This window comes from Paraburkholderia sp. BR10923 (genome assembly GCF_040948765.1).
GTDB classification, from domain to species: Bacteria; Pseudomonadota; Gammaproteobacteria; order Burkholderiales; family Burkholderiaceae; genus Paraburkholderia; species Paraburkholderia youngii.
In genome coordinates this window covers 57,672-169,130 of record NZ_JBFPKO010000016.1, presented here as the reverse complement: position 1 = coordinate 169,130, position 111,459 = coordinate 57,672, and the positions used below count along the sequence as shown (strand labels likewise).

The 111,459-nt window shown below is 63.8% G+C and carries 109 protein-coding genes and 3 pseudogenes; 44 read left to right on the top strand and 68 right to left on the bottom strand.

From position 1 onward, the window contains the following. Window positions 1–102 precede the first annotated feature (102 nt). The 5 genes from AB3X94_RS26705 to AB3X94_RS26685 all read right to left on the bottom strand — a co-directional run bounded on the left by AB3X94_RS26705 (window position 103) and on the right by AB3X94_RS26685 (window position 5,224). On the bottom strand, window positions 103–1,527 hold the full coding sequence (locus AB3X94_RS26705; RefSeq protein WP_368613168.1) for an efflux transporter outer membrane subunit: 1,425 nt from the start codon (window positions 1,525–1,527) through the stop codon (window positions 103–105). A 9-nt stretch (window positions 1,528–1,536) separates the two neighbouring features. Next, window positions 1,537–3,108 (bottom strand): DHA2 family efflux MFS transporter permease subunit, encoded by a 1,572-nt coding sequence (locus AB3X94_RS26700; protein ID WP_368613167.1) that lies wholly within the window; start codon window positions 3,106–3,108, stop codon window positions 1,537–1,539. A gap of 7 nt (window positions 3,109–3,115) precedes the next feature. Further along, window positions 3,116–4,216 carry an HlyD family secretion protein gene (locus AB3X94_RS26695; protein WP_176106630.1) on the bottom strand — a complete coding sequence of 367 codons (1,101 nt, stop codon included), beginning with the start codon at window positions 4,214–4,216 and terminating at the stop codon, window positions 3,116–3,118. Between the two features lie 79 nt (window positions 4,217–4,295). Continuing rightward, the gene (locus tag AB3X94_RS26690; RefSeq protein WP_176106631.1) at window positions 4,296–4,718 is read right to left on the bottom strand and encodes a MarR family winged helix-turn-helix transcriptional regulator; all 423 of its coding nucleotides are present in this window, start codon (window positions 4,716–4,718) and stop codon (window positions 4,296–4,298) included. A gap of 83 nt (window positions 4,719–4,801) precedes the next feature. Next, window positions 4,802–5,224, bottom strand: coding sequence for a MarR family winged helix-turn-helix transcriptional regulator (locus AB3X94_RS26685; protein ID WP_176106632.1), 423 nt, complete (start codon window positions 5,222–5,224; stop codon window positions 4,802–4,804). A gap of 420 nt (window positions 5,225–5,644) precedes the next feature. On the opposite strand from AB3X94_RS26685, the gene AB3X94_RS26680 reads away from it, so the two are divergent. The 4 genes from AB3X94_RS26680 (at window position 5,645) to AB3X94_RS26665 (ending at window position 9,766) form a co-directional block, all read left to right on the top strand. Then, window positions 5,645–7,990, top strand: a complete 2,346-nt coding sequence (locus tag AB3X94_RS26680) for a TonB-dependent receptor (RefSeq protein WP_368613166.1) — start codon at window positions 5,645–5,647, stop codon at window positions 7,988–7,990. 21 nt (window positions 7,991–8,011) lie between these two features. Next, the gene (locus AB3X94_RS26675; protein ID WP_176106634.1) at window positions 8,012–8,635 is read left to right on the top strand and encodes a MotA/TolQ/ExbB proton channel family protein; all 624 of its coding nucleotides are present in this window, start codon (window positions 8,012–8,014) and stop codon (window positions 8,633–8,635) included. Beyond that, the gene (locus AB3X94_RS26670; protein WP_176106635.1) at window positions 8,632–9,030 is read left to right on the top strand and encodes a biopolymer transporter ExbD; all 399 of its coding nucleotides are present in this window, start codon (window positions 8,632–8,634) and stop codon (window positions 9,028–9,030) included. Before AB3X94_RS26675 ends, AB3X94_RS26670 begins: the two co-directional genes overlap by 4 nt. A gap of 88 nt (window positions 9,031–9,118) precedes the next feature. Further along, complete coding sequence (locus AB3X94_RS26665; protein ID WP_176106636.1) at window positions 9,119–9,766, top strand: energy transducer TonB; 648 nt, start codon at window positions 9,119–9,121, stop codon at window positions 9,764–9,766. 4 nt (window positions 9,767–9,770) lie between these two features. Here AB3X94_RS26665 and AB3X94_RS26660 read toward each other — a convergent pair whose 3' ends face one another. Further along, complete coding sequence (locus AB3X94_RS26660) at window positions 9,771–10,736, bottom strand: GlxA family transcriptional regulator (protein WP_368613165.1); 966 nt, start codon at window positions 10,734–10,736, stop codon at window positions 9,771–9,773. 110 nt (window positions 10,737–10,846) lie between these two features. Here AB3X94_RS26660 and AB3X94_RS26655 point away from each other — a divergent pair, with 110 nt between their 5' ends. Continuing rightward, window positions 10,847–11,137 carry a hypothetical protein gene (locus tag AB3X94_RS26655; RefSeq protein WP_176106638.1) on the top strand — a complete coding sequence of 97 codons (291 nt, stop codon included), beginning with the start codon at window positions 10,847–10,849 and terminating at the stop codon, window positions 11,135–11,137. 58 nt (window positions 11,138–11,195) lie between these two features. Here AB3X94_RS26655 and AB3X94_RS26650 read toward each other — a convergent pair whose 3' ends face one another. Together AB3X94_RS26650 and AB3X94_RS26645 are read right to left on the bottom strand one after the other, a co-directional pair. Next, window positions 11,196–12,008, bottom strand: a complete 813-nt coding sequence (locus tag AB3X94_RS26650) for a DUF4377 domain-containing protein (protein ID WP_176106639.1) — start codon at window positions 12,006–12,008, stop codon at window positions 11,196–11,198. 274 nt (window positions 12,009–12,282) lie between these two features. Continuing rightward, window positions 12,283–12,816: a hypothetical protein gene (locus AB3X94_RS26645; RefSeq protein WP_176106640.1), complete on the bottom strand. Its 534-nt coding sequence runs from the start codon at window positions 12,814–12,816 to the stop codon at window positions 12,283–12,285. A gap of 87 nt (window positions 12,817–12,903) precedes the next feature. On the opposite strand from AB3X94_RS26645, the gene AB3X94_RS26640 reads away from it, so the two are divergent. Beyond that, window positions 12,904–13,833, top strand: a complete 930-nt coding sequence (locus AB3X94_RS26640; protein WP_176106641.1) for a LysR family transcriptional regulator — start codon at window positions 12,904–12,906, stop codon at window positions 13,831–13,833. 57 nt (window positions 13,834–13,890) lie between these two features. Here AB3X94_RS26640 and AB3X94_RS26635 read toward each other — a convergent pair whose 3' ends face one another. Further along, the gene (locus AB3X94_RS26635; RefSeq protein WP_368613164.1) at window positions 13,891–14,583 is read right to left on the bottom strand and encodes a phosphatase PAP2 family protein; all 693 of its coding nucleotides are present in this window, start codon (window positions 14,581–14,583) and stop codon (window positions 13,891–13,893) included. Between the two features lie 379 nt (window positions 14,584–14,962). Between AB3X94_RS26635 and AB3X94_RS26630 the strand changes: the two genes are divergently transcribed. Beyond that, window positions 14,963–15,646: a response regulator transcription factor gene (locus AB3X94_RS26630; protein WP_368613163.1), complete on the top strand. Its 684-nt coding sequence runs from the start codon at window positions 14,963–14,965 to the stop codon at window positions 15,644–15,646. On the opposite strand, the gene AB3X94_RS26625 is transcribed toward AB3X94_RS26630, so the two are convergent. Next, window positions 15,643–16,614 (bottom strand): DMT family transporter, encoded by a 972-nt coding sequence (locus AB3X94_RS26625; RefSeq protein ID WP_368613162.1) that lies wholly within the window; start codon window positions 16,612–16,614, stop codon window positions 15,643–15,645. The two genes, AB3X94_RS26630 and AB3X94_RS26625, sit on opposite strands and share 4 nt — an antisense overlap. 79 nt (window positions 16,615–16,693) lie before the next feature. On the opposite strand from AB3X94_RS26625, the gene AB3X94_RS26620 reads away from it, so the two are divergent. Continuing rightward, a complete protein-coding gene (locus tag AB3X94_RS26620) occupies window positions 16,694–17,125 on the top strand; it encodes a LysR substrate-binding domain-containing protein (RefSeq protein ID WP_368613161.1) in 432 nt (143 codons plus the stop codon). Here AB3X94_RS26620 and AB3X94_RS26615 read toward each other — a convergent pair. The 4 genes from AB3X94_RS26615 to AB3X94_RS26600 form a co-directional block, all read right to left on the bottom strand. Beyond that, a complete protein-coding gene (locus tag AB3X94_RS26615; protein ID WP_176106645.1) occupies window positions 17,091–17,318 on the bottom strand; it encodes a hypothetical protein in 228 nt (75 codons plus the stop codon). The two genes, AB3X94_RS26620 and AB3X94_RS26615, sit on opposite strands and share 35 nt — an antisense overlap. 75 nt (window positions 17,319–17,393) lie before the next feature. Next, a complete protein-coding gene (locus tag AB3X94_RS26610) occupies window positions 17,394–18,284 on the bottom strand; it encodes a transglutaminase family protein (protein ID WP_176106646.1) in 891 nt (296 codons plus the stop codon). Beyond that, window positions 18,281–20,872, bottom strand: coding sequence for a circularly permuted type 2 ATP-grasp protein (locus AB3X94_RS26605; protein ID WP_368613160.1), 2,592 nt, complete (start codon window positions 20,870–20,872; stop codon window positions 18,281–18,283). The genes AB3X94_RS26610 and AB3X94_RS26605 overlap by 4 nt, the downstream gene beginning before the upstream one ends. Window positions 20,873–20,940: 68 nt before the next feature. Further along, entirely contained in the window at window positions 20,941–24,426 is a 3,486-nt protein-coding gene (locus tag AB3X94_RS26600; RefSeq protein WP_368613159.1) for a DUF2126 domain-containing protein, read from the bottom strand. Window positions 24,427–24,711: 285 nt separating this feature from the next. On the opposite strand from AB3X94_RS26600, the gene AB3X94_RS26595 reads away from it, so the two are divergent. Next, window positions 24,712–25,812 carry a putative zinc-binding metallopeptidase gene (locus AB3X94_RS26595; RefSeq protein ID WP_176106648.1) on the top strand — a complete coding sequence of 367 codons (1,101 nt, stop codon included), beginning with the start codon at window positions 24,712–24,714 and terminating at the stop codon, window positions 25,810–25,812. A gap of 54 nt (window positions 25,813–25,866) precedes the next feature. Here AB3X94_RS26595 and AB3X94_RS26590 read toward each other — a convergent pair whose 3' ends face one another. The 3 genes from AB3X94_RS26590 to phaP all read right to left on the bottom strand — a co-directional run bounded on the left by AB3X94_RS26590 (window position 25,867) and on the right by phaP (window position 28,472). Next, the gene (locus tag AB3X94_RS26590) at window positions 25,867–27,159 is read right to left on the bottom strand and encodes a DUF3443 domain-containing protein (protein ID WP_368613158.1); all 1,293 of its coding nucleotides are present in this window, start codon (window positions 27,157–27,159) and stop codon (window positions 25,867–25,869) included. A 10-nt stretch (window positions 27,160–27,169) separates the two neighbouring features. Beyond that, a complete protein-coding gene (locus AB3X94_RS26585) occupies window positions 27,170–27,628 on the bottom strand; it encodes a DUF2844 domain-containing protein (protein ID WP_368613157.1) in 459 nt (152 codons plus the stop codon). Between the two features lie 418 nt (window positions 27,629–28,046). Next, on the bottom strand, window positions 28,047–28,472 hold the full coding sequence (gene phaP / locus AB3X94_RS26580; RefSeq protein WP_176106651.1) for a phasin family protein: 426 nt from the start codon (window positions 28,470–28,472) through the stop codon (window positions 28,047–28,049). A gap of 353 nt (window positions 28,473–28,825) precedes the next feature. Here phaP and AB3X94_RS26575 point away from each other — a divergent pair, with 353 nt between their 5' ends. Together AB3X94_RS26575 and AB3X94_RS26570 are read left to right on the top strand one after the other, a co-directional pair. Then, window positions 28,826–29,278 (top strand): hypothetical protein, encoded by a 453-nt coding sequence (locus AB3X94_RS26575; protein WP_176106652.1) that lies wholly within the window; start codon window positions 28,826–28,828, stop codon window positions 29,276–29,278. Window positions 29,279–29,924: 646 nt separating this feature from the next. Further along, a complete protein-coding gene (locus tag AB3X94_RS26570) occupies window positions 29,925–30,716 on the top strand; it encodes a DUF4410 domain-containing protein (RefSeq protein ID WP_176106653.1) in 792 nt (263 codons plus the stop codon). Window positions 30,717–30,826: 110 nt separating this feature from the next. Here AB3X94_RS26570 and AB3X94_RS26565 read toward each other — a convergent pair whose 3' ends face one another. Both AB3X94_RS26565 and AB3X94_RS26560 read right to left on the bottom strand, forming a co-directional pair. Beyond that, window positions 30,827–31,258: a response regulator gene (locus tag AB3X94_RS26565; protein WP_176106654.1), complete on the bottom strand. Its 432-nt coding sequence runs from the start codon at window positions 31,256–31,258 to the stop codon at window positions 30,827–30,829. A gap of 420 nt (window positions 31,259–31,678) precedes the next feature. Further along, window positions 31,679–32,176 (bottom strand): universal stress protein, encoded by a 498-nt coding sequence (locus AB3X94_RS26560; protein WP_368613156.1) that lies wholly within the window; start codon window positions 32,174–32,176, stop codon window positions 31,679–31,681. A 341-nt stretch (window positions 32,177–32,517) separates the two neighbouring features. Here AB3X94_RS26560 and AB3X94_RS26555 point away from each other — a divergent pair, with 341 nt between their 5' ends. The 3 genes from AB3X94_RS26555 to AB3X94_RS26545 all read left to right on the top strand — a co-directional run bounded on the left by AB3X94_RS26555 (window position 32,518) and on the right by AB3X94_RS26545 (window position 36,019). Beyond that, window positions 32,518–33,684, top strand: coding sequence for an HPP family protein (locus tag AB3X94_RS26555; protein ID WP_176106656.1), 1,167 nt, complete (start codon window positions 32,518–32,520; stop codon window positions 33,682–33,684). 116 nt (window positions 33,685–33,800) lie between these two features. Next, window positions 33,801–34,217 (top strand): MarR family winged helix-turn-helix transcriptional regulator, encoded by a 417-nt coding sequence (locus AB3X94_RS26550; RefSeq protein WP_176106657.1) that lies wholly within the window; start codon window positions 33,801–33,803, stop codon window positions 34,215–34,217. A 2-nt stretch (window positions 34,218–34,219) separates the two neighbouring features. Further along, a complete protein-coding gene (locus tag AB3X94_RS26545; protein ID WP_368613155.1) occupies window positions 34,220–36,019 on the top strand; it encodes a chloride channel protein in 1,800 nt (599 codons plus the stop codon). A gap of 67 nt (window positions 36,020–36,086) precedes the next feature. Here the strand turns inward: AB3X94_RS26545 and AB3X94_RS26540 are convergent, their stop codons facing one another. Continuing rightward, window positions 36,087–36,488 (bottom strand): hypothetical protein, encoded by a 402-nt coding sequence (locus AB3X94_RS26540; RefSeq protein WP_368613154.1) that lies wholly within the window; start codon window positions 36,486–36,488, stop codon window positions 36,087–36,089. Between the two features lie 127 nt (window positions 36,489–36,615). Then, a complete protein-coding gene (locus AB3X94_RS26535) occupies window positions 36,616–37,518 on the bottom strand; it encodes a glutamate/aspartate ABC transporter substrate-binding protein (protein ID WP_176106660.1) in 903 nt (300 codons plus the stop codon). A 262-nt stretch (window positions 37,519–37,780) separates the two neighbouring features. Between AB3X94_RS26535 and AB3X94_RS26530 the strand changes: the two genes are divergently transcribed. Continuing rightward, entirely contained in the window at window positions 37,781–38,404 is a 624-nt protein-coding gene (locus AB3X94_RS26530) for a LysE family translocator (RefSeq protein WP_176106661.1), read from the top strand. Between the two features lie 21 nt (window positions 38,405–38,425). On the opposite strand, the gene AB3X94_RS26525 is transcribed toward AB3X94_RS26530, so the two are convergent. After that, complete coding sequence (locus AB3X94_RS26525) at window positions 38,426–39,841, bottom strand: PLP-dependent aminotransferase family protein (protein ID WP_368598121.1); 1,416 nt, start codon at window positions 39,839–39,841, stop codon at window positions 38,426–38,428. 188 nt (window positions 39,842–40,029) lie between these two features. Here AB3X94_RS26525 and AB3X94_RS26520 point away from each other — a divergent pair, with 188 nt between their 5' ends. After that, entirely contained in the window at window positions 40,030–41,358 is a 1,329-nt protein-coding gene (locus tag AB3X94_RS26520; RefSeq protein WP_176106663.1) for an aspartate aminotransferase family protein, read from the top strand. 101 nt (window positions 41,359–41,459) lie between these two features. Here the strand turns inward: AB3X94_RS26520 and AB3X94_RS26515 are convergent, their stop codons facing one another. Continuing rightward, the gene (locus tag AB3X94_RS26515) at window positions 41,460–41,984 is read right to left on the bottom strand and encodes a DUF6496 domain-containing protein (RefSeq protein ID WP_176106664.1); all 525 of its coding nucleotides are present in this window, start codon (window positions 41,982–41,984) and stop codon (window positions 41,460–41,462) included. Between the two features lie 194 nt (window positions 41,985–42,178). Between AB3X94_RS26515 and AB3X94_RS26510 the strand changes: the two genes are divergently transcribed. Next, entirely contained in the window at window positions 42,179–42,430 is a 252-nt protein-coding gene (locus AB3X94_RS26510; RefSeq protein ID WP_176106665.1) for a hypothetical protein, read from the top strand. Window positions 42,431–42,527: 97 nt separating this feature from the next. On the opposite strand, the gene AB3X94_RS26505 is transcribed toward AB3X94_RS26510, so the two are convergent. The 6 genes and pseudogenes from AB3X94_RS26505 to AB3X94_RS26480 form a co-directional block, all read right to left on the bottom strand. Next, a complete protein-coding gene (locus AB3X94_RS26505) occupies window positions 42,528–43,736 on the bottom strand; it encodes an ABC transporter substrate-binding protein (protein WP_368613153.1) in 1,209 nt (402 codons plus the stop codon). A 150-nt stretch (window positions 43,737–43,886) separates the two neighbouring features. Then, window positions 43,887–44,045: pseudogene (locus tag AB3X94_RS26500) on the bottom strand (cytochrome c); the annotation flags it as partial. Window positions 44,046–44,109: 64 nt separating this feature from the next. Next, complete coding sequence (locus AB3X94_RS26495) at window positions 44,110–44,823, bottom strand: ABC transporter ATP-binding protein (RefSeq protein WP_368613152.1); 714 nt, start codon at window positions 44,821–44,823, stop codon at window positions 44,110–44,112. After that, complete coding sequence (locus AB3X94_RS26490) at window positions 44,820–45,632, bottom strand: ABC transporter ATP-binding protein (RefSeq protein ID WP_368613151.1); 813 nt, start codon at window positions 45,630–45,632, stop codon at window positions 44,820–44,822. Before AB3X94_RS26490 ends, AB3X94_RS26495 begins: the two co-directional genes overlap by 4 nt. Further along, the gene (locus AB3X94_RS26485; RefSeq protein ID WP_368613173.1) at window positions 45,629–47,581 is read right to left on the bottom strand and encodes an ABC transporter permease; all 1,953 of its coding nucleotides are present in this window, start codon (window positions 47,579–47,581) and stop codon (window positions 45,629–45,631) included. The genes AB3X94_RS26490 and AB3X94_RS26485 overlap by 4 nt, the downstream gene beginning before the upstream one ends. Before the next feature lie 142 nt (window positions 47,582–47,723). Further along, window positions 47,724–48,118 (bottom strand): annotated as a pseudogene (locus tag AB3X94_RS26480) (amino acid synthesis family protein); the annotation flags it as partial. 264 nt (window positions 48,119–48,382) lie between these two features. Between AB3X94_RS26480 and AB3X94_RS26475 the strand changes: the two are divergent. The 4 genes from AB3X94_RS26475 to AB3X94_RS26460 all read left to right on the top strand — a co-directional run bounded on the left by AB3X94_RS26475 (window position 48,383) and on the right by AB3X94_RS26460 (window position 49,868). Continuing rightward, entirely contained in the window at window positions 48,383–48,754 is a 372-nt protein-coding gene (locus AB3X94_RS26475; RefSeq protein WP_368613150.1) for a tlde1 domain-containing protein, read from the top strand. Continuing rightward, window positions 48,751–49,140, top strand: a complete 390-nt coding sequence (locus AB3X94_RS26470) for a hypothetical protein (RefSeq protein ID WP_368613149.1) — start codon at window positions 48,751–48,753, stop codon at window positions 49,138–49,140. The genes AB3X94_RS26475 and AB3X94_RS26470 overlap by 4 nt, the downstream gene beginning before the upstream one ends. A gap of 14 nt (window positions 49,141–49,154) precedes the next feature. Further along, on the top strand, window positions 49,155–49,547 hold the full coding sequence (locus tag AB3X94_RS26465; protein WP_176106672.1) for a hypothetical protein: 393 nt from the start codon (window positions 49,155–49,157) through the stop codon (window positions 49,545–49,547). A gap of 117 nt (window positions 49,548–49,664) precedes the next feature. Further along, window positions 49,665–49,868, top strand: coding sequence for a hypothetical protein (locus tag AB3X94_RS26460; RefSeq protein ID WP_176125883.1), 204 nt, complete (start codon window positions 49,665–49,667; stop codon window positions 49,866–49,868). Window positions 49,869–50,000: 132 nt separating this feature from the next. Here the strand turns inward: AB3X94_RS26460 and pcaC are convergent, their stop codons facing one another. From pcaC to AB3X94_RS26435, 5 genes are all read right to left on the bottom strand, one after another. Then, complete coding sequence (pcaC, locus tag AB3X94_RS26455) at window positions 50,001–50,402, bottom strand: 4-carboxymuconolactone decarboxylase (RefSeq protein WP_176106674.1); 402 nt, start codon at window positions 50,400–50,402, stop codon at window positions 50,001–50,003. Next, window positions 50,399–51,190: a 3-oxoadipate enol-lactonase gene (pcaD, locus tag AB3X94_RS26450; protein WP_176106675.1), complete on the bottom strand. Its 792-nt coding sequence runs from the start codon at window positions 51,188–51,190 to the stop codon at window positions 50,399–50,401. Before pcaD ends, pcaC begins: the two co-directional genes overlap by 4 nt. Before the next feature lie 5 nt (window positions 51,191–51,195). After that, complete coding sequence (locus AB3X94_RS26445; protein ID WP_176106676.1) at window positions 51,196–52,575, bottom strand: 3-carboxy-cis,cis-muconate cycloisomerase; 1,380 nt, start codon at window positions 52,573–52,575, stop codon at window positions 51,196–51,198. Between the two features lie 292 nt (window positions 52,576–52,867). After that, window positions 52,868–53,527: a 3-oxoacid CoA-transferase subunit B gene (locus AB3X94_RS26440; RefSeq protein WP_176106677.1), complete on the bottom strand. Its 660-nt coding sequence runs from the start codon at window positions 53,525–53,527 to the stop codon at window positions 52,868–52,870. 13 nt (window positions 53,528–53,540) lie between these two features. Then, entirely contained in the window at window positions 53,541–54,248 is a 708-nt protein-coding gene (locus AB3X94_RS26435) for a 3-oxoacid CoA-transferase subunit A (RefSeq protein ID WP_176106678.1), read from the bottom strand. 433 nt (window positions 54,249–54,681) lie between these two features. Between AB3X94_RS26435 and AB3X94_RS26430 the strand changes: the two genes are divergently transcribed. From AB3X94_RS26430 to AB3X94_RS26420, 3 genes are all read left to right on the top strand, one after another. Beyond that, on the top strand, window positions 54,682–55,611 hold the full coding sequence (locus tag AB3X94_RS26430) for a LysR family transcriptional regulator (protein ID WP_013092343.1): 930 nt from the start codon (window positions 54,682–54,684) through the stop codon (window positions 55,609–55,611). Window positions 55,612–55,748: 137 nt separating this feature from the next. Further along, the gene (folE, locus tag AB3X94_RS26425) at window positions 55,749–56,387 is read left to right on the top strand and encodes a GTP cyclohydrolase I FolE (RefSeq protein WP_176106679.1); all 639 of its coding nucleotides are present in this window, start codon (window positions 55,749–55,751) and stop codon (window positions 56,385–56,387) included. Window positions 56,388–56,653: 266 nt separating this feature from the next. After that, window positions 56,654–57,763 carry a VTT domain-containing protein gene (locus tag AB3X94_RS26420; protein ID WP_368613148.1) on the top strand — a complete coding sequence of 370 codons (1,110 nt, stop codon included), beginning with the start codon at window positions 56,654–56,656 and terminating at the stop codon, window positions 57,761–57,763. A 66-nt stretch (window positions 57,764–57,829) separates the two neighbouring features. Here the strand turns inward: AB3X94_RS26420 and AB3X94_RS26415 are convergent, their stop codons facing one another. Next, on the bottom strand, window positions 57,830–59,359 hold the full coding sequence (locus AB3X94_RS26415; protein ID WP_368613147.1) for a diguanylate cyclase: 1,530 nt from the start codon (window positions 59,357–59,359) through the stop codon (window positions 57,830–57,832). A 169-nt stretch (window positions 59,360–59,528) separates the two neighbouring features. Further along, entirely contained in the window at window positions 59,529–60,374 is an 846-nt protein-coding gene (locus AB3X94_RS26410; RefSeq protein ID WP_176106682.1) for a CHAD domain-containing protein, read from the bottom strand. A gap of 225 nt (window positions 60,375–60,599) precedes the next feature. Here AB3X94_RS26410 and AB3X94_RS26405 point away from each other — a divergent pair, with 225 nt between their 5' ends. Together AB3X94_RS26405 and AB3X94_RS26400 are read left to right on the top strand one after the other, a co-directional pair. After that, window positions 60,600–61,193 carry a short chain dehydrogenase gene (locus AB3X94_RS26405; RefSeq protein WP_368613146.1) on the top strand — a complete coding sequence of 198 codons (594 nt, stop codon included), beginning with the start codon at window positions 60,600–60,602 and terminating at the stop codon, window positions 61,191–61,193. Window positions 61,194–61,375: 182 nt separating this feature from the next. Continuing rightward, window positions 61,376–62,962: an inorganic phosphate transporter gene (locus AB3X94_RS26400; RefSeq protein ID WP_368613145.1), complete on the top strand. Its 1,587-nt coding sequence runs from the start codon at window positions 61,376–61,378 to the stop codon at window positions 62,960–62,962. Between the two features lie 102 nt (window positions 62,963–63,064). Here the strand turns inward: AB3X94_RS26400 and ppk2 are convergent, their stop codons facing one another. After that, on the bottom strand, window positions 63,065–63,991 hold the full coding sequence (gene ppk2 / locus AB3X94_RS26395) for a polyphosphate kinase 2 (RefSeq protein ID WP_176106684.1): 927 nt from the start codon (window positions 63,989–63,991) through the stop codon (window positions 63,065–63,067). Between the two features lie 163 nt (window positions 63,992–64,154). Then, window positions 64,155–64,553, bottom strand: a complete 399-nt coding sequence (locus AB3X94_RS26390; protein WP_176106685.1) for a glyoxalase/bleomycin resistance/extradiol dioxygenase family protein — start codon at window positions 64,551–64,553, stop codon at window positions 64,155–64,157. A 184-nt stretch (window positions 64,554–64,737) separates the two neighbouring features. Between AB3X94_RS26390 and AB3X94_RS26385 the strand changes: the two genes are divergently transcribed. Beyond that, the gene (locus AB3X94_RS26385) at window positions 64,738–65,787 is read left to right on the top strand and encodes a S1C family serine protease (protein WP_176106686.1); all 1,050 of its coding nucleotides are present in this window, start codon (window positions 64,738–64,740) and stop codon (window positions 65,785–65,787) included. 23 nt (window positions 65,788–65,810) lie between these two features. Here the strand turns inward: AB3X94_RS26385 and AB3X94_RS26380 are convergent, their stop codons facing one another. The 6 genes from AB3X94_RS26380 to AB3X94_RS26355 form a co-directional block, all read right to left on the bottom strand. Beyond that, the gene (locus AB3X94_RS26380) at window positions 65,811–67,214 is read right to left on the bottom strand and encodes an MFS transporter (RefSeq protein WP_368613144.1); all 1,404 of its coding nucleotides are present in this window, start codon (window positions 67,212–67,214) and stop codon (window positions 65,811–65,813) included. 126 nt (window positions 67,215–67,340) lie between these two features. Continuing rightward, the gene (locus tag AB3X94_RS26375) at window positions 67,341–68,105 is read right to left on the bottom strand and encodes an NTP transferase domain-containing protein (RefSeq protein WP_176106687.1); all 765 of its coding nucleotides are present in this window, start codon (window positions 68,103–68,105) and stop codon (window positions 67,341–67,343) included. 28 nt (window positions 68,106–68,133) lie between these two features. Further along, complete coding sequence (locus AB3X94_RS26370) at window positions 68,134–69,186, bottom strand: lysylphosphatidylglycerol synthase domain-containing protein (protein WP_368613143.1); 1,053 nt, start codon at window positions 69,184–69,186, stop codon at window positions 68,134–68,136. After that, window positions 69,183–69,998: a 2OG-Fe(II) oxygenase gene (locus AB3X94_RS26365; protein ID WP_368613142.1), complete on the bottom strand. Its 816-nt coding sequence runs from the start codon at window positions 69,996–69,998 to the stop codon at window positions 69,183–69,185. The genes AB3X94_RS26370 and AB3X94_RS26365 overlap by 4 nt, the downstream gene beginning before the upstream one ends. Further along, a complete protein-coding gene (locus AB3X94_RS26360; RefSeq protein WP_368613141.1) occupies window positions 69,995–70,696 on the bottom strand; it encodes a CDP-alcohol phosphatidyltransferase family protein in 702 nt (233 codons plus the stop codon). The genes AB3X94_RS26365 and AB3X94_RS26360 overlap by 4 nt, the downstream gene beginning before the upstream one ends. Continuing rightward, on the bottom strand, window positions 70,693–70,863 hold the full coding sequence (locus AB3X94_RS26355) for a hypothetical protein (RefSeq protein WP_176106691.1): 171 nt from the start codon (window positions 70,861–70,863) through the stop codon (window positions 70,693–70,695). Before AB3X94_RS26355 ends, AB3X94_RS26360 begins: the two co-directional genes overlap by 4 nt. Window positions 70,864–70,937: 74 nt before the next feature. On the opposite strand from AB3X94_RS26355, the gene AB3X94_RS26350 reads away from it, so the two are divergent. Continuing rightward, window positions 70,938–71,369, top strand: a complete 432-nt coding sequence (locus AB3X94_RS26350; RefSeq protein WP_176106692.1) for a hypothetical protein — start codon at window positions 70,938–70,940, stop codon at window positions 71,367–71,369. Window positions 71,370–71,621: 252 nt separating this feature from the next. Here the strand turns inward: AB3X94_RS26350 and AB3X94_RS26345 are convergent, their stop codons facing one another. Further along, window positions 71,622–72,185, bottom strand: a complete 564-nt coding sequence (locus tag AB3X94_RS26345) for a hypothetical protein (RefSeq protein WP_368613140.1) — start codon at window positions 72,183–72,185, stop codon at window positions 71,622–71,624. A gap of 160 nt (window positions 72,186–72,345) precedes the next feature. After that, complete coding sequence (locus AB3X94_RS26340) at window positions 72,346–72,882, bottom strand: hypothetical protein (RefSeq protein WP_176106694.1); 537 nt, start codon at window positions 72,880–72,882, stop codon at window positions 72,346–72,348. Window positions 72,883–73,771: 889 nt separating this feature from the next. Here AB3X94_RS26340 and AB3X94_RS26335 point away from each other — a divergent pair. Further along, window positions 73,772–74,281: a hypothetical protein gene (locus tag AB3X94_RS26335; protein ID WP_176106695.1), complete on the top strand. Its 510-nt coding sequence runs from the start codon at window positions 73,772–73,774 to the stop codon at window positions 74,279–74,281. 148 nt (window positions 74,282–74,429) lie between these two features. After that, window positions 74,430–74,942, top strand: coding sequence for a metal-dependent hydrolase (locus tag AB3X94_RS26330; RefSeq protein WP_368598144.1), 513 nt, complete (start codon window positions 74,430–74,432; stop codon window positions 74,940–74,942). A 35-nt stretch (window positions 74,943–74,977) separates the two neighbouring features. Here AB3X94_RS26330 and epsC read toward each other — a convergent pair whose 3' ends face one another. Together epsC and AB3X94_RS26320 are read right to left on the bottom strand one after the other, a co-directional pair. Further along, window positions 74,978–75,904 (bottom strand): serine O-acetyltransferase EpsC, encoded by a 927-nt coding sequence (gene epsC, locus AB3X94_RS26325; protein WP_368613139.1) that lies wholly within the window; start codon window positions 75,902–75,904, stop codon window positions 74,978–74,980. 146 nt (window positions 75,905–76,050) lie between these two features. Continuing rightward, entirely contained in the window at window positions 76,051–76,284 is a 234-nt protein-coding gene (locus tag AB3X94_RS26320) for a hypothetical protein (protein WP_013092363.1), read from the bottom strand. Window positions 76,285–76,612: 328 nt separating this feature from the next. On the opposite strand from AB3X94_RS26320, the gene AB3X94_RS26315 reads away from it, so the two are divergent. Next, entirely contained in the window at window positions 76,613–77,065 is a 453-nt protein-coding gene (locus tag AB3X94_RS26315; protein WP_368613138.1) for a DUF3005 domain-containing protein, read from the top strand. Between the two features lie 148 nt (window positions 77,066–77,213). Then, window positions 77,214–77,819, top strand: a complete 606-nt coding sequence (locus AB3X94_RS26310) for a short chain dehydrogenase (protein ID WP_176106699.1) — start codon at window positions 77,214–77,216, stop codon at window positions 77,817–77,819. A gap of 3 nt (window positions 77,820–77,822) precedes the next feature. On the opposite strand, the gene araD is transcribed toward AB3X94_RS26310, so the two are convergent. From araD to AB3X94_RS26275, 7 genes are all read right to left on the bottom strand, one after another. After that, on the bottom strand, window positions 77,823–79,559 hold the full coding sequence (araD, locus tag AB3X94_RS26305) for an L-arabinonate dehydratase (protein ID WP_368613137.1): 1,737 nt from the start codon (window positions 79,557–79,559) through the stop codon (window positions 77,823–77,825). 31 nt (window positions 79,560–79,590) lie between these two features. Next, entirely contained in the window at window positions 79,591–80,538 is a 948-nt protein-coding gene (locus AB3X94_RS26300; RefSeq protein WP_176384963.1) for an ABC transporter permease, read from the bottom strand. Beyond that, the gene (locus AB3X94_RS26295) at window positions 80,538–81,425 is read right to left on the bottom strand and encodes an ABC transporter permease (protein WP_176106702.1); all 888 of its coding nucleotides are present in this window, start codon (window positions 81,423–81,425) and stop codon (window positions 80,538–80,540) included. The genes AB3X94_RS26300 and AB3X94_RS26295 overlap by 1 nt, the downstream gene beginning before the upstream one ends. Further along, window positions 81,422–82,501 (bottom strand): ABC transporter ATP-binding protein, encoded by a 1,080-nt coding sequence (locus tag AB3X94_RS26290; RefSeq protein ID WP_368613136.1) that lies wholly within the window; start codon window positions 82,499–82,501, stop codon window positions 81,422–81,424. Before AB3X94_RS26290 ends, AB3X94_RS26295 begins: the two co-directional genes overlap by 4 nt. Window positions 82,502–82,672: 171 nt before the next feature. After that, window positions 82,673–83,842 carry an ABC transporter substrate-binding protein gene (locus tag AB3X94_RS26285; RefSeq protein WP_368613135.1) on the bottom strand — a complete coding sequence of 390 codons (1,170 nt, stop codon included), beginning with the start codon at window positions 83,840–83,842 and terminating at the stop codon, window positions 82,673–82,675. Between the two features lie 252 nt (window positions 83,843–84,094). Further along, a complete protein-coding gene (locus AB3X94_RS26280; protein WP_176384957.1) occupies window positions 84,095–85,039 on the bottom strand; it encodes an SMP-30/gluconolactonase/LRE family protein in 945 nt (314 codons plus the stop codon). Continuing rightward, entirely contained in the window at window positions 85,036–86,025 is a 990-nt protein-coding gene (locus AB3X94_RS26275) for a dihydrodipicolinate synthase family protein (protein ID WP_176106706.1), read from the bottom strand. The genes AB3X94_RS26280 and AB3X94_RS26275 overlap by 4 nt, the downstream gene beginning before the upstream one ends. Window positions 86,026–86,602: 577 nt before the next feature. Here AB3X94_RS26275 and AB3X94_RS26270 point away from each other — a divergent pair. Beyond that, window positions 86,603–87,307 carry a LuxR family transcriptional regulator gene (locus AB3X94_RS26270; protein WP_176106707.1) on the top strand — a complete coding sequence of 235 codons (705 nt, stop codon included), beginning with the start codon at window positions 86,603–86,605 and terminating at the stop codon, window positions 87,305–87,307. On the opposite strand, the gene AB3X94_RS26265 is transcribed toward AB3X94_RS26270, so the two are convergent. After that, window positions 87,291–87,608: a hypothetical protein gene (locus tag AB3X94_RS26265; protein ID WP_013092374.1), complete on the bottom strand. Its 318-nt coding sequence runs from the start codon at window positions 87,606–87,608 to the stop codon at window positions 87,291–87,293. The two genes, AB3X94_RS26270 and AB3X94_RS26265, sit on opposite strands and share 17 nt — an antisense overlap. Before the next feature lie 155 nt (window positions 87,609–87,763). On the opposite strand from AB3X94_RS26265, the gene AB3X94_RS26260 reads away from it, so the two are divergent. Next, window positions 87,764–88,357 carry an acyl-homoserine-lactone synthase gene (locus AB3X94_RS26260; RefSeq protein WP_176106708.1) on the top strand — a complete coding sequence of 198 codons (594 nt, stop codon included), beginning with the start codon at window positions 87,764–87,766 and terminating at the stop codon, window positions 88,355–88,357. A 57-nt stretch (window positions 88,358–88,414) separates the two neighbouring features. On the opposite strand, the gene AB3X94_RS26255 is transcribed toward AB3X94_RS26260, so the two are convergent. Continuing rightward, entirely contained in the window at window positions 88,415–89,104 is a 690-nt protein-coding gene (locus AB3X94_RS26255; protein WP_176106709.1) for a FadR/GntR family transcriptional regulator, read from the bottom strand. A gap of 282 nt (window positions 89,105–89,386) precedes the next feature. Between AB3X94_RS26255 and AB3X94_RS26250 the strand changes: the two genes are divergently transcribed. From AB3X94_RS26250 to AB3X94_RS26235, 4 genes are all read left to right on the top strand, one after another. Further along, on the top strand, window positions 89,387–89,854 hold the full coding sequence (locus AB3X94_RS26250; RefSeq protein ID WP_176106710.1) for a universal stress protein: 468 nt from the start codon (window positions 89,387–89,389) through the stop codon (window positions 89,852–89,854). A 312-nt stretch (window positions 89,855–90,166) separates the two neighbouring features. Beyond that, window positions 90,167–90,823 (top strand): helix-turn-helix domain-containing protein, encoded by a 657-nt coding sequence (locus tag AB3X94_RS26245; protein ID WP_368613134.1) that lies wholly within the window; start codon window positions 90,167–90,169, stop codon window positions 90,821–90,823. A 113-nt stretch (window positions 90,824–90,936) separates the two neighbouring features. Continuing rightward, window positions 90,937–92,229, top strand: coding sequence for an SUMF1/EgtB/PvdO family nonheme iron enzyme (locus tag AB3X94_RS26240; protein WP_176106712.1), 1,293 nt, complete (start codon window positions 90,937–90,939; stop codon window positions 92,227–92,229). 641 nt (window positions 92,230–92,870) lie between these two features. Beyond that, a complete protein-coding gene (locus tag AB3X94_RS26235) occupies window positions 92,871–93,329 on the top strand; it encodes an MEKHLA domain-containing protein (RefSeq protein ID WP_176110466.1) in 459 nt (152 codons plus the stop codon). A 6-nt stretch (window positions 93,330–93,335) separates the two neighbouring features. Here the strand turns inward: AB3X94_RS26235 and AB3X94_RS26230 are convergent. Continuing rightward, window positions 93,336–93,728: pseudogene (locus tag AB3X94_RS26230) on the bottom strand (SDR family oxidoreductase); the annotation flags it as partial. 560 nt (window positions 93,729–94,288) lie between these two features. On the opposite strand from AB3X94_RS26230, the gene AB3X94_RS26225 reads away from it, so the two are divergent. The 3 genes from AB3X94_RS26225 (at window position 94,289) to AB3X94_RS26215 (ending at window position 97,776) form a co-directional block, all read left to right on the top strand. Continuing rightward, complete coding sequence (locus tag AB3X94_RS26225; RefSeq protein WP_368613133.1) at window positions 94,289–95,530, top strand: FkbM family methyltransferase; 1,242 nt, start codon at window positions 94,289–94,291, stop codon at window positions 95,528–95,530. 200 nt (window positions 95,531–95,730) lie between these two features. Continuing rightward, a complete protein-coding gene (locus AB3X94_RS26220; protein ID WP_368613132.1) occupies window positions 95,731–96,930 on the top strand; it encodes a diguanylate cyclase in 1,200 nt (399 codons plus the stop codon). Between the two features lie 153 nt (window positions 96,931–97,083). Further along, window positions 97,084–97,776: a cytochrome b/b6 domain-containing protein gene (locus tag AB3X94_RS26215; RefSeq protein ID WP_368613131.1), complete on the top strand. Its 693-nt coding sequence runs from the start codon at window positions 97,084–97,086 to the stop codon at window positions 97,774–97,776. 48 nt (window positions 97,777–97,824) lie between these two features. On the opposite strand, the gene AB3X94_RS26210 is transcribed toward AB3X94_RS26215, so the two are convergent. Then, window positions 97,825–98,280, bottom strand: a complete 456-nt coding sequence (locus AB3X94_RS26210) for a CHRD domain-containing protein (RefSeq protein WP_176106716.1) — start codon at window positions 98,278–98,280, stop codon at window positions 97,825–97,827. A gap of 338 nt (window positions 98,281–98,618) precedes the next feature. Here AB3X94_RS26210 and AB3X94_RS26205 point away from each other — a divergent pair, with 338 nt between their 5' ends. Next, the gene (locus tag AB3X94_RS26205) at window positions 98,619–99,827 is read left to right on the top strand and encodes a GGDEF domain-containing protein (RefSeq protein WP_368613130.1); all 1,209 of its coding nucleotides are present in this window, start codon (window positions 98,619–98,621) and stop codon (window positions 99,825–99,827) included. A 119-nt stretch (window positions 99,828–99,946) separates the two neighbouring features. Here AB3X94_RS26205 and ilvD read toward each other — a convergent pair whose 3' ends face one another. From ilvD to AB3X94_RS26170, 7 genes are all read right to left on the bottom strand, one after another. Beyond that, the gene (gene ilvD, locus AB3X94_RS26200) at window positions 99,947–101,809 is read right to left on the bottom strand and encodes a dihydroxy-acid dehydratase (protein ID WP_176106718.1); all 1,863 of its coding nucleotides are present in this window, start codon (window positions 101,807–101,809) and stop codon (window positions 99,947–99,949) included. 271 nt (window positions 101,810–102,080) lie between these two features. Beyond that, window positions 102,081–103,226 (bottom strand): branched-chain amino acid ABC transporter substrate-binding protein, encoded by a 1,146-nt coding sequence (locus tag AB3X94_RS26195; protein WP_176106719.1) that lies wholly within the window; start codon window positions 103,224–103,226, stop codon window positions 102,081–102,083. Between the two features lie 285 nt (window positions 103,227–103,511). After that, on the bottom strand, window positions 103,512–103,943 hold the full coding sequence (locus AB3X94_RS26190; protein ID WP_368613129.1) for an NUDIX domain-containing protein: 432 nt from the start codon (window positions 103,941–103,943) through the stop codon (window positions 103,512–103,514). A gap of 23 nt (window positions 103,944–103,966) precedes the next feature. After that, window positions 103,967–104,614 (bottom strand): LysE family translocator, encoded by a 648-nt coding sequence (locus tag AB3X94_RS26185; RefSeq protein ID WP_368613128.1) that lies wholly within the window; start codon window positions 104,612–104,614, stop codon window positions 103,967–103,969. A 79-nt stretch (window positions 104,615–104,693) separates the two neighbouring features. After that, complete coding sequence (locus AB3X94_RS26180) at window positions 104,694–105,080, bottom strand: amino acid ABC transporter permease (RefSeq protein WP_368613127.1); 387 nt, start codon at window positions 105,078–105,080, stop codon at window positions 104,694–104,696. A 51-nt stretch (window positions 105,081–105,131) separates the two neighbouring features. Continuing rightward, window positions 105,132–106,112 carry a substrate-binding domain-containing protein gene (locus tag AB3X94_RS26175; RefSeq protein WP_368613126.1) on the bottom strand — a complete coding sequence of 327 codons (981 nt, stop codon included), beginning with the start codon at window positions 106,110–106,112 and terminating at the stop codon, window positions 105,132–105,134. After that, complete coding sequence (locus tag AB3X94_RS26170) at window positions 106,109–107,488, bottom strand: leucine-rich repeat-containing protein kinase family protein (protein WP_368613125.1); 1,380 nt, start codon at window positions 107,486–107,488, stop codon at window positions 106,109–106,111. The genes AB3X94_RS26175 and AB3X94_RS26170 overlap by 4 nt, the downstream gene beginning before the upstream one ends. Before the next feature lie 299 nt (window positions 107,489–107,787). On the opposite strand from AB3X94_RS26170, the gene AB3X94_RS26165 reads away from it, so the two are divergent. Both AB3X94_RS26165 and AB3X94_RS26160 read left to right on the top strand, forming a co-directional pair. Continuing rightward, window positions 107,788–108,411, top strand: a complete 624-nt coding sequence (locus AB3X94_RS26165; RefSeq protein ID WP_368613124.1) for a methylated-DNA--[protein]-cysteine S-methyltransferase — start codon at window positions 107,788–107,790, stop codon at window positions 108,409–108,411. Window positions 108,412–108,545: 134 nt separating this feature from the next. Further along, window positions 108,546–108,851: a panthothenate synthetase gene (locus AB3X94_RS26160; protein ID WP_176106726.1), complete on the top strand. Its 306-nt coding sequence runs from the start codon at window positions 108,546–108,548 to the stop codon at window positions 108,849–108,851. Between the two features lie 8 nt (window positions 108,852–108,859). Here the strand turns inward: AB3X94_RS26160 and AB3X94_RS26155 are convergent, their stop codons facing one another. Both AB3X94_RS26155 and AB3X94_RS26150 read right to left on the bottom strand, forming a co-directional pair. Continuing rightward, window positions 108,860–110,116 (bottom strand): Zn-dependent hydrolase, encoded by a 1,257-nt coding sequence (locus AB3X94_RS26155; protein ID WP_368613123.1) that lies wholly within the window; start codon window positions 110,114–110,116, stop codon window positions 108,860–108,862. Window positions 110,117–110,120: 4 nt separating this feature from the next. Then, the gene (locus tag AB3X94_RS26150; RefSeq protein WP_368613122.1) at window positions 110,121–111,149 is read right to left on the bottom strand and encodes a helix-turn-helix domain-containing protein; all 1,029 of its coding nucleotides are present in this window, start codon (window positions 111,147–111,149) and stop codon (window positions 110,121–110,123) included. Window positions 111,150–111,459 lie beyond the last annotated feature (310 nt).

Here is a 111,459-nt window from a genome sequence, read left to right as displayed (position 1 = left end):
GAATGTAGCAAAGATTGGGAATCGGTTCCGGGGAGGCTCAACTGCGGCGCGAACGCTTTCAAAGTCCCGCGCCTTCTGGCTGCAATCGCGCTATCGCGTGCCTTACTGTCCGGACGCGACCGTTTCCCCCTGCTCCCACCCGCCCCCAAGCGACCGGTACAGCGCGATCGCCGAAAGCGCATGCTCGCGCCGCGCCTGGTTCAGCGACTCGGAGTCGCGCAGATACGCTTGCTGCGCGTCGAGCACATCGAGGAAGCTCGACGCGCCGCCCTTGTACAACTCGGTCGACAGACGCAGCGCATGATTCGACGCATCGAGCGCACCGGCGAGGCGCTGCACCTGCGCCGCGCCGCTGACGAGATCGCTGCGATTGTCCTCGACCTCCTTCAGCGCCTGCAGCATCGTCTGCTGCAGGCCGAGCTGCGATTCGCGCATGCGGCTCTCGCTCGCGTCGATGTTCGCGGTGATTCGCCCGGCGTTGAAGATCGGGCTCGTTGCATTCAACGCGGCGCTGAACAGATTGTCAGTCAGCGTCGGCAAGCCGAGGTACGACGATGCAAGCAGCCCATTCGTCAGGTTGATCTTGAACTGCGGATAGCGCTGGGCTTTCGATACTCCCACTTCCGCCGCACGCTGTTCGACGAGCGCATAAGCGGTGCGCACGTCGGGCCGATGCAGCAACGCGTCGGACGGCAATACCTGCGGCGCGTTTTGCGCAGGCACCGGAATCTCGCGCGCGTTGGAAAGCAGCAGCGTATCGAGACTTTCCGGCGTACGCCCCGAATACACGGCGATCAGGCTCAGCTGATGCTGCACCGTCGATTGCATGCGCGGAATCTGTGCCTGCAAGTCCTGCAACTGATTTTGCGCACGGGCGACGTCGAGCTGAGTCGACAGTCCATAATGCAGACGCTGCTGCGTGAGCTTCAGCGCGCGGCTGCGAATCTGCTCGTTGTCGTCGAGGATCTGCAATTGGGCCTGCGCCCAGCGCAGATCGATATACGCAGCCGCCGTGTTCGCCGCGAGCGCGAGCCGCAACTGGTTCAGCGCCGCAACGCTGCCCGACACCTGCGCCTGCGACGCGAGCACCGCGAGCCGTTCGCCGCCGAACACATCAGGCGTCCAGCTCGCGGCGAGGCCAAAGCCGGCCTGGCGCACATAGCCGAGCGGCGGCGGCGTATTCTGCCGCTCGGTCGATGCGCCCGCGTTCGCATTCAGCTCCGGCAGCAGAGCCGCGCGATTCTGCGTCACCAGGTTCTGCGATTGCTTCACACGCTCGGCCGCGGCCTGCACGTCGAGGTTGCCGCTCAATACCGATTCGATCAGCTGATGCATGACCGGGTCGCCGAATTGCGCCCACCAGGCATCGGTGTTCACGCTGTCTTGCGGTGCGTCGACGCTCCAGGCGGCCGGAGCCAGCGTCTGCACCGCATGCGGCAAATCCGCGTGCGTGGCCGGTTGCACCGCGCAGGCCGCGAGCGTCAAAAATGCCGCGCCCGCCACTAACTTCATCACCATCCGTTTCATGTTGGACTCCTAGTGGGCATCGGGCGGGGGCGCGGTGTTGCCGAACGGGCGCGAGAACAGCACGCTCAGCAAGGCAACCACGAAGCACAGCGCAACCGCCAGAAAGGCATCGGAGAACGCGAGCACCAGCGCTTCGCGCATCAATGCCTCGTGCAATTCGGCCAGCCCCGCATTCGCGGCATTCAATACGTTGCCGCCGACTGCCGACAGATACTCGGCCTGCTTCTGCAAGATCGATTCGACGACCGGACGGCCCGCGTTCAGATGTTCGTCGAGCCGTTCGTAATGAAGATTCAGACGGTCGTTCAACATCGTGCTGCTGACTGCGATGCCGATCGCGCCGCCGAGATTACGCATCAGATTGAACAGCCCGCTCGCGGAGCGCAGCCGCGACGGCGGCAGCGCGCCGAGCGCCATCGTCACGATCGGCGGAATACAGAACTGCTGGCCAATTCCGCGCAATGCTTGCGGAATCAGCAACTGCTGCCAGCCCCATTGGTTCGTCAACGGCACGTACAGATAGCAGCCGATGCCGAACAGCGCGAGGCCGAACACCATCAGCAAGCGCATATCGACAAAGCGCGCGAGCGTCGAGTAAGCGCCAAGCGCGAGCAACTGAAAACAACCGACCGACAGCAACGCGAGACCGATCTGCAACGAATCGAAGCCGCGCACGCGGGCAAGAAACACCGGCGTCAGAAACACGGTGCAGAAGATCCCGATCCCGGTGATGAACGACAGCAGACTGCCGATACCGAAGTTGCGCAGAGCAAGCGCGCGTAGATCGACGATCGGTTCCCTCGCGGTAAACGCATGCACGAGGAACAGAAACCCGCAGATCGCCGCGACCCACGCGCACAGCACGATAACGTCGTCGCCGAACCAGTTCTTGCGCGGCCCTTCTTCGAGCACGTATTCGAGGCAGCCGAGAAAACCCGACATCAGCAGGATGCCGATGTAGTCGCCCTTCTTCAGCAGCGACAGATCGACCCTGTCGATATGCACGTACTTCGGCACCAGCAGCGTGACGGCGACGCCCGGCACCAGGTTCAGATAGAACAGCCAGTGCCACGACCATTGCGACGTGATCCAGCCGCCGATCACCGGGCCGATCGTCGGTGCCAGCGACGCGAGCGCGCCGATCGTCGTCGATGCGATCAAACGCTGCTTACCGGGAAACAGCACGAACGCGGTCGTAAACACGGTCGGAATCATCGCCGCACCGGCCGCGCCTTGCAGCCCGCGAAACAGGATCATCGAGTTGATGTCCCATGCGAGGCCGCACAGCATGCTCGTCACCGTGAAGCCGAGCGCGGAGAACGTGAAGAGCCACCGCGTCGAGAACACGCGCGTGAGCCACCCCGACATCGGAATCACGATGATCTCCGCGATCAGATACGAGGTCTGCACCCACGACAGTTCGTCCTGGCTCGCGGACAGCCCGCCACCGATATCGCGCAGCGACGAGGCGACGATCTGGATATCGAGCGTCGCCATGAAAAAGCCCACGCACATCAGCGCGAATGCGAAGACCTTGGTGCGGGTCGGCTGGTCGGCGGGGTTGTCGAGAACTTCGGTCATGATCGATTCATCCTTGCGCGGCCGGATGGCGCGCATCGACGTGCACTTTCACCGTCGCGGAGAGGCCGGGACGCAACACGCCTTGCAGGTCCTTCGGCACGTCGAGGCGCACGCGCACCGGCACGCGCTGCACGATCTTCGTGAAGTTGCCGGTCGCGTTTTCCGCGGGCAATACGCTGAAAGTCGCGCCGGTCGCCGGCGCAAGGCTTTCGACCACGCCGTGCAGCGCGGTATTCGACGCGTCGAGCTGGACCTCGACGCTGTCGCCCGCGCGCATCTTGCGCAGCTGGTCTTCCTTGAAGTTCGCGTCGATCCACAGGCCGCTCGCGGGTACGACGGTCAGCAGCGACACGCCGGTGTTGGCGAGCAGCCCGACGCGCGCGGTCCGATTGCCGACATAGCCGTCGATCGGACTGCGGATCGTGGTGTATTCCACGTTCAACGCGGCGACGCGCTGGGCGGCCTGCGCGGTCGCGATGCGCGCTTTCGCGTCGCCGATCTGCGCGTCGAGCACCGCGATCTGGCGTTGCGCCGCGAGCAGCGCCGCGCCGCTGCGATCGACCGCGGCGCGCGCTTTGGTCAGATCCGCATCGGCCTTCTCGACGACCTGGTTCGACACCGCGTCGTCCTTCACGAGCTCGCGGTAGCGTATCTGGTCGGCCGCGCTGCGCGTCAGCTCGGCGCCCGACGCGCGGACCTCCGCGGCCTGCTCGTTGATCGCCGCGAGTTGCAGCGATTTCTTTGCTTCGAGCTCGGTGACGGAGGCCTGCGCGCTTTCCACTTCCGCGTTGGCCTGCGCGAGACGCGCGTCGTAATCGCGGGCGTCGAGTCGCACCAGGACCTGGTTCGCGTGCACGAACTCGTTGTCGCGCACCAGCACCTCGGTGACGAAGCCGTTGACCTTCGGCGCCATCACCGTGACATCACCGCCGACGTAGGCATCATCGGTCGTCTCGATGAAGCGGCCGACGAAGAACCAGTGCGACGTGGCCAGCGCCAGCACGACGAGAACGGACAGAATCGCGAGCAGCATCCACGGGATACGCCGCGCCGCTCGGGCGGGTTGTACCGCGCTCGGGGGCGCGACGGTCGAGGGAGTTGTGGACATGATGTCGATATGTGCGTATGCACTCTTCAGGTTGAAAAAAACGGCGCATTGCGCCGGCCTGCTACCTTCAGCGTTAATGTCAAAGCGAAACTTTGGTGATGGCAAATAGCTCGCTGCGCAGCGCGGCCGCGCGCTTCACGCCGAAGCGGTGCTCGAACTCGGCCTGCGCGGCGTACCAATACGCGCGGGCTGAGGCTAGCCGCTGTTCGCCCTCGGGTGTCAGCGAGATCAGCAGCGTGCGCGCATCCGCGCCCAGTGCCTCGCTCGACACGAGCCCGTCGCGGCGCAGCGGCTGGATCGTGCGGACCAGCGTGGTGCGCTGCATGCGCATGGCTTCGGCTATCTGCTTCATCGTCATCGGGCCGGTGTGCTTCAGACGCCCCAGCAGCGAAAACTGCGTGATGGTCAGGCCGACATTCGACAGATGCCGGTCATAAATCTGCGATACGTGACGCGCAGCCTGGCGGATCGCAAAGCAGTCGTCGTCTAGGAGCGCTTCCATTCGCTGCACTTCCCTTTGTTCATTAGTGCATATGCACACAAAGCGGCGTTATAAAACCCGCCGAGGCGGGTTCCGGTGCCGCTCTAGTCGGTGATGCTGAACAGCTCCGCGCGCAGCGTCTTCGCGCGGGCGCGACCGAACTTCTTTTCGAATTCGTCCTGCGCGGCGCGCCATGCGACCGAGGCCTGATCGAAGGTGGTTTCGCCCTTTTCCGTCAGGCTGAACAGCAGCGTGCGGTTGTCGTGGTCCGCCGCTTCGGCCAGCACGAGGCCGTCGCGCTGCAGCGGCTTCATTGCGCGGACCAGCGTGGTGCGCTCCATGACCATCGCGTCCGCGAGCTCCGCCATCGGCAGGTTCGGGGTGCGCGCGAGCTTTGCCAGAATCGTGAACTGCGCAGCCGTCAGCCCCACGCTGCCGAGATGGCGCTCGTAGATCTGCGTGACATGCCGCGCCGCCTGGCGCAGCGCAAAGCAGTTGCATTCGTCGTAGGAGACAGGGCGGTTCATGCAAGCAAGTCTATGTGTGCATATGCACGGTGTCAAGTTTTTCTGTGAGCGGCTGGTAAATGCCTCGTCGGTAGCGCGACGGCGCGTTGAGTTTGCGACTTGCCAGCCTCGCTTGTTATGTTATAACATTTCTGGAGATCGGTGCTCCGGCGCTGTCGTTGTCTCAGATGCGCCCACCGCGACGCTCAACAAAATCCGTCCGACCTATGAGCGGACTGTCCATACTCAATCGCCGCTTATGACCAAGTTGCCTCCCGTTCCCATCGAAACGTCGTCCTGATTGATCGACGGGCTTGCCGTCGCCCGTCGTCCACCTCCAGTTCGCCTGTCCTTCCCTTGCCAGCCAGGGGCGAGGTCGGTGAGCTATTGCCGAACACTTTCGATTCATCAATCGCATCGTCCATAGAGCGAGCAACAACAATGAAAAAACGCACAACGACCGCGCAGGCGGCGATCGTGTTCTGTGCCGTCATCTCGGGCGCATGGGGCGCGCCGGGCAACGCCGTATTGACGGGAACTGTCTCCGATCCTCTGGGACATCCCGTCGCTCACGCGAAAGTCGAGATACAGGACGCGAGCGGCGCCTCCGTCAACATGTCCAGCACGGACACGTCGGGCCATTTCTCGATCGACGGGGTGGCACCCGGCACGTATGCGATCGTCGTCACCGCTACCGGCTTTGCGAGCGGCAGCAGCATCGCGACGACCCAGTCCGGCGCCCCGGCGAGCGTCAGCGTGCAACTGCAAAAGAGCGACACACTCGACGTGCAGGTCAACGCTCGACGTCTGAACGCGGCGCGCAACGGCCTGCTGCCCGAGACGGGCAGCAGCGTCTACCGGTTCACGCAGGCGGATATCGATACGATGCCGGCGGGCGCGAACACGCCGCTCAATCAGGTCTTGCTGCAAGCGCCCGGCGTCGCCAACGACTCGTTCGGCCAGTTGCACGTGCGCGGCGAGCACGCCAATCTGCAATACCGGATCAACGGCATCATCATTCCAGAGCCGATCAGCGGCTTCGGCCAGTCGCTCGACACGCGCATCATCGATCAGCTGAACCTGCTCACCGGCGCCCTGCCCGCGCAGTACGGCTACCGCACGGCCGGGATCGTCGACATTCGCACCAAATCGGGCGACACGGGCAGCGGGGGCTCGATCGACGTGTTCGGCGGCAGCCATCAGACCGTCAAAACGAGTGCCGATGTGTTCGGCAGCCAAGGACCGTTCAGCTACTACCTGAGCGGCTCGCTCGGCATGAACAACCTCGGCATCGAGAATCCGACCGCAAGCGCCAATGCGATTCACGATCACACGCGCGAGGGCAATGCGTTCGGCTATCTGTCGTATCTGATCAACCCGCTCACGCGCGTGAGCCTGCTGTTCGGCGCGACCAGCAACCAGTTCGAGATTCCGAACACGCCGGGGTTGACGCCGAACTTCGCGCTCGCCGACCACACCACGTTCGATTCGTCGCAACTTAACGAAACGCAATCGGAGCTGAACAACTTCGCGGCGCTGGCGCTTCAGGGCACCAACGGCGGCGCGCTCGACTACCAGGTCGCCTTCTTCACGCGCTATACGCGCACGAAGTTCAATCCCGATCCGATCGGCGACCTGATGTTCAACGGCGTGGCATCGGAGGACTTCCATAGCAACACGGCCAATGGTGTGCAGGTCGACACGACCTGGCGAATCAACGACAGTCACACGGTTCGCGCGGGTGTTTTCTTCCAGCAGGAGCATGCGGTATTCGACAACAGCGTGACCGTCTTCCCCGCCGACGCGAACGGCAACCAGCTCTCCGACGTACCCTTCAACATCCAGGACAGCAGTAGCAGGACCGGCTATCTGTACAGCCTGTACGCCCAGGACGAATGGAAGCTGACCGATCGGCTCACGCTGAACTATGGCTTGCGCTACGACCGCATGGACGAGTATACGAGCGCGAGCCAGTTGAGCCCGCGCGTGGGCCTCGTCTACACGCTCACACCGTCGACGACACTGCACGCCGGTTACGCGCGCTACTTCACGCCACCGCCGTTCGAACTCGTATCCGGCTCGACGATATCGAAATTCAACGGTACGACCAATCAGAGTCCGACAACCCAGAACGATCCCGTACAGCCGGAACGCAGCCACTACTTCGACCTCGGCATCACGCAGAAGCTCGGCCCTTCCGTCACGCTAGGACTCGACGCGTACTACAAGAAATCGACCGACCTGCTCGACGAAGGACAGTTCGGCTCCGCGCTGATCTTCACGCCGTTCAACTATCAATACGGCAAAACGTATGGTGTGGAATTCACCGCCAACTACAAACAGGACAACCTCTCCGCGTATCTGAACCTCGCCTATAGCCGCGCGCAAGGTAAGAACATCAACTCCGCGCAGTTCAACTTCGACGCGGACGAGCTGGCATTCATCTCGAACCACTGGGTGTTTCTCGATCACGACCAGCGCGTGACGGCATCGTTCGGCGCGGCCTACGACTTTCACCAAACTACCTTCACGTTCGACGGCATCGTCGGCTCGGGTCTGCGCAGCGGCTTTGCGAACACCGATCGTCTGCCCGTTTATGCGCAGTTCAACCTCGGCGCGATCCAGCACTTCAACGAGCCAATGATCGGCAAGTTCGATGCGCGGTTGGTGGTCATCAACGCATTCAACCGCGTTTACCAGTTGCGCGATGGTTCGGGCATCGGCGTCGGCGCGCCGCAGTACGGTCCGCATTTCGCCGTCTATGCGGGCGTGACGAAGTACTTCTGAACGACCGTTAGGAGAACCATCATGCAGGAATGGACAGGGTTTATCGCGGCGATGCGTACTGGCGGATGGATCATGTATCCGCTCAGCGTGCTCGGCGTGCTCGCGTTGACGATCATCATCGAGCGGGCCTATGTGTTTGCCCGCTTCGCAAGCGCACCGGCGCGTCTTCTGCAACCCGCGTCAGCCGATGACCACCGGCTCGACGGTCTCGCCCCGTACCACGCGTTTCGGCGCATGGCCGCGCCGTGGCAGCCAGAAACGAATGCGCCGATGTGGCTGCGCGAGGCGTCGGCGCAATCGATCGCGTCGCAGATCGAGCGCGACATGGGGCGAGGTCTCTGGCTGCTCGAAACGATCGTCACGGCGGCGCCGCTGCTCGGCCTGCTCGGCACGATCGTCGGGATGATGAAATCGTTCCAGCTGTTCGGCGGCAATGGGCTCGTCGATCCGGGCGGTGTCACGGGCGGGGTCGCGCAGTCGCTGGTGGCAACCGCGATTGGATTGATCGTCGCGGTCTTCGCGCTGTTCGCGTTCAATTATTTTTCACGACGGCTCGAGCGTCTGATGGATGACCTCGAACTGTTCGCCAACGCGCGACTCAGCGCACTGCGCCTGCAGCACGAGACGCGCGGAGAGCGAGGATGAAACTCAAACGCTCGCGCGCCTCGCGGCGCGGCCGCATCGAAATCATTCCGATGATCGACGTGATGTTCTTTCTGCTCGCGACCTTCATGCTCGCCTCGCTCACGATGCAGCGTCTCGATGCGGTGCGAATCAATCTGCCTTCGGGACACGCGCAGCCGATCAGCACGAGCGAGCCGCTGACGATATCGGTGAGCGGCAACGACGAGGTCTCAGTCAATCGCCATGTCGTTCGCGCGGATCAGATCGAGCCCGAAGTAAAGCGCCTGCTGCGCGCGGACGGTAACGTCGTGATCGCGGCCGACGATCACGCGGGTCACGGCGCGGTCGTGCAGGCGATGCTCGCGGCGCGTCGCGCGGGCGCCGAACACTTTCTGATCGCCGTGCATCGTGATTGAAGGTCGCCGCGATTGGTTCGAGAGACGCGCTGCGAAGACGCTGCGTACTGCCATCGCGACTCTGATCGCGCTCGGTATCTGGCTGCTGATGCTGGTCACGCTGTCTGCCGGATTGCTCAGGCCGGCCCGGCCAGTCCCGCCGCCTGCTCCGCTGGATATGCAAGTCGTCGTGCTCGACGAACCCGCGGCGTCAGAATCCCGCACGCCGCAACCTGCTACCCCGGTTCCGGCGAAACAGGCACCAACGCATCTGCAGACGCAATCGCGCACATCGATGCGTCGCGCGATGCCGCCTGCGCCAGGCGAGCCACGAACGCAGACGACGACCGCCGCCGCAACGCCGTCTGCACCGGTTGCAAGTCCAGCGCAACACCCGCCGCAAGATGAGCGGCCGGAACAAACGGCTGCCGCGGGATCTCGGCAATCATCCGCACAGCACGACGCCGCGCCGAGCGCCTCAACAAGCTCCGACACCGCCGCCCGCTCCATTTCGCAACCATTGCCGTCCCTGCCCGACGACCTGCGCGAACAGGCCTATCAAACAACGGCGACAGCCCGCTTCACGATCCACGCCGATGGCTCGGTCGACGTCGAGCTCGTTCGGGCAACACCGAACCCCCGTCTCAATCAGCTGCTGCTCGTCGCGTTGCGGCGCTGGCGCTTTTTTCCCGCGCTGCGCGACGGCCGGCCCGTCGAAAGCACGCAGGACGTCCGCGTGCATTTCAACGTCAGCTGAGCCCTCACCGCAGATCCGCACGCAGATCACGCACACCTTTGCCGAGTCGTTGGCGCAACAGCGTGCGTAACGTGGCACCGTCGACATAACCGACCTCGGCCGCGATCGCGTCGATGCCGAGGCCGCTGCCATGCAGCAGCGACTGCGCATGCTCGACACGCAGATCCTGAAAGTACGCCAACGGCGATTTGCCGAGCACGTCCCGGCAACGACGCTGCAGCGTGCGCGCGCTCGTCGCCAGTGCGGCCGCCGCGTGCTGCAGCGAGAACCCTTCCTTCAGATGATCGCGCGCCCATCGCTCGAAGCGCTGAATCAGCGGATCGGCCTGCGCCAGGTGGTTGGGAATGATGTACGGTGCCTGCGATGAGCGCAGATCTGCGAGCAGATAGCGCGACACGAGCGCGGCCAGTTCGGGGCTCGCGCGACGGATCAGCCACAGCGCGAGATCGAGATGCCCCATCGCCGCCCCCGCCGTCACCCCGACCTCCGTTGGCACCAGCATGCGCGACTCGTCGAGCAGCACCGCCGGATAGCGTTGCCGGAACAATGGACTCAGCCACCAGGTCGTGGTCGCTTCGCGATGATCCAGGAGTCCGGTTTCCGCGACGAGGAACGTGCCGATGCACGACGCGGCGAGCAACGTGCCCTGTGCATGCCACGCGAGCAATTGCTCCGTGGCGTCGCGCACGTCCGGCCGTTCGAGCGCCGGCACCAGTTGCTCCGGTGTGCCGGTGCCGAGCGCGGGAATGACCACCCAGTCCGGTCTCAGGTCGGCGGTGATCGCTTGCACGGGGATGGCGAACCCCTGCCCCGACTGGACCTTCCTGCGCACGCCGACGATCGACAGATCGAAGTGCGGCCGCCCGCCCATTTTCGCGGCCGCGAACCGGTTGGCGAGCGAGAACGCGTCGAGCATGACGGTGAGGCCGGTGTCGAACAGCCCCTGCAGGGCGAGGATCGCGATGCGCATGGCGTAAATGACCCTAAAGTTGTCATTTGCGACGATACAGCTTTTTCCGGCCGAGGGCTACAGTGAACTCCGTTGTACATCGCAACGAACGTCGACCAAGGAGGTCACTGATGAAAGTTTTCGCCATCGCATCCGCACAACCGACCCTCACCCCGGACAAGCTGCAGCAGCATTTGCCTCACGAGGTGCCGGCCACTCTGCAGTTCTATCTGGACGGCAAGATCGAGCAGTTCTGGTTCCGCGACAAGGCGGGGCCGATCTTCCTGATGAACGTCGCATCGGTCGACGAGGCCAGGTCGATACTCGACGCGTTGCCGCTCGTGGCCGACGGGCTGATGAAGTATGAGTATTTGCCGGTGGGACCGCTCGCGCCGCTCGGGCGGCTGATTCAGAAGGGTTGATGTTGCTGGCGGGATGAACGGTGCCGCCGGCCTGGCCGGTGGCACGCTTGCAGAAGCATCACTGCCCGACCTTCTCCGATTCAACCAGGAGGTCCAGTACATAAGCCACCGACGGCCCGTCGGCAGGCGGGTTCCTGATCGTAAAACGCTTGACGCGCACCACGTTACGGATGCCCGGCGTGTGCGTATAGCCTTCGATATTCTGATTGAGCGGCTGCCACGGACCGGGCGTGCCGGTGGCCAGCCCCTGCTCGTCGAAGAAGCGTTCGCGCACGAGCAGACATTGCCCGTCCGGCATCAACGGATGGGTGCACGGCACCGACTGCGGCGCCACCTCCAGGAACGCAATTTGACCGGGGCCGCCGTAGCGCGTCTCGGCCGTCGGCACGCCGGTAAAGCTCAGCGTATCGCCGTTATCCGTGACGAGTTGCAGGCGCGGCCCGTTGTCGCGCGCGAGCAGGTTCACGTTGACGCTGCCGCGCACTCGCTGCGAGATCGCATCGTCGAGTGCGGCAAGCGCGGGGTCGTTGCAGGCCATCATCGTGGTGACCATCGGGCCGATCTGCAGATATCCCTTCCTCACCGTGTAACCCGCTCCCATGTTGTTGCAGCTATTGACGACGGTGATCCGATACGGACTGAAGTCCAGTTGCACCGGTTTGTCCGGGCGGGCGAACAGCGCATCGATGCGGTTGCCGTGGCTGTCGATCGCGTTGCTCAGCTGCCAGTGGTAGCGGGTCAGCTGATCGGTGCCGGTCGGCGCCGCCGGGTTCGCCGCGGCCGTGGTCGCCGCGGGAGCCGGCGCTGTCACTTCGGGTGTCTGCGCGCACGCGGCGAGAACGAGCGGCAGCAGGAGCATGCGGTATTTCACGTCGGCACCTCGGTGAGTTCAGTGGTTGTTCCGGGCGTTGGCCCGCGTCGCCTGGCGAACGGACGCGAGCATCAGGTCGCATACCCGAAAGCCGGAAAAGCCAGTGAAGGTCACCACCCGGCCACATTACGCCGGGTTTGCGCACCTGCGTCGCTCAGGCCGCGAGCATCGACTCGACGACCGACAGCATAACGCAGGTAGATGGCGGAAATATGCTATTCGATGTTTGCCTGGATTGTTGATTAGGTTACCGAACTGCGGCAGGTAACGCCGGCTACGCCTTGGATATGTCGCGACGCACGGCAGGCGCGGCGTGAAGTCTCCTGAGCCGGGGACGCAGCATCAGATAAAAGGCGGCAACGTGCGTGATCGCCAGCGTCGGTACATAGATGATCGGGATCGCGTACATGGCGCCCAGTTCTCCTGAATGCGCGGGCAGATCGGCCGCTGTCGCGTGGTAGTAGTCGACAAGCAGATCGGCCATACCGACCAGATTGAAAGCAACCACGAACGACCAGAAAAGCGGCCGTATCCGCGCCGTCAGCAAGGCCAGCATCGCCAGCACGCCCGTGGCGAAATCCCCATAAGCGGCGAACGCGGCGAAGCTCGCGGACAGTTGCGGACTGACGACGCCAGGCAGCAGGAACGCGAGCCCGAAGAAACGGAAGCTGTGCAAGGTGGCGATCGCGCGTTGCGCGTCGAACGGCGCCATCGACCTGAGCTTCGGCCACACGTAGGTGCCGAAGCACAACAACCAGGCAACGTAGCCCAGAACGAGATGCATCTGAAAGAGAAGCCGCGCTGACATGGTGCCTCCTGTCGAATGTTGGATGCGCAGGTGATAGGTGTACCATCGTCTCGCGCGAGCGACTATTCCTCACAATGTTGACAGGCTATGAAGCAGAACTTCACAGTCAGGCAGGGTGCACTCGACGGCGTCGAAGTCTTCCTCAGCGTGGCCGAGCATCGCAGTTTTCGCGGGGCCGCCGCGGCGCTCGGCGTGACGCCGTCGGCGGTCAGTCAGGCGGTGCGTGTGCTCGAAGCGCGCATCGGCGCGACGCTTTTCATTCGCACGACGCGCAGCGTCGGCTTGACCGAAGCCGGCGAGCGCTTTCTGGCGCGCGCCAAACCCGCTTTCGAGGAACTCGTCGCCGCCAGCGAGGTGGCGCGCGGACTCGGCGAGCGGCCGTCCGGCCTGTTGCGTCTTTCGGTGCCGCGCGCGGTCGTGCCGATCCTGCTGGAGCCGCTGATCGCGTCGTTCTGCGAGGCCAATCCAGAGGTCGAGGTCGAGATCGCGGCCAGCAAGGAACTGATCGATCTTGCGGCGGAAGGCTTCGACGCCGGCATCCGGCTGGGCCAGTTCGTTGCCGCCGACATGGTCGCGGTGCCGTTGACGGCGCCATTCCGCTTCGTCGTGGTGGGGAGTCCCGGCTATTTCGCGGCGCGCGGCCGCCCCGAACACATCGACGATCTGCGTACGCATGCCTGCATTCGCTGGCGGCGCTCCAGCGGCGCGCTCGCGTCGTGGTCGTTCAACGACAACGGCCAGCCGATCGAGCTCGCCGTTTCCGGTCCTTTCATCGCCAGCGATTTTCTGGGCATGCTGGGTGCGGCGAACGCGGGCATCGGCCTTGCCCAGCTACCCGAGCCGATGGCCGCCGAGGGGTTGCGAACCGGAAAGCTCGTACGCGTTCTGGATGCGTATGCGCCGATGATCCCTGGCGTGTTTCTCTACTATCCGAGCCGCCGGCAGATCATGCCGAAGCTGCGTGCGTTCATCGATCATGTGAAGCGCCGCACGGCAAGTACCCAGAATGGACACTGATTGCCTGATCTCACAGCACCTCGCCCAGGGACTGGCCTCGGAGCGGATTCCAACTCATTAGCCCTGTAATATCGACCGCCCCAGAACTAATAACTCGTTGAACTGCGTGACCAGTTCAAAACACAAAGCAAACGACAGCGTATAGGAGGGCCCGGGAAATCTGTGCATCCACCTCAGAATCGGCGCCGCAATAGGTGTTCTAACGGCGTCCCGAGTCATTATCCATGTGATGGTCGCTCCGATCGCCGCACCCGCGATTATGTCGGTCGGATAGTGCCATCCGAGATAAACGCGGGGCAGACATATGAAGATCGTGGTGTATAAAAGCGCGAGCACACCGACGCCGCGAGACACCAGAAAGATCCCGGTTGCGACCGAAATCCACAGCATCGCGTGGTCACTCGGGAATGAACTCCAGGCTGGCAACACGGCCGCATCCAGACCACCCGATGGAAAATTCAGGTGTAGCTCAGGATTAAAAAGAGGCCGCGTACGGAATGGCAAATAATGCGAGACGAGTCTGAATATCGCGAGCGCAAGGAGGCCGCTCGCGATCGTCGCGACGACCATTTCACGCTCCCAATCGCCACGCTGGCTGGGTTTGCACCATATCCACCACAATGCGGGCATGAGCACCAGGCCCTTGAATGTGTATAGGTCCGCGATGATTCTTATCGCGTGGTTCAACGTGGCGCAATTCAGCGCCATGTGCGTCAGGAAGGTTTGGATTGCGGTATCGAAAGGGTCCATTCGTTGCTCAGGTGCGTTTATCGCGCAGGGATCGATTCGACGTTTCTACGTCGCGCAGCCGGGCGACCTGCGGTGGATGGTTGATGGGGCCTTTCATGCAGTGAGCTAGTCCGCCATTTCGTTGGCGTGCATCGAAGCTTGAAAACGACCGCCATCCTAGTGTCCGCAATAATTTTCGAACAATCGGTGCGATAGCGAACGTTTGCACTTAACGGAACCCGTGCTGAAAGCCTTCCTCGCCAAACACGACAATCAACGACGTCAACCCTCGCGACCCGCCAGCCTGCTTCTCTTAAGCAATTCTTCAGCATGATTACCTTACGATCGCGCCGAACCGGACAAGACGAATAACCGACGCGCATTCAAGGGATCTGTTGCGATGCAGTTGCTGTTGATGGGAAAGGATGAGTCGATCGCTCTGCCGGCCGTGGATACGTTGCGACGTGCGGGCCATATCGTCGACTGGATGAGTGTCGTTGGCGAGCCCATGAGTTGGCCGGACTGCAGCTTGTACGACCTCGTCATGCTCGACCCCGACCTGTCGGGAATCGACGTTATTGACGCGTTGAAGCGTTATCGAGAGTGCGGTGGCCATGCCTTCGTCATCATCGTGACGGCACAGAGGGAACTGGAAACTTGTATTGCCGCACTCGACGCAGGCGCGGACGATTACCTGGTCAAACCATTCGACGTCGATGAACTTGCGGCGCGCGTACGCGCGTTGACGCGTCGCAGAGTGGTACGGACGGTTCCCGTTCTGGCGTACGACGGCCTCATGCTGGATGCAGCCTCTCATCGAGTCACCCTGCATGGAGAGCCGCTCACGCTGGCGCCGCGCGGGTTCGCTCTGCTACAGGCGCTGATCGAAGACCCGGCGCGCGTTTTCACTCGCTCAGAACTTGAAGCGAGGATATGCGATCCACGCGAGGAAATCGCCAGCAATGCCATCGAAGTGCAGGTGTGTGGCTTGCGACAAAAAATCGGAGCAGGACGGATCGTGACGGTACGCGGCGCAGGCTATTGTCTAAGAACACCCGACTCGAAAGTCCGCTTCGCTGGCTAGCGGACGTTGCCGTTTCGAGCTCGGTTACCCACCTCGTTGCGAGAAACCATCGTGAGCGCGAGTCCGGCCAGCACGAGAGCCACGCCGACCACGAAGGATGGACCGACCCTGTCGCCGAACATCAACGATGCAGCGGCGATGCCGAAGACCGGCTGAAGGAACTGAACGCTCGCGGCAACCCGCGCTGGAACGATACGCAGCAGGTTGAGCCACATAAACAGGCCGGCAACAGTCACCATTACCCCGAGATATACCGCGGCTGATACACCCTGCGTGGTTACGTGAAATGGAACGTGCCACATCTCCCACGCCGCCCACGGCAGCAGTGCTATGAAGCCGAACAGCGTACTCCAGGCTGCTACCGTCGCAGTGCCATATGCGGTCGTGAGTTCGACGCTCCAGACGTAATAGAACGCAATGGCGAGCGCGGACAGCAGCACGCAAATTGCGCCGCCCGCGGTGATATCGGACAGCGTCGCTGCGCCGTGCTCGCGGGCGAACGCGACCAACGCGATGCCCGCGAATGCCGCGAGCAGTCCCAGCTTTTGCCAACCCGATACATGCTGTTTGAGGCGCAGCGCCGCAAAGAACACGATAAAAACCGGAATGGTCGCGGAGATGATGGTGCCGACAGACGCCGAGGTGCCCGAGACACCAAAAGTCTGCGCGACCTGTCCGATGCCGATGCCCAGCACGCCTAGCATGGCGACGCGCGGCCATGCGTGCCGCGGCAACGGATGCCGGCCCACCGCGAAGATGAGCAGTAGCGGCACGGCTACGGCAAAGCGCATTGCGGTGAGCGTCAGCGGCGGTAGCGACTCGAGTCCCAGTTTGGTCACCGGTATCGATAGTCCCCACATCACCGCGAGGACCATCAATGCGCCGAAACTGCGCATCGTCACCGTCTTGGCTGCGTGGTCGTTGACGACCATCCCGGAACGGGCATCACTCAGGCTTGGGCTCGACATTGGCGTTGGTGCGGAAAAGACATTGAATGGAGATATTCGCGGCCGCGCGGATCGTTGACAAACGATTTGTCGTCATATAATGCGTGAGCAAAACTCACACATAACGGCCCACTATGTTCGTTGCACGCTGCTACATGAAGACCGGATGTTGGCCAATTGGGAACAGTGGTTCGCCTATGCAGACGTGGCCAGGAATCGCAGAGGTCGAGGTCCCGCATACAGTCATGGAAGCATGGCCATCGAGGCAGCTATTCGTGGTGAAGGCATAGCCCTCGGACGCAGTGCCCTGGTAGGCGATGACATCGTGGCTGGACGCCTCGTCGCGCCGTTTCCCGACATTCGCCTGAAAGTCGAGCGCGGCTATGATCTGGTCTATCGCGTCGGCAATCGCGATCATCCCAAGGTCTCCGCGCTGCGCGACTGGTTAGCAGCCGAAGTACGGCGATTTCTGACAGACACGAGATGCAGTTTTCAGACTAGCGATAGTTCACGAAGTCGATCAGGTCGTTGAGGAACCACGGCAGAATCAGTTGCGTGTCGGAATAGCTGGTGCCGACGGTAAGTCGCGGTGGTCTCGCAGCGGCGTCGGGAGCGTGCAGTATGTAGGCGTTCGTATCATGCGCCGCCTGAGGATTCGCCGGCGGCGAGGTCGACGTGCAGCCGGCAGCGAAAACGAGAAATGCTGCGAAGCAAAGAGACTTCATGAGCGGGCGAACTCCGGCGACGTTTTCTCCATTATGGCCGAACTCAGTCGAATACCGGCAACGAGCGCGCCCGCTTCACAACGCCAGCACCGTCACGCCCACTTCCATCCGATGCGCGCCGCCGCCGAGAATCGTCCCGCGCAGCAACGACACATCGCTGTAATCGCGCCCGATCGCGAGCGTCACATGATCGAGATCGGCGAGCACGTCATTGGTCGGATCGAGATCGATCCAGCCGCTGGCCGGACAATGCACCGACACCCACGCGTGCGAAGCATCCGCGCCAATCAGACGCGGATGGCCCGGCGGCGGATCGTTGCGCAGATAGCCGCTGACGTAGCGCGCGGGCAAACCGAGCGAGCGCAGGCAGCCGATCATCACCTGCGCGAAATCCTGGCACACGCCGCTCTTCAGTTCGAATGCGCGTTCGGCCGGCGTATCAAACAGCGTCGCCGACGGCTTGTACGCGAAGTCCTCGTGAATGCGATGCATCAGATCGATCGCACCTACAACTAGCGGCCGGCCGGGAGTGAAGCTCGGCAACGCATAGGCGCGCAAAGAAGGTCGCAGCGCGATATTGGGCGACGCGAAGCAATACTCCGCCTCTGGACGGAACGCGCCGCCCACGCGAAACCGTAGCGCCTCGGCCACCGTCTCCCAAGGCGGCGTGGCCTCGGCGTCGAGGTCGGTCCAGCGCGGCGTCAGCGCAACCGTGGTCTCGCTGACGAGTTGCAGACGCTCGTGCGGTGTATCGAGCGCGAAATACAGCACGTCGTTGCCGAACGCGTCGATGCGGCTATGCCTATACGACGGCTCCGGCTCGATCCGCTCGCTGCGCGAGATCACGCGCTGCCACGGACACGCGAGCGGCCGGATCGTCGCCAGATGCTGCGCGGTTTCGACATACGTCGAGTAATGGTAGGTAGTGCGATGCGAAACCGACAGCACCGTCGACGCGTGCTTCATACCCACACCTGCGAGGCGACCGTGGTCGCGTGACTGAAATAGCGCGCGCTGATTTCATGCGCGGCCGCATTGGCGAAGCCGCCGATCTGATCGCACAGCGCAATCAGCTTGCCATACGAGCCGTGTTCGTCGACCTCGCACAGCGATCCCAGCGACGGCAGCATCTCGACCGGCGGCAGCAGCTCCGCGAACGGCCGATGCCGAACGCTGCCCGCCGCGACGGCGATCTCGTCGAGCTTGTTGCGCAGCCGCTCGTACACGCCGTAAATGCCGCGCGGATTGTGCGGTTCGATGACGAGCAGATCGAGCAGCGCGGGCACTTCGAAACGGCCCGGGTACAGCGAGCGATACGTGAGCGTGCTGTCGAACATCTGCAGCAGCAGATCGAAGCCGGCCGGCGTCGCGAGTTGGCCGTTCGCGGCGACGCCGCGCATGAACGCGGCCATCGTCGCGACGCGTTCGATATGACGCCCGACGAACAGCAGCCGCCACGCTTCATCGCGCGTCATGCGGTCGCCCTGCGCGCCGCTGATCGCCGACAGTTGCACCGACAGATGTTCGAGCGCGTTCGCGAGCGTCACGCGATCGTAGCGATCGAACGCACTGCCGGTGCTCGTGGCGCCCGCGCCGCCGCTGCCTGCGCCCACGGCAGGCAGCAACACCTGCAACGCATCCTGAAAGTCGTTGCGCGCCGCGAGGATCATGCGCCAATGATCATTCGACAACCGCCCGCGCACCTCGCCGTTCGCGCGCGCCTGGCAGTTGAGGTTCTGGCTGATGCTGACACTGCCCGCGCTCTCGCCGAGATTCGCGACGAGCGCACGCTCGAAGGTCTGCGGCGAGGCCGGCCCGTGCGGCGACGCCAGGTCGCCAGGCTGCACGAGGCCGCACCATGTCGCGAGTTCGACCAGCGTCGCGAACATCGCGTCGGCGTCGTTGCCTTCGAGCGAGCCGAGAATCAGCCGCAGCAACCGCACATTGTTTTCCGCGCGCTCGCCGTAGCGGCCCGCCCAGAACAGGTTCTCGGCGGCGCGGCTCGATACCGTGCGACGCTTGCGCGTGAGGTCGGCGGCCTGCATCGGCGAAGGCAGCAGCGTGAACGTAGAGCTTGGCTGGCTCGACAGCACCCAGGTATCTACGCTGCTGCCGCCATGCTGCATCGATACCGTGGTCTGACGCTCGGCGGCCATGCGGGTGAAGCCGCCCGGCATCACGTGCCAGCCCCCGTCGACGTCGGCGATCGCATAGACGCGCAGCACCGACGGCCGCCCGCCGATCGTGCCCTCCTCGTAGCGCGGCGTGCAGGAAAAGCGCTGCTCCTGCTGGATCGTGAACGCGTCGGGCAACGCGTCGATACGCTCGCGCCATGCCGCGAGCGGCTGTCGGCCCCGTTCGATGCCGGGCGGCGCATCGCGTCCCGCGAGCGGCCAGGTCGGCACGATGAACGCGTCGTCCAGATGCGCGAACGCATGCTCGCGCGCGGCCTGTTCGCCGCACCACCAGGTCGGCACGCCGGGCAGCAGCAGCTCTTCGCCGAGCAACGCTTCGGCGATACCGGGCATGAAACCGTGCAACGCCGGCGACTCGGCGAACCCCGAGCCCGGCACGTTCGACACGATCACGTTGCCCGCGCGCATCACCTGCAACAGCCCGGGCACGCCGATCGTCGAATCGGCGCGCAGCTCGACCGGGTCGCAGAACGCGTCGTCGAGACGGCGCAGCACGACGTGCACGCGTTCGAGGCCTGCCAGGGTCTTCAGATAGAGCCGGTCGCCGCGCACGGTCAGATCCTTGCCTTCGACCAGCGTGACGCCGAGATAGCGCGCGAGAAACACATGCTCGAAATAGGTTTCGCTGTACGGCCCCGGCGTGAGCAGCGCGATATGCGGTGAAGCGTCGGCGCTTTCCTCGTCGCGCATCGTCGCTTGCGCGGCCTGCACGAGCGTCGCGATCAGTTGCGAATAGAGCGGCGCAAGCCGGCTCACGCGCAGCGAGCGGAACGGCTCGGCGAGCAGCGTCGACACGATCAGGCGGTTTTCGAGCGCGTAGCCGAGACCGGACGGCGCCTCGGTGCGATGCGCGATCACGCTCCACTCGCCGCCCGGCGTGCGCGCGAGATCGAGCGCGACGACCTGCAGATACTGGCCACCGGCCGGCGTGAAGCCCTTCACCGAACGCAGATAGCCGGGATGCCCGAACACCAGCGCGGGCGGCAGTTGCCCATGTTCGAGCAGCGTCCGCGGTCCGTAGATATCGGCGACGATCGCGTTGAGCAGACGCGCGCGCTGCGCGACGCCGCGCTCGAGCTGCGCCCACTCGGCCTCGCTGATCAGGAACGGCAGCAGGTCGAGCGCCCAGGGCCGCGACTTGCCGTTGTCCGCGTAGACGTTGTAGCTGATGTCGTTATCGCGGATCTGCTGCGCGATCGACGCGTGATGGTCCGCGAGCCGCGCCACGCCGTCCTCGTCGAGCAGCGCGAAGAACTGCCGCCACGGCTCGCGCAGCGCGCCCGACGCGTCGCGCAGCTCGTCCCAATGTCCGTCATGACCCGGCAGCAACCGCAATAGGGACGAAGCGTCCGCCGGCATCGCGGACGCTTCGAAGGGCAAGGTCGATTGAAAGGCCAAGGTCGTGTGATGTCAGCGATGCGTGTTGTTCAACTGTGGCGCAGATCGAGCGTGAAGGGAAACTCGAGGCTGCGTTGCGGTCGGCCCACGGCGAGCGGTCCCGGCGTATGACCCGACGCGAAGAAACGCGCGCGCCGCCGGCTTTCCGCCTCGTAGGCGTTGACCGGGAAGGTCTGATAGTTGCGCCCGCCCGGATGAGCGACATGATACTGGCATCCGCCGAGTGAGCGGCCGCTCCAGGTGTCGACGAGGTCGAACGTGAGCGGCGCGTGCACGCCGATCGTCGGATGCAGCGCCGATGATTGCGCCCAAGCGCGAAAACGCACGCCGGCCACGTACTCGCTGACGCGGCCGGTCGGTTGCAGCGGCACCGGCACGCCGTTGACGCTCAGCACGTGACGATTGCCGTTCAACCCGAGCGCGCGCACCTCGAGCCGCTCGACCGACGAATCGACATAGCGCACCGTGCCGCCGGGGGAGCCCTCCTCGCCCATCACGTGCCACGGTTCGAGCGCGTTGCGGATCGTCAGGTCGATGCCGCTCAGCGTCATCTCGCCGACGAGCGGAAAGCGGAATTCGAAGTGCGGCGCGAACCACGCGCTATCGAAGGCGAAGCCCGCTTCGCCGAGTTCGGCGAGCACGTCGTCGAAATCCATCCTTACGAAGGTGCCGAGCAGGAAGCGGTCGTGCAGCTCGGTGCCCCAACGCGTGAGCCGCCGCGTGTACGGCATGCGCCAGAATCGCGCGACCAGTGCGCGCAGCAGCAATTGCTGCACCAGACTCATGCGCGCGTGCGGCGGCATCTCGAAGGCGCGCAGTTCCAGCAGACCGAGGCGGCCTGCGGGTCCGTCGGGCGAATACAGCTTGTCGATGCAGAACTCGGCGCGGTGCGTGTTGCCGGTCACGTCGATCAGGATGTTGCGCAGCGCGCGATCGATCATCCACGGCGGCAGGTTGCCGCTATCGCGGCCGCCGAGCAGATCGACCTGCCGTTGCAACTCGGCAAACGCGATTTCGAGTTCGTAGACCTGGTCGTTGCGCGCTTCGTCGACGCGCGGTGCCTGGCTCGTCGGTCCGATGAACAGCCCCGAAAACAGATACGACAGCGACGGATGGTTGTGCCAGTACGCGATCAGGCTCGCGAGCAGGTCGGGCCGCCGCAGGAACGGGCTGTCGGCCGGCGTCGCGCCGCCGAGCACGAAGTGATTGCCGCCGCCGGTGCCGGTGTGGCGCCCGTCGAGCATGAACTTCTCGCTGCTCAGATAGCTGTGCGCGGCCGACTGATACAGGTACTCGGTGTGATCGACGAGCTCGTCCCAGTTCGCGGCCGGATGAATGTTGACTTCGATCACGCCGGGGTCCGGCGTCACCTGCAGCACCTTCAGGCGCGGATCGCGCGGCGGCGGATAGCCTTCGAGCACGATCCGCATCTTCAGTTCCTCGGCCGTCGCTTCGACCGCGGCAAGCAGGTCGAGATAGTCGTCGAGATCGGTCAGCGGCGGCATGAATACGTGCAGCAGCGTGCGGCCGCTGCCGAAGGAATGGGCTTCGGCTTTCGGGCCGGCCGCGCGCTTCGGGTCGCGTGCCTCGACGCATACCGCGGTGCGCAGCGTGTCCTTCGACGATTCGCCACGCGCCGGCAGCGCTTCGTCATGGCGCGGCGGCGCATACGCGAGCACGCCGCCTTGCGGCATGCCGCTCAGCAGATCGGCCGCCGACAGCGACAGCGCGGCCGCCTGCCGCGCGCTGGTCTGTTCCTCGGCGATCTGCCGGCTCTCGCGCCCGCCTTCGTACTGCACGCGCAACTGCGCGGCCGTGCGCAACGGCTGCGGCGGCGCGAACGGATCGTGCGCGTGCTGATACGGATAGTCGGTCTTCGACACCCACGGCAGCGAATCGAGCGGCAGCCGGTAGCCCATCGGTGAATCGCCGGGGATCAGATACATGCGTTCGTCGCGGAAGAACCAGCGGCCCGTGATCCACTTCGGCCCGCTGCCCGGCGCGCCGCGCTCGCGGCCGAGCGGCAACACGTAGCCGGCCGGACTCGCGAGCCCGGCGTCGAACACGCGCCGCAGCCGCACGCGTTCGAGCTCGTCGTCGAGGCGCGCGTCGAATGGATCGACGTTGACCGGCAGGCGACGCTCGCGCCACAGGTAGTACCAGGTGTCCTCGTAGCCGGGCTGGATGCAGTCCGCGTCGAGCGACAGCTTCGCCGCCAGATGCGCGATGAACCGTTGCGCGTCGCCGGCCGTGTAGCGGCCCGGCTCGCGTTCATCGGCGAACAAGGCCGGGTTGCGCCAGCATGGCTCGCCGTCGGCGCGCCAGTACAGCGACATCGCCCAGCGCGGCAGTTGCTCGCCCGGATACCACTTGCCCTGGCCGATATGCAGGAAGCCGTTCGCGCCGTAGCGCTCGCGCAATCGGTCCATCAGCGCCACCGCGTAGCCGCGCTTGGTGGGTCCAAGCGCGTCGGTGTTCCATTCGGCGGCATCGCGATCGCGCACCGACACGAAGGTCGGCTCGCCGCCCATCGTCAGTCGCACATCCATGTCGGCGAGTTCATAGTCGACCCGCGCGCCCATCTTCAGCACGTCGTGCCAAGCGGCTTCGCTGTACGGCTTCGTGACGCGCGGCGACTCCAGCACGCGTTCGATCGACATCGTGTGTCCGAATTCGACCTCGCATTCGTCGACCGCGCCCGAGATCGGCGCCGCGCTGCCCGGCTCCGGCGTGCAGGCAACCGGAATATGGCCTTCGCCGGCGAGCAGCCCCGAGGTCGGATCGAGCCCGATCCAGCCCGCGCCCGGCAGATAGACCTCGCACCACGCGTGCAGGTCGGTGAAGTCGACCTCGGTGCCGCTCGGGCCGTCGATCGATTTGACGTCGGGCGCGAGCTGCAGCAGATAGCCGGACACGAAGCGCGCCGCGAAGCCCAGTTGCCGCAGCGTCTCGACGAGCAGCCAGCCCGTATCGCGGCACGAGCCCGACGCGTTGACCAGGGTTTCCTCGGGCGACTGAACGCCCGGCTCCATCCGGATCAGATAGCGAATTTCGCGTTGCAGCCGCTGGTTCAGCGCCACCAGGAAGTTCGCGGTGCCGGCCGGCGTGCGGTCGATGCTCGCGACGAACTCGGCGAAGCGCGGGGTCATCGGCCGTTTCACGCAGTAGGGCGCGAGTTCGGCTGCGAGTTCCGGTGCGTAGTCGAACGGAAACCGCTCGGCCGATGGTTCCAGAAAAAAGTCGAACGGGTTGTAGACGGCCATCTCGGCGACCAGATCGACGCTCACCTTGAACTCGCGCGTCTGCTCGGGAAACACCAGCCGCGCCTGATAGTTGGCGAACGCGTCCTGCTGCCAGTTGATGAAGTGTCTCGCGGGTTCGACGCGCATCGAGTACGACAGAATCGGCGTACGGCAATGCGGCGCGGGCCGCAGCCTCACCACTTGGGGCGACAGCGTAACCAGTCTGTCGTAGCGGTAATGAGTAACGTGATGCAAGGCGACGCGTATGGACACTCCGGACTCCTCGACGAAAGGTGCAGCCCGCCAAAAAAGCAAGCTCTATGCCGTTGCTGGTCAAACTCGTGTGAATCGTTTGGTGTTGCCTGAATTGCGTGTGCGTTTTGCGTATCTGTTGTCTTGCCGTTGGGCTACGTCGGACCGTGCACCAAAGCGGCGCAGCACCGATGCACGATCATGACCGTACTGTGCGTTAAAGCGGTGACGTCTGGCAATCGCGGCATGAAGATTGCGAACGTTCGTCACCGCAACCGACATCGCACTGATCACAAGGCCGGCCCGATGAAAACCTTCCACTGCAATCGCTGCGCGCAATTGTTGTTCTACGAGAACGTCCGCTGCGAGCGCTGCGAGTCGCTGCTCGGCTATCTCCCCGAACTGCGCGAAATCAGCGCGTTCGAAGACGCCGGCGACGGCCGCTGGCGCAGCCTGCATCCGGAGGCCAACGGCGCGCTGTTCCGGCAATGCCACAACTACGCGGTCGAAAACGTCTGCAACTGGATGATCCCCGCCGATTCGCCCGACACGCTGTGCCGCGCCTGTCAGTTGACTCGCACGATTCCGAACCTGAGCGAACCGGAAAACCGGCTCTACTGGTACCGGCTCGAAGTCGCGAAACGGCGCCTGCTGTACACACTGGGCGAACTCGGCCTCGATGTGCAATCGCGCGACGCGGACCCCGAGCGCGGTCTCGCCTTCGAATTTCTCGCCGACGGCGGCGATGGCGAGCCGGTGATGACCGGTCACGACAACGGGCTGATCACGCTGAACATCGCCGAGGCCGACGACGCGCATCGCGAGAAAGTGCGCACCGCGATGGGCGAGCCGTACCGCACGCTGCTCGGCCACTTCCGCCACGAGACCGGCCACTACTTCTTCAGCCAGCTGATCGAAAACGAGCCGCGCTGGCTCGAACCGTTTCGCAAGCTGTTCGGCGACGAGCAGGCCGACTACGGCGAAGCGCTGAACGACTACTATCGCGACGGTGCGCCGGCCGACTGGCAGGCGTCGTACATCAGCGCGTACGCAACGATGCATCCGTGGGAAGACTGGGCGGAGACGTGGGCGCACTATCTGCTGATCGTCGATGTGCTCGATACCTCGACGTCGTACGGACTCGCGCTGCTGCCCGACGATCCGAGCGAGCCGACGCTGACCGACCGCACGCCGGTCGAGGATGCGAGCTTCGGCAATCTGATGAAGCGCTGGTTTCCACTCACGTACGCGCTGAACAGCCTGAACCGCAGTCTGGGCATGCCCGACGGCTATCCGTTCACGCTCGCCGCGCCGGTGGTCGACAAGCTGCGCTTCGTGCATCGCGTGATCGCGGCGGCGGGCGGCAAGCGCGACAACCGGAGCGACCGCGAGCACATGAGCGCATAAAAGAGCCCGCTGTCGGATCAACCGGCAGCGGGCTTTCATCACACGGTCATCGCTTCAGTACGCCACATAAGGCCCCTTCCCACCCGGCGTCGACTGCTGCTCGATCGCCGCATAGACGTTGCGGCCATAAAAGAACGGCAGCCCCCAATCGAACACCGTCGATGTCACGAACGCCGGTCCCGCGAGCAGCGGCAATGCCGAGTCGCCGCTATAAGTCTGCGCGATCGACATCGCATTGCCGACGCTGAACGTTACCGCGCTCGTCGTGCCGTTCACACCTTCGATCATCGCGCTCAACTGCTGCGTCGAAGTCGGGCAGTAATACGCGCTGTTCGGACTCGCGCAGGCCGGCATCGAGGTGGTCTGAAAGAAGAGTCCCGTCGAGCCGCTGTCCACAATGCTGCGCGTGTACGTGGTGCCGTTCTGCACCGTCGTGAACGTGCCATTCGACGGACTCACGCCGATAACCTGCGCCGCGCCGAGCGCATTGTTGCCCTGCGTGCCGATGCCGAACACGAGTTTCCCCGACACCGATGGCGCACCGCCCGACACGGTCGGCAGACTGAGCACCGAGCCGTTGTTGTCGGTCGCGAAGTACGGCACCGGATTGGCGACCTGATACGTTTCCGCGAGCGGTATCGACGTGCAGTTGGCGCCGCTGCAACCGTAGTAGGTCGCGGGAATCGCCTGCTGCACGCAGCTCGCGCCGCAGTCGTGCTTGAACACGCCGATGCCGAGAATGCCGTTCGCCTGCAAGCTGGCCGGCGTATTGCGCGGCGCGCCGACGGCCGCGCAATCGCCCGGCAGCGATGCGTAGCCCGGGTCGATCAGCTGGATTGGCAGCGACGCGGCTTTCTCGCCGGCGATCTGCACATCGGCGAGCTTCACTGCGCCCCACGTATAGCCGTCGAAGAACTGCATGCATTCGGCGACGGAATTGCCCGCGCCGTCCTTCTGCTGCGGCAGGCTCATCGACGCCGGCAGTTGCGATGCGAACACGCGCACGCCCCACGAGCCGGTATCGACGAGCACGTGATCGATCGTCTGGCAATTACCGGTGCCGGGCGCGCAGATCGTGATGCTGACGAACGGCATGTTCGGCACGTTGCTGATGCCCGAGTCGACCGTCACGCGCACCGCGTTGGCGGCCAGCACTTGCGGCGACGGCGACGTATTGGTCACGGTCGAACCCGATGAGCCGGTCGAACTCCCGGACGTGCTCGAATTGGCCGTGGTGCTCGCGCTGCCGCCACCACCACCCCCGCCGCCGCACGCGCTCAACAGCAGCGCCAGAACCACGACGGGCGTCGCGCCCAGCCGAGTCATCCACGAAGACCTGGATCGCATGTTCGCTCCGTTATTGAATGACGCTGACATCGACGCCGCCCGGCACCGCCTGCGGCAGATACGCGTAGCCGGTGAAGGCGCGCAGATGGCCGCTCGAGAACACTACGAGATCGCTGTTCGACACCGCGAGCGGCACGCCGCGACGCGTCGCGCTGGCGGCGACGTAGACGTCGAACGATGCGCCGAGCATCGCCTTCAGATCGGGCAGCGTCGGGCCATCCCACGCGACGCCGAACACGATGCCGTTGGCCGCCACGAATTCGCGCACCTGGGTGCCGGACGGCAGCGTCAGCGTGTGCACCGAATAGGCGCCCTGTGCGCTGGCCGCATGAGCGATCGCGTGCAGGCGCGTCTGATCGCCGTCGACGGTGCTGGCGTTCTGGCCGAGCGTCGCGTGCGCGGCGAACGGCAACACGCAGCATGCCCCGAGCACTGCGCAGGCAATGCGGGTAAGAAGCTTCGGATTCAAGAGATTTCCTTCCCAGGTGAAAACGCGAAACGAGGGCGCACACCTGACCGGCTAGGCCGGGCTGCCTTCACGCCGGTTGGGCTGCGTGAATGCGTCTACGGAAAGGCGGGGCGAAACTTTAAGTCAGGGGAATGGCGCGCGGCAATCGTTTGCTGCGCGATTCGAGCCTTTGGAGGTTGCTGGATCGTTCGACTACGTTCGATCAGTGCGGACAAAAGTCTTTTGGCGACAATGCCTTGGTTTTCTTCTGATATTTAGAAGCAGCAGGCTGCGGAAATTTCGGTCGTCATGCGTAGAAGCTGTGAATCAGGGCAGCGTTTTTTTATCGATGTAGGCGTCTACCGAATAACGGGCAAAAAAATCGCGGAGGGCTTGACGGCCCTCCGCGACGCGGATCGTTTGCAACTCGCGGCGTGCGCTACTTCTTCTGCTGCTGAAGAAGCGACTTCAGTTCCTGCACATTCTCCTCTACGCGTTTCGCGATCACCGCATACGACTCCGCCTGCGTCTGATAGGCGGCTTGCGCGAGCTGCTGCATATCGGCGAGCGATTTGTGCAGGCTCTGCTGGATCAGCTCCGCGGTTTTGCTCGACGGCGCGGCGCCGGCCGCGGTGAGTTGCGCAGTCAGCGCCTGCAACTCGCCCAGCGTGCTGCGCAGCATCTCGGCCTGTTTCTGCGCGAGCGACTGCATCCCCTGGAATGCTGTCTGATTCGCCTGAACCAGCGCTTCCATGTCCTTGCGGCGTGCTTCCATGATGGCGGGTACGTCGAAGCCGGGGAGTTTGAACTGTTCCAGCATTTTGGTCAGATCGCCAAACGGATTGGCTGCATCGGGTCGGTCCATGCGAAATCCTCCTTGCGGTTGAAGACTCATCGCCTCTGCGCCGCCCGCACCAGGCGCGACGCCGATGCCGGCGGCTGCGTGTGCCGCGCGTGCCGCCACGGCGACGTGCTTTTGGGGGTCGCACGGCACATCGCAGCAATCATGCGCTATCCGGCTGCGTTGCGCCAGCGGCGCTCACCCTGACGCAAACGCGTGCGCGATGACGTGCGTCGCGTCGAGATGTATGCGCATGCTTCGAAAGGCTCGGAAAGTTACTGAATGGCTTTCGTAACCCGGTGGATCAGCGTGTCGACTATCGTTACGAGGAGCCGGTCCATCGTGGCGCCGGCGCTGTTTTCGCTGGGAGCGACATCATGAGAAAAGCAATCCTCAGCGCGGCCGTGGCCGCGGTTCTTGGCATCATCGCAACGGCCGCGCTTGCCGACGACGGCATGCCACCGCCCCCGCCCGCCGCGATGCACGACGGCGGTCCGCGCGGCGACGGGCCGCCGGGGCATGGTCCGATGATGGGTCATCCGAGTCCAGCTTTCGCGGTGATCAACGATCTCGAACAACTGCGCCGTCTGTATGCGCTGAGCGGCCGTCAAGGCGAGATCGTCGCGGTCTACCACGACGTGCTGAACAAGACCCAGGACCCGATGCTGCGTCACTACGTGTACGACTCGCTGGCGCGCGAGCAGCTGAAGCCCGCCAATCCCGAGCAAGCTATCGCGACACTGCGCACGAGTCTCGCCGAAGATCTCGCTATTGCGAACAAGGCGCCGCATGGCACGCCGCCGGGTGAGCCGGCGGCGCAAGCGCAATAAATCTTCATCGCGAGTTGCGAATGGAGCGCCCCGCCACGCGGCACTTTTTTTGCGCCGGAGCATGCGGGCGCAATCGAGCGATCGGTCCACCGCTGCCTCTCGCCGATAGGTGGAGCGCTCCCGCAGCCCCGCTACGTGCGGCTACGCGGGACTTCGTTGCCTGTCCCACATTGGCGCTTCACTGACGCTTTTCATCTTCCGTCAGGTGATTACGATAGGAGCTCCGCAACGTCAGGACAGGGTGAAGGAATGCGCTATCCAATGGACATGGCCATTGCCGCCGCCCTGCTCGTGTTCGTGCTGTGCTGCATCGTCAAGCTCGCTTTGAACTGATCGGCGGCCCGACGTCCGCGCCTTTTCTCTTCTTCATCCCGCTCCCCGCCGTTTCGTGTCGCGCGTCGCCGCGGCTCCTCGCGCTTCGCGCCTTCATGTCGCCGTGACATCGCTCGAAATAATTGTTGAATGGAGTTCGGCGGCCCGCTCGCCCATACTTCGTTCGCTGCCGGTGCGTGACGAATCACAGACGCATGAGATCGAAAGGCTTCACGTGCGAATCCCTTCGCCGATGATCGACGATCCCACGGTTGCCCGATCATCGGCGATGGACTCGAACCCACTGGCACCGCGTGCCGACGACAGGATCATCATGTTGACTTCAGTGAACTTCATCAAAAAGAACGCCGCCCGTTTCACCTGCATGGCACTCGTGTGCGGCAGCGCGCTGCTGAGCGGCTGCGCCGGCGCCAGCGTCACGAATCTGAGCGCGACGAGCACGTCCGCGACGGCCGGCGCAGGCACGCAGTCGACGATGCATCCTGACACGATCTACGTGTACACGTTCGATGCCGATCCGCAGCAGGTCAAGCTCGATAACAGCGGCATGCTGCAGAAACTGAAGACGCAGATGTCGGGTTCGTCGGACGCGCAGAAGCAGATTACCGATGCCACCAAGGTGCGCGAGCAGGTCGCCGACGAGATCGTCCATCAGCTGCAGGCGATGGGTCTGCACGCGGTGCGCACCGACGCGCCGGTGCCCGCCGGCCAGAACGTGCTGCTCGTGCAAGGCAGCTTCGAGACGATCGACGCCGGCAATCGCCGCCGCCGCACGCTGATCGGGCTCGGCGCGGGCAAGAGCGAGGTGAGCAGCGCGGTGCAGATCGTCTACCAACCCGCTGTGGGCGCGCCGCGCGTCGTGCAGAGCTTCACGGCCAACGCGGACAGCGGCAAGATGCCGGGCATGGTCGAAACCGCCGGAGTCGGCGCGGCGGCCGGCACCGTCGCGACCGCGGCAGCGGCCGGCGCGGGCCTGCACGGCGTGACCGAAACGAAGCGCGCGGGTGTGTCGGACGATGCAAAGCGCCTAGCCGATGCAGTCGCGAAACAGATCGCGCAGTTCGGTGTCGAAGCCGGCTGGATGCCGGCCGCGCGGAAGAGCTGAGCGATTGAGCGCGGCGGCTTGCGGGCCCGACTGAAAAGCACGGTCGACAAGCCCGGCGGTGTGGAGAGATGTCCACGCCGCCGCGTTTTTTGTCGACGCGAGCGCCGTCTTCATCCGCGCCACAGCCCTCGCAACAATGCGAGCAGCGCGGCAGGCGCGGTGCCCTTCTGGCAATAGCCGTCGAAATTGTGACGCTCGCGGCCGGTTTCCCTCACATGATCTTCGTCCAACGACGTGAACGCGACGATGCCGAGGCTGTGCGTCGGCAGATAGCGGCGCAGCGCGCTCGCCGTTTCGTAGCCATCGCGCTCCGGCATCATGATGTCGAGTACGACGACGTCGGGAACCCAGTTGCGCACGCAGCGCAGCGCCGCCGTGCAGCCGGTCGCGGCGCGCGCCTCGACGCCCTCGTAGGACAGCCAGGTGGCAAGCGCTTCGGCGGCGCTCTCGTTGTCGTCGACGACGAGCACGCGCGGCACGTCGTGCAATAGCTGGACCTCTCGGGCGCTCCATCTCTGGCAGGTAGTCGAATTTCGTGACATGTATGGCGGCCTGCGGTTAAACCTTTGGGCGGTAGCAAACGCTGTACCGTCCTCGCGGTGCCGTCAAACCCGCGCATCACGGCGTCATGACGCCATCAGAAACACCCACTTTTGCCATCTGTCCGGTAAATCGTCGCAGTTCTTCTGCAGTTCTCCCGCAGTTCTTCAATAAGAACGATTCGCATTTGAACGATAATCGTGCCGGGCGACTCGCATGCATGACTAAAACGCTGCCAGGCTTTCGGGCCTGGCAGCGTTTTAGCATTTACGCGCGAATTGAACGGCGTGGCGCCGTCCCGCGTCACTCGACCGGCGGCTCGCCTTCGGATTTCTTCTTCGGCCGCTGCGCATCGGCGGCGCGCTGCGGCAGCTTGCTCTTTTCGTTATCGCACTCTCAACTCAACACAAACAACACAACGCTCATGAATGTTCGGCGGACCGCTCGGTCTCGTTAGTGCCTGCGACGGCGGCCGGCGCACCGGCTGCCGCGCCCATCGTCACCAGCACACTGCATGTCACGCGATCGAGCAGCAGCCCGTCGTGCCGGCCACCCCACCATCGCGCGAGTCCGTGACTGCGGCGATGACCGACGACGACCAGATCGACCTTCAGATCGTTAGCGAAAAACGGAATCTCGTCGAGTGGTTCACCGATCGCGAGATGACCGGTCGCGCGAATTCCGCGCGCGGCGAGTTTCTGCAAGCCCTCGTTGAGCAGCGCTTTGGCGGATTCATTGATGAAATCGACCGGCACCGCGGACGTGATGTCCGCGCCCTGCATCCACGCCGTATTGTTGAGCACGGAAAGCAGGTGCACTTCCGCGTTCAGGTCTTGCGCGAGAGCGGCACCGTCCTTCAATGCGTGTTGTCCTTCGCGTGTTCCGTCGTAACAGAGAAGAATGCGCTTGAAGCTCGACATGAGAACCTCCTTGCGCCGCGCGGCAAGTCATCAATTAATTATATGTCAGTTCGTGACATATACCGCGCGACACCGATACATGCCCACGGGGTACGCGCGATGAATCTGCGTCGAGCCGAAGTATGGTCGGATCGGTGCGGATCGGTGTGTGGGGCCAGGCTGAAGGAGGTCGGGCGCGCGCTCGACTGTCTGCGATATGCGACAGATTTCGCGCGCCGCGTGGGGGTTGGAGAACTTTTTATATCATATTGAAATATAATCATGACCAGACTGTATTCGCGTTGCCAGGGTTTCCCCGGTAATGTCGGGCCCGGCATCATCGACTACTTTCCGCTCCTATCTTGTCCCGCTCTCCTGCTCTCGGCTGGCTTGCCAGCTTTCTCCCCGCACCGGTCACCGTGAAATGGCACGAGCGTGCGCGTTCGTGCCTCGGCGCGCTGCTCGGCATCGCGTTCACCGGCGGTCTGATGTATCTGCTGCTCGGTCCGGCTGCAAACATTCCGCTGCTGGTCGCGCCGATGGGCGCCTCCGCGGTGCTGCTGTTTGCCGTGCCCGCGAGCCCGCTCGCGCAGCCGTGGTCGATCATCGGCGGCAACCTCGTGTCCGCGACGGTCGGCGTGACCTGCGCGATGCTGATCGGCGATCCGACGCTGGCGGCCGCCCTCGCGGTGGCGCTGTCGATCTCCGGCATGTTCGCGCTGCGCTGCGTGCACCCGCCGTCGGGCGCGGTCGCGTTGACCGCGGTGCTGGGCGGCCCGGTCATTCATGCGCTCGGCTACCGCTTCGTGCTCGAACCGATCGCGATCCAGTCGGCCGCGCTGCTGTTCGCGGCGCTCGTCTATCACGCGGCAACCGGCCACCGCTACCCGCATGCGGGACGCCAGGACCGCGCGACGCCGAATCAGGCCGCCGACGAAGCCGCGCGCGTCGGCTTCACCCGCGACGACGTCAAAGCCGTGCTTCGACGCCGTGACGAAATGCTCGACATCGGCACCGACGACCTCTATTCGTTGCTGCGCGAAACGCAGCTACAGGCCTTCTCGCGCAGCTTCGACGAACTGCGCTGCGAAGACGTGATGTCGCGCCATGTCGTGTCGGTGTCGCCGGGCGCGCGCGCCGCTGCCGCATGGGAGCTGTTCAGGCGCCACAATGTGAAGGCGCTGCCGGTCGTCGATGTGAAGCAGAAGCTGCTCGGCATCGTCACGCGCGCCGATTTCGTCGACAGGAAAAGCTTCGGCGCGCTCGGTCCGATCCTGAACTACTTCGACGGCTGGCTGCGCGGCGATGCGCTTCGCACGTCGAACGTCGGCAGCTTGATGACCACCGACGTGTGCACCGTCGGCGCCTCCGATCCGATCACGGAACTGGTGCCGATGTTCGCTAACTACGGGCACCACCACGTGCCGGTGCTCGATCGCGGGGGGCGCGTGGTCGGCATGATCACGCAGGTGGACCTGATCTCCGGCCTGTACCGGCAGACCGCCACCCAAGCCCGCAAGGCGGCCTGATTTTCAGTTAAATGAGCAAGGAGACCTGCCGCGGGATGCCGTTGCCACGGCCGTAATCCACCTAAATACATCATGCCGTGATATATTTTCCGTTTCTTCACATCGGCGGATATCCCATGAAAGTACGGACTCGCAAGCTCGTCAAGAGCGATTTCGAGCAGTTGTCGGAGTTTCGCTACCAGATGCGGCGCTTCGAGCGCTTCTCGGAGCAGGCCGCGCAGAACGAGGGCATCACGCCGTTGCAATACCTGTTGTTGCTGCATATCAAGGGCTATCCCGAGCGCGACTGGGCGACCGTCGGCGAACTCGCGGAGCGTCTGCAGGCGCAACATCACGGCGTCGTCGCACTGGTATCGCGCTGCGAGGCACTGAGTCTCGTGCGCCGCCAGGTCAGCGAAACCGATCGTCGCCAGGTTGAAGTACACATCGAAAAAGCGGGAGAACGGGTACTCGAGCGGCTCGCGGAACTGCATCGCGCCGAATTGAGATCGCTCGAAGGCTCCTTCCAGATTCCTCAGATCGATCTCGACTAACCATGAGCATGGATTCCCACAAGCGCGACTTCGCGGCGAATGCACGGCTGCCCGGCATTTTCGCGCTCGCCGCGTGCATCGGCCTCGTCAGCACGTTTGCCGCTTTTGTTCTGCTGAACCTGATTCACCTGTTCACCAACCTGTTTTTCTTCGGCACGCTGTCGTTCGTCGACCGCTCGCCCGCCGCCAATACGCTCGGCATCTGGGTGATCGGCGTGCCGGTGATCGGCGGCTTGATCGTTGGACTGATGGCGCGCTTCGGCTCCGAAAAAATTCGTGGCCACGGCATTCCCGAGGCGATCGAAGCGATCCTGTTCGGCAAGAGCAAGATGTCGCCGAAAGTGGCGGTGCTCAAGCCGTTGTCGTCGGGCATCGTGATCGGCAGCGGCGGGCCGTTCGGCGCGGAAGGCCCGATCATCATGACCGGCGGCGCGCTCGGCTCGCTGATCGCGCAGTGCGTGAAGGTCACGTCGGCGGAGCGCAAGACGCTGCTCGTGGCCGGCGCCGCGGCCGGCATGACCGCGGTGTTCGGCACGCCGCTCGCGGCCGTGCTGCTCGCGGTCGAGCTGCTGCTGTTCGAATGGCGCCCTCGCAGCTTCCTGCCGGTCGCGGTGGCCTGCGCGGTCGCCGGCTTCGCTCGCGCGATTTTCTTCGGTACAGGTCCGCTGTTTCCGCTGCAGACCGCCGCGCCCGATGGCTGGTCCCTGCTGTCGTGCGCGGTCGCTGGCGTGTTGTCGGGCGCGCTTGCGTCCGGCCTGTCCGCCGCGCTCTACAAAGTGGAAGACTTGTTCGGCAAGCTGCCGATCCACTGGATGTGGTGGCCCGCGCTAGGCGGCGTCGTCGTCGGCATTGGCGGCTGGCTCGAACCGCGCGCGCTCGGCGTCGGTTACGACGTGATCGGCGATTTGCTGCATCAGCATATTGCGGTGCAAGTCGCGCTTTTGCTGCTCACCGTGAAGGCTGTGATGTGGGTCATCGCGCTCGGCTCGGGCACGTCGGGCGGTGTGCTCGCACCGCTGTTGATGCTCGGCGCCGGACTCGGCACGGTGCTCGCGCACTGGCTGCCGGGCAGCGAGCCGGCGCTGTGGCCGCTCGTCTGCATGGCCGCGACGCTTGGCGCCACGCTCGGCGCGCCGCTCACGGCCATCGTGTTCGCGTTCGGCCTCACGCACGACGCCAACGCGCTGCTGCCTCTGCTGACCGCAACGCTGATCGCGCACGGCTTCTCCACGGTGGTGATGCGGCGCTCGATCATGACCGAGAAAATCGCGCGACGCGGTTATCACATCTATCGCGAGTACGGCGTCGATCCGCTCGAGCGCCACTATGTCGACGAAGTGATGACCGCCTCGGTCGAATCGGTCGATGCCGCCACGACGGTCGGCGCAACGCTGCAGACGCTGTTCGGCGCGAACCAGCTGCACCGCGCGTATCCGGTGGTGCGCGACGGCGCGGTGATCGGCGTGGCCGACCGCCCGTTGCTCGAACGCTTCTGCACCGAGGACACGGAGCGCAAGCGCGCGATGACCCTCGCCGACGTGTTCGCGCAGCACAACACCGCATTCGCGTTGTCATCCGAAACCTGCCGGCTCGTGGCGACGCGGCTCGCCGTGCTGGGACTCGAACGCCTGCCGGTGGTCGCCGATGGCAACAGCATGCGTCTGATCGGAATCGTGTCGCGCAGCGATCTGATCAAGCCGTCGCTCGTTCACTTCGAAGAGGAACACAAACGCGAGCGGTTCCGTCGTATCGGGCCGTCGCTCGGCAAGCGGCGCTTCGCGCCGGTTCGTAAAACCAGCTAAAAGACCGCTGCAATAGTCAAAGGCCGAGCCCCGCGAGGGCCTCGGCCTTTTTTGTTCGCGCATGCAGCTATTTGCCCGCGCCACGCGGCTCGACGCAACCCAGCACGAGCGTGTCGCCCGATTTCGCGCCCGGACCCAGCGCCGCGGTATGAAAGTCCGCGTGGTCGCAATGCCATTCGGCGTGGAAGTCGCGTGGGCATGCCAGCGTCGTGCCGCCTTTGTGCAGGCCGGGCAACGAGTAATCGCAGGTTTCCCGTCCGTTGCAATGACGCTCGAGCTCGCGAGTCAGGTTGCCGCGCGGCGCGCCGCAATTCCCGCCATAGGTGCCCGATACGATCGTGATCGCGCGCATGGGCGCGTCGGCGTTGGCAGACACCATGAATACACCGCTTGCTAGCGCCAGCACGGCAGGAGGGATTCCACTGAGGAAAATCCGTCCGCGCGGTGAAGTTTCCATCGGCTTGGTCACTTTTCACCTCCGTTCCCGCTACAGGCGACGCTGAACCGAAACGCGCCGCCTATAGCCAGGTATAGAGGAAAGAGCCAAACGCCGCCCCACAAAAACCCGTGCCTACAGGCAATCGCGGCAAAACCCGTTATTCGAGCGCCTTGTCGTTCGGCTGCGCGTAAAGCTGCTTCAGCGAATCGCTCATCGGAAAGTCGAAGCTGATGTTCTTCGGCGGCACCGGCTTGACGAACCAACGGTCGTACATCGTGTGGATTTCGGGTCCTTTCATCACCTGTTCGAGCGTGTCGTCGACGAGCTTTCTGAACTCGGGATCGTCGCGGCGCAACATGAAGCCGTACGCTTCCGACGATTGCGGCGTGCCGGTGATGATCCAGTCCGACGGCTTGGCGGTCAGCGTGCGCGTGCCGGCCAGCAGCACGTCATCCATCATGTACGCGACGGCACGGCCGCTTTCGAGCGTGAGGCGCCCTTCGCCGTAATCCTTCGCGCTGATGATCTGCATGTTCATCTTCTTGTCTTCGTTCATCTTGCGCAGGATGCGCTCGGACGTCGTGCCTTGGTTGGTCACCACCGTCTTGCCCGCGAGATCCGGGAAGTCCTTGATGCCGGAGTCCTTGCGCGTCAGAAGACGTGTCGTCGCGACGAAGAACGTGTCGCCGAAGCTCACCTGGCTCTGGCGCGCGGCGAGATTGGTCGTCACGCCGCATTCGAGATCGACCGTGCCGTTCTGTACGAGCGGGATGCGATTCTGCGAGGTGACCGGGATGAAGCGAACCTTGAGGTCCGGACGCTTCGTTTTCGTTTTCACCGCATCGATGATCTTGTTGCACAAGTCCTGCGAAAAGCCGATCACTTCGTTGTTCGCATCGACGTAGGAAAACGGCACCGAGGTCTCGCGATGGCCAATCGCGATCACGCCGCTTTGCTGGATCTTCGCGAGCGTGGACGTCGTGTCCTGCGCGAACGCGGCAGTACTCACCGCTGTTGCCGCCACGAGCACGGCGACAGCGGACCAATTCATCACTTTCATAGGTTTCTCCGATCGTTCTGCAGGTTCCTGATGGATGGCGGGCTGCTGTGCCAGCCGTCTACATATGTTGCCATTAAAAAAATACTTGCAACATATGTTAACTACCGAGTGTCGACACGCCGTGCAACGGCGTTGTCCGCTCATCAATTCACCATAGATCCGTACCGGACACCCTTTTCAAAACCGTACAGGTACTGTACCGGGACCTATCGCTAGAATGAGCTTCACCGTTTCTGTTGGCGACACCGGAGCCCATCCCCCCATGTCTTTCGTCACTCTCAGCGCGCTGCCCGCCGGCATTCTGTTCGCGCTCGTCACCTCGATCACGCCCGGTCCGAACAACACGATGCTGCTCGCATCGGGCGTCAATTTCGGCTTTCGCCGCACGCTGCCGCATCTGTCCGGCATCAGCGTCGGCGTGGTGCTGTTGATGTTGTCGGTCGGCGTGGGCCTCGGCGAAGCGTTCGTGCACTTTCCCGTGCTGTACACGGTGCTCGAAGCCGTCAGCGTCGCTTATCTGCTGTATCTGGCGTGGAAGATCGGCACGTCGGGCGAGCTCAAGCTCAGGAACGGCGAACGGCGCCCGATGCGCTTTCATGAAGCAATCGCGTTTCAGTGGGTCAATCCGAAGGCGTGGATGATGGTGCTGACCGCCGCGACGACGATTCATCTGAGCAACAGCTTCGGCATGAACGCCGTTGCAATGGCCGCGGTGTTCTATGTGATCGGCTTTCCGTGCATCTGCGTGTGGGCTGGTTTCGGCACGGCGATGCGCGAGGTGCTGTCGAACCCGAAACGGCTGCGCGTCTTCAACGTCGCGATGGCGCTGCTGCTCGTGGGGTCGCTGTATCCGATCGCGCTGAAGCTGTTCGGGCACGGCGGCTGAGCGTCCGACGCGCCGCCGCGTCTACCACGCCCCCTGCCCGACCCGCTCGATGAAGCGCCACAACGCGTCGTCGGTCGAATACGGCGCGTTGAAGCGGAACCACGCGCTCGGCGCGTCGTCGGGACGGAAGTAGGAGCCCGGCGCGAGCCAGATGCCATGCGCGAGCGCGGCGGTCGCGACCTCGGCGGCGTGCTCCGCTTCGATCGGCAGACGCGCCAGCATGAAGAGCCCCGCGCGCGGCCGATGAAACACCTCGAGCCCGAGCGCGTCGAGCCGTTCTTCGAGTGCCACGTGCGCGAGCTTCAGCCGCTCGTTGACCATCTCGACATGGCGCGCGTAACGCCCTTCCACCAGCACCTTGTCGACGATCCGCTCGATCGTTTCCGACGACGTCAGTCCCACCGCCATCTTCGTGCGCGCGAGCTCGCGCAGCACCGCCTGCTCGGCCACCACGTAGCCGCAGCGCAGCGACGGCGTCACCGTCTTCGAAAAGCCGCCGACGTGCAACACGCGCTGCAAGCCCTCCATCGCCGCCAGCAGCGGCGCGCCGGCCGGCGCGAGTTCGCGGCTCACGTCGTCCTCGATGACCCAGATGCGTTCGCGCTCGGCGATCTGCAGCAAGCGGAACGCGGCCGACATGCCGAAGGTCGCGCCGGTCGGATTCTGCAGCGTGGTGTTGACGAAGATCGCCTTCGGCTTGTGCCGCGCGACCAGCGTTTCGAGAACCTCAGTATCGACGCCGGCCGGCGTGCGCGGCACGCCATGCACGACCAGCCCGGCGAGCTTCAGGATCTGCAGCAGGTTGCAGTAGCCGGGGTCCTCGACGATGACCGCATCGCCTGCGCGCAGCAGCGTGCGCACGATCAGATCGAGTCCCTGCGTCGCGCCCTGCGTGAGCAGCACGTTCGCGACGTCGACCGGCAGCCCGCGCCGATCGAGTTGTTCGGCGATGCGCTCGCGCAGCGGCGCGAAGCCGTACGGATGGCCGTAGTCGCCGAGACGCGCGGCCGGCACCCGGCTCAGCGCACGCAGCGAGTGCTGCAGGCCGCTCTCGTTGGTCCATTCGCTCGGCAGCCAGCCGCAGCCCGCCTTGATCGGCACCGAGTGATCGGCGAACACGTCGGACAGCAGCCATGTCGCGGTCAGGCTCGGCGGCGTCCAATCGGCGACAGCCGCGCGCGCGGACGGCGAGCGCGCCGCCACCCGATAGCCGGAGCCACGCCGCGCGACCACGAGCCCCATCGACACGAGCCGGTTGTACGCCTCGGTCACCGTGAAGGTGCTCAGCGCGTGGCTTTGCGCAAGCTGCCGCACCGACGGCAGCAGCGCGCCGGCGCGCAGCGATTGCGCATCGATCGCGCGCGCGAAGCCTTGCACGACCTGTTCGACGAGCGTCGGCGCCGCACGCCGGTCGCGTTGAAGGTCCAGTTCGATCATGTTTTGGGCGAAAAATCTAGAAAAAAAGACCAAGCGTGGACCGCCCCGCCTACCGGGACAGTTCGCGCGAATCCACCAGCACAGTTGGCACCACACTTCGTCAACTGTTTATGCCGCCATTAAACCGCGAGGACTACAGTTTGGCTACGCTCAAAGCCCTCAACCGACACCCACTTCGAGGAGATGCCATGACTTCGCGCCCCGTCATCGACGATCTGTCGTCCTTCTGGATGCCCTTCACCGCGAACCGCCAGTTCAAGGCCGCGCCGCGCCTGCTGGAATCGGCGAAGGGCATGTACTACCGAAGCACCGACGGGCGCGAGATTCTGGACGGCTGCGCGGGACTGTGGTGCGTGAACGCGGGCCACAGCCGCGATGAAATCGTCGCCGCGATCACGCAGCAGCTGTCGACGCTCGACTTCGCGCCGACCTTCCAGATGGGCCACCCGCTCGCGTTCGAAGCGGCGGCGAAGGTTGCCGAGCTGATGCCGGAAGGGCTCGACCGTATCTTCTTCACGAACTCGGGCTCCGAATCGGTCGACACAGCGCTGAAGATCGCCCTCGCCTACCATCGCGCGCGCGGCGAAGCTCAGCGCACGCGTCTGATCGGCCGCGAGCGCGGCTATCACGGCGTCGGTTTCGGCGGCATTTCGGTCGGCGGCATCGCACCGAATCGCAAGACGTTCTCGGGCGCGCTGCTGCCGGCGGTCGATCATCTGCCGCACACGCACAACCTCGAACACAACGCGTTCGCGAAGGGCCAGCCCGCATGGGGCGCGCATCTGGCCGAGGAATTGGAGCGCATCGTCGCGCTGCACGACGCTTCGACGATCGCCGCGGTGATCGTCGAACCGGTGGCCGGCTCGACCGGCGTGCTGATTCCGCCGCAAGGCTATCTGCAGAAGCTGCGCGAGATCTGCACGAAGCACGGCATCCTGCTGATCTTCGACGAGGTGATCACCGGCTTTGGCCGTCTCGGCAACGCGACCGCGAGCGAACACTTCGGCGTCACGCCGGACCTGATCACCTTGGCGAAGGCGATCAACAACGCGTCGATTCCGATGGGCGCAGTCGCTGCGAGCCGCACGATCCATGACACGGTCGTCGGCAGCGGCGCGCCGGGCGCGATCGAGCTGTTCCACGGCTACACGTACTCGGCGCATCCGGCCGCGGCCGCGGCCGCGATCGCGACGCTCGACCTGTACCGCCGCGACCAGCTGTTCGAGCGCGCGGCCAGCCTCGCGCCGACGTTCGAAGCCGCCGCGCATGGGCTGCGCGGCGCGAAGCATGTGAAGGACGTGCGCAATCTCGGCCTCGTCGCGGGCATCGAACTGGAATCGCGCGACGGCGCGCCGGGCGCGCGCGCTTATGAGGCGTTCGTCAAATGCTTCGAGGCGGGCGTGCTGATCCGCTTCACCGGCGACATCCTCGCGTTCTCGCCGCCGCTGATCATCGACGAAGAGCAGATCGCGCGGCTCTTCCGCACGGTTGGCGAGGTGCTGGCGACGGTGCAGTAAGTAGGCAGGCAAGCCCGCCAGCGGGCGACAACAACAGAGCGGCGGCACGCGCATGCGTGCCGCCGCCCTCTTCCATTGCCGCCGCTTTGCGAGCCGCAAGCTCAGTGATGCGCGCGCGCCGCCCGCGTTTGCGCGGCCTTTTTCGCGGCAGCGGAGCGTCCAGCCGCGCCTTTGGTCGCCGCGGCCTTCTTGGCTGCGGCGGAGCGGCTCGCGGCAGGCCGCTTGGCCGCCGCCGACTTCGCCTGCTTCGACATCGCCGCCGACGACGCCCCGGCCTTGCTCTCGCGCTTGAGCACGCTTTCCGACACACGCGAGCGTTTAGCGCTCGACTCCTTGCTCGCGCTCTTCTTCGCAGCGCCGACGTGCTTGCCCGCCGCACTGTCCTTCTGCGCTTTCTTGCGGGTCGCCTCGCTCGTGGCGCCCTTCTTCGGCGGCTTTAGGTCGACGCCGGCGCGCCGCGCCTCGGACAGCCCGATCGCGATCGCCTGCTTCGGCGAGCGCACGCCGTGCTTGCCTGCGCGGACCTTGTCCACCTGTTCCTTGACGAACTCTCCCGCTTGGGTACTCGCTGATTTGCCCGCGCGTTTATCGGCCGCGGCACGCTTCAAGGTTTTCTGCTCTGGCATGACGGTTCTCCGGTTGTGGGTGAGGCTCTTATGGTTCAGCAACGAGCGTGCCGCAACGCCCATCTGCGTCTTGGTCCGGCGGCAGTTACGGGAGGGACTCGCGTGCGTCGGCGGGACGGCGTATGGTTGTGGACATGGGACGGGAGTCAGCGCCGAGGCGCCGACTCAAATCGACCGCTTGCACGGAGACAGCCATGAAGACAGTTACGGTTCGCGCTGGCGCACATATCGAGGGCGTGCACTGGATCGCCGAGTACGTCGAAGACGTCCACGAAATACGCCTGTTTCGCGAGGGGCAGGAAGTGGACGTGCACGACGCGCCGTCCACACTGTTCGGCGATGAAGAAAACGCGGGCTCGAAGAACACCGCCGATCATCGCGCGATGGAAGCGGCCGTGCTCGCTTATCTGAAGCGCTTCGTCACGGAGCACGACGCGGAAGAGTAGGTTTTGCTGGCGGCAGAGGCCGCTGCGCAAGCACATTCACCAGCACTCACGCGGCGAATCGCGCGGCAGTCACGACGGAGCGCCGCGCGCCGCGTCCTCAATCCGCCGGCCGCAGTTTTTTCACCTCGGCGTCCGATGGCTGCACGCTCGCGCCATCCACATAGCGGTACGACGTCATCACACCCTTGCCGTCCTTCACGCCGGTCACGCCGACATACGCGCCCATCGTCGACTGATTGTCCTGCGCGCGGTACGTGATCGGACCGAACGGCGTCTGCACGTTGAGCCCCTTGAACGCGGCGGCGAGCTTGTCCGCATCGGTCGAACCCGCCTTCTTGATGCCGTCCGCGATCGACATCAGCGCCGAATAGCCGACCACCGAGCCCAACCGCGGATAGTCGTGATATTTGGCCCGATACGCGTCGACGAACTGCTTGTTCGCGGCGGTATCGATCGAATACCACGGGTAGCCGGTGACGATCCAGCCGATCGGCGCTTCGGCGCCGAGCGGATCGAGGTAGTCGGGTTCGCCGGTCAAGAGCGACACCACCGCGCGATCCTTGAAGAGCCCGCGCGTATTACCCTCGCGCACGAACTTGCCGAGGTCGGCGGCAAACAGCACGTTGAAGATCGCGTCCGGCTTCGCGTCGGCGATCGCCTGGGTCACGGCGCCCGCGTCGACGTTGCCGAGCGGCGTCGCCTGTTCGACGACGAACTGCACGTCCGGCTGAGCGGCCGTCAGCAGCTTCTTGAAGGTCGCCACCGCCGATTGCCCGTACTCGTAGTTCGGATACACGATCGCCCAGCGCTTCTTTTTCAGCTTCGCGGCCTCGGGCACCAGCATCGCGACCTGCATATAGGTCGAAGGACGCAGACGGTACGTGTATTTGTTGCCATCGGCCCAGACGATCTTGTCGGTCAGCGGTTCGGCGGCGAGGAAGAAGATCTTCTTCTGCTTCGCGAAGTCGGCGAGCGCAAGGCCCGTGTTCGACAGGAAGCCGCCGAACAGCAACTGCACCTGCTCACGCGCGATCAGCTCCTGCGCGACGCGGATCGTGTCGCCGGGGTTGCCGCCGTCGTCGCGCGAAATCACTTCGAGCTGCTTGCCGAGCACGCCGCCCGCCGCGTTCACCTGCTCGAGCGCGAGATTCCAGCCTTGCCTGTAAGGCCCGAGAAAGGCTGGCTGCGCCTTGTAGCTATTGATCTCGCCGATCTTGATGGTCTGCTGGGCGCTCGCGCCGAGCGCGGCAAACGAGCACACGGTCGACACCATGAGGCGAGAGATCCATCCTGCGCGCGTGGTCATGCGTTAACTCCGTAATCAAAAGGAATGGTGGGTTTTGTCAGACGTGCGAACGGGCAAGCGCGCGGACCCGCGCACCGGTGGACGACGGCCGGCGGCTCATTGCTCGCGCGGTTCCGCGCGGATTCTGGCCACGTTCGCGGCGACGTCCCTTCATGCCGGCTCGCCGCCCGCGAACTGCGCGCGCAGGTGCGACACGAGCTCGGCGACCTGGGCGTCGTTCAAACTATCGCGGTAAGCCGGCATCGTACCGAGTTCGGGCCGCGCAGGCGAGCCGATGCCGTCGAGAGTCACGCGAATCAGGTTGTCCGGCGCCGCGCGGTCCCCAATCGCCGGCGCCATCGGCCTATCCTTCCGCCGACATTACCGGATGAATTCACACGCTCAGATAAGCGCGCCTCACCGTTTCGTTCCGTGCGAGCTCGCCGATCGTGCCGCTGAAACGGATTTGCCCTTTTTCGAGCACATACGCGCGGTCGCTGACCAACTCGGCGAAGTGCAGATTCTGTTCCGACAGCAGAATGGATAGCCCTTCGCGCTTCAGTTCGAGAATCATGTTCGCCATCTGCTCGACGATCACCGGCGCGACGCCTTCGGACGGTTCGTCGAGCAACACCAGATACGGATTGCCCATCAGCGTGCGTGACACGGTCAGCATCTGCTGCTCGCCGCCGCTCATCTGGCCGCCGGGGCGCCTCGGCATTTCGCCGAGATTCGGAAACAGGCGGAACAGCTTTTCTGGCGTCCATTGCGGCGCGCCTTCGCGCGGCGGCTGGCGGCCGGTGTCGAGGTTCTCCATCACCGACAGATCCGCGAACAGGCGGCGGTCCTCGGGCACGAAGCCGACGCCCATGCGCGCGATCTTGTACGGCGCAAGCGCACTGATGTTCTGGCCGCGAAACGTGACTTCGCCGTGGCGGTGCGGCAGCAGTCCCATCACCGCTTTCATCGTCGTCGATTTGCCGGCGCCGTTGCGGCCCATCAGCGCGACCACTTCGCCACGGCCGACTTCGAGGTCGACGTCGAACAGGATGTGCGCGCGGCCGTAGAACGCATTGAGGCCGGAGACTTTCAGCATCGGTTCGCTCATTGCTGCGCTCCCCGGCCATTCTGCGAATTGCCGTCCGCGTCCTGCAGCGCCGCGTGCGGCCGGAACATCTTGCCTGTGCCGAAATAGACTTCCTGCACGCGCGGGTCGTTGCGGATCGTATCGCCGTCGCCCTCGGCGATCAGCTTGCCGCGCGCGAGCACGATCATCCGGTCGGCGTATGCGAATACGACGTCCATGCTGTGCTCGGTAAACAACACGCCGATCCTGTGTTCGGTCACCAAACGCCTGGTCAACGCCATCAATTCGTTGCGCTCCTTCGGCGCCATGCCGGCGGTCGGTTCGTCCATCAACAGCAGCTTCGGCCGGTTCGCGAGCGCGATCGCGAGTTCGACGCGCTTCACGTCGCCATACGCGAGCACCCCGCACGCGCGTTTCGCGTGCTCGCTCATGCCGACCTGTTCGAGCAGCGCGAACGCTTCGTCGGCATAGCGCGAGCCCGCTGGTTTCCAGAGACCGAAGGTCTTTTTTTCGCGCGACACCAGCGCCATCTGCACGTTCTCAAGCACCGTCATCGAGTTGAACGTCGCGGCGATCTGGAACGTGCGGCCGACGCCGCGCCGCCAGATATCGCGCGGCCGCATGCCGACGAGTTCATGACCGTCGAGCAGGATCGATCCCGACGACGGCCGCAACTGACCGTTGACCATGTTGAAACAGGTCGATTTGCCCGCGCCGTTGGGGCCGAGCAGCGCCAGCAGTTGACCGGCTTCGAGCTCGAATGAAACGTCATCGACCGCCTTCAGTCCTCCGAACGATCGCGACAGACCGCTCACGCGCAGCAGGCTCATAGGCCCTCCTTGACCGCGGCGGTCCGTTGCGATGGCGACGCGGCGCCGCCGTTGGACTTATCGGCCTGATCGTCGTTCGTGTCGCCGAAACGCTCGCGAATGAAGCCGACGATTCCCTGCGGAAACGCGATCACCAGCAGCAGGATCGCGAAGCCGAGCAGCGCCTGCCAGTAGTCGGTCTGTCGCGCGACAGTGTCCTGCAGCCACGTGAACACGGCCGCGCCGACGATCGGCCCGCTCAAGGTCTGCAAGCCGCCGAGCAGCACCATCACGAGGCCATCGACCGAGCGGCTCACGCTGATCACTTCGGGCGAGATATTGCCCTTCGAAAACGCGTACAGCGATCCGGCGAGTCCGCAGAACAACGCCGCGATCACGAACGACGCCCACTGCACGCGCTTCACGTCGATGCCGATCGCCTCGGCGCGCAGCGCGGAATCGCGCGACGCGCGCATCGCGTAGCCGAGCGGCGAGAACAGCATGCGGCGCAACAGCCCCACGCCGAGCACCGCGCACGCTAGCGTCAGGTAGTAGAACGCGACCGGCGACGACAGCCAGTTCGACGGCCATAGTCCGAGAATGCCGTTGCTGCCGCCCGTCACATCGTCCCACTGGAACACGACCGACCAGACGATCTGCGCGAACGCGAGCGTCAGCATCGCTAGATAGACGCCGGACAGGCGCACGCAGAACCAGCCGAACACGAGAGCGCCGATCACCGCGAGCAGCGGCCCGAGCAGCAACGCGGCTTCCATCGGCAGATTCAGCACTTTGAGAAACAGCGCCGCGCCGTATGCACCGAGTCCGAAGTACGCGGCATGGCCGAACGAATGCAGACCGCCCGGGCCCATGATGAAATGCAGGCTCGTCGCGAACAGCACCGCGATCAGGATTTCGACGAGCAGCACCGGCATATACGGAAACGCGTTGGCCGCGAGCGGCGCCAGAACGAGCACTAGCAACACGACGGCGGCGAGCCACTTCAGACGCTTGCCCGCGGGACGCAATGGCGCTTCCGGCGCACCCAGCGCGCGCACCGCGGCACTTGCGCGGCCGAGCAGCCCCCAAGGCCGCACCACCAGCACGACCGCCATCACGACGAATTCGGCCACCAGCGTAAAGCGGCTCAGCGACAAACCGATGCCGAAGATCGTCACATGGCCGATGCCAACGCACAGCGCCTTGATCTCGGCGATCAGCAACGCCGCGATGAACGCGCCCGGAATCGAACCCATGCCGCCGACCACGACGACCACGAACGCGTTGCCGATCGTCTCCAGGTCGAGCGACAGGTTCGCCGACATGCGCGGCCCTTGCAGCGCGCCGCCCAGTCCCGCCAGAAACGCGCCGATGAAGAACACGCCGGTAAACAGCCATGCCTGATTGATGCCGAGCGCGCCGAGCATCTCGCGATCCTGCGTTGCGGCGCGCACCAGCGTGCCCCAACGCGTGCGCGTCAACGCGTACCACAGCAGCAGCAAGACGACGGGACCGATCACGATCAGTGCGATGTCGTAAGTGGGCAGCGGATGGCCGAGAAAGTCGACCGCGCCCGCGAGATGCGGCGCGCGCGGACCGAACAGGTCGTCGGGGCCCCAAAGCCAGAGCGCGGCGTCGCGAAAGATCAGCACGAGCGCAAAGGTGGCGAGCAAATGGAACAGCTCGGGCGCCTGATAGATCCGCCGCAGCACCAGGATTTCGACGAGCGCGCCCAGCACCGCGACCGCGAGCGCGGCCGCCAGCACCGACAGCCAGAAGCCGCCCGCGGTTTGGCCAAAGCGGCTCGCGACGCTGTACGCGACGTAGATGCCGAACATATAGAACGAGCCATGCGCAAAGTTGACGATGCGCGTCACGCCGAAGATCAACGACAAACCGGCAGCGACCAGAAACAGCGTCGACGCGTCAGCGAGTCCATTGACCAGTTGTACCAGCAGATTCGAAAGCATCGTGACCCTCGGCAGCTCGCCGAACGGCGCGCGCAACATGCGCTGCGGCCCGATCGACGGACGTTGCAGCGCGGGCGGCACCATGCGCGCCCGCGTCAAAGGCAGCACACTACCAGCGAAATAACCCGCGCAACAAGCGAAGGGCGTCCTTGTGGGCGAGCGGCACGTCGATCGCGGTGCCGAGCATGCCGATCTTCTTCGCCGACGGCACCGGAGCCGCGCCTTTCTCGGCCGCCGCGCGCAGCGGCGCGCCGAGCTCCGGATGCAGGAATCGCGGCCGCATGTTCGAGCTCGCCCGCCTCGCCGACGATCGCCAACTTGCCGTAGCTTTGCGCCTCGCCGGGCGCGATGCAGATTTCTTCGACGCAGCGCTTGCCGAGCAGCGTGCAGAGTTCCTCGCCGGATTCGATTGGCGGGTCGAGCTTCGCCTCGTATCGTCCCGCATACGCATTATCGATCACCGCAATCGCGACCGCACGGCACGCGGGCGGCTCGAAGGTCTGCCTGCACGACCAGCTTGCGAGGCCTGATCGCCATCTCCGCTCTGCGAGGTTCGTTGCATTGCCGTTTGCCGTGACTTGGTGCGCACCGCTTCAGTTTCAGCGCCAGCCATCCTTGCCGACGACCGCCCCCTTCGCGAGGCCGCCCACCCGCGCATGCACGCGCTGCCCGCGCTCATCTCGAGGATGTAGACGATCTCCATATCGGGATGCAGATCAAACTGACGCATATCTTAAAAATTGTGTGCAACCAGTCGGTCTGGTTTAATCGTTGATTCGTACAACCAATGAGAAAAAGACGATGGTTTGGATTTACAAGCATGAGAGCCACTTGTTGTATCACAACGACAAATTAATCACAGATAAGGGATATTCCGGCAAGGGAGAGCACAAGAATAAGCACAGTAGCCAGTATGTCCGCGACCAGGGACCAATCCCCGTTGGCCTGTATGAAATTACCGCACCATTTCCGCACCCTAAAACTGGACCGCATTCCGTGCGGCTCAACCCCGTTGCGGGAACCAGCCTGGGCGGGCGCGACGGCTTCATGATCCACGGCGACAGCATGAAGGAACCCGGCAACGCGTCAAATGGATGTATCGTTCTGCACCTCCCATACCGCAAGCAGATCTGGAACAGTGGCGACAGAATGCTTAGGGTGGAACATTCATGAAACACATTTTTGCAGTCCTGCTGCTATCCCTTCCCGCGCTGTGCCTGTCGCAAGGCAGACCGAACCCGCCATGCGACAGGTGGCCGACCAACATCGCCGAAAACAGCCTGAAAGACGCAGGCATGATTGGCAGTATCGACTATACGAAAACCCAAGCCGTGCAACTGGCATCCGAGAAAATTGGAAAATCGGAGGATGGCGAACAGTTGTGGCGTGAGGTCTATCACATCACCTTCCACGAAAAAAACGGAAACAAGGTCAAGGTGATTACTGTGGACGACGCTGGCGAATTTGAATGTTCGATGAGTTCCGTAGAGGTCTTTGTCGTTTCGAAGCATTTGTTGCCAAGAGCCGAGAACGACAGAATGTTCAAGCAGATAGAGTGAGGCCCTTTGAATCCATGAAACACGTTTTTGCAGTCCTACTGCTATCTTTTCCCGCGCTATGCCTGGCGGAAACCAGCCCATACCCCCCATGCGGCGACCGATTTCCAGCCTATGTGGCCCAGATGGCGGTGAGAAAAACAGACATCCTCTCCTTGGATTTCGATGCTACGAAAACAAAAGCCGTGCGACTGGCGTCCGAGAAGATCGGTAAATACGAAGATGGCGAACAAAAGTGGCGCGGGGTCTATCAGATCACCTTTGAGGAGCGAAATGGAAATAAGATCAAGCTGGTTGCTGTGTATGAGATAGGCGAACTGGAGTGCACGATTCGCGACGAACAGTTTCTTATCGTTTCGAAACAGTTGCAGCGTGTCAGCGGGGACACTCGGTACAGGCAGATCGAGTGACTCGCGCCGGTTCAGACGCGGACCCGCTTCGCACGGGTCTTTTTTACATTGAGCAAGGAGTCGGCCTTGCGTCGTTGTACTTAGCTCTGCCCGTCAATTTTAAAGATGGAGGTAGGCGTGGGCGCTCTTTCCATTTGGCACTGGCTGGTGTTTGTTCTTGTTGTCGTCATCGCGGAGATTATCCCACTATGGCTGATCCTGAAGAAGGCGGGATATGCGGGAGTCTGGTCGCTGCTTGCCTTCATTCCGGTGGTGAACGTCGTTCTACTGTGGTTCATTGCCTTGGCCCGCTGGCCTGCATTGAACTCGAGACAGTCCTGACCTGTCGCGTCCGGTCTGAATGTGCAGATGCCCGCAAGCGTCATAGCGACGACCGCCGCATAAAAAAACGCGCGACGGAAATATCCGTCGCGCGTTTGCTGATTGGCTCTGAAAACTACGAGCGCTCGGTCGTTACGACTTCGCCACCGCGGCCGCCGCATCGTCCTCGCGGAACAGCTTGTCGGCCAGGTGGAACGCTGAGTTGGCCGCCGGCACGCCGACATAAATCGCGGTCTGCAGCAGCACTTCCTTGATCTGTTCGCGCGTCACGCCGTTGTTCTTCGCGGCGCGCAGGTGCAGCGCGAGTTCTTCGCTGCGATTCAACGCAACCATCATCGCGATCGTCAGCAGGCTGCGCGTATGACGCGGCAGACCTTCACGCGTCCAGATCTCGCCCCACGCATAGCGCGTGATCAGGTTCTGGAACTCCTCGGTCAGCTCGGTGCGGTTCGCGAGCGAACGGTCGACGTGCGCGTTGCCCAGCACCGCGCGACGTACGCCCATTCCGGCTTCGTAACGGTCTTCATCGTTCATTTTGCCTCCGTCAGGAAGTCGAGCACGGTCTTCGTGAACTCGTCGACCTTTTCGATGTTGGAAATATGCGAAGCGTCGAGCTCGACGTAGCGTGCGCCCGGAATCGACTGTGCGAGTTCGCGGCCCTGCGCGGGCGTGGCGGCGAGGTCGTGCGTGCCGCTGATCACGAGCGTCGGCAGCTTGATGCCCGGCGTTTCGGGACGCAGATCGGCCGCGTCGATCGCGTCGCAGTTCGATGCATAGCCTTCCTTGTCGGTATGCACGAACACGTCGCGGATCATCGCCAGCACGACCGGCTCACGCTCGATGAAGTCTGCCGTGAACCAGCGCGGCAGCACCGCGCCGGCGAGTGCGAGCATGCCTTCCGAGCGCGCCTTCGCGGCGCGCGGCACCCAGACTTCCGGCGAGCCGATGCGCGCGGCCGTATTGCACAGCACGACGCGCTCGAAGCGGTCGCCGTGACGCGCGGCGAGCCCGATGCCGGTCAGGCCGCCCATCGAAATGCCGCAGAAATTCGCGCGCGCGATCTTCAGCGTATCCATCAGACCGAGCACGTCGCCGGTCAGTTGCTCGATCGTGTACGGCCCCTTCGGCGCTTCAGAATGACCGTGACCGCGCGTATCGTAGCGCAGCACGCGGAAGTGCTTCGACAACGCCGCGACCTGCGGCGTCCACATGGACATATCGCAGCCGAGCGAATTCGACAGTACGAGCCACGGCGCGTGGCCGTGACGGTCGCCGTCGATGCGATAGTGAAGCTCGGTGCCGTTGACTGCGGCGTAGGGCATGCCGGTTACTCCTTGGAATGGGCGCGCTGCGCGCGCGTGGTGTGAAGCGTCAGCGCGGCGTCGACATATGCGTGCGCCTGGCCGACGTATTGAGCGGGATCGAGCAGCTGCTTGAGGCGCTCGATCGAAAGATGTTCGGTGACGGCCGCGTCGGCGGCAAGCACGTCGTACAGCGTCTTGCCGTCGCGGATCGCCGCCTTCGACGCGCGCTCGACCAGATGATGCGCGTCGAGCCGGCCGATGGCATCGCCGAGCGCGAGCATCACCGCTTCGCCGAGGATCAGCCCGTGCGTGACGTCGAGATTCTTCGCAAGTCGCGGCACGTTCACGTTCAAGCCGGACGCGATCTGTTCGATGTTCGCGAGCGCGCCGCCCGCGAGACGCGCGAGATCCGGCAGCGCGTCCCATTCGGCTTGCCAGCCGCCGAGCGCGCGTTCGTGCTCCTGCACCATGCCGGCGAACACGGTTGCGACCAGGCCGGGCGCTCGCGTCGCGGCCGTCAGCACCGCCGCGCAACCGACCGGGTTGCGCTTGTGCGGCATCGTCGACGATCCGCCCTTGCCGGCCGCGGCCGGTTCGGCGAGCTCGTCGATTTCGGTTTGCATCTGCAGCGACACATCGCGCGCGATCTTGCCGAGCGTGCCGATCAGCATGCCGAACAGCGACGCCGTCTCGGCGATGCGATCGCGCTGCGTATGCCACGGCAAGGTCGGCACCGCAAGCCCGAGTTCCTTGGCGAGCGACTGCGTGACCTGCGGCGCCGCCTCGCGCAGACTCGCGAGCGTGCCGGCCGCGCCGCCGAATTGCAGCACGAGCACGCGCTCTCGCAGTGCATCGAGCCTATCGCGATGTCGCAGCAGTGCGTCGAGCCATTGCGCGAACTTCAGACCCAGCGTGATCGGCAGCGCCTGTTGCAGCCATGTGCGGCCGATCATCGGCGTCGCGCGATGGGTGGCCGCGAGTTTCGCGATCGCGTCGCAGGTGGCTTGCAGGCCGCTGTCGAGCAGGTCGAAGGTGTCGCGCAGTTGCAGCACAGTCGCGGTGTCGATGATGTCCTGGCTCGTCGCGCCCCAATGCACGTATTTGCCCGCTTCGGCGTCGGCGGCTTTGACGCGTGCGGTCAGTTGCTTGACGAGCGGAATCGCGAGGTTGCCGCCGAGCGCGGCGTCGCGTGCGAGCGCGTCGGCGTCGAGCTGGTCGGCCTGGCAGGCCGCTTCGATCGCGGGGACGGCGGATTCGGGAATGACTTTGTGCGCGGCGGAGGCGCGCGCGAGTGCGGCTTCGACGTCGAGCATTCGCTGCAGCGTGGCACGCGGCGCCCAGATGTCGTTCATCGGCTGTGTGCCGCAAAGAAGGCCAGTCAGACGGGCGCTGGAGTCGAGCATGGTGACGACGATGTTTGAGGGAATCGGAAGTGAAGAAACGGCGCGGCGCGGCGGGTCGAAGCAGACACCGCGGTGGACCGGCGCTTGTAGCGCGCTCGTGCCATACGTATGCCGCACTTTGTGCTGCGTATTGTGCGCCAAACGCGGGCAGGCTGTCGCTGAAGTTGTCAGGCCAGCGCTGACGAAGAGTTTGCCTCGTCAGCGCTGGCCCGTTCGTGCAATGCTGCCTTCAGACGAGGCGCCATCGATGCGGCCGCAAGGCAGGCCGCCGCCGCGACGCCTCAGCCACGCATCAGGCCGCGCGTGCGGCTTGGGTGCCGTCGGTCATCGGCACGCCAGTCAGCTTCAGCAGTTCGTCGAAGCCGATGTCCGTGAAAATCTCGCGCACGACGAGGCCTTCCTTTGTGACGTCGATCATCGCGAGGTCCGTATAGATACGGGTCACGCAGGCGATACCAGTGACTGGGTACGAGCACTCGGCGGTGATCTTGCTTTCGCCTTGCTTGGTCAGGTGCTCCATCATCACGTAGACCTGCTTCGCGCCGATCGCGAGGTCCATCGCACCGCCGACCGCCGGAATCGCGTCGGGCGCACCGGTGTGCCAGTTCGCGAGGTCGCCCTTCGCCGACACCTGGAACGCGCCGAGCACGCAGAAGTCCAGATGGCCGCCGCGCATCATCGCGAACGAATCCGCGTGATGGAAGTAGGCGCCGCCCGTCAGCAGCGTGACGTGCTGTTTGCCGGCGTTGATCAGTTCGTCGTCTTCCTCGCCCTTCGCCGGTGCCGGGCCCATGCCGAGCAGACCGTTTTCGCTGTGCAGGAAGATTTCCTTGTCGGCGGCGAGGTGGTTCGCCACCAGCGTCGGCACGCCGATGCCGAGGTTCACGTAAGCGCCTTCAGGGATGTCCTGGGCAACGCGCTTGGCCATTTCATCGCGGGTCAGTTTCTTCATGTCGGTCTCCGGGTCAGGCAGCAGCGTCGTGAGGATTGGGCGTGGGGAGATGCGCCGCTTGCGGCACTTCGATCACGCGTTGCACGAAAATACCGGGCGTGACGATTTCTTCCGGATCGAGGCCGCCGAGCGGCACCACTTCCGACACCTGCACGATTGCGGTCTTCGCGGCGCTCGCCATGATCGGCCCGAAGTTACGCGCGGTCTTGCGATAGATCAGGTTGCCCCAGCGGTCGCCCTTGTACGCCTTGATCAGCGCGAAGTCCGCATGCAGCGGCGACTCGAGCACGTAGTGACGGCCGTCGATCAGGCGGGTTTCCTTGCCTTCGGCGAGCTTGGTGCCGTACGCGGTCGGCGTGAAGAAGCCGCCGATGCCCGCGCCCGCCGCGCGGATGCGCTCGGCGAGATTGCCTTGCGGCACGAGTTCCAGTTCGATTTCGCCGGCGCGATAGAGCGCGTCGAAGACATACGAGTCGGTCTGGCGCGGGAACGAGCAGATGATCTTGCGCACGCGCTTGGCCTTCAGCAGCGCCGCGAGGCCGATGTCGCCGTTACCTGCGTTGTTGTTGACGATGGTCAGGTTGCGCGCGCCCTGTTCGATCAGCGCGTCGATCAGTTCGGACGGCATGCCGGCCGTGCCGAAGCCGCCGATCATGACGGTCGCGCCGTCGTGGACATCGGCGACCGCCGATTGAAGTGTCTCGAAAATCTTGTTGATCATGTCGAATTTCCTTTGGGGGCGCTACGCGCCGCTGGGCTGACAGCCCTCACCGACCAGGCTCGCGGCAAAGCTCGCGCGGAAACAGTCTCCGGGCATGCTGGCGACGGCTCGCGAGGGGGAGAGCGGGCTGGCGCCTTCGATTGATTCGCCGCTGAATTTTGTTCGTTACATGAACAGTGATTCGTTTAGCGAACGCTCCGGCGATTATGGTTGTCCTGTGGGCGGATTGTCAAGGCAGGGAAACCCCCTTCATCATAGGTCGCCGCTCGCGGCGTCGAAGGCGCGGGTTGTCCTTGCCCGGCGCTCGTCTTGCGCGCGAAAAAGCCGGCCGCGCAAAATCCCACTATGCTTATGGGCGATTTTTCAACTAGGCTCTATAGCGATACGGCATAGGCACCCCCTTGCCTCGCCCGGCCCGCGAGCCATAACTAGTATGTCCGAGACACATCTGGATCTGAATCTGATCCCCTATCTGGTTGCGATGGAAGACACGCGCAATGTGAGCCGCGCCGCCGAGCAGCTCGGCGTGAGCCAGCCGCGCGTGAGCACCGCGCTTGGCCGTCTGCGCGAATACTTCGACGATCCGCTGTTCGTGCGCACATCGAAAGGCATGGAGCCGACACCGCGCGCGCTCGCGATCCTGCCCGCCGCGCGCGACGCGCTGCTGCGCATCGAGAAAGGCATGCTCGACGTGCAGGACTTCGATCCGGCGACGAGCACGCACACGTTCTCGATCGCGCTGTCCGACGTCGGCGAGATCGTGTTTCTGCCGCGTCTTTTGCAGTTGTTCGCCGAGCGCGCGCCGTCGGCGAATCTGCGCTCCGTGACGCTGTCGCCGTCGCAGGTGGAGCGCGGGCTCGAATCGGGCGACGTCGATCTCGCCGTCGGCTATTTTCCGGACCTGGCGGGCAACAACTTCTTTCAGCAGCGACTCTTCACCCACCGCTTCATCTGCCTGATGCGCAGCGGACATCCACTGTCGAAGGGGCCGCTCACGCTCGAGCAATATGTGGCCTCGGGGCACGCGGTGGTGCGCGCCGAGGGACGCAGCCAGGAAGTGCTCGAGCAGTACCTCGAAAAGAAGCGCATCAAGCGGCGCGCGGTGCTCGAAACGCCGCACTTCATGAGCCTGCCTTTCATCCTCGCGCGCACCGATCTGCTCGCGACCGTACCGCACGCGATCGGCTTCGCGTACGTGTCGGAGCATGCGTCGATCATGCTCGTCGAGCCGCCGCTGCCGTTGCCGCGCTTCGACCTGCGGCAGCACTGGCATCGCAAGTTTCATAACGATCCGCGCCTCAGCTGGCTGCGCGGCGTGGTCGCCGAACTGTTCAACGATGCGATGGACGAATGGCCGAAGTAGCCGCTCGAGGCAAGTCCGCGACCGCCCGGGCAGCGAAAGGGGCATCGGCACCTTCGGGCGCAAAACATGGAACAATGACCTCAGTTACTGACCCCGCGCGCAGCGCAGCATCGACACGCGATCCAGGAGGACGACGCATGACCAGCAGCAAGGCAAAGAAAACCAAACCCGCAGCGGCCGTCGAACGCCCGAGCCGCGAAGAAGCTGAGGCAGCGGTGCGCGTGCTGCTGCGCTGGGCCGGCGACGATCCACAGCGCGAAGGCCTGATCGACACGCCGGCGCGGGTGACGCGCGCTTACGACGAATTCTTCGCGGGCTATCAGGTCGATCCGCGCGAAATCCTCGCGCGTACCTTCTCCGAAGTGGACGGCTACGACGAAATGATCGTGCTGAAGGACATCCGCTTCGAAAGCTACTGCGAGCACCATATGGTGCCGATCATCGGACGCGCGCACGTCGCGTATCTGCCGAATCATCGCGTGGTCGGCATTTCGAAGCTCGCGCGTCTAGTCGATGCGTTCGCGAAGCGGCTGCAGATCCAGGAAAAGATGACGGTGCAGATCGCCGATACGCTGAACGACGTGCTGCAACCGGCCGGCGTCGGCGTAATTCTCGAAGCCGCGCATCAGTGCATGTCGACGCGTGGCGTGCATAAAGCGGGCGTCACGATGGTCACCTCGCGCATGCTCGGCACGTTCCGCACCGATCCGTCGACCCGGCGGGAGTTTCTGGCGATCGTCGGGAATCCGGGCGTGGTGGCCATGCCGAATGCCTGATGCGGTGAACCCAGGGGCTGTTTGGGGTTCGCTGACGATGCAGCCCCCGCCCCTGCGAATCTTGGGTGCGGCCCCGCGCGCACTCTCTTCACGCTCACCGGCAACGTCGTGGTGGGCCGGTGGGGTTGACAGTTAGTTGCGTCTCATCGATCACCCGCCCAATCCACCCCCTCCCCACGCGCACCGCGCACCGCCCACAAGCCATCGCCTATGCTGAAATTCAAGGTGCGCATGCCAGCCCACCAGCAGCAACAGGAGCGGCTCAATTGGTCGAGTTTCCGTTGTCGGCGATTTCAACCTGGGGCAGCGCGATCGTGTTCGTCAACGTCCTGCTGACGCGCCTCGGCGTACCGATTCCGGCCGTGCCGCTGCTGCTGTTCGCGGGCTCGGCGATCGCCGCGGGCACCCTGTCGTTCTGGCCGACTCTCGGCGCGGCGGTGCTAGGCGCCTTGATGGGCGACGGCACCTGGTTCGCGGCCGGCCGGCTGTATGGGCGCAAGCTGCTCGCATGGCTCGGCCGCCTGTCGCCCGTCGTCGATACGAGGCTCGAAATGGCGCGCTCGCTATTCGAACGCTATGGCATGCCGCTCGTGTCGATTTCGAAGTTCGTGCCTGGGCTCGGCCTGATCACGCCGCCGTTGATGGGCACGACCGCCGTCGACATCCGCATCTACGCACTATGGGATCTGGCCAGTGTGATCGCATGGGCGACTTTCTGGCTGCTTGGCGGCGCGGCGGTGGAGCGCGAGGTGCATATGTTGCGCGCATTCGTCGAACGGCGCGGCGGCACACTCGCCGACATCCTTCTTGTGGTGGCGCTGTTCTATCTGCTCTACCGGCTGTATCTGCGATATGACGAACAACGTCGGTTCAGGCGAGCCGCGTCGGCCCCGGCCACGCCGATGCTGGCCGCGCCGACGCACGCGTCACCGGCGAGCGACGCATCGAGACTGCCGTGGAGCTGGCGGCACTCCGGTCGCCTGAGCCGCACGGCGCCGTCCCGCGTGCTCGATGCGCGGCCCGGCGCACCACTGCTCGATCTGCGAGGCCAGATCCCCGACGCGCTCGCGCTCGATCCTCACTCGCCCGAACTGATCGACGGTGCACTGCGCACGCACGACGTGGTCATCTATTGCATCTGTCCGGACAGCGCGACCGCGCTCGAAGTCTCGCAACATATGCGCCGCAACGGCTACACGCGGATTCGCGCACTACGTGGCGGGCTCGACGCATGGCGGCGGCGCGGCTTCCCGGTGGGCTCGCTGGCTTACGCGGACGGTATGGCGGCCGATCAGCCACGCCCGGCGTGGCGGGGCGGAACTGCAGCTGCAGTGACGTTGCGCGGTTTCGCGCCGCGCAGCGTGGAGCGCGCCTGAATCGCGCTGCGTCGCGGCCATTTGGGCCGAGCGAGCGCTCACGCTCACGTGAACGGATACCTGGCGTCAGAGCGCCGCGCCCGTACTCGACGCCCCCTGCACCGCCGAATACTCGTCCCACTGCGCCGACCGGGTGCGATTGCGCCCTTCGTTCTTCGCCACATAGAGCTGCGCGTCAGCGACGGCCAGCAGCTCGGCTCCGTTGGCGAAATCCGTGGCGCCCGGCAGCGCCGTGGCGCAGCCGACGCTTACCGTCACCGCCTGCGGCGCATCGTGTCCACGCACGATGACGCGGTTTTCCACCTTGCGTCGAATTTGCTCCGCGACCGTGAACGCGCCCCGCGCGGAGGTATCCGGCAGCACCACCGCGAACTCTTCGCCGCCGTAGCGCGCGACCAGATCGACCGAGCGCCGCGCCACGGACGCGATGCAATCCGCCACCGCGACCAATACTTCGTCGCCGCTCTCATGGCCGTAGGTGTCGTTGAAACGCTTGAAGTGATCGATATCGATGAACAGCACCGACAGCGGCTTGTCGTCGCGCCGCGCGCGCTTCCATTCGTCGTCGAGCCGCTTGTCGAGCACGCGGCGATTGCTGAGCCCGGTCAGCGAATCGGTCGAGGCGAGACGCAGCAGCGCGGCCTGCGCGCGCTGCTTGTCGCGCAGCGCGAACGCGAGCAGCCACGACACGACCACGAACACCGCACCGAACCCGATGGTCAGCGCAGCCGCCACGTGGCTGCGATGCTGCCACGGCGCGAGCACGTCGTCGACGGCGGGCGCGATCGCCACGATCAGCGGCGTGCCGGGTACGTGCGCGTACGTAACGATGCGCCGCACACCGTCGACCGGCGAGACCGATACGTAGGTGCCGGAGTCGTGCGCGGTCATCGGTACGAAGGTCGGCGACTTTGCGACGCTCGCGCCGATATCGCGCCCGTCGACCGGCTTGCGCGCGAGCAGCGTGCCGTCCGCCATCACGATGGAAACCGAACCCTCTTCGCCGGTGTCGATCCGGTCCAGCAGGTGCTGGAAGTACTCGATGCGAATCGCGAGCAGAGCGATGCCGGCGAAGTTGCCCTGCGCATCGTCGATGCGCCGCGTCAGCGCGATCGACGGCATGCCGCCGCGCAGCCGCGACATGAACGGATGCGAGAAATACAGGCCTGCCGCCGGGTTGCGCAGCTGCACCTGAAAGTATTCGCGGTCGTCGAGATGGACGGTGGTGTTGGCGTCGTCGTACTGCGCGGCGGCCACTTCACCGTCGGCGCCGACGACATACGCACCGCCCAGAAAGGCGGCGGTGGTCGCGCGATCGAACAGCCTCGCCTGGCGTGCCGGGACCGGCAGGGTCCAGGTGTCCGGACTGCGCGCGGCATCCACCATCGATTGCAACGACAGATTATAGATTTCGACGTTGCGCGCGAGATCCGCGGAAATGATCGACACGAGGTTTTGCGAGGTCTGGCGCGCATGATCGAGCATTTCGCGGCGGCCTTCGCCGACTTCCACCGCAGTGAGGATCGACATCGCCAACGCGACGAGCGTGCCGGCGACGCCCGCCACCCACGGGCGGTTGCCCACATAGCGGGTCATCCCGGCTCGAACGGCATGCAACGCCAGGCGCAACCGATGACGCAGCGAAAGCCCATGCTGTGCCACGCTCCTCGCCTCCTTTCGCGGACGATTCTTTCGGACCAGTAGCGCGGTGCGCCGTGCAATTTTGGCTGCGGGTGCTCCGTGCCAGCGAGACCAGAGCGCTCGCTCAGCCCAGTAGCTCCGACGCCGCGCGCAAGCGGCGTTTGCGTTTCCTGTCGAGCCAGGCCAACGCGGCTTCGATGTGGTTCGCGTCGGCAAGCGACGCCGCATTGTCGCGCAACAGCGCTTCGCTGGCGACGGTATCGTTGAGCAACCCGAAGCGCTTCTGAAGCTTTTTCAGCCGCTTGAGCGTGCGCTTATGGCTGATTTTAAGCGCCGGCCCGAAAAACTCGAACAGATAGCGCAGTTTCTTGCCCGCTTTTCTGACATCGTGGAAGGCCGCGTAATTCGAGCGTTTTGCATGGCGCGCGCGTTTGATGCGTTTTTTCAACGAGCGCTCCGACGCCCGAATGCGCCGAGCGGCAAATTTGCGCAACGCAATATCGGCATCGTGCGTGGCGTGCAGTTCCCCGGAAGTGGTGGCCAGCGCATCGCGCAACAGATGTTTGACGTCGGCATTCAACAACGTCTCGCGGCTGGTCGCCAGCGTGTCGCGGCGCGTCTGCTCGAGCTTCGGCATCAACGCTCGTGCGTCGCCGCCTTCCTGCTTGAGCAACTCGATCAGGATGTCCCAATCGCGCGTTTTACCCGCCGCGGTGGCAAGGAACTTATAGACGGCGCGCTGGCGAGAATTTTCGCCCTTGTCGAGCAGCGGTGCGAACGCCCACCACAACGAACGCAAACGCCGCAGTGACACACGCAGTTTGTGCAGCGCTTCGGGTGACGGGTCGTCGTGTATGCCTTTGGCGAGTCTGACCGCCTCATCGACCAGTGGCGCGGCGTAGGAAGTAAAGGCCCGCTGCGCCGATTCTTCGGGTACCGGCTCGTTGGCTGTTTCACTGTCTTGCTTCATCGATGCTCCCGGAAACGTGACCGTATTTCCAACGTAGCAAAATCGATGCTCACGAGGGATTCACCGCGCAAATCGGCGGGTTTCCCAGTTACGCGGTGGCGTGTCGTGTCGGCAGCGCCTATGCTCGACCGATGGGGCCGCTTATCGCGCGGTCCGGCGAATGCTCCGGCTTGACGATGCAGTGTGTGGCGCGGCAAATGCCGCAAACAGACCAGAGGAGGATGTATGCGAATACTCGTTGTCGGTGCGACCGGCCTGCTCGGCTCGCACATCGTGAAGCTGCTGGCCACCGAGCATGAAGTGGTCGGCGCAAGCCGCAAGGGCTCCGACCTGCACGTCGATCTGTCCGACAAACGCAGCATCGAAGCGATGTATGCGCAAGCCGGCAGCTTCGACGCGATCATCTGCGCGGCCGGCTCCGCGAAATTCGCGCCGCTCGCGGCGCTTGGCGACGAAGACTTTTCTTTTAGTCTTGCCAACAAACTGATGGGGCAGGTCAATGTTGTGCGCTGCGGCGTGGACCATGTGTCGCAAGGCGGCTCGTTCACACTGACGAGCGGCGTGCTCGCGCAACAGCCGATGGAAGGCAGCGCCGCGGTCAGCATCGTCAATGCGGGCGTCGAGGCGTTCGCGCGCTCGGCCGCGCTCGAGTTGCGCGGCAAAGCCCGCGTCAATGTGGTGAGCCCGGGGTGGGTCGCCGAAACGCTCGAATCGATGGGCCGAGATCCGTCGCAAGGGATACCGGGGGAAATCGTCGCACAAGCCTATAAACGCACCCTCGGTGGCAGCGCAAGCGGCGAAGTCGTCAGCGCATCGTAGGCGCGACTGCGGTGCGTCCACTGCCTGGTTTTATTCATCACTTGCTTAGTCCAGTGCGCGGCGGCACAAGCCGCGCCGCGACCATTTTTTAACCCCCATTGCCGTCACGCAGTTGTCATCATTGCGACACGCAGCGAAAGCAGCATCGAATACTCTGCGACCACATTTTTGGGGCTCACGCCATGCCGGAACTTTCGTATCCGCAACCAGGCGCCGCCAGCGGCAAGGGCCGTAGCGCAGGCCTGGTGATTTTCGCCGGCCTGCTCATTGCGGGCGTCGTGTACTGCGGTGTTCATCTGATAGACGATCTGCAGCCCGTGCGCGAAAGCTCGGTGCTGCCCTATCTGTTGCTCGGCGTCGCGCTGCTGATCGCGCTCGGTTTCGAGTTCGTCAACGGCTTTCACGATACGGCCAATGCGGTCGCCACCGTCATCTATACCCACTCGCTGACACCGAATATCGCGGTCGTCTGGTCCGGCGCATGGAATTTTCTCGGTGTGCTGTTGTCTAGCGGTGCGGTCGCCTTCGGCGTGCTGCAACTGCTGCCTGTCGAGCTGATCCTGCAGGTCGGCAGCAGCGCCGGGTTCTCGATGGTATTCGCGCTGCTGATCGCCGCGATCATCTGGAACCTCGGCACGTGGTCGCTGGGCCTGCCGTCTTCGAGCTCGCACACGCTGATCGGCTCGATCATCGGCGTAGGCCTGATGAATCAGATGATGCACGGTGCGAATGGCACCAGCGGCGTCGATTGGACTCAGGCGCTCGGCGTCGGCAAGTCGCTGCTGTTTTCGCCGATCGTGGGCTTTCTGCTCGCGGGCTTGCTGCTGCTGATCCTGAAGGCCGTCGTGCGGGTGCCCGCGCTGTATGCCGAGCCGAAAGGCAAGGAGCCGCCGCCGTTCTGGATTCGCTGCCTGCTGATTCTGACCTGCACGGGCGTGTCGTTCGCGCACGGCTCGAACGATGGCCAGAAAGGCATGGGCCTGATCATGCTGATCCTGATCGGTACGGTGCCCACTGCGTACGCACTGAATCGAGCGGTCACGCCGGAGCAAACGCAGAACTTCGTCGCGGTCGCGCATCAAACCGCGGCGACGCTAGCGCGCTACACGCAGGGCGCGGCGCCTTCCGCGGATCCGCGCGCCGACGTCGAGGCCTTCGTGCGCACCCGTCAGTTGACACCCGCGACGCTGCCGGCGCTGCGGCAATTGACCGAGCAGATCGGCCGCCAGGTCGGCGAATTTGGCTCGATGGCCGCGCTGCCGCAAGGCATCGTCGATAACGTGCGCAACAACATGTATGTCACGTCCGAGGCGATCCGTCTGATGCAGAAGGCCAATCAGCCGCAGTTCTCGCCCGAGGACGCGAAGGTCATCGCCAACTTCAGAACGCAGATCGATCACGCGACCAAGTTCATTCCGCCGTGGGTCAAGGTGGCGGTCGCGATCGCGCTGGGTCTCGGCACGATGGTCGGCTGGAAGCGCATCGTCGTCACGGTGGGCGAGAAGATCGGCAAACAGCATCTGACGTACGGCCAGGGCGCGTCGGCAGAACTCGTCGCGATGGTCACGATCGGTGCCGCCGACGTCTACGGTCTGCCGGTGTCGACGACCCACGTGCTCTCTTCCGGCGTGGCCGGCACGATGGCGGCCAACGGCTCGGGCCTGCAATGGGCCACCGTGCGCAGCCTGATCCTCGCATGGGTGCTGACGCTGCCCGCGTCGATCGCGCTCGCGGGCGGGTTGTACTGGGTGTTCCGTTCGGTGTTCTGAGTTCGCCGATCTGGCGGAACCCATCCAGCACGGAAAAAAGCGCGGTACCTTCTATACGTACCGCGCTTTTTCGTTGGCCCGCTAGTCCATACGATCCGCTTTTTAGTACACCTCGGGCACGATCATCGCGTCGGGCACCGGCTGGCGGCTATAGTCTTCGTGATAGACGCGCGACGGCAATTCGATGTGCGGGTGCTCGATCTCGTGATATGGCACCTGGCTCAGCAGATGGTGAATGCAGTTCAGGCGCGCGCGCTTCTTGTCGACGGCCTGCACGACCCACCACGGCGCCTCGGGGATATGCGAGCGCTGCAGCATCACTTCTTTCGCCTGCGTATACGCTTCCCAGCGGCGCCGGCTTTCCAGATCCATCGGACTCAGCTTCCACTGCTTCAGCGGATCGTGAATGCGGTTCTGGAAGCGCAGTTCCTGCTCTTCGTCGGTGATCGAGAACCAGTACTTGAGGATCTGCACGCCGCTGCGCACCAGCATCTTTTCGAACTCCGGCACCGAGCGGAAAAACTCTTCGTATTCCTCGTCGGTGCAGAAGTTCATCACGCGCTCGACGCCCGCGCGGTTGTACCAGCTGCGATCGAATAGCACCATCTCGCCGCCCGCCGGCAGATGCGATACATAGCGCTGAAAATACCATTGCGTGCGCTCGCGATTATTCGGCGCGGGCAATGCTGCCACGCGGCACACGCGCGGATTGAGGCGCTGCGTGATGCGCTTGATCGCGCCGCCCTTGCCCGCCGCATCGCGCCCCTCGAAGATCACGACGAGCCGATGTCCGGTCGCGACGATCCAGTCCTGCAGCTTGACCAGTTCCCCCTGCAGCCGGAACAGTTCACGGAAGTACTGCCTGCGCGCCTCGCGATGCTCGGGCGTAAATCCGGCCGGCCCGTCGATGATGCGGTCGTCGACCTCCATTTCGAGTTCTTCGTCGTAGGCATCGATGAGGTCTTCCTCGAAACGGCGTTGCCGCTCCGCCATCAATTCGAAATCGGGTCTCGGGTCCGGCTCTTTCATTGCGGCTCTCCTCGCAACAGGAATGGGATGGCGCGCGGCGGCTAGCGCGACGCGGTCGCGTTCGATTATCGAAGCGCGAGGTGTCAGCCGTGTTACCGCGTGGGCGGCCGCTGCGGATGCGTGGAAACACCCATGATAGCGAGTTTTGCCTGGGCTGCTTCCGCTAGTGCAGCGGCCGCGCGAAGCTCAATTCGTGGCCGTCCGGATCGGTGATATGAAAATAGCGCTCGCCCCACGGTGCATCCGCCGGCGCGAGCGACGGCTGCAAGCCCGCGGCCAGCGCCTTGGCATAGATCGCGTCGACGTCCGACACGTAGATGATCACGCGCCCCCACCAGTTGACCGGCGCGCGCGCATCGGCGATCAGGTTCAGATACGAGCTGCCGAACGCGAACGACGTGAAGGCCTCGCGCGGACCGCCGTATTTGAGCGGGAAGCCGAGCGCTTCGTAGAAGGCGACGGCGCGCTGCATGTCGCTGGTGGCGAGCGTGATTGCGCTCAGAGACTCGATGCGTGGTTCCGGCTGCGGAGGTTGCGGCGCTGAAGGGGTAGATGCGGACATGAAGGGGGTCTCCGTGGCGCGAGCGAGCGAGCGAGCGGCGAGCGACGGCCCGCCCCGGAAAGTGTCTCACACGCGCTGGCCGCCAGTGCGGCACTCCGGACGACCCCGGGCGCCCCGCCCCAGACGCCCTTGAAAACCCGCGCGACGCCCCGCATCTCGCAGCCCGTCTATCCGGAGCATCGTTATGGGAAGCCGTCCACGCTTCATCGATGACCTGTCGAGCGCCGCATCCGACGCCCCCGGGCCCCAATCCACCGAGCTTTTGACCGCCGACGACGACGCACTGCTCGACGCCTACTCCCGCACCGTGATCGGCGCACTGGAGCGCGTGCAGCAGGCGGTCGCGTTTATCGCCGTCGAGCGCCGGCTGCCCGGCGACGCGTCCGCGCATGGTCGCGGCGCGCGCGGCGGCACCGGCTCGGGCTTTCTGTTCACGCCCGACGGCTACCTGTTGACCAATAGCCACGTCGTGCATGGCGCGACGCATATCCAGGTGACGCTGGCCGACGGCGCGAAGTTCGACGCCGATCTGGTCGGCGACGATCCAGGCAGCGATCTCGCGGTGCTGCGCATCGGTTCGCCGGAGCCGCTGCCGCATGTCGAACTCGGCGAATCGTCGAAGCTGCGCGTCGGGCAGATCGCCATTGCGGTCGGCAACCCGCTCGGGCTGCAGCAGACCGTGACGACCGGCGTCGTTTCGGCGCTGGGCCGGTCGCTGCGCTCGAACTCCGGCCGCATGATCTACGACGTGATCCAGACCGACGCGGCGTTGAATCCGGGCAACTCGGGCGGACCGCTGATCAATTCGGCGGGTCAGGTGATCGGCGTGAATACCGCGATCATTCCTGGCGCGCAGGCCATCTGTTTCGCGACCGCGATCGATACCGCGAAGTGGGTCATCATGCAGATCTTCGCGCATGGCCGCGTGCGACGCGCGTATATCGGCGTGGCCGGCACGACGACGCCGCTGTCGCGGCGTGTGCAGCGCTACTTTGGCCTCGGCACGCAAAGCGGCGTGCACGTCATGGAGATCGTCAAAGGCAGTCCGGCCGCGCTCGGCGGCTTGCGCACCGACGACACGATCGTCGCGATCGACATGCAGCCCGTGCAGGATGTGGATGGTCTGCAACGCACGCTCGATGCTTCGCGTATCGACAAGCCGGTCAGCGTGACGGTGTTGCGCGGCGCGCAGCGGCTGGAGTTGACGGTGACGCCAGTTGAGCAGGCGGGGTAAGAAGACTGCGCCCGTATCTTGACTTACGCGCGCCCGCGGCTGCCGCGCGCGATCTCATCACCCGCGTCTCGCGGCAGCCGGCGGGTAATCGGAATCGACAGGCACGAGAACAGACCGACGACCAGAAACGCCGGCCAGAAATCGGAGAACACGATGTTCGGATGCCCTTGCAGACGATGCGAAATCAGCAGCACGATGCCCGAGATCGTCACGCCGAGGCCCAGCGACATCTGCTGGATCACGCTCGCAACACTCGTTGCGCGGCCGACGTCGCTGCTCGGAATATCCGCGTAGGCCAGCGTATTGAGCGACGTGAATTGCAGCGAGGGAAAGAAGCCGCCCACCAGCACGATGCACCAGATCACCCAATGCGGCGTGCCGGGAAAGAACAACCCGTACACGGCGATCGCAAGACCCGCGCACCCGGCGTTGACCATCAGCACCGTACGAAAGCCAAAGCGTTCGAGAATGCGCGACGCCACCGTCTTCATGAAGATCGAGCCGAACGCGGACGCGCAGGTGATCGCGCCGGCTCTGAACGCGGTCATGCCGAGCCCTTCCTGCAACGCGAGCGGCAACAGGAACGGCACCGCGCCAAGACCGATACGAAACAGCGAACCGCCGATCACGCTCGCATGAAAACTCGGAATGCGCAGCAAACGCAGATCGAGCACCGGCAACGCGACGCGGCTTGCGTACAGCACATAAACCAGCAGCAGCACGATGCCGGTCACGCACATGCCGACCGATTCTCCCGTCGACACCAGTTCGCCGCCGACGAGCGAGAGCCCGAGCATGAACAACGACGCGCCACTTGCCGACAGCACGAAGCCAAGCCAGTCGAGCGGGCCTGGATGCGGCTCGCGCGTGTTGGCGATGTACTTGTTGGTGAGCCAGATGCCGAGCAGACCGATCGGAACATTGATCACGAAGATCAGACGCCAGTGCAGATAGGTCGTGATAAAGCCGCCGAGCGGCGGCCCGACCACCGGCCCGAGCAACGCCGGCACCGTTAGATAGTTCATCGCGCGAATGAACTCCGACTTCGGCAGCGAACGGAAGATGATGATGCGCCCCACCGGCACCATCAGCGCGCCGCCGATGCCCTGCACGAAGCGCGCAAGTACGAAGGTATCGAGCGAAGTGGAGGCCGCGCACAGCAGCGAGCCCGCCATGAAGATGCCGATCGCGGTTCGGAACACGGTGCGCGAACCGAAGCGGTCGGCGACCCAGCCGCAGATCGGGATAAAAACGCCGAGGCCGATCACATACGCGGTAACCGCAAGCTTCAGCGTGATCGGATCATGACCGAGGTCGCGCGCCAGAACCGGCAGCGACGTCACGATGACCGTGCCGTCCACGTTTTCCATGAACATCGCGCACGCGACGATCAGCGGAACGATGAAAGCGCCTAAAGCGAGCAGCATTGTCATGGCGACGGGCGGCCCGCCATCAATGGAAAGTGCCGATTATGGCATTGCGGCGGCAACAAATGTTGTCGCGCGAGGGGTTTTGCCGCGCGCCGTCATGCGTGCTGACGCGCGGCGGACGCTTTAGCGCGATGCGCTGACGAGCGGCTGCAACTGCGGCAGGATTTCGTTGGCCGCGCGCGCGACGTCGTTCGGGAAGTCGATCTCGATCCACGGCGCGCCGGTCACGTCGGCCGTGTCGAATACCTGGCTGCGCTCGAGCAGCAGGTCGCGCACCGCCTCTTCGTGCGGCATGTTCGCACGGCCGCTGTCGATATAGCCCGCGACGATCTGGGTAAAGCGTCGCGCGGTTTCCTCGCGGAAGCGGAAGAAGCCGACCGACTCCCCGATCGTGTCGAACTCCAGATTGACCGCGAGCTGCTTGCGCAACTCGACCGGCACGCCGTCCTTCAGGCATAGCTTGACCGGCTCGTCGCCCGCTTCGAAATCGCGGTCGATCAGCAGTCGGTTGACCGACTCGCCCGCCACCAGCGCGTTCAGGATGCGCTCGTCGTACAGCACGTCGGCGTCCATCAGCAGCACGTCGCCGCCGCGCGTCAACGAGTCGGCAACGGTATGCACGGTCAGCACGCTGCCCAGATCGAAACGCGGATTGAGCACGGTCTCGATCTTATGCGGCCAGTTGATGCGCGCGAGTTCCGCCTGCACGGATTGCGGCTGGAAACCGAGCGCGAGCACGACGTCGGTCACGCCGGCGGTTTCGAGCATCTGCAGATGCCGTTCGAGCAGGCTCATGCCGTCGAACTGCAACAGGCATTTCGGAAACTGGGCTTGCGGCGGTTGCTGGAGACGCAGGCCGAGGCCCGCTGCGAGAATGATGGCGCGCATGCGCGGTCCTTTGAAAAAAGTACGGAGGTCAATCGGCAACCGGCACACGCCGCGGGGCGCGCCGACGTTGCCAGCTTCGTTCGCTGAAGTGCAATACCAGCAGGCCCGGCAGGCCCAGCAGCATTTCACGCGCACGCTTGGCGAGCGACAACGCCAGCGCCGCGTCGGGCGGCAAACCCACCAGCGGCGCGAGCAGCAGATAGCCGCCCTCCTGCATGCCGAGCGAGCCCGGAATCATGAAGGCCGCGCCGCGAATCGCCTGGCCGATGCTCTCCAGCAGCAGCGCGTCGATCCAGCCGACCGGATGGCCGAGAAAACGCAGCGCGAGCCATACCTCGGCCGTGCCGACGACCCAGCCGACGAGGCTCAGCGCAAAGCTCGCCGCCACGCGGCCGCGCTCGCGGTACAGCGACTGCACGGCGGCATCGACGGCTTCAGCGCGCGTCATCAGAGACGACCAGTCGCGCTTGCCGAACACCTTCGACACCACGCCGAGCAGACGCCCGAACAGGCCGCGCCGCTGCGCGAAGTAGAACCCGGCGATCAGCGCGCCGAGCACGCAGGTCGCGATCAGCGTTGCGGTTCGCAGGTCGTGCAGCGTGCCGTGCGCGGCATACGCGCCGAACATCGCGAGGCCGCCGAGCGCGAACACGATTTGTGCGAGCGCCTGCCACGTCGTGCTGACGGTGATCGCGGCGGCCGCGTCGCGCAGCAGCATGCCGCGCTGCGACAGTTGCCGCACCATCACCACCGGACCGCCGATCTGTCCAGCGGGCAGCAGGCTATTCACCGATTCGCCGATCCAGCGCGCGGACAGCGCATCGCGTAGCGAGAGTCCGGCTCCCGCGCGGCTTGCTGGACCTTCATGCGCGCCGTCACGCGACGGGTGGCCGCGCTTGAACAGCACCGCGATCGCAGCCGCATCGATCACGAGCGGCACCACGTGGAACGCGGCGACGACCGCGAGCCCCCAGCCGGCTGCGAGCAAGGTGGACGCCACCGAGCCGAAGCCCTGCCACGCGAGCAGGCCGACGAACAGCGCCGAGCCGATCGACAGCAGAAGCAGCGCCGCGCGACTCATGCGGCGTCCTTGCCGCGCGAGGCCATCTGACGGAACACCTGACGGAAACCGAAGTACGCGATCGCGTCCTTCATGTTCGAAACGAAGCGGCGCCACGGCCGCATATTGGGATCGGTGACGTATTCGAACGTCAGCGACACGCGCATCTCGTTCGGGCCGGCCGGCGTGATGCGATGACGCAGCTTGTCGCCATCGAAAAACACGAGGCCACCGGGCGGAATCTGCACCGAACCCGGCTGGTCCGGCATGTCCGGATTGCGCGTATGCAGCTCATAGTCGAGCCGGCACGACGATTCGTCGATCACGCCGAGAAGCAGCGTGTAGCGGCGCCCGTCGTAATACGAAGTATCGTAGTGCCAGCCGATATGGTCGCCGGGGCGCGTGTAGTAGTAGAGCGCGTAGGCGTGCGGGTCGTCGGCGGGCGACACCTGCAACTGGTCGCCGCTCAGCTGCTCGAGCCAGCCGATCAACTCCTTCGAACGATACAGCTCGGCGATGAACGGCGCGAGACGGTCGATCGTATGGCGGCTGACACTGCCGCCCTGCTTGTGGCCAGGCAGATAGTTGCGGTTCACTTCGTCGAGCAGCGAGCGCGCGCTGTGAACCAGCTGCGCGGTGACTTCCGGCGCGAGGAAATCTTCCAGATACAGAAACGCGTCCTGCACGGCGAAGTCTTTGCGCAGACGCGCGTTGTCGAACGTGCGGGTACGGCTCGCGACCGCGCGGTCGGCATCGGGCGCGGGCGTGAGCGCCGCCACGGGCGTGCCTGTCGACACGGGCGCGATCACGTCGTCTTCGGCGTGCGGATTCATTTGCTGGCCCACTGTTGACTGGTTTCTGAAGTGGCGGGGGCCTTGGCCGTCAGGCGAGCGCTACGGCGCGCGACGCGCCAGTAGTCGATCACCACCCATGCGGCGAACAGCGGCGCGCCGATCGACGCGACCACCACGAACGGCGCGACGACATTCGTCAGCGTGACGATGGGCAGCAGGTAAAGCACGTCCTCGGTTTCGAAGCCCCCCACCGACGCCTGCTTCGTGCCGGCCTTGCCGACCATTTCCTCGATCCGCATGCGCAAGAAGAAGATCAGGGCAACCGCGACACCCGCAACCGCGCCGAGCATGCTGGGCGCGAGCTTCAAAGCATCGATCTGCGCACCGCCGACACCGATACCCATGCCGACGAACAGCATCACGGTCACGAGAGCATCGCAGGCGAGATCGTAAAAATGACCGATACGGCTCGACTTGCCGCCGACGCGCGCGAGTTCGCCGTCGGTGTGATCGACGAAATTAGACAGGACTATCAGAAGTGCTCCCGCATTGGCCCACCCGAATCCCCCGTGCGCAAGGCACAGCGCGCCTGCGACGCCAATCAGCAGGCGCAGCGTGGTCAAATGATTCGGGGTGACCCAGGTATCGATTAGCGGTGTCACGAGCCGGCGAGCGAGCCGGGCATCCCACGTACGTGGCGGCGGGACGTTTATTGGAGGTCGGGGTTGCGAAGTCATAAGGCGGAAATATATACGGGATTCTGAAAGCTTGCTGTTTTGTCGGTATATTTCCCGGCAATTGCAAATACCGTTTGTATGTCCGCCACAAAGCGGAATTCGCCGAATCGCTGTAAAGTGCGAATCCAGTTGTGCCAGTCACGCGGAATCTGTTCGATGTGCAGCACCGCTCGCGCCCCTCCGGGGGATGGCGCAGTGGTTGCTAATCCACGGCATCGACTGTGGACGCCCGCCTACACTCATGAACCGTCTTCTTGTCCCTCTGCTGTTTGCCGCAGCCGCCGCGCTGCCGCTGTCCTCTTTTGCCGTGGAGCTCGACGCGCCACTCGTATGCAATGAGAGCGGCCACCAGTTCATTGCTGATCTGATGCAGCAGCAACTGATCAACCCGAAGCCAAGTCACGTCGAAAGCAACTCGATCAACGCGTTCTCGCCGATGCCCGGTGCGCATCTAACCGCGTTCGGTTTCCGCGTATTCGCAGTGGTGGGCTTCGAAAAAGACGACCCGATGTTCCGGGTCGGCGACGGCGAACCGGTCGCGCAGTCCGCGTATGGCGCCGTCGTGTTCGGCGGCGACGACAAGGTTAAAAGCGCGCTCGAGAACGCCGGCAGTACGGCGATCGTGCACCACGTCGCACCGCTGATCACCGCGATTTTTTGCAAGCGCAACTAGGGGTTGTTGGCGGCACGCGCTGGCTGCGGCCATCGGTATTGAGATAGCTCGGAGCAGGATTGGCACGGTATAATCCTGCCAGATAGATTTTTCGGGGCTCCGCAAGGGTGTCTATCTGCCTCCTGGTCAACAGGGTCCAGCCGTGCTGGTTACGTCGGTCGCACCGATCAAGCGCTCCCGCGAAGTTATGAGGCCCCCGCGCGGGGCCTCACCCGTTTCTGGCCCGGCCACTCTCACACATCCAATTCTTTTCTACTGCCGACCCAGGCTCGGATCGCGGATCGATTCGCCTCTCAAAATCTTGGCCGCCATCACGCGAAACCGCACGATGCTCCGGCGGTTGCGAGGAATACCCGGCTTGCCTGCCGCTTGCGGGCTGCCAGGGTTGCGCACATACGCGCTCTCGATCACGAGCCGCAGTTGCGCTGCCGCCGCCCGGCGCAAACGGAAAAACACCTCGTATTCGACCGCTTCGCCACGATCATCGATATCTTCGATCACGAGCCAGTTCGAGCGGCCAGTGAAATAGCACCGCCGCTCTGCCAACTGCGCGATGATCGCCGGCAGATTGAGCGACCAGCGGTGTCGGTCGGGGCAAAACGCGCGCGCCACATTGCGGTGATCGAGTATTCTGCGCGCGTTGCCGAGCACTTCGAAATCGAGTGGCCCGGTCGCGCCCGCTCCAAACGACACGCAATGCGACGTGTATTCGACGTGGACCGTTGCCGTCACTGCCGGAAATCGCGGCGCGGCGGGAATCGCGAAAGTAAACGCGCTGGCAAGCAGATGAGCGAGGTCATAGCGAACATCCGCCACGTCGATAAAACCTCGTCGCAAAATCGAAATCCATTTCAAGTCCAGCTCGCGAGGCCGCCAAAAGAGACCGCAAATTATCGCGAGATTCCCGTTCGCTGGCTCCTCGGCCGGATGGCCTAAGACGATCCGATCAGGACGCAACCGCGCCTGCAACCGCCATTTACCCCGGCCGGCGAAACTCGTTCGCCACCCACGCCGCGGCGCTCGCCTTGCTGAGCTTGAAGGTCGGCGCGACCTGCACCTGCGCGATCTGCTCGCCGAAAATATCGAGCGCGCTCAACAGCGCGTACGGCTCGTCTTCGTCCGGAACGATGTCGAGCGTGATGTCGAATTCGTCGTTGCCGTCCGCGCTCGGCACGCGCACCGCCTTGTGCAGTTGCGCGCGCAGTTGCTGCTCGTGGCGACGCAGCACTTCCGCGGCGGTTTTCACCAGCGTGTTGAACGCCGACACGTCGAGCGGCTTCGGATCCTTCTTGTTGCGACCCATCGTCCAAGGTCCGACGAGCGCGGGCTCCGCCTCGCCGTCCTTGATCATTTCGACGGCCCAGCCTTCGTCGTCTTCGTTCTTGATGATGCGCGCGGTCCAGCCGTTATCGCGCCACAGACGCTCTTCATGCACGCTTTCGTCCGGTCCGGACGAGTCGTCGGCCAGGAACCCGGCATTCGTGTCGGTCGAGGGAAAGGGCGTGTCGTTCATCACAGGTTCACTCACTTCGCGGGGCGCACAAACAGATTTCGAACCCGCGATTCTACCTGCCCGGCCCGCTTCGCCCTGCTCGCTCTGACGAACGGACAAGGCGCGCTCGGAACGGCGAAGCCGCTCGAGGGGCGAAAAATTCTATTTACCCTTACGCGAGAATGTATAAAAACCGCTTTAAATGTCAGATAAAAAAACGCGGCCCGAAAGCCGCGCGTAAAAATGAAAAAGACACCCTTTGGTCGAAGGGGTCTATCGAAATTATAAGTGGCATCCCACCTTGATTTAACGCTTTCTTCGTAAGACTGCGTTGCGCAAAACGGTGGGAATCGGCGCAAATGAGGGCCTCCGATGCTGGCCGGGAGGCCTTGTGTCGTAACGGTCCGGCAACGTCGCTGGACTTGACGGCGCAGCCGCCCATTCCTTTTTAAAATAATTCCTTTCGGCGACCTGCACTTACACGATTAATTCACATAATCGCGAATTCGAAAATAAACTGTTGTAAGACGAATAATTAAATATCTGCATAGCGATAATTACACTTCGCTGGGAATGGCGCTCAACATGCCGATTCTCCACGTACCACGGAGTGAATCCCGAACATGCAAAGAAGCCCCACCACGGCAGGCCTGATGAGCGCCTTCGCAATCACCGTACACGCGCAAGGCAGCGTCACTTTGCACGGCTCGCTCGACGCGGGTCTCGTCTGCTCGAACAAACAGGGCGGTCACAGCAGCTGGCAGCAGGGCAGCGGCTCATTGTCGAACGCCTGCTTTGGTCCGCGTGGCAGCGAGGAAGGTGAGCGGCTCCAACGGCTCGGGCGAGCCGAAGTGGCACACGGTGTCGCTGCAAGGCGATTCCCTGGCCGCGCTAGTGACGACGCCGGCGCTTGCTCGGTATACTGCCCCGGCCGCCGTGCGACGCCGCGAAACCGCGCCGCCTGCACGGCAGCTTCGTCGCGAAGCATCGCGCTGTCCGCCAGCGCATCGCGCTTCGCCCGCGCCTCACCTTCCCATGCATGACTGGGAACGCCGACGATCGGATCATGAAAAGACTTCTCCTGCTTGCCCCCGCTGCCGCCCTCACTGCCACCCTCGCCGCTTGCGGTTCGTCGGGCGGCCCCGCGCGCGATGCGTCCGCGCCGCTCGTGTACGTGTCGTCGTCACGCACGCCTGCGTCCATCGCCGCCTGCCTCGAAGGACGTCTGCCGCGCGTGCGTACCTCGCACACCGGCGCCGCGACCGAACTCGCGGTCGGCGCCGATTCGCACAACTCGTACTTCGTCACGCTGACCCCGCTCAACGGCAGCACGGTCATCAAGGTCATGCATCCGGCCAACGCGCCCGACGATCCACCCGAAGAGGAAATGCGCTTCGCTATCGCACGCTGCGCGACCTGAGCGGCGCGGCGCACTTGAACGCCGTGCGCATCACTCACGGAAGGCCGATGCGCGAATTTATATCTCGCCCATCGGCTATTTTTTACGCGCTCATCTGCGAACATAGCCGCCCTTTGTTTTTCGCGCGGCACTTGTGTCGCGAATGTCGATGGCATCCAGCAAAGCGCATCATGCGACCGGTTTCGCAGCCGGCATCATCGCGGCGGCGATCGTCGCGCGCAGCGGCGGTGGTCCGTTTCACGCTGGCGTGCTGCTGAGCTTCATCGCCGGCGTGGCCGGCAGCACCGCGCCGGACTGGCTCGAAGTTGCATGGTGGTCACGCGCGCGGCGGCTGTGGATCACGCATCGCACGTTGACGCATTGGGGCATCGGCTGGCTCGCGCTGCTCGCGGCGTCGTATCACATGCTCGGACATTCGATCTACGCGGCGCCCGCGTTCGGCTTCGCGTGCGGCGGCCTGATGCATCTGCTCGCCGACTGGCCGAATCCGCTCGGCGTGCCGTGGATCGCCGGGCGACATTCGTTGAATCTATGGAATAGCGGGCACTGCGATCTGATCGTCGTCGCGGCGTCGTGGGTGGCCGCGTGGTTCATCGGCGAGCATGTGTGGCGGCATGGCATGCATGCGTTGCCGTGGTTACGCCATTGGCCGATCAGCTAGGCGCAGCGATGCAGCCAGCCGCGGCCAGGCGAGCATCACTGCCGCCCATTGTCGGTGCGCTCTCCTTCGCGGATCTTGCCTTGCGATACGCTGCTGCCCGGCGGCACGCTATGCGTGAGCCACACGTTGCCGCCGATCACCGATCCGCGCCCGATCGTCACGCGTCCGAGAATCGTCGCGCCCGCGTAGATCACGACGTCGTCCTCGACGATCGGATGCCGGGCGTTGCCCTTGATCAGCATGCCGTCTTCGTCGGCCGCGAAACTCTTCGCGCCGAGCGTGACCGCCTGGTAGACGCGCACGCGCTCACCGATGATCGCGGTCTCGCCGATCACCACGCCGGTGCCGTGATCGATGAAGAAGCTCGGCCCGATCGTCGCGCCCGGGTGAATGTCAATGCCGGTCGCCGAGTGCGCGATCTCGTTGATGAAGCGCGCGAGCAGCGGCACGCCGAGCCGATGCAGCGCATGCGCGAGCCGGTGATGCGTCATCGCCCACACGCCCGGATAGCACAGCAGGATTTCGGTGATGTGCTGCGCGGCGGGGTCGCCGGTGTACGCAGCCTGGATGTCGCTGACGAGCAGCGCGCGGATGCCCGCCAGCTGCGTCGCGAACTCGCGCGCCACCGCGAACGCGCGCTCGCGCAACTCGGCGTCGGGCGTCGCGCCGAACTCTGGCAGGAAGCGCAGCGCGCGGCGAATCTGTTCGGCGAGCAGCCGCAACGTGCTTTCGAGCGTGTGGCCGACGTAGTAGTCGACCGTCTCGTCGGTTAGATCGGGCGCGCCGTAGTGCGTCGGAAACATCGCGGCGCGCAAGCCGGTCACGATATTGACCACCGCTTCGCGCGATGGCAACTCGCGAATGCCGAGCGGATGCCGCGTGCGATGCAATTGCTCGCGCGAGGCGCGCAGGTCGGCGACGATCTGGTCAAGGCCCCAGTTCGGGGAAGGCTCGTTGGGCATAAGGGACGGCGCCGTGCAGCGTGCACGGTTCAAAGTGGTTATCCAGCAGAGATTACCGCGTTTTAACGCTGCCCGCCCGGCGGCGCGCAGATCGGCTCGGCTCGTTGCGTCGGCGCGCGCCGGCACGCATGCATCGTTCTCTGACGTCAGATTGTCAGACTGCTCGCGTCGATCCAGCGCACTGCCCAATCGCGCGCGTGCGCGATCGCGGCGGCTTCGTCGGAGAAGCGCAGTTCCGTGGGGAAGAAACGGTTGGCGACCAGTTCGCCGTCGCTCGAGCGCGAGATCACCACATACGGTTGCCAGGAGCCGTCGCCCGAGCGCGCCGGTTCGCAATTCAATAGATAGCCGCGATGTGTGAATGCAGCATCGAAGTGCATGAGTCACCCGCCCCTGAAGCCCCGTAACATTTTCTCGGTCGCGCGGCCATTTGTTTGTTAATTTTTTCCGACCATGGTGAACAGCCGGAGCATGCCGCCAATTTATCCGCGCGTCGGTCGCAGGAGTAGAATCATACTCTGTAGAAAATACGCGTCCATTAAAAAAAACGAAATGAATCGCGGACCTCATCGCCATTCAATCGCGTGGGCAACGCCACTCGCATCGAATCATGGCGGACAACGCATCGCGACTCCCGCGCAAAGCGGCGCCGTGTCAGTCGGAACGGCTTTTGCTCTTTCTTCGAATGTCCTCTTCAGGAGATGCACGATGAACAGCGCGATCAGCAAACCCGAAAATGCCGGCACGAAACCCGACCCGAAGGACCCACCAACCACGGACCTGCACAACGATCGCACGCACGACAGCACCGTCGACACCGACGGCAAGAACCATGAAGCGGCCCGTCTGGCGGGCCACGGCGCGATCTCGCCCGACGAAATCACAACCAGCAATGCGACGCTCGAGAACAGCGTGCCCGAGGCGCTCGACGGCATGGCCGGCTTCGACAGCCGGCTTGGCGGCAATCATCTGCTGCTCGCGCTCGAGCCCGGTTACGCGGTGATCGACAAGGGCATGGCCGAGCCGCTCGCCGTCTACTCGGCCGACAACCAGTACATCGACCCGCGTCCAGTCGGACAGCGCCAGGATCGCGGCCGCATCCACTACGCGCTCAATCATTTGCGGCCCGCGCGCGTTATCGAATTACACCGCGTGAAATAGGCGGACGCGCGCGTATCATCCCTTTATACGCGCGCGTTTGAATTACCGCATTTAATCCGATTAAATCAGGCATTCACGTCGCACGCACCGTTTTATTCTGGTGCGTGCTTTGCTTTGTTTAAGGCTGGTTCGTTTAACGGAGTTGCGGATGAAAAGGATCGTCGTCATCGGTGCCACGGGCACGCTGGGCCACGCCGTCAGCGAGGGGTTGAAGGCGCGTCACGAAGTGATCGAGGTGGGCGCGACGCGCGGGCAATATCACGTCGACAGCACGGACCCCGCGAGCGTCGAGCGGCTGTTTCGCGACATCGGCAAGGTGGACGGCGTCGTCACCGCGACCGGCAACGTGCATTTCGGTCCGCTGGCGCAGATGAGCATCGAGCAGTTCTGGGTCGGGCTGCGCGACAAGCTGATGGGCCAGATCAACGTCGTGTTCGCGGCGCTGCCGTACGTGACCGACGGCGGTTCGTTCACGCTGACGAGCGGCATTCTGGGCGACGAGCCGATCGCGCAGGGCGCGAGCGCGACGACCGTCAATCTCGCGCTGGAAGGCTTCGTGCGTGGCGCGGCGATCGAACTGCCGCGCGGGCTGCGCATCAACGTCGTGAGTCCGACCGTGCTGACCGAGTCGATGGAGGCTTATGCGCCGTTCTTTCGCGGCTTCGAACCCGTCAGCGCACAACGCGCTGCGCTTGCTTATCTGCGCAGCGTGGAAGGCGCGCAGACGGGGCGCGTGTATCGCGTCGGGTATTGAGCGTCAGTGAATTTCCGGCTCGCCCGAGCTTTCCGGACTCGCGCCGCCGCGCTGCAGGAAGTCGAAATCGCAGCCTTGGTCCGCCTGCATCGCGTGCGCTTGATGTAGGGCGCCATAGCCGCGCTCGAAGCGCGCCGCCGGTTTGACCCACGCGGCCTTGCGGCGCGCGAACTCTTCGTCCGATATCAGCAGGTTCAGCCTGCGGCGCGGCACATCGAGCTCGATCAGATCGCCGCTTCGCACCAACGCCAGCGGCCCGCCGACGAACGCCTCGGGCGCCACGTGCAGCACGCACGCGCCATAGCTCGTGCCGCTCATCCGCGCGTCGGAGATGCGCACCATGTCGCGCACGCCTTTTTGCAACAGCTTGCGCGGGATCGGCAACTGACCCCACTCGGGCATGCCCGCGCCGACCGGCCCCGCGTGCTGCAGCACCAGCACGCAGCTTTCGTCGATGTCGAGCGCGTCGTCGTCGATGCGCGCGGCCATGTCGTTGTAGTCGCTGAACACGACCGCGCGGCCCGTATGCACGAGCAGATGCGGCTCGGCCGCGCCGGGCTTGATAACGGCGCCATTGGGCGCGAGATTGCCGCGCAGCACTGCGAGGCTGCTGTCACGGAGTAGCGGATTCGTGCGGCGGCGGATCACGTCGTCGTTGAAAATCTGCGCGCCCGCGAGGTTCTCGCCGAGCGTGCGGCCGTTCACGGTTTTCTGCGAACCGTCGATCAGCTCGCCCAGTTCCGCGAGCAGCGCGCGCAAACCGCCAGCGTAGAAAAAGTCCTCCATCAGATAGGCGCCGGTCGGCCGGATGTTCGCGAGCACGGGCGTGCGGCGCGCGATCTCGTCGAAGCGATCGAGCGTCAACTCGACGCCCGCGCGCCGTGCAAGCGCGATCATATGCACGACCGAATTGGTCGAGCCGGACAGCGCGACACAAGTCGTCACCGCGTTATCGACCGATGCCGCCGTGATCAGGTCCGACGGCTTCAGATCCTCCCACACCATCTCGACGATCCGCATGCCGGTTTTCGCGGCCATCCGCGCATGACGCGAATCGGGCGCGGGAGTCGACGCGAAGCCGGGCAGCGTGAAGCCCAGCGCTTCGGCCGCGCTGGTCATCGTCGACGCAGTGCCCATCGTCATGCAGTGCCCCGGCGAGCGAGCGATGCCGCCCTCGACGCCCTGCCAGTCTTCCGGCGTCAGCGTGCCCGCGCGCAGTTCGGCCCAGTATCGCCATGAATCGGAACCCGAACCGAGCGTCACGCCGTTCCAGTTGCCGCGCAGCATCGGGCCGGCGGGCAAAAAGATTGCCGGCAGATCCATCGAGATCGCGCCCATCAGCAGCGCGGGCGTGGTCTTGTCGCAGCCGCCCATCAGCACGACGCCGTCGGCGGGATACGAGCGCAGCATCTCCTCGGCTTCCATCGCGAGGAAATTGCGGTACAGCATCGTGGTGGGCTTCTGGAACGGCTCGGAGAGGGTCTGGACAGGCAACTCGATCGGGAAACCGCCGGCCTGCCAGATGCCGCGCTTCACTTCATCGACGCGCTGCTTGAAATGCGTGTGGCAAGGATTGATCTCGCTCCACGTGTTGAGAATCGCGATGACCGGCTTGCCCGCGTATTCCTCCCGGTTGTAGCCCATCTGCGCGGTGCGCGAGCGGTGGCCGAACGAACGCAGATCGTTCGCGCCATACCAGCGATGACTGCGCAATTCCTCGGGGGTTTTTCTCTTCGCCAACGTCTACTCCACGATTGACGCCGACCACGCGTCAGCGCCGCTGTTCTTTCACGCGAGACACGATCTGCGTCGGGCTCACGAATTGTAGTGCGATCAGCACCCAGATCAACGTGATCGCCATATAGATCATCGCCATCGCATCGATCGATTGCGGCGCGCGCACGCCGGTCGAAAACACAGCGTAGTACAACGCGACCACCAGCGTTTGCGTGGCAGGACCGGCCGTAAAGAACGTCAGCTCGAACATGCCGATCGTACGCACCAGCACGAGCAACCCTGCGGCCAGCATACCCGGCACGAGCAGCGGCAGCAGCACGTAACGGAAGTAGCGGAACGTGTTCGCGCCGAAAATGCGCGCGGCTGCTTCGAGATTCGGATCGATCTGCTCGATGAACGGTGTCATCACCAGAATCACGAATGGCAGCGCCGGTACGAGGTTCGCAAGAATCACGCCCCATAGCGTGCCGGCAAGGCCGACCTTGTACATCACGGTCGCCATCGGAATGCCGTAGGTGACGGGCGGCACCATCAGCGGCAGCAGAAAGATCAGCATCGCAAGGCGCTTGCCGCGGAATTGCACGCGCGCGAGCGCATACGCGGCAGGCACGCCGAGCAGCACCGACAGCAGCACGACCGCGCCGACCACCTGCACGGTCACCCACAGCACGCTCGCGAGCTGGAAGTCGCTCCACGCCTGTGCATACCAGTGCAGCGTGAAGCCTTGCGGCAACGCGGTGCCGAACCAGCGCGTCGCGATCGAATTCACCGCGACGGTCGCAATCAGCAGCACGACGTTGATCAGGAAAAACGCCATCACGGCCCACACCAGCACCTGCCAGATGCGGCCCGGCAAGTTCGCGCGCTGACGCGCGTGTTGCGCGGGCTCGCGCGCGCCATCGCCCGGCTGCGGCGCCGCGGATGCGGAAGCGGAGGTGGACGCGGGCCAGTCGGGCTGCGTCGCGCGACGATCGGTCGTCATCAGCCTTTGCCTCCCGTAACGGGACCACGATAGAACCAGCGGCGCGCGCCGAGCAGCGCGGCGACCACCAGCAGTTGCACGAAGCCCATCACCATCGCGATCGCCGACGCGAGCGAATAGTCGTAGCTCTCGAATGCGGCTTCGGCCGCGGCAATCGACATCACGCGCGTCGGACCCGCGGGCGCGCCGAGCAGCACCGCCGACGGAAACACCGAGAACGCCTGCACGAACGACAGGCACGCGGCCATCGTGAGTCCCGGCACGAGCAGCGGAAAATAAATGCGGCGAAACTGCTGCCACGGACTCGCGCCGAGCGTCGCCGCCGCGCTCGCGAGCGTCGGGTCGATGCCGGTCACGTACGAAAGCGTCAACAGAAACGCGAACGGAAAGCCCGACACGATCAGCGATAGCAGCACGCCCGTGAAGTTGTGCGTGAGCCGCACCTCTTGCGTGTACAGATGCAGCGCCTGCAATGCCTGCGGCAGCCAGCCGTGCGGACCGAAGTACGTGAGCATGCCGTCGGCGATCAGCACGGTGCCGAGCGTCACCGGAATCACCAGCAGCGTCGTGACGATCTTCTGATAACGCGAGTAGCGGCGCAGTGCGAATGCGACCGGCACCGACACGCCAACGTTGATCAGCGTGGCCGGCACCGACAGCTTCAGCGTGACGAGGATCGTCGGCCACATCGAGGTGTCGGTGAAGAACGTCAGATAGTTGGCCCATAGGCCGCCGCCGTTCATCGGCCGGAACGACAGCGCGAGACCGTACGCGAACGGATAGATGAACAGCGCGACGATAAAGAGCAGCGCGGGCGCGACGAGCCAGGCCTTGGCATCGCGCGGCGCGCGGGGAGTAAGCGGGGGGACGAGCGTCGGCGTGTTCATGCGGCCTCGGCATCGTAGACCAGCACGCACGACGGCCGCACGCGCAGCATGATGCGTTCGCCCTCCGCGCATTCACCGGTCACGCGCGCCCACACGTCGCCGAACGCGGTCTTCACCCGCAGCAGCGAATCATGGCCGCCGTATTCGACCGCGTCGATCAGCGCCTCGAACGCGTTGTCGGCGCCGGGCTCGGCGCGCTCCATGTCTTCGGGGCGCAGCGCGACGCTCACGCGCTTGCTGTCGAAGCCGGCCATCGCCGTGCCGATCAGCCGCACACCGTTCGCACTGACCACGACGCCCTCTCCTTGCATGCCCTCCAGCGTGAACTCGGCGACGTTGCGATAGCCCATGAAGCGCGCAACATGCAGATTGCGCGGCCGCGTATAGACCTCTTTCGGCGTCGCGACCTGCTGCACGACGCCCTCCCTCATCACGACGATGCGATCGGCCATCGACAGCGCTTCGTCCTGATCATGCGTCACGTACAGCGTCGCGCGTTCGAGCTGCGTATGGATGCGGCGAATCTCCGCGCGCATTTCGATGCGCAGCTTCGTATCGAGATTCGATAGCGGCTCGTCCATCAGGATCAGCGGCGGTTCGATCACGATCGCACGCGCGATCGCGACACGCTGCTGCTGGCCACCGGACAACTGGCCGGGCAGTTTCTGCTCATGCCCTGTCAGTTGCACCAGTTTCAAGGCCTCGCGTGCACGGCGCGCGAGCTCGCTCTTGCCGACGCCGCGCATCTTCAGCCCGAAGCCGACGTTGTCGAGCACGCTCATGTGCGGGAACAGCGCGTAGTTCTGGAACACCATGCCGAAGCCGCGCTTTTCCGGCGGCAGCACGTCGATGCGGCGCTCGTCGAGCCAGATGCCGCCGCCGGTGAGCGGCTGCAATCCGGCGATGCAGTTCAGCGCCGTCGATTTGCCACAACCCGACGGTCCCAGCAGCGCGATGAACTCGCCGCGCCGGATCGTCAGATCGAGACCCTGCAGCGCGGCGATCGCGTGACCTTGCGCGTTCGTGAAACTGCGGCTCACCGAGTCGAGCCGTAACTGCTCAAAGTGATGCTTCATACGGTTTCCTGATCCGCGTGAGACGACGGGTGTCGCAAGTGCCGCGCGTGCGGTGCGCGCGGCGCATCAGGCAGTTAAGCCGAGGCGCGCGTGGTCGCCGCAAACACGCAACGCGGCGCTACCTCACGCCGCGCTGCGTTTCGCCTCGTTTTCCGTCGCAACGGTGAAGGCCTAGCGGGTCTTCTGCGCGCCGATGTCGGTATCCCACTTCCTGAAGGCCGCGACCATTGCCGCCGCATTCAGCGGTAACGCATGCGGACGATCGCTCAACATCTTCGCGTATTCCGGTCGGCCATACTTTTGCAGCACCTCCTGGCTATGCGCGGGCGCCTGCTCGAACGTGACGCCCTTGATCGCCGGGCCCGGGTAGAAGTAGCCGTCGTCGTAGGTCAATGCTTGCTGCGCGGGCTCCAGCATGAAGTTCATCATCTTGTACAGCACGTCTAGCTTTTCCTTCGGCACGCCCTTCGGAACCACCATGTAGTGCGCGTCGTTGACCCACGTCATGTTGTCGAATGGCTGTACGCGGAATTCGGCCGGCACGATGCCGAGCGCGCGCGGATTGATGTCCCAGCCGGTCACGGTCACGGTCATGTCGCGCGTGCCTTCGCCCAGTTCCTTCATCACCGCCGAGGTGCCGCCCGGATAGTACGGAATGCAGTCGTTCAACTGCTTCAGGTACGCCCACGTCTTGTCCCAGCCGTGCACCGGGTCCTGCGGGTCCTTGTCGCCGAGCACATAGGGCAAGCCCATCAGGAACGTGCGGCCAGGACCGGAATTGGCCGGCCGCGCGTAGATCAGCTTGTCGGGGTGGGCCTTGCACCATTGCAGCAGTTGCTCGGGTGTCTTCGGCGGATCGCTGACCTTGGCCGGGTTGTATTCGAGCAGCGGACCAGCCGGCATATACGCGACCTCGAGACCGTAGCCCTGCGCCAGATCCTGCATCTTGCGCGGACCCGGCGCGTACTTGTCGAGCACACCGGGGAACTGCGCCGCGTTATCGGGCAGCAGCTTGATCCACAGGTTCTGTTCGATGCCGGCCGCGAGCGCGTCGGTGCCGGTCAAAACGAGGTCGATGTCGGAGCGTCCCGCTGCCTGCATCGCCTTGATCTTGCCGGGCAATTGCGGTGACGGAGCGTTCGTGAACGTGATGTTCGCAACGAGATTCGGATTCTTCGCCTTGAACGCCTCGAAGCCCTTCTGCGTGAGTTGAAGATCGCCGGCCACGTCGACGATGTTGATCGTGACCGGATCGGCCGCGTGCGCGGCAAGAGCGAACGCCGCACTCGCGGCGATACAGACGGATACCAGCTTGAACGACAGCCTGTGCGAAACAGTCATTGCGTCTCCTCGCCTCTTGGTATGGAAGCCCGCTGGTCGATGTGTTGCATGCGGGCGGTATCTTTCTACCAAGGGAACATAGCGAAGCGTAACAGCCGATGTCAAGCAAATAGTCGAGAGCGCGAGGCTTGGTCAAAAGTGGCTCGATTGACGTGAAATCCTTGCCGTTCAATGCCTGGTAACGCGAATTAAGGGCAAACCCGAGCACCCTCAGTGGCTGCAACAGCTGTTGTCTAGTTAGCGGACAACTGCTCAACCCCCGCGCACGCCCTGCGTATTGACGAATAGCGAATACAAGCCGTGGCTCGCCGCCATGAACAGACGGTTGCGATGCCGTCCGCCGAAGCAAACGTTCGCGCAACGCTCCGGTAGCGCGATATGGCCGAGCGGCTCGCCTTGCGCGGTGAAGACGCGCACGCCGTCGAGTTCGTCGGTGCCCATGCCCCAGCCGCACCACAGGTTGCCGTGCACGTCCACCCGAAAGCCGTCGGGCGTGCCCGGACCCGCGTCGATCAGCACGCGGTTGTTCGACACCGTCGTGCCTTTGCCAGTGGCCTCGACATCGAATACGCGGATCTTGCGCGGCTCGCCGCGCGATTGGACCACGTACAGCAGCGACTCGTCCGGCGAAAACGCGAGACCGTTCGGGGCGAGCACGTCGTCGATGACCATCGAGACCTCGCCCGACTGCCCGTCGATCCGATACACGCACGGCTTCAGTTCGGACTGCTGCTGCTCGCCCTCGTAGAAACCTTCGATGCCGAAGGTCGGGTCGGTAAACCAGATAGAGCCGTCCGATTTGACGACCACGTCGTTCGGCGAATTGAAGCGCTTGCCCTGATAGCGGTCGGCGAGCACGGTGATCGAGCCGTCGTACTCGGTGCGCGTCACGCGCCGCGTCAGGTGCTCGCAACTGACGAGACGCCCTTCGCGATCGCGCGTATGGCCGTTCGCGTTGTTCGACGATTGACGGAACGTGCTGACCGCGCCCGTCGTTTCGTCCCAGCGCAGGATGCGGTCGTTCGGAATATCGCTCCACAGCAGATAGCGGCCGTCGCCGAACCACACCGGCCCCTCCGACCAGCGCGTGCCCTGATACAGACATTCGACCGACGCCGATGCGATGATCAACGACTTGAAGCGCGGATCGAACACACGGATGGAAGGATCGGGATAGCGTCGGCTGTGTTCGGTCATGTGCTTGCCTGCGTGTCGGAGCGGTTCGATTGGGTGGGTGCGAACTCGCGCTCGAGAGCGAGCAGCGTGCACGCGGTCTGCGCGATCTTCGCATGATGCTCGCGCGGTGTCGAACTGAGCAGCGGCAGCAACGGCCCCATGTCGGCGAGGCCCGTGAACGTGATCGCGTCGTGCAGCACGCGGATCGGCGAGATGTCGTTACGCAGCGTTTCGAGCGGCATGAACGCATCGTACAAACGCTGGGCGGTGTCGTTGTCCGCGCTATCGGTGCCATCGGCGCTCCGGCCGCTTTGCACCGCGCGCAGCAACGCCATCACCATGTTCGGCGCGATGCAGCCGCTGCCGGTCGTCCACGCTGCCAGCCCGAACTCGCGCAGATGCACGAGCGCTGGCCGCTCGCCCATGCCCGATACAATCTTCGCGGCCGGCACGCATTGCAGCAGCCGGCGCAGATAGGGATCGTCGGCGGGATCGTCGCGCGGGATCGCGTATTTGACCGCGCTCAACGTGCCACGCTCGACGAGCCGCGCGAGCGCATCGACAGCCACGTAGTTTTCGCTCTTGATATACAAGGTGAGCGGCATGCCGGCCGTGTCGGCGATCCGCGTGAGGCCCGTCTCGACGCCCTCGGACGTAGTAACGCCGCCGAGCGGCAGCACCATCGCGGTGCGGTAACGCGTCTGCGCGAGGATGCGCGCCTGATCGAGCATCTTGCCGTAGTCGGGACCGAGCGCCGGAATCACGCGTGTCCCCGGACTCGCGGCTTCGGCGAGCAGGTCCAGTAGCTCGCGGTATTCACTGACCGCGACGTGATAGAGGTTCGCGTTGCCGCCATACAGTAGCGTGCGTACGCCACCCGCTTCGATATGGCGGATCAGCGCGAGATTGCGAGCAGGGTCGAGCGTGTAGTCGGCGCGGCGCGCGAGCGGCGGCACGGCCATGACCGACGCGGCGAACGCGCCGTCGCGCAGCGGAGAATCGTTCATGATGGTTGACGCGCACACGTGCTGGGCGGAGGTTTCACGGTAGCATCGGCATTACAATGTTGTCAAACAACCTGCGGATGGCGATCGCCCCCAAAATGCCGCCGGCGGCGAATTGCCCACGAACCGCTCACGAAATTTCCTTTTGTATAACAATGGAGCCACAGCCCACATGCAAACCGCGCAGGCGCTTGTTTGGCAAGACCGACGCGACGCGCAAATAACCCGCGTTCCCAACTAATCGAGTAAATGCGATTAATTCCGAATCACGAAAGAAATAATGCTGTCAATGAAACACATTAAAATGCGGTAGCCGGATGCCGATTAGCCGCATTTCTCGCCCGAGACCCGGGCGGGTTAAAAATCTATTTCAATCAGCATAATAATAGGCAACACCGCCCTTGCTATCACATGGCTGCTATCGTTTACCCCGCGCAGCAGCAGCGCATTGCTTTCGAGTTTTTAGTGATAGATTATGCGGACCAAAAGAGCGGACCGAAGTTTGTCTGCCAATAACCGCGAATGGGATGTTTGCGAGCCTGAGAGAGCCAAAAAATTGTCGCTACACTTTATCGAGCAGATGGCACCGCTACTGGACGCCGCCGATGAGGCGGAATGGTTCGGCGTGATTACGGGCCTCGCCGAAACGTGGGGCTTCGACAGGATACTGGTCGCGATGCTGCCGCGGCCCACCATGCGTCTCGAGGACGCTTACCTGCGCAGCACTTACGCGCCGGCATGGCGGCAGACCTACGACGAACAGGGCATGGTGCATATCGACCCGACGGTCGCGCACTGCCTGTCTCGCTCCGCGCCGCTCATCTGGACGCCAGAGATTTTCGCCACCCCGCCACAGCAAGCCCTGTACGAGGAAGCCCGCTCGTACGGCTTGGGTGCGGGTGTGACGCTGCCGATTCATGGGCCGAATCAGGAAGCCGGCATGATGTGCTTCGTCAATGACGACAAGCCGTCGGACGGGTTCAGGCGCCATGTGAACGCCGCGTTGCCGAATCTCGTGCTGTTGCGCGACCTGGTGATCGACACCAGCAAACAGCATCTGGATTCGCATGCGCAGAGCTTGATGCCGAAGTTGACTCCGCGCGAGCGCGAATGTCTGAAATGGACCGCGCGCGGCAAATCCACGTGGGAGATATCCCACATCCTGAGTTGCTCGGAAGCCGTGGTGAACTTCCACATGAAAAACATCAGGGCGAAATTCGGCGTGAATTCACGGCGCGCGGCCGCCGTGATCGCGGCCCAGCTTGGGCTTATTGACCCGGGTTGAGCAGCGCGGCCGCGTCGCGGCTGTACATCACGCGCTCGGCGCGACCAAGATCGGCGTCCGACACGGTTTTCATGAAGTAAAGGCCAAGCAGGATCGACACCGGCGCCGGGATCTCCGCACCCGACTCGAAGCGGCTCCCGCGCGACTGCGTGACGCCGAAGCGAGCCCAGAAACGACGCTGGCTCTCTTTTTTCTTCTTCCGGTAGGCAATGATCAGAACACGATCCACTGCCGAAGAGACCTCCGAGGGACGCGCCTGGAGGTGGGTTTGCGGTTGCCAGTGATTGTCGAGGAGTTCCATTTTGGACCCTTGTAGGTTGGGGGCGGATACGTGTGTGAATTTTGCGATACCCGATAAGCATCCACACCTATCCAGGTAGGTAGGTGGCGCAAAGATTCAGAATGCATAAGTTTTCCTGCGTATCTGGCAGTACCCGACACGCACAGGAGAACGTCATGCAAACCACGATCCGTATTGGACTCCGGCAGGAATTCGACAACGAACTGATCAACGAGATGTACCGGCTGCGCGCCCGGGTCTTTCACGGCCGGCTCGGCTGGGAAATTCCGACCATCGCGGGAATGGAGATAGACGGCTACGACGCGCTCGGGCCGTACTACATGCTGATTCAGGGCGAAGACGAACGGTTGCGCGGCTGTTGGCGACTGATGCCGACCGAAGGTCCGAACATGCTGAAAGACACCTTCCCGCAACTGCTGCATGGCGCGGCCGCGCCGGTCGGCCGACATATCTGGGAACTCAGCCGCTGGGCGATCGAAACCAACGGGGAGGAACAGTCTTTTGGTTTCACGGATATGACAATTCGCGCAATTCAGGAAGTGATGCGCTTCGCACAGCGCATGGGCATCACGCATTACGTCACGGTGACTACCACGCCGATCGAGCGCATGCTGCGCCGTGCCGGGCTCGATATCAGCCGGCTCGGGCCGCCGCTGCAGATCGGCGTCGAACGGGCCGTTGCGCTCGACGTCGCGGTAAGCGCGAAAACGCTGACCTCGCTATTCGGGCCGGTCGCCGACGCGGCTTGAGCCGCGCCGGAGCGTGGCCGCACCGAACTCACGACACCTTCACCCGCGCGCGCGGACTCAGGAACCGAACATCCGTTCCAGCGCGTTCTCGAGATGCGCGCGCATCGCGGCGCCCGCGGCCGCCGAGTCCTTGCGGCGGATCGCGTCGAGCACCGCCATGTGCTCGGCCTGCACCACCCGCTGCCGCTCCACCGTTTTGACCAGCGACAGATTGCGCGACAGGTTCATGCTGAACAGGATCTGTTCCTCGATGAACGACATCACCGTGATGAAAAACGGATTCTTCGACGCCCGCGCGACCGCCTGGTGGAACAGGAAGTCGTCCTTCGCGCCGATGCCCTGCGCCTCGATGATGCGCTCGAGCTCGTCCCACGCATGCTGGATCGCGGCGATGTCCTGGGCGTCGGCCTTCAGCGCTGCCTGCGCGGCCGCGCCCGCCTCGGTCACGATGCGAAACTCATAGCAGCGGCGGATATCGGACAGCGTTTCGAGCGGCGCGAAGCGGCGCACGTCCGGGTCGGGGCGCCGCGCGACGGTCGTTCCAGAGCCGTGCCGCGTCGAGATGATGCCGTCGGCCCGCAATCGCGCGAGCGCTTCGCGCACGGTCGGCCGGGACGTGGCGAAACGCTCCGCCAGCGCATGCTCGGTCGGCAACCGTTCGCCTTCCTTGTACTCGCCTTCGAGGATGCGGTTGAGAATGTCGCCGTAGATCTGGTCGGGTAAGCCCTTGGTTTTTCGATCGTTCATCAGCGGACTGGCCAGCTTGTCTGAATATGGCCTGATTGTAAGGCCAACCTTGTTCCAGCTTCAGCAAACTTATGCGGTTTGTAAGCATGCAAGGCCACTCGCGCGCGCCGCCGCGCCCGCCATTTCGTCCGCGCCCGGTCTGAATATTTGGCAAATGTTTGATTTACATCCTGGTCGAGTGCATCTTTTCCGGCAATCATCTAAGCTCCATTGGTATAAAAGATCAATAAAACCCCGCCGCGGCTAGCAATGTGGCAGACGCTTTTTTGACGTGGAGCCGATATGTACAAACGCATCCTTGTAGCGGTCGACGGCAGCAATACCTCGCGCCGTGCGTTCGAAGCGGCGCTCGAACTCGCCAAGTCGAATGGCGCTGTGCTGCGGCCGTTTTATGTCGTCGAAAATACGCCGATGTACTTCGAGGCGCCCGGCTACGACCCGTCGATCCTGCGCAACCGGCTGATCGAGGAAGGCCAGGAGCTGCGTGCGGAGTTTTCGAAAGTGATGGCCGAGCAAGGTGTGAAAGGCGACCCGGGGGTTTCCGAGGCTTCGTCGCTCGGCGATGTCGCCGAGATCGTGCTGCACGCCGCCGCCGAATTCAACGCAGACCTGCTCGTGATGGGCACGCACGGCCGGCGTGGCTTCCAGCGGCTGATTCTCGGCAGCGTCGCCGAACGCTGCGTGCGCCAGGCCACGCTGCCGGTTCTGCTGGTACCGTCCGCCGCGGGCGCCGACAAGCAACCCGTCTGACACGGTCATCATGCGCAAGACGGTGAGCCACGACGACATAAGCCGCGGCGGCTCGCCTTCCCACCTTCGTCGGGGCAGCACCGTCGCCAGGAAAGCGAGGCAGCGAACGCGTCACTTTGCCACCCGTTGAGGGTCATAACGGGTGGGACAATTTCACCACTACCAATAATCAATTGCGCGCAGAACATGCTGAATCCTACCGCTGTGCCCCGTTCCTCGACCCGCTCCGCCGGCTCTGCCGCGAGCGGCAGCCGCGAGTCCATGGCGGGACGCGCCACCGCACGCACCGCCGCGCGCTGCTCCAGTTGTTCGATGCGTCAGATCTGCATGCCGCAGGGGCTGTCGGCGGAGGAGCTGCCGAAGCTCGAAACGCTGATCTGCTCGGCGCGCTCGGTGCCGCGCGGCGAAGCGCTGTATCGCAGCGGCGACCGCTTTGACAGCATCTACGCGCTGCGTTCCGGCTCGATGAAGACCGTGATGGTCCACCGCGACGGCCGCGAGCAGGTCACCGGCCTGCGTCTTGCGGGCGAGCCGCTCGGGCTCGACGGCATCAGCGCGGACCTCCATGCGTGCAGCGCCGTCGCGCTGGAAGACAGCACGGTGTGCATCGTTCCATACAGTGCGCTGAAGCAGCTATGCCGCGAAATCGGTTCGATCCAGGAGCGCATGCACAAGCTGCTGGGTGCGCAGATCGTCAGCGAGGCCGCGCAGATGATGGTGCTCGGCTCGCTGTCCGCCGACGAACGCGTCGCCGCCTTCCTGCTGGACGTGTCGCAGCGCAATGCGCAGCGCGGCTACTCGTGGTCGGAATTCAACCTGCGCATGACGCGCGAGGACATGGGCAGCTACCTCGGCATGACGCTCGAAACGGTCAGCCGCACGCTGTCAAGATTTCAAAAGCGTGGCCTGATCGACACGCGGGGCAAGCATATTCACATCGTCGATCTCGAAGGCTTGCGGCAGGTCTGAGCGGCTGGCCGGGGCTGAACGGTCGCGCGGTTCGTCTTGGCACGCCGTCTGCAAGGGGGTAAAGTTTTCAGACCGCCCCCACGGCGACCGTGTTGCATGGAGACCCGGCCCCAATGAATCGCGACCCTGCCCCGCATCATCCGCTCGTGCAGCGCCTGCACGACGCGCGTCAAGTCACTGATGACCTGTTTGCAATCGTCAAACCCGACTACCTCTATGAACGGCCGATCCGCGAGCGTCACCGGGTCGTGTTCTATATCGGCCATCTCGAAGCGTTCGATCGCAATCTGTTCGACCAGCGTCTGTTCGATCTGCCGGCTTTCGCACCGGAACTCGACCAGCTGTTCGCATTCGGCATCGATCCGGTAGACGGCGGCTTTCCCACCGATCAGCCCAGCGATTGGCCGTCGCTCGACGCCGTGGGCGAGTATGCGATGCGCGCGCGCCGCCAGATCGACGCCGCGCTCGACGAACTCGGCAACCCGGTGGGCGATGAAGCGGCCGTGCAGTTGCTGAACGTCGCGATCGAGCATCGGTTGATGCACGCGGAAACGCTCGCGTACATGCTCCATCAGTTGCCGCTCGCGCAGAAAAACACCGCATTGCGCGAACCGGTGGTGACGCGCACGGAGCGGCGCGACGGGTTATCGTCGATGGTCCGCGTGCCCGCCGGCACGACCGTGCTCGGCATGCCGCGCGAGGCCGGCCGTTTCGGCTGGGACAATGAATTCGGCGAGATGGGCGTGGAGGTGCCCGCGTTCGAGATCGATCGATACATGGTCACGAACGGTGCGTTCCTCGAGTTCCTCGAAGACGGCGGTTATCGCGAGCCGAAGTGGTGGTCGCCGAAAGACTGGGCGTGGAAGGAAGCGGAGTGCATCGAGCATCCGGCCGGCTGGTCGCAACGCACGTCGGAAGACGGCCGCACCGCATGGACGCTGCGCACGATGTTCGACGACGTGCCGTTGCCGCTCGACTGGCCCGTCTACGTGAGCCACGCCGAAGCGAGCGCCTACGCGCGCTGGGCCGGCAAAGCCCTGCCGACGGAGGCGCAATGGCAACGCGCGGCGCACGGCGCGCCGCACGCGGCATCGGGGAATTTCGATTTCCGCAGCTGGGACCCACTGCCCGTCGATGCGCATCCGGACAACGTCAGCACGTTCGGTGCGGAAGGTCAGTTCGGCAACGGTTGGGAATGGACCTCGACGCTATTCGCAGCGCTGCCGGGGTTCGAAGCGTTTCCGTTCTATCCCGGCTATTCGGCCAACTTCTTCGATGGACAGCATTACGTGCTGAAGGGCGGCTCGGCGCGTACGGCGCTGTGCATGCTGCGGCCGGAATTTCGCAACTGGTTTCAGCCGCACTATCAGTATGTGTATGCGGGGTTTCGGTGTGTGCGGGGGTGATCGATAAAGCGATAGCTGACGCGAAATCTTGACTATCGCTTTACTGTCAACCCACTCATCTATCGGTTAGTTTGTTGTTTACGCTTCTATCTCCAATGTTCCCTCGACGAGCTGACGCACACAGTTTCTCGAGCGGCGTCGAAACCCACTGAAACAGGCGATCCGACGGGTCCAACCAACGTTGCCATCCACTGGACGGATAGAGCCGGAATCAGCCTCGCAGACCGCTCTGGGGTGGACGTGTCGGGAAAGTAGCATCAGCACGAGTAAGCCCTCGTTGCGATGAGGATGGTCCTCCTCACCAGTGAATAGGGCTTTGCGGATCACGTTGACGGCTCACGCTATACCAATGTCAGCAGGGCGTTATTCATTCCGAGCGCGGAACGCCCTTGTCAGTACTCGGCCTGTCTATCTCAGCGGGGTTGAAGCTAACGCGGATCTGCTCGCCTTCGTGCACAGCTAACGTTTAGCATAGGCCCGCTTCGGCGGGATTTTCGGTGCGGCAATGGTTTCGATCGGCCGCTCGACACCGTTGTCCCCGTCAGGTCTCAGTTGTTCGACTTGGATTCGCCATTCATGGACAATCTGGATCAGGATTCCTTGATCCAGTGTCCCCAATGTTCTTCGTCGAGATAAACCCGATGATTCCACTCCACCGTAATCCGGCTTTTTACCAACTGCTTTCCGACAGTTACGCCCGGCTAGTCGGTCACCGGCTGGTTCCGCACGTCATGTCCGTTATTGAAGCGACCGAATGGCTCTATGAACATGCCCCATTCGCGGTACTCGCGCACAATACCGATCCAGACCCGGTCTTTATTTACGGCAACAAGGCCGCACAGCGCCGCTTTGGATATAGCTGGAATGAAATCACCAGGTTGCCGTCCCGGCTTTCCGCCGAGGCCCCGAATCGTGAAGAACGGCAGCAATTCCTCGAACGCGTGCAGCGGCTCGGCTACGAGACGAACTACAGGGGCGTGCGTGTTACCAAGTCTGGCGAGCGCTTCATCATCGAGCAAGCCACACTGTGGCAGCTACTCGACGCGGACGGCACACTGCACGGCCAGGCGGTGGTCATCCCACGCACGCGCGACATCTGATCGCGCGAAGAACTGTGTGGAATGCACGATCGTGTATGGCACGCCCGAATCGCGAATGAGTTTTTCCTGCACGATCTTGGCGCGCGGAAATAGCCGCTTTGCGAAAGCCGGTCGGTGCCAACGACAGAAGGCGCGACGTGATGCCGGACACCGGCCTCGATTTCCGCCGCGAACAGATTGCGGCCCGATGTTTCGAAGAAGGCCAAAACGGCGTTGTCCTTGAATTGGCGAGATCGACGACGACGTCGCACCCCTCGAGCGCCTCGCGCAGTCCTTTGGTGGTGAGCGTATTCACGCCGGTTGCCGGCGAAGCCGCGACGGCGGTATGACCGCGCTCGCGAAGATTCTTCACCACTTGCTGCCGATAAGTCTCGTACCGCCAATGACGATGATCTTCATGTAGTTTCTCCGTGCGATATTGCCTCTACAGATTTCCGCCGCGCGTGGCGCCATATTCGGCGTGCGCGGCGACGGCGGTCCATCCACGAGCGATCTTACGTACGCGCTGCTTCCTGCGGTAGGTCGTTGCCGGCAACCACATTGTTGCGTGCGGAACATCAATCAACAGGGCTTCGATTGTTGCCGTTCGGACAACACGGTGAACGCATTCGCGATACTACTGACGTTCGCCCGCCTAACTAAAATCGCTCACACCGCGGAAGTGGAGTTCTGGAAAAATCCGGACTTCAGCAAGACGGTGATGCCGGAATAGGTTCCTCCCGCCCTTCGTAAGGCTGCGCGTCATCACCTGAGCATTGCCCCGATCATCGTTATTTCTACAATACCCCCATCCGAACAGAATGAAGGCAAAAGTCTTACGCGCGCTTGTTGGGCCGGCCAAGAAAAATAAATTGCTGGAAACCTCAAAAAACACGTAACCTACAAAGAACATGCCTGTGGCTAAACTCCCCCGCCGCACATTTAGATCTTAGTGCACTCATCGGAAAAGACATTTCGAGATGGAACTGATTCAGAAAATAGCATCGGCTTATAAGTCGGGCGGCACCCGAAACTTGCTAAGACGTGCCTTTAGTTACATTGATACTCGCACTCGCTTGAAGCTCTTCAGTGCAGCGCCACCGTTTCTCGGAAAACCAAAGAATGATTCAGCCGTAAAGATTCTTGCGAAGCAGGCAGGGGACGAACAATCAATCGAGATGCTGATGTGGCTTGTTCCCAATCTCAATTCGCTGAAATCGGATGATCAGTTGACCATTGCGGTCCCAAACTACTGGAAAAAGGTATTTGGGATGGTTCGTCCGTTGTTGCTGAACGGCAGGCTGGAACTGTGTCCTATCGGAGAATATTCTCCGCAGGTGCGCTTGATGGTAATCAACCGGGCAATGTTGAATCAGGTTCCGCCACAGTACGCAGAGAGGATCGCGCAGATGCAAGTCCCGTTTGCGAATGGCGCGTATATCGTTATTGCCGACAGGAGTCTCCGCCTCAGTACGGTGCCCAATCCCGAGTCACCGAGGCAACTCGCGGAGCAAGTGGCGGACAACAAGGCACCGGGCGACGTAGTCATCGTAAGCAGGTACGGTTTTCAGTTTGCGGTGCGAACCGGCACAATGGATGAGGGTATTGTCGATGAGGTAAGGTCCGAATATCTCGACCAACTGTCAGGAATCGACTTCCATGGCACTACCGTACTCGATCTCGGCGGTCACATCGGTTCGTTCTCTATCCAGGTCAGTGCGCTGTTGAAACAGCCCATGCAGATAATCATTGTCGAGCCGGCACCTCGTAATGCCGAGTTGATTCGGAAGAACATCGGCCTCAACCAGCTCCAATCTTCGATCGATCTGAAGGAGATGGCAGTGTCTTCGGCGTCTGGCGTGGGCACGCTGTTTATTAGCTCCGACAACACTGGCGGAAATAAGCTGAACATGGTCGAGCATTCCTCAGCGGAGACAGTCGAGGTCCCCGTAACGGATTTTCCGACGCTACTGCGGGGCTTTTCGTCGGAAATCCTGGATTTGTTGAAGATTGATGTCGAAGGCTCGGAGCATGCCATTTTGTTTCCGCACGGCCGACTGTTGTCACAGAAGGTTCGCGTGATCGTTGGCGAGGCAGGTGGATCTGATAGGGGTGACGGTTTGGCATTTTTGCGGTTCCTCGAGCAAAACGGCTTTACCGTGAGCCATAAAGGCAACGAATCCCAGTTGATTTTTCTGGCGGTTAACAAGCATCTCAACTAGTGGTTGCCGCTGCGCACAGACGTAATGGCGCTCTACTCGATCGCGCTGCCTGGCACGACGTGTACTGGGACACCGATGCCACGACCGCTACGTTATCCATTCCGTTATCATTTCGCAAACATGCGCGGCATTTGCCGTTATCCCATATGTAGTCTCCAACCTTTTCCCCGTCATTGCGGGGACGCGCTCTGAAGTCAGCGATGAAAGTCGATCTAGCCACCCTATACCTTCTCGTGATTGGAACCTTATTAGCCAGTTCCGCGATGATGTATTGGGAACACTTGTCTCATCCGAAGCGCAGCAAGGAATTGCGAACGCTGGCGATCGGCTACGCCACCCTTGGACTGGGTTGCGCGGCGGCCTTGTTTCGGGTTCAACTGCTCGGCGCCGCTGGCCCGGCAGTGAGTAATCTCGTGATTCTCACCGGCTATCTGCTCGTCCTCGACGGTGTGGCAATGTTCAACGGCCGGCGCTATCTCGCGAGTTCGATCGGTTTGCTCGTGCTGACGGCGCTCACGTGGACGGTAGCCGGCGTGCGTTGGCAGGCTGCCGTCTGGATGTACGTCAGCGCCATCCCGATCGCGCTGGCTTCCGCCATGACGTCGCTCGAACTGTTGCGAGGCGACGGCATGCCGGCGGTTCAATCCCGGCGCGTCGCCGTGGTGGTCACGGGCATCCACGCGCTGTTTTACGTCACCCGGGCTTTCGTGCTGCCATGGATGGTGTCGATCTTCGGGCCACGCGTGCTGGCTGTCTCCAGCGAAATCACGATGTACGAAGGAGTTCTCTACTCGGTCATTTTGCCGATGACCTTGCTCCGGATGACCCGGGAAGAAATTCATGGTGAGCTTTTGCAAGAGTCCCGCACGGATTACTTGACTCGCCTCGGCAATCGAAAGTTGTTTTTCGAAGAGGGCGAGCGGGCCATCAGCGACCACCAGACACATCGACGACCCGTCACGCTCCTCGCGTTCGACCTCGACCACTTCAAGAGAATCAATGACCGCTACGGACACAAGACTGGCGACGAGGTCTTGAGATCATTCGCGGAAACCGTTCGAGCCGTGACGGGCAGAGACGCGATTCTTGCACGCATCGGCGGCGAAGAATTTGCCGCCCTGTTGCCCGGGCACGACAGCGAACGCGCAAGAAAGGTGGGCGAGACCGTTGCCAGCCGGTTCGCTGCAATGTCCCATGGCGCCGACGGCGACCGGGTCCGCGCCACCGTCAGCATTGGACTCGCCGAGTCGAGTCGCGAAACGGCTTCCCTCGCCGACCTGCTCTCAGCCGCCGACCAGGCGTTGTATCGAGCCAAGTCGCTAGGCGGCAACCGGCTCGAACAGACGCCAAGGGCTGCGCTCCCTGCCGATAGCTACTCCGCGGATCGAAACCAGATTTGATCGCTCAGTAATGTGGCATGCACCTTCATATCGGTAGTGTTCGTCAAATTTTCGCCAAGGTACGTCAAGGATCGGTGAGAGGTATGCTTAGTCGCCCGCTACCGCCCGAGCTCACATCGCCAAACCGCCGCTTGCGCACGTAGGCCCAACAACATGGATGCACCCAAACCCGTCACGCGGCCGACACAGCCAATGCCCCGTCCGGTGCTGGTCTGGGACGCGCCGGTGCGACTGTTTCACTGGCTGGTGGTCGTGCTGGTCGCTGCGGCTTATATCACCCTGAAGCTGAACTGGATCGACTGGCACGTGCGCGTCGGCGAGACGCTGCTCGCCCTGGTTATTTTCCGGCTGCTGTGGGGCTGCTTTGGCAGTGAGACCGCGCGCTTTCGCAGTTTCGTGGCGTCGCCCGCGGCCGCGCTTCGTCATTTGCGCCGGCTGTTTCATCGCGAACCGGATGTGCAGGTCGGCCACAATGCAGCCGGCGGCTGGATGGTCCTATTTCTGCTCGCCTTGGTGCTGACCGAGACGCTGAGCGGGCTCTACGTCAACAACGACATCGCCGACGAAGGCCCGTTGAGCGAACTCGTGCCCGCGTGGCTCGCCAACGCAATCTTGGCGCTGCATGGGCTCGTCTGGTACGTGCTGCTCGCGGCCGTCGCGCTGCATGTGCTCGTGATCGCCGTCTACGCGGTAGCGAAGGGACACAACCTGCTTCGTCCGATGCTGACCGGCTACAAACTGCTGCCCTCGTCCGTGGACGCGCCGCGGCAGGCGCCAGCGCTGCTGGCGCTGCTGCCGCTCGGCGTCGGCGTAGCCGTGATGATGCTGCTCGCGGCATATCTGTGAGCAAGCCATGCACCCGATCTCGGCGCGGCTACCGTGCCTGCTTCAGCTTCACTTCGGCGGCGTCACCTGGCCACGAATCTCGCCGTCCGGATTGTTCTTCGTGTGAACGTTGATGTACATCTCACCCGCTTCGAACATCTTGGCTTCGTCCGGAGATAACGTGGCCTGACCGGTGATCGGGCTCGTCACCTCTGTGGAGCCTTTCTGCGAGATCCAGACTTTTACGCCGGCGTTTTTACCGGCCGGGGCGGGTCCGTGGAAGTGCGCCATCGTGGTCGGACTCGTCAATCCGCTGAAGGTGATGTTCCAGGTGACGACCCGTGTGCTGGCGTCGTACGTGAGCTTGGCGTTGCCGCTGCCCGGAGTTTGCACCGGTGGAACCTGTTGAGCGCCCGTCAAAGGCACCGCGAACGAGACGGGCGCCGCTTGCGCCAGGGTCAGCGTACCCGCTAAGGCCAAACCACCGAACACCATGAAAGCGCGCCGCGTGATGGATCGTGACATCTGGTTTTCTCCTGTTGGGTTTGCCCTTGGTGAACGGGCGATTATTGAAGACTGCAGAAGAGCTCGTCGACGTCGTAGACAGCCGAACAAGTGAGTCAAGCATAGACGCAAGCCGGCCGTTACGCGAAGTTCGCATCAGGCCGAACTCTGGTCAGGGCATGACGACCGCCCCGTTACGTCGACGTCCCACAAGTGTGGACAGCGAGCCGAAAGGAAAACGCTGGGCGAAAATCGTTGAAAAATCGATCCAAAGCGAAAAATTCTTCCGGTACGATATGCGCTTTGCGCGAAGGCAGCGGATGTAACCGGCGCGACCTCGTATTGCGCCAGGCGCCTTCATGGATCACACCCATCGTTACGCTGCCATGTCCATCCCGAACGCGCTAATCGGCATTGCGATTCTGTCCTGCCTGATGAGCGTCGCCGTTCTAGGCTCGCTGTTTCACACTCAGGTTCCGGGGATACGCCGTTGGTGTGTGGCGAGTGGTCTGCTGGCCGTCACGGCCACGCTCCTCCTGTTCCGTAGGTCTGATCTCGTCGTACTGGGCGCGAGCGTATTGCTGCTCGTCGCGTCGCTCCTCGCGATTCACGGCTTCCGGCAATTCTTTCATCGGCCGCCATCGGTAATCTGGGAGTACGGCGCGCTGTGCGCGATCCTGGCGGGACTCGTTTATTGGACTTACGTGTCGCCTGACGTCAGTGCCCGGGGCGCGATGATCTCGGGTTTTCTCGCCTACATCCGATTTGCGATCGCCTGGATCGTGCAACGGTATCGGCCGGCGGGCAGACCGAAATACGGCTACCACTTCGTGGCTGTTGCCGCGGTGTTGGGGGCGGTCGTCCACGCAGCCCGCTGCATCGTATATGGGTCGGGGCTAGCGCATGAATCGGTCTTTCTGGAGGAAACGCCGCTAAACGTCGCATTTCTCGGCATGGCGATACTGACTTTGCCATGCCTGTCGGTCGGCATGGTAATGCTGGCTCATGACCGGCTGGCGGAGCGGATGGAACGCCTCGCCACCATCGACGATCTGACGGGCGCGCTCGGACGGCGCGCTTTCATCGCGCGCGCGGAGGCGCTGTTCGCGTTGGCAAAGGTGGCGAAGTCGAAGCTGTCCATCGCGATCCTGGACATCGATAACTTCAAGGGCATCAATGACCGATACGGGCATGCAGCCGGCGACCAGGCCCTTGCGCATGTTGCCTTGACGATATCGCGCGAACTACGGCAAACCGACGTGCTTGGCCGCATCGGCGGTGAAGAGTTTGCGCTGCTGATGCCACTGACCGGCAAAGACGAAGCGGCCCATCTCACGAACCGGTTGCGCGCACTCGTCGCGGCGTCTGTTGCGCGTGCTCCGACCGGTGATGTCGCCTGCACACTCAGCGCTGGCGTCGACGAATTCGGTAATGGCGATACCGTTGCCTCAGTGATGGCGAGAGCCGACACGGCGCTCTATGCAGCGAAAGCCAACGGCAGAAACTGCGTGATGGTTGCAGCGTCTTCGCAGCCTGCCGATGGCCTCGTTTTCAGTTTTCCGGCTTAAGGAAGGTTCCGCGCTGGGTACTGCCCCTGCAAAAAAACCGGCATGCAGTCGCCCGCATACCGGTCTGTGTTCGGCCCGTCCGCGTCACCGCGAACAGGGCCGTCGCGCTGATTCGCGCTTTACTTGCGCTTCAATTGCGAAATATCGCGCACCGCGCCGCGATCGGCCGAAGTCGCGAGCGCCGCATACGCCTGCAATGCCTGCGACACCACACGCTCGCGATTGGTCGGCTGCCATGCGTCGGCGCCGCGCGCTTCCATCGCCGCACGACGGCGTGCGAGCTCTTCATTCGACACCGCCAGATGCATCTTGCGCTGCGGAATGTCGATCTCGATCACGTCGCCGTCTTCGACCAGACCGATCGTGCCGCCTTCCGCCGCTTCCGGCGACGCATGGCCGATCACGAGACCCGACGAGCCGCCCGAGAAACGGCCATCGGTAAACAGCGCACAGCTCTTGCCGAGGCCCTTCGACTTCAGATACGAAGTCGGGTACAGCATTTCCTGCATGCCAGGACCGCCCTTCGGACCTTCGTAGCGGATCACCACGACGTCGCCCGGCACGACCTTGTCACCGAGAATCGCATCGACCGCGTCGTCCTGGCTTTCGAACACGCGCGCGCGGCCCGAGAACAGCCACTGCGATTCGTCGACACCCGCGGTCTTCACGATACAGCCCTTCTCCGCGAGGTTGCCGTACAGCACCGCGAGGCCGCCGTCCTTCGAATACGCGTTTTCCTTGCTGCGGATACAGCCGCTCTTGCGGTCCGTGTCGAGCGTCGCGTAGGTCGCTTCCTGGCTGAACGCGACCGTGGTCGGAATGCCGCCCGGCGCCGCGCGGAAGAACTTCTGCGCTTCGTCGCCCGCGCCGCCGGCGATGTCCCACTTCGCGATCGCGTTGCCGAGCGTGCCGCTATGCACGTTGCCGCACGACAGATCGAGCAGGTCTGCGCGCGCGAGCTCGCCGAGAATACCGATGATGCCGCCCGCGCGATGCACGTCCTCGATGTGGTATTTGTCGGTCATGGGCGCGGCCTTGCACAGGCACGGCACCTTGCGCGAGATGCGGTCGATGTCCGACATCGTGAAATCGACGCCCGCTTCCTGTGCGGCGGCCAGCAGGTGCAGCACGGTGTTGGTCGAGCCGCCCATCGCGACGTCGAGCGTCATCGCGTTTTCGAAGGCCTGCTTGGTGGCGATGCTGCGTGGCAGGACCGAGGCATCCTCTTCCTGATAGTAGCGGCGGCACAGCTCGACGACGAGGCTGCCCGCCTGCTCGAACAGCCCCTTGCGCCATGCGTGCGTCGCGACGACCGTACCGTTGCCCGGCAGCGCGAGGCCGATCGCCTCGGTCAGGCAGTTCATCGAATTCGCCGTGAACATGCCCGAGCACGAACCGCAGGTCGGGCACGCGCTGCGCTCGACTTCGGCGACTTCGGCGTCGCTGATCTTCGGATCGGCGGCCTTGATCATCGCGTCGATCAGGTCGATCTTCGCGATCACCTGGCCGTCGGTCGGCGACTTGACCTTGCCCGCTTCCATCGGGCCGCCCGACACGAACACGACCGGAATGTTCAGGCGCATCGCGGCCATCAGCATGCCCGGGGTGATCTTGTCGCAGTTCGAGATGCAGACCATCGCATCCGCGCAGTGCGCGTTGACCATGTACTCGACCGAGTCCGCGATCAGTTCGCGCGACGGCAGCGAATACAGCATGCCGCCGTGACCCATCGCGATGCCGTCATCGACGGCGATCGTGTTGAATTCCTTCGCCACGCCGCCGGCCGCTTCGATCTGCTTCGCGACCAGCGCGCCCAGGTCGCGCAGATGCACGTGGCCCGGCACGAACTGCGTGAACGAGTTCACGACCGCGATGATCGGCTTGCCGAAATCGTCGTCCTTCATGCCGGTCGCGCGCCACAGCGCGCGGGCGCCGGCCATGTTGCGGCCATGAGTCGAAGTGCGTGAGCGATAGTTGGGCATCTGTATCCTCAGGGATTGCTGTTATCGGTTTTGAGCGCCCGCGCGGGCGTGGGGATCGCAGCGCGGAGTCGGCGCTGGAAACGAATAGTGCAAGAACGCCAGTAAGACGTCCAATATATTTTTTCTGCGAGATTAGGTCGCGAAAGATATTAATCGATGAAGCGACCGCTTAGCCGATCTACGCCGCTCGACTTCAGTCGAAGCAAAGGGCCGATGAAGCGATGCTTCGTCGGCCCTTCGTGCTTTCAACGCTTTTGACGCGTCTGCGCTCTTACATCTTCACGACGTCGAGCAGCGACTTCTTGCCATCCTTGTAGTCGTACAGCGAGATCACGCCATGCTGAAGGTCGCCCTTCGCGTCGAACGTCGTTTCACCGGTCACGCCCTTGTAGTTGGTGCTCGACACCTTGGCCAGCACCTTCGCCGGGTCGGTCGAGTTCGCGCGCTTCATTGCGTCGACGACGATATACACCGCGTCGTACGTGAACGGTGCGTCGAATTCGATCGGATGACCGAAGCGCTTCGTGTACTTCGCCGCGAATTGCGCGCCGCCGTTCATGCGCTCGACGGCCATGCCGGCCTGCGAGCACACCACGTTGCCCGCCGCCGGACCGGCGAGGTCCGCGAGGCTTTCGGTGCACACGCCGTCGCCCGACAGCAACTTCGCGCGCAGGCCCAGCTGACGCGCCTGCTTCGCGAACGGACCGCCGGTCGCGTCCATGCCGCCGTACATGATCGCGTCGGGATTCTCGCCCTTGATCTTGGTCAGGATCGCGCGGAAGTCGACCGCCTTGTCGTTGGTCGCGTCGTGCGAGACGACCTTCAGGCCGAGCGACTTCGCGGTCTTTTCGAATTCGTTCGCGAGACCCTGGCCATAGGCGGTCGAATCGTCGACCACGGCCACGGTCTTCACGTTCAGGGTCTTCGCGGCGTAGGCGGCGAGTGCCGGACCTTGCTGTGCATCGGTCGCGACGACGCGGTAGGTCGTCTTGAAGCCCTGCTGCGTGTAGGCCGGGTTCGTCGACGACGGCGAAATTTGCACGATGCCCGCGTCGCTATAGATCTTCGATGCCGGAATCGACGCGCCCGAGTTCAGGTGGCCGACCACCGCGACGACCTTGTCGTCTACGAGTTTCTGCGCGACCTGGGTTGCCTGGCGCGGGTCGCCCGCGTCGTCCTGCGCGTCGAGCACGAGCGTGACCTTCTGACCGTCGATCGTCAGGCCCTTCGCGTTGATTTCCTCGATCGCGAGGCGCGCGCCGTTTTCATTGTCCTTGCCGAGGTGGGCGGAGCCGCCCGTCAACGGACCGACGTGACCGATCTTGACGACCTGATCCGCATTTGCCGTACCGGCAATGCCCGCGAATGCGACGACTGCCGCGCTGAGCGGCAGCAGTTTGTGAAGCTTGAACGACATACGACACATCTCCTCTTTACTTACCTTGCCAACCGGACGGCTGGGCAATTCGCCAGCTCCGCCATTTTTGGTGCAGCACGATAACGCAAAACCGGCGCAAGCGACAAATTCCCGCGCAATGGGATTGGCGCGGCGTCAATGAGCGGTCGTTTCGTCGCTCTATTGAAGCGGGAGATTGCGCGTTCGATTTGCTGAGGGAATCGTCAGTAAAAGTGACGAAATAAGCGGCAACTCAGCCAATAAAGCTGAATCTCGCGCTTATTCTTCGGCAACGGTACGGAGCAGTCAAGGCTTGAAATCGGCCAGCATCACGCCCTCGCGGATATGCGCGAGAGCGGCCGCCACATAGTCGACGATCGGCGCCGGCGGATGGTCCGGCTTCGCCCACACGAAGCCCGAGCACTTGTGCGGCTCCATGTTCGCCGGTTCGCCTTGCCACGAACGGCACGCGAAAAAGAAGCTGATGCGGTTCGTGTCCGAGTCGCGCCGCATCACGAGCTTGAATTCGAGTTCGCCGGGCGCAATCGTCACGCCCGCTTCTTCTTTCGACTCGCGAATCGCACACTCTTCGATCGATTCGCCAGGTTCGAGATGGCCGGCAATCAGCGCGTACTGGCCGTCCCTGAAACCGGTATTCGCCCGCTGTGTGAAAAGGCACTCGCCCTGCCCGTTCAGAAACAGCACGTTCACATCGACGACGCTTTGCATTCGGCTCATTTGCTTGCAGCCATCGTGATGGACTAGGTGCGCTGAGCGGTCAGCAGCTTGATGCCGAGCGCGACGAAGACGAGGCCGCCGCCGCGTTTGATCGTCGCGATCCACCGGCTGGGTCCGACGCGCTTATGGATACCTTGCACGCCGAGCGAATAAATGGTGTGTACGAGCGCGACGGTGACCGAGATCGTCAGATACATCACGATGAACTGCTCCGGCAGGCCGCGCTCGTGGTCGATGAATTGCGGCATGAACGCCGAAAGAAAGATCATCGTCTTCGGATTGCTGCCCGACACGAGCAAGGCTTCGCGGAATACTTTGCTGCGCTCGAACGTATGAGCGGGCGATGCGACGCCCGTGGGCTGCGCGGCTTGCGCTGCCTGCCTGTTGCCGCCGCCGCGCAGTTGCCTGATGCCGAGATACATCAGATAACCCGCGCCGAGCACTTTCATCGCGACGAAGAGCGGCGGCAGCGTCGTCAATACCGCGCCGACACCGAGCGCCACGAGCGCGACGACGACTCCTTGCGCGAGCAGATTGCCGGCAACGCTCGCGGCCGCGCCGCGGCTTCCATAGCGAACCGAGTTGCGGATCACCAGCAGAACGTTCGGTCCCGGCGAAATGGTGGTGAGCAGATAGGCAGCGGCGAAAAGCAACCAGGTATGGAATGACATGGCAGGTCCGGGAGTTCGTTGTGATTGGATTCCAACAGACCAGACATGATGACACGGAAAAAAAACGCCGCGACCGGCGTCATCGCGCGGACCTCCTGAAGCGGCGTTCGATACGCGACTGGATCACTTCGAGCACCATCGACAGCAGCCAGTAAATCACCGACGCGCTGATCAGCATCCCCATGTGACGGAATTCGCGCTGCCCTTCGGTGGTCGCGACATAGGTCAGCTCCCACACACCGACGACGGATACCAGCGAACTATCCTTCAGCATCGCGATGAACTGATTGCCGGTCGGAGGAATGATCACACGCAGAGCCTGCGGCAGAATCACGAGCCGCATCATCATGCCGTGGCTGAGACCGAGCGCGCGTGCCGCATCCCACTGCCCTTTCGGAATGCTTTGAATGCCGGCGCGAAAGATCTCGGTCATATAGGCCCCATAGCACAACGACAAAGCGGCCACGCCAGCGGGAATCGGATCGACGACGCAAGCGGCGCAATCGCGCGCCCCGCCTCAACGTTTCGAGGCCGTCACCAGTTGCAGCGGCGTCTCGATCACCCTCGACAGCTCGCGCTGCTTGCGTCGCTCGGTCACCGCCTTCAATGCGAAGTCGATGCCGAACACGGTCTGGCGGTCGGCGAACTGGTTCATCGTCGCGAGCACGCGGCCGTCGGCGAGCAGCGGCTTGATCGCATCGATCGCGTCGTAGCCGGTGACATAGACACCGCCGCCACGGCCCGCGTCGCGAATCGCGTCGACCGCGCCCATCGCCATGTTGTCGTTGCCGCACAACAGCGCGCGAAGCTGCGGATGCTCGGCCAGCATCTTCGCCGCCACGTCGCGGCCCTTGCCGTATTCCCAGTTACCCGACTCGACCGCGACGACCTGCACCTTCGCCGCATCCATCGCGTCGCGGCTGCCGGCCGTGCGCTGCTGCGCATTGCTGCTCACCGAAATGCCTTCGATGATGCCGACCTGATCGCCGGGCTTCAGCCGCGTGGCCAGATACTGGCCGACCTGCTTCGCGCCGCTGCGATTGTTCGGCCCGACGAACGGCACCGAAATGCCGGCGGCCGCCTGCGTCGCGTCGTCGAGCGGGTTGTCGATCGTGATCGTGATGATGCCGGCCTTGATCGCGCGTGCAATCACCGGGATCAGCGCCTTCGAGTCGGTCGGCGCGATCACGATCGCGTTCATCTTCGCCCTGATCATCTCGTCGACCATGCGGATCTGCGCGGCGGTGTCGGTCTGCCTGGCCGTGCCGCGAATCGTCAGGCTGAATTGCGACGAGAAGTGCTGCTGGTAATTGCGCGCGGCGTCGACCATCGCGACCGTGAACGGGTCCGACATCGATTTGAGCACGAGCGCGATCTTCGGCTTCGCGCCGGGCGGTACCTGGGCATGGGCATCGTCCGCGAATCGCGCGACGCCGGCGAGACCGGTTGCTGCCAGCGCGCCCGCGAGCAGCACGCGGCGGCGCATGTTCTGCGTCATGGCTTGACTCCTTCGCGGAGGTGCTGCTTGCGGACGGACTGGTTGCCGATGTGCCGATCGAACGACGCGACGCTGGCGACGATTTCGTCGAACAGCGGCCGGCTGTCGATGTCTTCGCTCAGACAACGCGTCTTCAACGCGGCCAGTTGCCCGGCGATGTCCGCTGGCGCGTCGCAACGCTCCAGCAGTTCTTCGAGCAGACAGCCGTACGCCCTCACTTCGAGCCGCTGCAACGCGATGGCGAGCTCGCGATCGCCGGCATCGAAAAACGACGCCGCGCCGAAATCGCCGAGCAGCGCGCGCCCCGCGCCGCCGTGCAGGATATTGTGCGCGTACAGATCGCCATGCATTACGCCACGCCGATGCAGATGACTCGCGACCTTCGCGATGCCGCTCGCGATACCGAGCACCGTCTCGGGGTCGAAGCACGCGTCGTCGCGATAGATATCGCGGGTGCACGATGCGAGGCTCGGCGGACCGGCCAGACTGGCGAAGCGCGGATCGATCAATCCCATCACGAGGCCATGCGTGTCCGACGGATGCCCGATCACCTTGCCGAGCACGGGAATCAGGTTCGCATGTTCGCCGCCGCGAATGCAAGCAGCCATTTCGCAGTCGGGCAAACCGTCGCTCGTCACCGCGCCCTTGAACAGCTTGACGGCGACCGCACGCGGCGCGGGTTCGTGGTCCGCGTGCAGCGCCGCGCGATAGATGACGCCCGATGCGCCCTGGCCCAGCGGCCGTTCGAGCCGCAACGCATCCCAGCGAATGCCGCTGATCGGTGTGTCGATGAGCGCCGCCCGTTCGAGCGCCGCGTCGAACGGATTGCCCGCATACGCGAGCCACGCAAGCCGCGGCAGACGCAGCAACCAATGCGGTAACGCGTCGAACCGATTCGCCGCGAGCCGCAGCAGTTCGAGCCGCGTGCATGCGGCCAGTTCCTCGGGCAGCGCGCGCAGCCGGTTGCCGGCGAGCATCAGCTTCTGCAGTTGCGTGCAGCGGCCGAGTTCCGCGGGCAAGCTTTCGATGTCGTTGTCGGTCAGAATCAGCCAACGCAACAGCGGCGGCAGCGCGCTCGCCGGCACCTCGCGGATGCGATTCGACTTGAAGCCGATCATGCTCAGTTGCGCGCATTCGCCGAGCACACTGGGCAGTTCGGTGAACGGGTTGTTGGACGCGAACAGGATGCGCAGTTTGCGCAGGCGCGGCAGATCTTTGGGCAGCGTCGTCAGTGCATTGTTCGACAGGTCGAGCACTTCGAGCGTATCGGCGAGATCGAAAATCTCCCGCGGAAATTCGCTGAGACCGCACGCGAGTTTGAGTTCGCGCGTACCCGCCAGTTGCCCGGCCCGCAGTTGTTCTAAAGTCGTGGTCACAGTCGTGGGAAAGAAGATCGGGTAGCGCGCGCAGCGCGTCGTACCGAAGCTATCGATTTTACTGAGTCAAAGGCCATCTGGGGTTCTCTGCGGTACAGTGACGTGATCGCCGCGATGCTCACGACAGTCGCGGCCGCGTCGAATGCGAATGAGACAGCAATATCCGGAGGGCGTTCAGGCGACGCGAGCGGGACACTCCCCTGTATCGGCGCAGCCTTCATACAGCTTTCCGCGTCCGGTCGTCCAAGCACGTCCGTCTCGCGGGTCTTGCGCCTCCACCCTGTCAGGAGCCTGAGAAAGTGACGTACGCATACAAGTTGATCGATTCGCCGGTCGGTCAGTTGAAGCTCGTGGCGAAAGGCGAATGCCTTGCCGCGATTCTATGGGAACGCGACAAGCCGAATCGCGTGCGACTCGGCGAAATGGGCGAAGCGAACGAGCTGGCGGTGCTCGTCGAAACCGAGCGGCAATTGCGCGAGTACTTCGCGGGCACGCGCCAGACCTTCGATCTGCCGCTCGATTTTCAGGGCACCGGGTTCCAGAAGCAGGTCTGGCGCGCGCTGCTGACCATCCCGTTTGGCCAGACGCGCAGCTACTCGGAGATCGCGCAGCAGATCGGCAAGCTCAATGCAGTGCGCGCGGTGGGCGCGGCAAATGGCCGGAATCCGATTTCGATCGTCGCGCCGTGTCATCGCGTGATTGGCGCGTCGGGCGAGCTGACGGGGTTCGCCGGCGGCCTCGCCAACAAGATGCTGCTGCTTTCGCTGGAGGCGGGGCAGACGTCGCTCGAAGCAGCGGCCGATGACGCGCAACGGCCCGCGCCGGAAGGAAAGGCGGCGCGGCCGGTCAGGGACGATGCACCCGCGAAACCGGCGCATCACCCGCCGAGCCGGGGAACGCAGGGATCGCTGTTCGGTAGCTGAAGCCGCGCAGACACAGCACAACGCGCCACCCGTCGGCCGTAATCGCCGATGCTTCGTCCGCGATCAACGCCATCGGCCGCGCATGCAACACCTATCCTTGAGATGCCCGTTGAGGTATCGAATAGGAGGATGACATGCGCATGCTTCTCAACATACAAATACCGAACGAACCGTTCGGCACACTCGTGCGCGACGGCCGAATCGGCGAGCTGATGCAAAAGATCCTCGAGGACATGAAGCCGGAAGCCATCTACTTCACCGAGCAGCAGGGCAAACGCGGCGCGGTGGCGGTCGTCGATGTCGCCGATGCATCGGCGATTCCCGCACTCGCCGAACCGTGGTTCCTGAAGCTCGACGCCGAGTGCGAACTGCGCATCGCGATGCTGCCCGATGATCTGATGAAAGCCGGCCTCGACGCGCTAGGCGACAAGTGGAAGTAGCGCGGCCCTCAGGAATGCCCCGCCGATAGCTGCAGCAGCATCGAAGCCGCTGCCGTCGCGGCGACCTCGCAGCCGAGCACGATATGCTCCTCGGCCGTGTCCTCGATGAAGTCGTGACTCACGCCGCCGATGCTCGGCACGAACATCATGCAGGCCGGCATGCAACGCGCGATCACCTGCGCGTCGTGTGCGGCACCGCTCGGCATGCGCAGCCACTGGCCCGGCGCGATCGCTTCGGCGGCTCGCGCGATGTGCTCCGCGAGCGTGGCGTCCATGCTGACGGGCTCGATCGGCTCGTCGATCGTCTGCAAGTCGACGCTTATGGCGTTGTGCGCATTGAAGTCGCGCACCAGTTCCGCGAGCGCGTGCTCCATTGCCTGAAGCCGTGCGGGGTTCGCGTCACGGAATTGCAGGTACATGTCGGCAGCGCCGGGTACGACGCTCATCGAGCCCGGATCGAGATCGATGCGGCCCACGGTCCAGACGGTATCCGCGTCGGCCAGTTGCTTGAACGCGTCGTTCATCCGCGCGATGAAGGCGACGAGCGCCGCGCCCGCGTCGCGGCGGATCGCCATCGGCGTCGTGCCCGCATGGTTGCGCTGACCCGTGAAGCGCAGCCGCGATTCGCGCAGCCCGACGATCGTCGTGACCACGCCGATCGACTTGCCGATCGCTTCGAGCCGCCCGCCCTGCTCGATATGCGGCTCCAGATACGCGACCTGGCGCCCTGCCTCGAAACGCGCACGCGGCCGGCCCGCGAGGCCCGCCGCCGCCAGTACATCGGTGAGACGTTCGCCCTGCCGGTTGGTCGCGCCGCGAATCGACTCGTCGACCGCCTCGCCGACGAAGCTACGGCTACCGAGCAGGCCCGAGAACGTGCCTTCCTCGTCGATCCACGACGCGACGTCGACGGCGAGGTGCCGCGTCGCGTCGTTCTCCGCGAGCGCGCGGGCGATTTCGAGCCCGTAGATCACGCCCATTGCGCCATCGAGCCAGCCGCCGGTCGGCTGCGTGTCCGTGTGTGAACCGATCACGAGCGCGGGACCGCTGTTGCGCGAGCGTCCGAACACGGTGCCCACGCCGTCGATGCGCGCGTCGAGCCCCGCCTCCGTCATCCTGCCGACCAGCCATACGCGTGCCGCAAGATCGACCGGCGACAGCGCGAGCCGGACCACGCCGGGACCGGTCGCGCCTGAGCCGGCCGCGCCAAACCCGCGCAGCCGTTTGAGGTCGGCCATCAGCCGGTCCGGATCGATCTTTACCACGTTGTCATCTCCCTGAATTGATTGCGGATGCGGCCGCGCGAAAATCGCCCGGCGACATATCGTACGCACGTCTGAACGCGCGATTGAAATCCGACGCGCTATTGAAGCCCCAGCCGTACGCGACGTCGATCACCGGCCTGCGCGGGTAGCGATGCAGTTCGTCGGCCGCCTCGCGCAGGCGCCGGTTGCGAATATACGCGTGGAGCCCGCCCTCCGGCTCGAACAATCGATACAGCGTGGGGCGCGACAGCTGCGACATGGCCAGCACGCTGTCGACGGTCAGATCAGGTTGGCCGAGATTCGCGTCGATATAGCGGCGCGCCGCCGCGAACATCGCGGTACGTGCCACCGCGCGCGCACCGCCGGTCAAGCCCGTCTCCTTGCCGAACGCCGCCGCCATCAGCAACGCGCAGGTGTGGAACGCTTCCTGCGCCGCGGGCGCGTCCATCGTGTGCAACCTGCGGCATAGATCGGCCAGATGCGCGGGAATCAGCCGCGCAAGCGGCGTTTCATATTCGATCATGCGGCCGTGTATCGACTCCGCTTCCGGCAGCACCGGATCGATCAGATGGCGCGGCACAAACAGCGCGACCAGGCGGCACGGCCCCCGCGTCATCTGCATCGGCTGATTCATGTCGAGTGCGAGGATGCTCGGCCGCGTTTGCAGCGCGACGCGCTTCGGATAGAGGCCGGTGGTCGTCTCGAAGGTCCCTTCGACGGCCACGTGAAACACGAGCTGGCGCACGTTATCGGTCGAAATGCGAGCGACCGAGCGCGCTTGCGCGACCGGATCGGTGCGGCAATCCGTGAAGGCCATGCCACCGGCGCGATAGGTGTCGATGCTGCCGCGAAAGCCGTCGGCCAGTTGCCGGCGCGAGATCGGCACGTCGAGAAAATGGCCCACGCGCTCGCGCCACATAGGCAATTGCGCGCGCGGCGCCTTGGTGTAGGTGTCGAAGTGGGTGTAGTCGAAAGCCGCTGGCATTGCTGCGGCCGCGGTTGCGGTGCGGTTGGCTGCCTGATTGGTCGTCAAGGTCTCCCCGCCGGTTTTGTAGTGTGCGCGGCATGATAGCCGCGGTTGGCGAAAACGTCATGAGCCTGTTGCTAGTGCGCCGATGCCGTGGCCGTCGAAGCTCATGTGCCCCCGCTCCGCTCATGCCTGACAGGCACCAGCACCAGCCTACAAAGTCTTTTTTCTTTGCGCAAGGCCTCTCATGCCGCCGCTCGAGCTCGCCTTCGTCCATGTCGCAGGCACTCGCGGTCCGGCCGAACAACATAAAAAATGGCCTCCAGACGGAGGCCATGTTATTTTTTTATAACCGGTTCGAAACGTAAATCGTTTC

Excerpts from the sequence above, each read along its gene's own strand:
- AB3X94_RS26705 (WP_368613168.1), bottom strand. The coding sequence starts at position 1,527 with ATGAAACGGATGGTGATGAAGTTAGTGGCGGGCGCGGCATTTTTGACG.
- AB3X94_RS26700 (WP_368613167.1), bottom strand. The coding sequence starts at position 3,108 with ATGACCGAAGTTCTCGACAACCCCGCCGACCAGCCGACCCGCACCAAG.
- AB3X94_RS26695 (WP_176106630.1), bottom strand. The coding sequence starts at position 4,216 with ATGTCCACAACTCCCTCGACCGTCGCGCCCCCGAGCGCGGTACAACCC.
- AB3X94_RS26690 (WP_176106631.1), bottom strand. The coding sequence starts at position 4,718 with ATGGAAGCGCTCCTAGACGACGACTGCTTTGCGATCCGCCAGGCTGCG.
- AB3X94_RS26685 (WP_176106632.1), bottom strand. The coding sequence starts at position 5,224 with ATGAACCGCCCTGTCTCCTACGACGAATGCAACTGCTTTGCGCTGCGC.
- AB3X94_RS26680 (WP_368613166.1), top strand. The coding sequence starts at position 5,645 with ATGAAAAAACGCACAACGACCGCGCAGGCGGCGATCGTGTTCTGTGCC.
- AB3X94_RS26675 (WP_176106634.1), top strand. The coding sequence starts at position 8,012 with ATGCAGGAATGGACAGGGTTTATCGCGGCGATGCGTACTGGCGGATGG.
- AB3X94_RS26670 (WP_176106635.1), top strand. The coding sequence starts at position 8,632 with ATGAAACTCAAACGCTCGCGCGCCTCGCGGCGCGGCCGCATCGAAATC.
- AB3X94_RS26665 (WP_176106636.1), top strand. The coding sequence starts at position 9,119 with ATGCTGGTCACGCTGTCTGCCGGATTGCTCAGGCCGGCCCGGCCAGTC.
- AB3X94_RS26660 (WP_368613165.1), bottom strand. The coding sequence starts at position 10,736 with ATGCGCATCGCGATCCTCGCCCTGCAGGGGCTGTTCGACACCGGCCTC.
- AB3X94_RS26655 (WP_176106638.1), top strand. The coding sequence starts at position 10,847 with ATGAAAGTTTTCGCCATCGCATCCGCACAACCGACCCTCACCCCGGAC.
- AB3X94_RS26645 (WP_176106640.1), bottom strand. The coding sequence starts at position 12,816 with ATGTCAGCGCGGCTTCTCTTTCAGATGCATCTCGTTCTGGGCTACGTT.
- AB3X94_RS26640 (WP_176106641.1), top strand. The coding sequence starts at position 12,904 with ATGAAGCAGAACTTCACAGTCAGGCAGGGTGCACTCGACGGCGTCGAA.
- AB3X94_RS26635 (WP_368613164.1), bottom strand. The coding sequence starts at position 14,583 with ATGGACCCTTTCGATACCGCAATCCAAACCTTCCTGACGCACATGGCG.
- AB3X94_RS26630 (WP_368613163.1), top strand. The coding sequence starts at position 14,963 with ATGCAGTTGCTGTTGATGGGAAAGGATGAGTCGATCGCTCTGCCGGCC.
- AB3X94_RS26625 (WP_368613162.1), bottom strand. The coding sequence starts at position 16,614 with ATGTCGAGCCCAAGCCTGAGTGATGCCCGTTCCGGGATGGTCGTCAAC.
- AB3X94_RS26620 (WP_368613161.1), top strand. The coding sequence starts at position 16,694 with ATGCGTGAGCAAAACTCACACATAACGGCCCACTATGTTCGTTGCACG.
- AB3X94_RS26615 (WP_176106645.1), bottom strand. The coding sequence starts at position 17,318 with ATGAAGTCTCTTTGCTTCGCAGCATTTCTCGTTTTCGCTGCCGGCTGC.
- AB3X94_RS26610 (WP_176106646.1), bottom strand. The coding sequence starts at position 18,284 with ATGAAGCACGCGTCGACGGTGCTGTCGGTTTCGCATCGCACTACCTAC.
- AB3X94_RS26605 (WP_368613160.1), bottom strand. The coding sequence starts at position 20,872 with ATGCCGGCGGACGCTTCGTCCCTATTGCGGTTGCTGCCGGGTCATGAC.
- AB3X94_RS26595 (WP_176106648.1), top strand. The coding sequence starts at position 24,712 with ATGAAAACCTTCCACTGCAATCGCTGCGCGCAATTGTTGTTCTACGAG.
- AB3X94_RS26590 (WP_368613158.1), bottom strand. The coding sequence starts at position 27,159 with ATGCGATCCAGGTCTTCGTGGATGACTCGGCTGGGCGCGACGCCCGTC.
- phaP (WP_176106651.1), bottom strand. The coding sequence starts at position 28,472 with ATGGACCGACCCGATGCAGCCAATCCGTTTGGCGATCTGACCAAAATG.
- AB3X94_RS26575 (WP_176106652.1), top strand. The coding sequence starts at position 28,826 with ATGAGAAAAGCAATCCTCAGCGCGGCCGTGGCCGCGGTTCTTGGCATC.
- AB3X94_RS26570 (WP_176106653.1), top strand. The coding sequence starts at position 29,925 with ATGTTGACTTCAGTGAACTTCATCAAAAAGAACGCCGCCCGTTTCACC.
- AB3X94_RS26565 (WP_176106654.1), bottom strand. The coding sequence starts at position 31,258 with ATGTCACGAAATTCGACTACCTGCCAGAGATGGAGCGCCCGAGAGGTC.
- AB3X94_RS26560 (WP_368613156.1), bottom strand. The coding sequence starts at position 32,176 with ATGTCGAGCTTCAAGCGCATTCTTCTCTGTTACGACGGAACACGCGAA.
- AB3X94_RS26550 (WP_176106657.1), top strand. The coding sequence starts at position 33,801 with ATGAAAGTACGGACTCGCAAGCTCGTCAAGAGCGATTTCGAGCAGTTG.
- AB3X94_RS26545 (WP_368613155.1), top strand. The coding sequence starts at position 34,220 with ATGAGCATGGATTCCCACAAGCGCGACTTCGCGGCGAATGCACGGCTG.
- AB3X94_RS26535 (WP_176106660.1), bottom strand. The coding sequence starts at position 37,518 with ATGAAAGTGATGAATTGGTCCGCTGTCGCCGTGCTCGTGGCGGCAACA.
- AB3X94_RS26530 (WP_176106661.1), top strand. The coding sequence starts at position 37,781 with ATGTCTTTCGTCACTCTCAGCGCGCTGCCCGCCGGCATTCTGTTCGCG.
- AB3X94_RS26525 (WP_368598121.1), bottom strand. The coding sequence starts at position 39,841 with ATGATCGAACTGGACCTTCAACGCGACCGGCGTGCGGCGCCGACGCTC.
- AB3X94_RS26520 (WP_176106663.1), top strand. The coding sequence starts at position 40,030 with ATGACTTCGCGCCCCGTCATCGACGATCTGTCGTCCTTCTGGATGCCC.
- AB3X94_RS26515 (WP_176106664.1), bottom strand. The coding sequence starts at position 41,984 with ATGCCAGAGCAGAAAACCTTGAAGCGTGCCGCGGCCGATAAACGCGCG.
- AB3X94_RS26510 (WP_176106665.1), top strand. The coding sequence starts at position 42,179 with ATGAAGACAGTTACGGTTCGCGCTGGCGCACATATCGAGGGCGTGCAC.
- AB3X94_RS26505 (WP_368613153.1), bottom strand. The coding sequence starts at position 43,736 with ATGACCACGCGCGCAGGATGGATCTCTCGCCTCATGGTGTCGACCGTG.
- AB3X94_RS26495 (WP_368613152.1), bottom strand. The coding sequence starts at position 44,823 with ATGAGCGAACCGATGCTGAAAGTCTCCGGCCTCAATGCGTTCTACGGC.
- AB3X94_RS26490 (WP_368613151.1), bottom strand. The coding sequence starts at position 45,632 with ATGAGCCTGCTGCGCGTGAGCGGTCTGTCGCGATCGTTCGGAGGACTG.
- AB3X94_RS26485 (WP_368613173.1), bottom strand. The coding sequence starts at position 47,581 with ATGCTTTCGAATCTGCTGGTACAACTGGTCAATGGACTCGCTGACGCG.
- AB3X94_RS26475 (WP_368613150.1), top strand. The coding sequence starts at position 48,383 with ATGGTTTGGATTTACAAGCATGAGAGCCACTTGTTGTATCACAACGAC.
- AB3X94_RS26470 (WP_368613149.1), top strand. The coding sequence starts at position 48,751 with ATGAAACACATTTTTGCAGTCCTGCTGCTATCCCTTCCCGCGCTGTGC.
- AB3X94_RS26465 (WP_176106672.1), top strand. The coding sequence starts at position 49,155 with ATGAAACACGTTTTTGCAGTCCTACTGCTATCTTTTCCCGCGCTATGC.
- pcaC (WP_176106674.1), bottom strand. The coding sequence starts at position 50,402 with ATGAACGATGAAGACCGTTACGAAGCCGGAATGGGCGTACGTCGCGCG.
- pcaD (WP_176106675.1), bottom strand. The coding sequence starts at position 51,190 with ATGCCCTACGCCGCAGTCAACGGCACCGAGCTTCACTATCGCATCGAC.
- AB3X94_RS26445 (WP_176106676.1), bottom strand. The coding sequence starts at position 52,575 with ATGCTCGACTCCAGCGCCCGTCTGACTGGCCTTCTTTGCGGCACACAG.
- AB3X94_RS26440 (WP_176106677.1), bottom strand. The coding sequence starts at position 53,527 with ATGAAGAAACTGACCCGCGATGAAATGGCCAAGCGCGTTGCCCAGGAC.
- AB3X94_RS26435 (WP_176106678.1), bottom strand. The coding sequence starts at position 54,248 with ATGATCAACAAGATTTTCGAGACACTTCAATCGGCGGTCGCCGATGTC.
- AB3X94_RS26430 (WP_013092343.1), top strand. The coding sequence starts at position 54,682 with ATGTCCGAGACACATCTGGATCTGAATCTGATCCCCTATCTGGTTGCG.
- folE (WP_176106679.1), top strand. The coding sequence starts at position 55,749 with ATGACCAGCAGCAAGGCAAAGAAAACCAAACCCGCAGCGGCCGTCGAA.
- AB3X94_RS26415 (WP_368613147.1), bottom strand. The coding sequence starts at position 59,359 with ATGACCCGCTATGTGGGCAACCGCCCGTGGGTGGCGGGCGTCGCCGGC.
- AB3X94_RS26410 (WP_176106682.1), bottom strand. The coding sequence starts at position 60,374 with ATGAAGCAAGACAGTGAAACAGCCAACGAGCCGGTACCCGAAGAATCG.
- AB3X94_RS26405 (WP_368613146.1), top strand. The coding sequence starts at position 60,600 with ATGCGAATACTCGTTGTCGGTGCGACCGGCCTGCTCGGCTCGCACATC.
- AB3X94_RS26400 (WP_368613145.1), top strand. The coding sequence starts at position 61,376 with ATGCCGGAACTTTCGTATCCGCAACCAGGCGCCGCCAGCGGCAAGGGC.
- ppk2 (WP_176106684.1), bottom strand. The coding sequence starts at position 63,991 with ATGAAAGAGCCGGACCCGAGACCCGATTTCGAATTGATGGCGGAGCGG.
- AB3X94_RS26390 (WP_176106685.1), bottom strand. The coding sequence starts at position 64,553 with ATGTCCGCATCTACCCCTTCAGCGCCGCAACCTCCGCAGCCGGAACCA.
- AB3X94_RS26385 (WP_176106686.1), top strand. The coding sequence starts at position 64,738 with ATGGGAAGCCGTCCACGCTTCATCGATGACCTGTCGAGCGCCGCATCC.
- AB3X94_RS26380 (WP_368613144.1), bottom strand. The coding sequence starts at position 67,214 with ATGCTGCTCGCTTTAGGCGCTTTCATCGTTCCGCTGATCGTCGCGTGC.
- AB3X94_RS26375 (WP_176106687.1), bottom strand. The coding sequence starts at position 68,105 with ATGCGCGCCATCATTCTCGCAGCGGGCCTCGGCCTGCGTCTCCAGCAA.
- AB3X94_RS26370 (WP_368613143.1), bottom strand. The coding sequence starts at position 69,186 with ATGAGTCGCGCGGCGCTGCTTCTGCTGTCGATCGGCTCGGCGCTGTTC.
- AB3X94_RS26365 (WP_368613142.1), bottom strand. The coding sequence starts at position 69,998 with ATGAATCCGCACGCCGAAGACGACGTGATCGCGCCCGTGTCGACAGGC.
- AB3X94_RS26360 (WP_368613141.1), bottom strand. The coding sequence starts at position 70,696 with ATGACTTCGCAACCCCGACCTCCAATAAACGTCCCGCCGCCACGTACG.
- AB3X94_RS26350 (WP_176106692.1), top strand. The coding sequence starts at position 70,938 with ATGAACCGTCTTCTTGTCCCTCTGCTGTTTGCCGCAGCCGCCGCGCTG.
- AB3X94_RS26340 (WP_176106694.1), bottom strand. The coding sequence starts at position 72,882 with ATGAACGACACGCCCTTTCCCTCGACCGACACGAATGCCGGGTTCCTG.
- AB3X94_RS26330 (WP_368598144.1), top strand. The coding sequence starts at position 74,430 with ATGGCATCCAGCAAAGCGCATCATGCGACCGGTTTCGCAGCCGGCATC.
- epsC (WP_368613139.1), bottom strand. The coding sequence starts at position 75,904 with ATGCCCAACGAGCCTTCCCCGAACTGGGGCCTTGACCAGATCGTCGCC.
- AB3X94_RS26320 (WP_013092363.1), bottom strand. The coding sequence starts at position 76,284 with ATGCACTTCGATGCTGCATTCACACATCGCGGCTATCTATTGAATTGC.
- AB3X94_RS26315 (WP_368613138.1), top strand. The coding sequence starts at position 76,613 with ATGAACAGCGCGATCAGCAAACCCGAAAATGCCGGCACGAAACCCGAC.
- AB3X94_RS26310 (WP_176106699.1), top strand. The coding sequence starts at position 77,214 with ATGAAAAGGATCGTCGTCATCGGTGCCACGGGCACGCTGGGCCACGCC.
- AB3X94_RS26300 (WP_176384963.1), bottom strand. The coding sequence starts at position 80,538 with ATGACGACCGATCGTCGCGCGACGCAGCCCGACTGGCCCGCGTCCACC.
- AB3X94_RS26295 (WP_176106702.1), bottom strand. The coding sequence starts at position 81,425 with ATGAACACGCCGACGCTCGTCCCCCCGCTTACTCCCCGCGCGCCGCGC.
- AB3X94_RS26290 (WP_368613136.1), bottom strand. The coding sequence starts at position 82,501 with ATGAAGCATCACTTTGAGCAGTTACGGCTCGACTCGGTGAGCCGCAGT.
- AB3X94_RS26285 (WP_368613135.1), bottom strand. The coding sequence starts at position 83,842 with ATGACTGTTTCGCACAGGCTGTCGTTCAAGCTGGTATCCGTCTGTATC.
- AB3X94_RS26280 (WP_176384957.1), bottom strand. The coding sequence starts at position 85,039 with ATGACCGAACACAGCCGACGCTATCCCGATCCTTCCATCCGTGTGTTC.
- AB3X94_RS26275 (WP_176106706.1), bottom strand. The coding sequence starts at position 86,025 with ATGAACGATTCTCCGCTGCGCGACGGCGCGTTCGCCGCGTCGGTCATG.
- AB3X94_RS26270 (WP_176106707.1), top strand. The coding sequence starts at position 86,603 with ATGGCACCGCTACTGGACGCCGCCGATGAGGCGGAATGGTTCGGCGTG.
- AB3X94_RS26265 (WP_013092374.1), bottom strand. The coding sequence starts at position 87,608 with ATGGAACTCCTCGACAATCACTGGCAACCGCAAACCCACCTCCAGGCG.
- AB3X94_RS26260 (WP_176106708.1), top strand. The coding sequence starts at position 87,764 with ATGCAAACCACGATCCGTATTGGACTCCGGCAGGAATTCGACAACGAA.
- AB3X94_RS26255 (WP_176106709.1), bottom strand. The coding sequence starts at position 89,104 with ATGAACGATCGAAAAACCAAGGGCTTACCCGACCAGATCTACGGCGAC.
- AB3X94_RS26250 (WP_176106710.1), top strand. The coding sequence starts at position 89,387 with ATGTACAAACGCATCCTTGTAGCGGTCGACGGCAGCAATACCTCGCGC.
- AB3X94_RS26245 (WP_368613134.1), top strand. The coding sequence starts at position 90,167 with ATGCGTCAGATCTGCATGCCGCAGGGGCTGTCGGCGGAGGAGCTGCCG.
- AB3X94_RS26240 (WP_176106712.1), top strand. The coding sequence starts at position 90,937 with ATGAATCGCGACCCTGCCCCGCATCATCCGCTCGTGCAGCGCCTGCAC.
- AB3X94_RS26235 (WP_176110466.1), top strand. The coding sequence starts at position 92,871 with ATGATTCCACTCCACCGTAATCCGGCTTTTTACCAACTGCTTTCCGAC.
- AB3X94_RS26225 (WP_368613133.1), top strand. The coding sequence starts at position 94,289 with ATGGAACTGATTCAGAAAATAGCATCGGCTTATAAGTCGGGCGGCACC.
- AB3X94_RS26220 (WP_368613132.1), top strand. The coding sequence starts at position 95,731 with ATGAAAGTCGATCTAGCCACCCTATACCTTCTCGTGATTGGAACCTTA.
- AB3X94_RS26215 (WP_368613131.1), top strand. The coding sequence starts at position 97,084 with ATGGATGCACCCAAACCCGTCACGCGGCCGACACAGCCAATGCCCCGT.
- AB3X94_RS26210 (WP_176106716.1), bottom strand. The coding sequence starts at position 98,280 with ATGTCACGATCCATCACGCGGCGCGCTTTCATGGTGTTCGGTGGTTTG.
- AB3X94_RS26205 (WP_368613130.1), top strand. The coding sequence starts at position 98,619 with ATGGATCACACCCATCGTTACGCTGCCATGTCCATCCCGAACGCGCTA.
- ilvD (WP_176106718.1), bottom strand. The coding sequence starts at position 101,809 with ATGCCCAACTATCGCTCACGCACTTCGACTCATGGCCGCAACATGGCC.
- AB3X94_RS26195 (WP_176106719.1), bottom strand. The coding sequence starts at position 103,226 with ATGTCGTTCAAGCTTCACAAACTGCTGCCGCTCAGCGCGGCAGTCGTC.
- AB3X94_RS26190 (WP_368613129.1), bottom strand. The coding sequence starts at position 103,943 with ATGAGCCGAATGCAAAGCGTCGTCGATGTGAACGTGCTGTTTCTGAAC.
- AB3X94_RS26185 (WP_368613128.1), bottom strand. The coding sequence starts at position 104,614 with ATGTCATTCCATACCTGGTTGCTTTTCGCCGCTGCCTATCTGCTCACC.
- AB3X94_RS26175 (WP_368613126.1), bottom strand. The coding sequence starts at position 106,112 with ATGACGCAGAACATGCGCCGCCGCGTGCTGCTCGCGGGCGCGCTGGCA.
- AB3X94_RS26160 (WP_176106726.1), top strand. The coding sequence starts at position 108,546 with ATGCGCATGCTTCTCAACATACAAATACCGAACGAACCGTTCGGCACA.